The 115,343-nt window shown below is 48.6% G+C and carries 100 protein-coding genes, 1 pseudogene and 1 riboswitch (1 of these 102 running past the window's edge); of the genes and pseudogenes, 20 read left to right on the top strand and 81 right to left on the bottom strand.

Annotated features, from left to right (window positions below; all coding sequences use genetic code 11):
- The 3 genes and pseudogenes from DMN77_RS03520 to DMN77_RS03510 all read right to left on the bottom strand — a co-directional run.
- Nucleotides 1-71, bottom strand: the beginning of a protein-coding gene (locus tag DMN77_RS03520; RefSeq protein ID WP_179013536.1) for a HAMP domain-containing protein. Its footprint begins 454 nt before the window's first position; the window shows 71 of its 525 coding nt (coding positions 1-71); its start codon is at nucleotides 69-71; its stop codon lies off the left edge, out of view.
- Nucleotides 61-177 (bottom strand): annotated as a pseudogene (locus DMN77_RS03515) (winged helix-turn-helix domain-containing protein); the annotation flags it as partial. The gene DMN77_RS03520 and the pseudogene DMN77_RS03515, both read right to left, overlap by 11 nt.
- 543 nt (nucleotides 178-720) lie before the next feature.
- Nucleotides 721-6,012 (bottom strand): glycosyl hydrolase family 8, encoded by a 5,292-nt coding sequence (locus tag DMN77_RS03510; protein WP_256872217.1) that lies wholly within the window; start codon nucleotides 6,010-6,012, stop codon nucleotides 721-723.
- A gap of 402 nt (nucleotides 6,013-6,414) precedes the next feature.
- Between DMN77_RS03510 and DMN77_RS03505 the strand changes: the two genes are divergently transcribed.
- On the top strand, nucleotides 6,415-7,281 hold the full coding sequence (locus DMN77_RS03505; protein WP_179013535.1) for an AraC family transcriptional regulator: 867 nt from the start codon (nucleotides 6,415-6,417) through the stop codon (nucleotides 7,279-7,281).
- Between the two features lie 71 nt (nucleotides 7,282-7,352).
- Here DMN77_RS03505 and DMN77_RS03500 read toward each other — a convergent pair whose 3' ends face one another.
- From DMN77_RS03500 to DMN77_RS03480, 5 genes are all read right to left on the bottom strand, one after another.
- Nucleotides 7,353-8,783, bottom strand: a complete 1,431-nt coding sequence (locus DMN77_RS03500; protein WP_179013533.1) for an erythromycin esterase family protein — start codon at nucleotides 8,781-8,783, stop codon at nucleotides 7,353-7,355.
- Nucleotides 8,784-9,301: 518 nt separating this feature from the next.
- Complete coding sequence (locus tag DMN77_RS03495; protein WP_068780989.1) at nucleotides 9,302-9,496, bottom strand: helix-turn-helix transcriptional regulator; 195 nt, start codon at nucleotides 9,494-9,496, stop codon at nucleotides 9,302-9,304.
- A 20-nt stretch (nucleotides 9,497-9,516) separates the two neighbouring features.
- On the bottom strand, nucleotides 9,517-10,038 hold the full coding sequence (locus DMN77_RS03490) for a DUF6773 family protein (RefSeq protein ID WP_179013532.1): 522 nt from the start codon (nucleotides 10,036-10,038) through the stop codon (nucleotides 9,517-9,519).
- A 1,695-nt stretch (nucleotides 10,039-11,733) separates the two neighbouring features.
- Entirely contained in the window at nucleotides 11,734-12,291 is a 558-nt protein-coding gene (locus DMN77_RS03485; RefSeq protein WP_218652837.1) for a chromate transporter, read from the bottom strand.
- Entirely contained in the window at nucleotides 12,291-12,857 is a 567-nt protein-coding gene (locus tag DMN77_RS03480; protein WP_179013529.1) for a chromate transporter, read from the bottom strand. The genes DMN77_RS03485 and DMN77_RS03480 overlap by 1 nt, the downstream gene beginning before the upstream one ends.
- Nucleotides 12,858-12,963: 106 nt before the next feature.
- Here DMN77_RS03480 and DMN77_RS03475 point away from each other — a divergent pair, with 106 nt between their 5' ends.
- On the top strand, nucleotides 12,964-13,839 hold the full coding sequence (locus tag DMN77_RS03475) for a LysR family transcriptional regulator (protein WP_218652836.1): 876 nt from the start codon (nucleotides 12,964-12,966) through the stop codon (nucleotides 13,837-13,839).
- A gap of 286 nt (nucleotides 13,840-14,125) precedes the next feature.
- On the opposite strand, the gene DMN77_RS03470 is transcribed toward DMN77_RS03475, so the two are convergent.
- From DMN77_RS03470 to DMN77_RS03460, 3 genes are all read right to left on the bottom strand, one after another.
- Nucleotides 14,126-15,103, bottom strand: a complete 978-nt coding sequence (locus DMN77_RS03470; protein WP_179013527.1) for an iron-hydroxamate ABC transporter substrate-binding protein — start codon at nucleotides 15,101-15,103, stop codon at nucleotides 14,126-14,128.
- 141 nt (nucleotides 15,104-15,244) lie between these two features.
- A complete protein-coding gene (locus tag DMN77_RS03465; RefSeq protein ID WP_179013526.1) occupies nucleotides 15,245-16,903 on the bottom strand; it encodes a helix-turn-helix domain-containing protein in 1,659 nt (552 codons plus the stop codon).
- A gap of 269 nt (nucleotides 16,904-17,172) precedes the next feature.
- The gene (locus DMN77_RS03460) at nucleotides 17,173-17,529 is read right to left on the bottom strand and encodes a winged helix-turn-helix transcriptional regulator (protein WP_068780984.1); all 357 of its coding nucleotides are present in this window, start codon (nucleotides 17,527-17,529) and stop codon (nucleotides 17,173-17,175) included.
- Between the two features lie 162 nt (nucleotides 17,530-17,691).
- Here DMN77_RS03460 and DMN77_RS03455 point away from each other — a divergent pair, with 162 nt between their 5' ends.
- Both DMN77_RS03455 and DMN77_RS03450 read left to right on the top strand, forming a co-directional pair.
- On the top strand, nucleotides 17,692-18,630 hold the full coding sequence (locus DMN77_RS03455) for an aldo/keto reductase family protein (protein ID WP_179013524.1): 939 nt from the start codon (nucleotides 17,692-17,694) through the stop codon (nucleotides 18,628-18,630).
- A 23-nt stretch (nucleotides 18,631-18,653) separates the two neighbouring features.
- Entirely contained in the window at nucleotides 18,654-19,511 is an 858-nt protein-coding gene (locus tag DMN77_RS03450; protein ID WP_179013522.1) for an NAD-dependent epimerase/dehydratase family protein, read from the top strand.
- A gap of 70 nt (nucleotides 19,512-19,581) precedes the next feature.
- Here the strand turns inward: DMN77_RS03450 and DMN77_RS03445 are convergent, their stop codons facing one another.
- The 8 genes from DMN77_RS03445 to DMN77_RS03410 are packed head-to-tail and all read right to left on the bottom strand — an operon-like array spanning nucleotide 19,582 to nucleotide 25,837.
- Nucleotides 19,582-20,007: a GNAT family N-acetyltransferase gene (locus DMN77_RS03445; protein ID WP_068780981.1), complete on the bottom strand. Its 426-nt coding sequence runs from the start codon at nucleotides 20,005-20,007 to the stop codon at nucleotides 19,582-19,584.
- 14 nt (nucleotides 20,008-20,021) lie between these two features.
- The gene (locus DMN77_RS03440; protein ID WP_068780980.1) at nucleotides 20,022-20,780 is read right to left on the bottom strand and encodes an amino acid ABC transporter ATP-binding protein; all 759 of its coding nucleotides are present in this window, start codon (nucleotides 20,778-20,780) and stop codon (nucleotides 20,022-20,024) included.
- The gene (locus DMN77_RS03435) at nucleotides 20,773-21,513 is read right to left on the bottom strand and encodes an amino acid ABC transporter permease (protein WP_068780979.1); all 741 of its coding nucleotides are present in this window, start codon (nucleotides 21,511-21,513) and stop codon (nucleotides 20,773-20,775) included. Before DMN77_RS03435 ends, DMN77_RS03440 begins: the two co-directional genes overlap by 8 nt.
- Before the next feature lie 14 nt (nucleotides 21,514-21,527).
- The gene (locus DMN77_RS03430; protein WP_068780978.1) at nucleotides 21,528-22,385 is read right to left on the bottom strand and encodes a transporter substrate-binding domain-containing protein; all 858 of its coding nucleotides are present in this window, start codon (nucleotides 22,383-22,385) and stop codon (nucleotides 21,528-21,530) included.
- Between the two features lie 21 nt (nucleotides 22,386-22,406).
- Nucleotides 22,407-23,414 carry a glutathione S-transferase C-terminal domain-containing protein gene (locus DMN77_RS03425; protein WP_068780977.1) on the bottom strand — a complete coding sequence of 336 codons (1,008 nt, stop codon included), beginning with the start codon at nucleotides 23,412-23,414 and terminating at the stop codon, nucleotides 22,407-22,409.
- 33 nt (nucleotides 23,415-23,447) lie between these two features.
- The gene (locus DMN77_RS03420; protein WP_068780976.1) at nucleotides 23,448-24,404 is read right to left on the bottom strand and encodes a glutathione S-transferase family protein; all 957 of its coding nucleotides are present in this window, start codon (nucleotides 24,402-24,404) and stop codon (nucleotides 23,448-23,450) included.
- Entirely contained in the window at nucleotides 24,401-25,387 is a 987-nt protein-coding gene (locus DMN77_RS03415) for a glutathione S-transferase family protein (RefSeq protein WP_068780975.1), read from the bottom strand. Before DMN77_RS03415 ends, DMN77_RS03420 begins: the two co-directional genes overlap by 4 nt.
- Nucleotides 25,388-25,402: 15 nt before the next feature.
- Nucleotides 25,403-25,837, bottom strand: a complete 435-nt coding sequence (locus DMN77_RS03410) for a GNAT family N-acetyltransferase (RefSeq protein WP_068780974.1) — start codon at nucleotides 25,835-25,837, stop codon at nucleotides 25,403-25,405.
- Nucleotides 25,838-26,166: 329 nt separating this feature from the next.
- On the opposite strand from DMN77_RS03410, the gene DMN77_RS03405 reads away from it, so the two are divergent.
- Complete coding sequence (locus DMN77_RS03405) at nucleotides 26,167-26,754, top strand: restriction endonuclease (RefSeq protein ID WP_372775337.1); 588 nt, start codon at nucleotides 26,167-26,169, stop codon at nucleotides 26,752-26,754.
- Between the two features lie 484 nt (nucleotides 26,755-27,238).
- On the opposite strand, the gene DMN77_RS03400 is transcribed toward DMN77_RS03405, so the two are convergent.
- From DMN77_RS03400 to DMN77_RS03340, 13 genes are all read right to left on the bottom strand, one after another.
- Nucleotides 27,239-28,018, bottom strand: a complete 780-nt coding sequence (locus DMN77_RS03400; RefSeq protein WP_256872226.1) for a ferric iron reductase — start codon at nucleotides 28,016-28,018, stop codon at nucleotides 27,239-27,241.
- Complete coding sequence (locus tag DMN77_RS03395; protein ID WP_179013517.1) at nucleotides 28,018-28,995, bottom strand: ABC transporter substrate-binding protein; 978 nt, start codon at nucleotides 28,993-28,995, stop codon at nucleotides 28,018-28,020. Before DMN77_RS03395 ends, DMN77_RS03400 begins: the two co-directional genes overlap by 1 nt.
- The gene (locus DMN77_RS03390) at nucleotides 28,992-30,257 is read right to left on the bottom strand and encodes an alpha/beta hydrolase family protein (RefSeq protein WP_179013516.1); all 1,266 of its coding nucleotides are present in this window, start codon (nucleotides 30,255-30,257) and stop codon (nucleotides 28,992-28,994) included. The genes DMN77_RS03395 and DMN77_RS03390 overlap by 4 nt, the downstream gene beginning before the upstream one ends.
- A 51-nt stretch (nucleotides 30,258-30,308) precedes the next feature.
- Nucleotides 30,309-31,895 (bottom strand): helix-turn-helix domain-containing protein, encoded by a 1,587-nt coding sequence (locus tag DMN77_RS03385; protein ID WP_179013514.1) that lies wholly within the window; start codon nucleotides 31,893-31,895, stop codon nucleotides 30,309-30,311.
- Nucleotides 31,896-32,156: 261 nt separating this feature from the next.
- The gene (gene ptsP, locus DMN77_RS03380; RefSeq protein ID WP_179013512.1) at nucleotides 32,157-33,938 is read right to left on the bottom strand and encodes a phosphoenolpyruvate--protein phosphotransferase; all 1,782 of its coding nucleotides are present in this window, start codon (nucleotides 33,936-33,938) and stop codon (nucleotides 32,157-32,159) included.
- The gene (locus DMN77_RS03375) at nucleotides 33,938-34,207 is read right to left on the bottom strand and encodes an HPr family phosphocarrier protein (protein ID WP_179013511.1); all 270 of its coding nucleotides are present in this window, start codon (nucleotides 34,205-34,207) and stop codon (nucleotides 33,938-33,940) included. Before DMN77_RS03375 ends, ptsP begins: the two co-directional genes overlap by 1 nt.
- 211 nt (nucleotides 34,208-34,418) lie before the next feature.
- A complete protein-coding gene (locus DMN77_RS03370; RefSeq protein ID WP_179013671.1) occupies nucleotides 34,419-35,153 on the bottom strand; it encodes an SIS domain-containing protein in 735 nt (244 codons plus the stop codon).
- A 67-nt stretch (nucleotides 35,154-35,220) separates the two neighbouring features.
- Nucleotides 35,221-35,955, bottom strand: coding sequence for a creatininase family protein (locus DMN77_RS03365; protein ID WP_179013670.1), 735 nt, complete (start codon nucleotides 35,953-35,955; stop codon nucleotides 35,221-35,223).
- A 13-nt stretch (nucleotides 35,956-35,968) separates the two neighbouring features.
- Nucleotides 35,969-36,961: a phosphotriesterase family protein gene (locus DMN77_RS03360; RefSeq protein ID WP_179013509.1), complete on the bottom strand. Its 993-nt coding sequence runs from the start codon at nucleotides 36,959-36,961 to the stop codon at nucleotides 35,969-35,971.
- Between the two features lie 160 nt (nucleotides 36,962-37,121).
- Entirely contained in the window at nucleotides 37,122-38,417 is a 1,296-nt protein-coding gene (locus tag DMN77_RS03355) for a PTS ascorbate transporter subunit IIC (protein WP_179013508.1), read from the bottom strand.
- 25 nt (nucleotides 38,418-38,442) lie between these two features.
- Complete coding sequence (locus DMN77_RS03350; RefSeq protein WP_068780944.1) at nucleotides 38,443-38,706, bottom strand: PTS sugar transporter subunit IIB; 264 nt, start codon at nucleotides 38,704-38,706, stop codon at nucleotides 38,443-38,445.
- Nucleotides 38,703-39,146, bottom strand: coding sequence for a PTS sugar transporter subunit IIA (locus DMN77_RS03345; protein WP_068780943.1), 444 nt, complete (start codon nucleotides 39,144-39,146; stop codon nucleotides 38,703-38,705). Before DMN77_RS03345 ends, DMN77_RS03350 begins: the two co-directional genes overlap by 4 nt.
- Nucleotides 39,147-39,171: 25 nt before the next feature.
- The gene (locus DMN77_RS03340; RefSeq protein ID WP_256872225.1) at nucleotides 39,172-41,292 is read right to left on the bottom strand and encodes a BglG family transcription antiterminator; all 2,121 of its coding nucleotides are present in this window, start codon (nucleotides 41,290-41,292) and stop codon (nucleotides 39,172-39,174) included.
- A 587-nt stretch (nucleotides 41,293-41,879) separates the two neighbouring features.
- On the opposite strand from DMN77_RS03340, the gene DMN77_RS03335 reads away from it, so the two are divergent.
- Nucleotides 41,880-42,476, top strand: coding sequence for a YjgB family protein (locus tag DMN77_RS03335; RefSeq protein ID WP_179013505.1), 597 nt, complete (start codon nucleotides 41,880-41,882; stop codon nucleotides 42,474-42,476).
- A gap of 102 nt (nucleotides 42,477-42,578) precedes the next feature.
- A complete protein-coding gene (locus DMN77_RS03330) occupies nucleotides 42,579-43,466 on the top strand; it encodes a fructose bisphosphate aldolase (RefSeq protein ID WP_179013503.1) in 888 nt (295 codons plus the stop codon).
- Nucleotides 43,467-43,567: 101 nt separating this feature from the next.
- Here DMN77_RS03330 and DMN77_RS03325 read toward each other — a convergent pair whose 3' ends face one another.
- From DMN77_RS03325 to DMN77_RS03310, 4 genes are all read right to left on the bottom strand, one after another.
- Entirely contained in the window at nucleotides 43,568-45,250 is a 1,683-nt protein-coding gene (locus tag DMN77_RS03325; RefSeq protein WP_068780939.1) for an ABC transporter substrate-binding protein, read from the bottom strand.
- 132 nt (nucleotides 45,251-45,382) lie between these two features.
- Complete coding sequence (locus DMN77_RS03320) at nucleotides 45,383-46,255, bottom strand: carbohydrate ABC transporter permease (protein WP_068780938.1); 873 nt, start codon at nucleotides 46,253-46,255, stop codon at nucleotides 45,383-45,385.
- A gap of 15 nt (nucleotides 46,256-46,270) precedes the next feature.
- Nucleotides 46,271-47,239: an ABC transporter permease gene (locus DMN77_RS03315; RefSeq protein WP_068780937.1), complete on the bottom strand. Its 969-nt coding sequence runs from the start codon at nucleotides 47,237-47,239 to the stop codon at nucleotides 46,271-46,273.
- Nucleotides 47,240-47,303: 64 nt separating this feature from the next.
- Entirely contained in the window at nucleotides 47,304-49,460 is a 2,157-nt protein-coding gene (locus tag DMN77_RS03310; RefSeq protein WP_256872215.1) for a glycoside hydrolase family 3 C-terminal domain-containing protein, read from the bottom strand.
- Nucleotides 49,461-49,762: 302 nt separating this feature from the next.
- Between DMN77_RS03310 and DMN77_RS03305 the strand changes: the two genes are divergently transcribed.
- Together DMN77_RS03305 and DMN77_RS03300 are read left to right on the top strand one after the other, a co-directional pair.
- Entirely contained in the window at nucleotides 49,763-50,635 is an 873-nt protein-coding gene (locus DMN77_RS03305; RefSeq protein WP_068780935.1) for an AraC family transcriptional regulator, read from the top strand.
- A 40-nt stretch (nucleotides 50,636-50,675) separates the two neighbouring features.
- Nucleotides 50,676-54,179: a glycoside hydrolase family 2 TIM barrel-domain containing protein gene (locus DMN77_RS03300; protein ID WP_179013501.1), complete on the top strand. Its 3,504-nt coding sequence runs from the start codon at nucleotides 50,676-50,678 to the stop codon at nucleotides 54,177-54,179.
- Nucleotides 54,180-54,476: 297 nt separating this feature from the next.
- Here DMN77_RS03300 and DMN77_RS03295 read toward each other — a convergent pair whose 3' ends face one another.
- A complete protein-coding gene (locus DMN77_RS03295) occupies nucleotides 54,477-55,712 on the bottom strand; it encodes an RICIN domain-containing protein (protein WP_179013500.1) in 1,236 nt (411 codons plus the stop codon).
- 289 nt (nucleotides 55,713-56,001) lie between these two features.
- On the opposite strand from DMN77_RS03295, the gene DMN77_RS03290 reads away from it, so the two are divergent.
- The 6 genes from DMN77_RS03290 (at nucleotide 56,002) to DMN77_RS03265 (ending at nucleotide 61,354) form a co-directional block, all read left to right on the top strand.
- A complete protein-coding gene (locus DMN77_RS03290) occupies nucleotides 56,002-56,697 on the top strand; it encodes a DUF421 domain-containing protein (RefSeq protein WP_179013498.1) in 696 nt (231 codons plus the stop codon).
- A 127-nt stretch (nucleotides 56,698-56,824) separates the two neighbouring features.
- Nucleotides 56,825-57,172, top strand: a complete 348-nt coding sequence (locus DMN77_RS03285; RefSeq protein ID WP_179013497.1) for a ChbG/HpnK family deacetylase — start codon at nucleotides 56,825-56,827, stop codon at nucleotides 57,170-57,172.
- 8 nt (nucleotides 57,173-57,180) lie between these two features.
- Nucleotides 57,181-57,729, top strand: coding sequence for a ChbG/HpnK family deacetylase (locus DMN77_RS03280; protein WP_179013495.1), 549 nt, complete (start codon nucleotides 57,181-57,183; stop codon nucleotides 57,727-57,729).
- Nucleotides 57,730-57,801: 72 nt separating this feature from the next.
- A complete protein-coding gene (locus DMN77_RS03275; protein WP_179013493.1) occupies nucleotides 57,802-58,839 on the top strand; it encodes an asparaginase in 1,038 nt (345 codons plus the stop codon).
- A 148-nt stretch (nucleotides 58,840-58,987) separates the two neighbouring features.
- Nucleotides 58,988-60,253 (top strand): alkaline phosphatase, encoded by a 1,266-nt coding sequence (locus tag DMN77_RS03270; RefSeq protein WP_068780928.1) that lies wholly within the window; start codon nucleotides 58,988-58,990, stop codon nucleotides 60,251-60,253.
- Between the two features lie 138 nt (nucleotides 60,254-60,391).
- Entirely contained in the window at nucleotides 60,392-61,354 is a 963-nt protein-coding gene (locus DMN77_RS03265; RefSeq protein ID WP_179013491.1) for a serine hydrolase domain-containing protein, read from the top strand.
- A gap of 18 nt (nucleotides 61,355-61,372) precedes the next feature.
- Here DMN77_RS03265 and DMN77_RS03260 read toward each other — a convergent pair whose 3' ends face one another.
- The 5 genes from DMN77_RS03260 to DMN77_RS03240 all read right to left on the bottom strand — a co-directional run bounded on the left by DMN77_RS03260 (nucleotide 61,373) and on the right by DMN77_RS03240 (nucleotide 66,032).
- Entirely contained in the window at nucleotides 61,373-62,005 is a 633-nt protein-coding gene (locus tag DMN77_RS03260) for a glycerol-3-phosphate acyltransferase (protein WP_179013490.1), read from the bottom strand.
- A gap of 2 nt (nucleotides 62,006-62,007) precedes the next feature.
- Nucleotides 62,008-63,099 (bottom strand): glycosyltransferase family 2 protein, encoded by a 1,092-nt coding sequence (locus DMN77_RS03255; RefSeq protein ID WP_179013666.1) that lies wholly within the window; start codon nucleotides 63,097-63,099, stop codon nucleotides 62,008-62,010.
- A 183-nt stretch (nucleotides 63,100-63,282) separates the two neighbouring features.
- Nucleotides 63,283-63,915: a TFIIB-type zinc ribbon-containing protein gene (locus DMN77_RS03250; protein ID WP_068780925.1), complete on the bottom strand. Its 633-nt coding sequence runs from the start codon at nucleotides 63,913-63,915 to the stop codon at nucleotides 63,283-63,285.
- Between the two features lie 33 nt (nucleotides 63,916-63,948).
- Nucleotides 63,949-64,695 (bottom strand): hypothetical protein, encoded by a 747-nt coding sequence (locus DMN77_RS03245; RefSeq protein WP_179013488.1) that lies wholly within the window; start codon nucleotides 64,693-64,695, stop codon nucleotides 63,949-63,951.
- Nucleotides 64,695-66,032 carry an SPFH domain-containing protein gene (locus tag DMN77_RS03240; protein WP_179013487.1) on the bottom strand — a complete coding sequence of 446 codons (1,338 nt, stop codon included), beginning with the start codon at nucleotides 66,030-66,032 and terminating at the stop codon, nucleotides 64,695-64,697. The genes DMN77_RS03245 and DMN77_RS03240 overlap by 1 nt, the downstream gene beginning before the upstream one ends.
- A 1,799-nt stretch (nucleotides 66,033-67,831) precedes the next feature.
- On the opposite strand from DMN77_RS03240, the gene DMN77_RS03235 reads away from it, so the two are divergent.
- Nucleotides 67,832-68,482 carry a transcriptional regulator gene (locus DMN77_RS03235; RefSeq protein ID WP_179013485.1) on the top strand — a complete coding sequence of 217 codons (651 nt, stop codon included), beginning with the start codon at nucleotides 67,832-67,834 and terminating at the stop codon, nucleotides 68,480-68,482.
- Between the two features lie 599 nt (nucleotides 68,483-69,081).
- On the opposite strand, the gene DMN77_RS03230 is transcribed toward DMN77_RS03235, so the two are convergent.
- The 5 genes from DMN77_RS03230 to DMN77_RS03210 form a co-directional block, all read right to left on the bottom strand.
- Complete coding sequence (locus DMN77_RS03230; RefSeq protein WP_179013484.1) at nucleotides 69,082-70,287, bottom strand: MFS transporter; 1,206 nt, start codon at nucleotides 70,285-70,287, stop codon at nucleotides 69,082-69,084.
- A 493-nt stretch (nucleotides 70,288-70,780) separates the two neighbouring features.
- Complete coding sequence (locus DMN77_RS03225; protein WP_179013483.1) at nucleotides 70,781-71,035, bottom strand: hypothetical protein; 255 nt, start codon at nucleotides 71,033-71,035, stop codon at nucleotides 70,781-70,783.
- An 88-nt stretch (nucleotides 71,036-71,123) separates the two neighbouring features.
- Nucleotides 71,124-71,267 carry a hypothetical protein gene (locus DMN77_RS03220; protein ID WP_179013481.1) on the bottom strand — a complete coding sequence of 48 codons (144 nt, stop codon included), beginning with the start codon at nucleotides 71,265-71,267 and terminating at the stop codon, nucleotides 71,124-71,126.
- A gap of 99 nt (nucleotides 71,268-71,366) precedes the next feature.
- Nucleotides 71,367-76,364: a DUF4132 domain-containing protein gene (locus DMN77_RS03215; RefSeq protein WP_179013480.1), complete on the bottom strand. Its 4,998-nt coding sequence runs from the start codon at nucleotides 76,362-76,364 to the stop codon at nucleotides 71,367-71,369.
- Between the two features lie 12 nt (nucleotides 76,365-76,376).
- On the bottom strand, nucleotides 76,377-76,793 hold the full coding sequence (locus DMN77_RS03210) for a hypothetical protein (protein ID WP_179013478.1): 417 nt from the start codon (nucleotides 76,791-76,793) through the stop codon (nucleotides 76,377-76,379).
- A gap of 558 nt (nucleotides 76,794-77,351) precedes the next feature.
- Here DMN77_RS03210 and DMN77_RS03205 point away from each other — a divergent pair.
- Nucleotides 77,352-78,083, top strand: coding sequence for an MORN repeat-containing protein (locus DMN77_RS03205; protein WP_068780920.1), 732 nt, complete (start codon nucleotides 77,352-77,354; stop codon nucleotides 78,081-78,083).
- A 115-nt stretch (nucleotides 78,084-78,198) separates the two neighbouring features.
- On the opposite strand, the gene DMN77_RS03200 is transcribed toward DMN77_RS03205, so the two are convergent.
- From DMN77_RS03200 to DMN77_RS03165, 9 genes are all read right to left on the bottom strand, one after another.
- Nucleotides 78,199-79,077 carry a metallophosphoesterase family protein gene (locus DMN77_RS03200; RefSeq protein WP_179013477.1) on the bottom strand — a complete coding sequence of 293 codons (879 nt, stop codon included), beginning with the start codon at nucleotides 79,075-79,077 and terminating at the stop codon, nucleotides 78,199-78,201.
- A gap of 46 nt (nucleotides 79,078-79,123) precedes the next feature.
- Nucleotides 79,124-79,921: a hypothetical protein gene (locus DMN77_RS03195; protein WP_179013475.1), complete on the bottom strand. Its 798-nt coding sequence runs from the start codon at nucleotides 79,919-79,921 to the stop codon at nucleotides 79,124-79,126.
- A gap of 60 nt (nucleotides 79,922-79,981) precedes the next feature.
- On the bottom strand, nucleotides 79,982-80,563 hold the full coding sequence (locus tag DMN77_RS23735) for a YwqG family protein (RefSeq protein ID WP_256872213.1): 582 nt from the start codon (nucleotides 80,561-80,563) through the stop codon (nucleotides 79,982-79,984).
- Nucleotides 80,541-81,275, bottom strand: coding sequence for a hypothetical protein (locus DMN77_RS23730; protein WP_256872212.1), 735 nt, complete (start codon nucleotides 81,273-81,275; stop codon nucleotides 80,541-80,543). Before DMN77_RS23730 ends, DMN77_RS23735 begins: the two co-directional genes overlap by 23 nt.
- A gap of 43 nt (nucleotides 81,276-81,318) precedes the next feature.
- Nucleotides 81,319-81,987, bottom strand: coding sequence for a DUF2625 family protein (locus DMN77_RS03185; protein WP_068780916.1), 669 nt, complete (start codon nucleotides 81,985-81,987; stop codon nucleotides 81,319-81,321).
- A 110-nt stretch (nucleotides 81,988-82,097) separates the two neighbouring features.
- Nucleotides 82,098-83,777 (bottom strand): DUF6138 family protein, encoded by a 1,680-nt coding sequence (locus DMN77_RS03180; RefSeq protein WP_179013474.1) that lies wholly within the window; start codon nucleotides 83,775-83,777, stop codon nucleotides 82,098-82,100.
- A 65-nt stretch (nucleotides 83,778-83,842) separates the two neighbouring features.
- Entirely contained in the window at nucleotides 83,843-84,904 is a 1,062-nt protein-coding gene (locus tag DMN77_RS03175) for a suppressor of fused domain protein (RefSeq protein ID WP_179013472.1), read from the bottom strand.
- Between the two features lie 1,253 nt (nucleotides 84,905-86,157).
- The gene (locus DMN77_RS03170; protein ID WP_179013471.1) at nucleotides 86,158-86,802 is read right to left on the bottom strand and encodes an RNA ligase family protein; all 645 of its coding nucleotides are present in this window, start codon (nucleotides 86,800-86,802) and stop codon (nucleotides 86,158-86,160) included.
- A gap of 41 nt (nucleotides 86,803-86,843) precedes the next feature.
- Nucleotides 86,844-87,803, bottom strand: coding sequence for an AAA family ATPase (locus DMN77_RS03165; protein WP_179013469.1), 960 nt, complete (start codon nucleotides 87,801-87,803; stop codon nucleotides 86,844-86,846).
- A gap of 323 nt (nucleotides 87,804-88,126) precedes the next feature.
- Here DMN77_RS03165 and DMN77_RS03160 point away from each other — a divergent pair, with 323 nt between their 5' ends.
- On the top strand, nucleotides 88,127-89,224 hold the full coding sequence (locus DMN77_RS03160; RefSeq protein ID WP_179013467.1) for a WD40 repeat domain-containing protein: 1,098 nt from the start codon (nucleotides 88,127-88,129) through the stop codon (nucleotides 89,222-89,224).
- 404 nt (nucleotides 89,225-89,628) lie between these two features.
- Here DMN77_RS03160 and DMN77_RS03155 read toward each other — a convergent pair whose 3' ends face one another.
- The 3 genes from DMN77_RS03155 to melA all read right to left on the bottom strand — a co-directional run bounded on the left by DMN77_RS03155 (nucleotide 89,629) and on the right by melA (nucleotide 93,617).
- Nucleotides 89,629-90,060, bottom strand: a complete 432-nt coding sequence (locus tag DMN77_RS03155) for a hypothetical protein (protein WP_218652833.1) — start codon at nucleotides 90,058-90,060, stop codon at nucleotides 89,629-89,631.
- A gap of 379 nt (nucleotides 90,061-90,439) precedes the next feature.
- Complete coding sequence (locus tag DMN77_RS03150) at nucleotides 90,440-91,903, bottom strand: stalk domain-containing protein (protein WP_179013464.1); 1,464 nt, start codon at nucleotides 91,901-91,903, stop codon at nucleotides 90,440-90,442.
- Nucleotides 91,904-92,318: 415 nt separating this feature from the next.
- Nucleotides 92,319-93,617: an alpha-glucosidase/alpha-galactosidase gene (gene melA, locus DMN77_RS03145; RefSeq protein WP_068780908.1), complete on the bottom strand. Its 1,299-nt coding sequence runs from the start codon at nucleotides 93,615-93,617 to the stop codon at nucleotides 92,319-92,321.
- Nucleotides 93,618-93,807: 190 nt separating this feature from the next.
- Here melA and DMN77_RS03140 point away from each other — a divergent pair, with 190 nt between their 5' ends.
- The gene (locus tag DMN77_RS03140) at nucleotides 93,808-94,635 is read left to right on the top strand and encodes an AraC family ligand binding domain-containing protein (RefSeq protein ID WP_179013462.1); all 828 of its coding nucleotides are present in this window, start codon (nucleotides 93,808-93,810) and stop codon (nucleotides 94,633-94,635) included.
- On the opposite strand, the gene DMN77_RS03135 is transcribed toward DMN77_RS03140, so the two are convergent.
- Entirely contained in the window at nucleotides 94,613-95,725 is a 1,113-nt protein-coding gene (locus DMN77_RS03135) for a GIY-YIG nuclease family protein (protein WP_256872211.1), read from the bottom strand. The two genes, DMN77_RS03140 and DMN77_RS03135, sit on opposite strands and share 23 nt — an antisense overlap.
- Before the next feature lie 160 nt (nucleotides 95,726-95,885).
- Here DMN77_RS03135 and DMN77_RS03130 point away from each other — a divergent pair, with 160 nt between their 5' ends.
- Nucleotides 95,886-96,776: a M23 family metallopeptidase gene (locus DMN77_RS03130; protein WP_256872210.1), complete on the top strand. Its 891-nt coding sequence runs from the start codon at nucleotides 95,886-95,888 to the stop codon at nucleotides 96,774-96,776.
- A gap of 75 nt (nucleotides 96,777-96,851) precedes the next feature.
- Here DMN77_RS03130 and DMN77_RS03125 read toward each other — a convergent pair whose 3' ends face one another.
- The 21 genes from DMN77_RS03125 to DMN77_RS03025 all read right to left on the bottom strand — a co-directional run bounded on the left by DMN77_RS03125 (nucleotide 96,852) and on the right by DMN77_RS03025 (nucleotide 115,262).
- Nucleotides 96,852-97,496 (bottom strand): hypothetical protein, encoded by a 645-nt coding sequence (locus DMN77_RS03125; protein WP_068780905.1) that lies wholly within the window; start codon nucleotides 97,494-97,496, stop codon nucleotides 96,852-96,854.
- Between the two features lie 25 nt (nucleotides 97,497-97,521).
- Complete coding sequence (locus DMN77_RS03120) at nucleotides 97,522-98,046, bottom strand: zinc metalloprotease (RefSeq protein ID WP_179013459.1); 525 nt, start codon at nucleotides 98,044-98,046, stop codon at nucleotides 97,522-97,524.
- A 305-nt stretch (nucleotides 98,047-98,351) separates the two neighbouring features.
- A complete protein-coding gene (eutH, locus tag DMN77_RS03115; protein WP_068780903.1) occupies nucleotides 98,352-99,470 on the bottom strand; it encodes an ethanolamine utilization protein EutH in 1,119 nt (372 codons plus the stop codon).
- A gap of 68 nt (nucleotides 99,471-99,538) precedes the next feature.
- Entirely contained in the window at nucleotides 99,539-100,084 is a 546-nt protein-coding gene (locus DMN77_RS03110) for a BMC domain-containing protein (protein ID WP_179013457.1), read from the bottom strand.
- The gene (locus DMN77_RS03105; protein WP_179013456.1) at nucleotides 100,077-100,352 is read right to left on the bottom strand and encodes a EutN/CcmL family microcompartment protein; all 276 of its coding nucleotides are present in this window, start codon (nucleotides 100,350-100,352) and stop codon (nucleotides 100,077-100,079) included. Before DMN77_RS03105 ends, DMN77_RS03110 begins: the two co-directional genes overlap by 8 nt.
- A gap of 16 nt (nucleotides 100,353-100,368) precedes the next feature.
- Nucleotides 100,369-101,064: an ethanolamine utilization protein gene (locus DMN77_RS03100; protein ID WP_179013454.1), complete on the bottom strand. Its 696-nt coding sequence runs from the start codon at nucleotides 101,062-101,064 to the stop codon at nucleotides 100,369-100,371.
- Nucleotides 101,065-101,092: 28 nt separating this feature from the next.
- The gene (gene eutD, locus DMN77_RS03095) at nucleotides 101,093-101,719 is read right to left on the bottom strand and encodes an ethanolamine utilization phosphate acetyltransferase EutD (RefSeq protein WP_179013453.1); all 627 of its coding nucleotides are present in this window, start codon (nucleotides 101,717-101,719) and stop codon (nucleotides 101,093-101,095) included.
- 13 nt (nucleotides 101,720-101,732) lie between these two features.
- Nucleotides 101,733-102,563, bottom strand: coding sequence for a cobalamin adenosyltransferase (locus tag DMN77_RS03090; protein WP_068780898.1), 831 nt, complete (start codon nucleotides 102,561-102,563; stop codon nucleotides 101,733-101,735).
- A gap of 157 nt (nucleotides 102,564-102,720) precedes the next feature.
- Nucleotides 102,721-103,011 (bottom strand): BMC domain-containing protein, encoded by a 291-nt coding sequence (locus tag DMN77_RS03085; protein ID WP_068780897.1) that lies wholly within the window; start codon nucleotides 103,009-103,011, stop codon nucleotides 102,721-102,723.
- A gap of 120 nt (nucleotides 103,012-103,131) precedes the next feature.
- Nucleotides 103,132-104,598: an acetaldehyde dehydrogenase (acetylating) gene (locus DMN77_RS03080; RefSeq protein ID WP_068780896.1), complete on the bottom strand. Its 1,467-nt coding sequence runs from the start codon at nucleotides 104,596-104,598 to the stop codon at nucleotides 103,132-103,134.
- A 44-nt stretch (nucleotides 104,599-104,642) separates the two neighbouring features.
- Nucleotides 104,643-105,311: a BMC domain-containing protein gene (locus tag DMN77_RS03075; protein WP_179013451.1), complete on the bottom strand. Its 669-nt coding sequence runs from the start codon at nucleotides 105,309-105,311 to the stop codon at nucleotides 104,643-104,645.
- Between the two features lie 11 nt (nucleotides 105,312-105,322).
- Nucleotides 105,323-105,976 carry an ethanolamine utilization microcompartment protein EutL gene (gene eutL, locus DMN77_RS03070; RefSeq protein WP_068780894.1) on the bottom strand — a complete coding sequence of 218 codons (654 nt, stop codon included), beginning with the start codon at nucleotides 105,974-105,976 and terminating at the stop codon, nucleotides 105,323-105,325.
- A gap of 20 nt (nucleotides 105,977-105,996) precedes the next feature.
- Nucleotides 105,997-106,950 carry an ethanolamine ammonia-lyase subunit EutC gene (gene eutC, locus DMN77_RS03065; RefSeq protein ID WP_068780893.1) on the bottom strand — a complete coding sequence of 318 codons (954 nt, stop codon included), beginning with the start codon at nucleotides 106,948-106,950 and terminating at the stop codon, nucleotides 105,997-105,999.
- An 18-nt stretch (nucleotides 106,951-106,968) separates the two neighbouring features.
- Nucleotides 106,969-108,333 (bottom strand): ethanolamine ammonia-lyase subunit EutB, encoded by a 1,365-nt coding sequence (locus tag DMN77_RS03060; protein ID WP_179013449.1) that lies wholly within the window; start codon nucleotides 108,331-108,333, stop codon nucleotides 106,969-106,971.
- 68 nt (nucleotides 108,334-108,401) lie between these two features.
- Nucleotides 108,402-109,832: an ethanolamine ammonia-lyase reactivating factor EutA gene (eutA, locus tag DMN77_RS03055; RefSeq protein ID WP_179013448.1), complete on the bottom strand. Its 1,431-nt coding sequence runs from the start codon at nucleotides 109,830-109,832 to the stop codon at nucleotides 108,402-108,404.
- Between the two features lie 196 nt (nucleotides 109,833-110,028).
- Complete coding sequence (locus DMN77_RS03050; RefSeq protein ID WP_179013664.1) at nucleotides 110,029-111,453, bottom strand: sensor histidine kinase; 1,425 nt, start codon at nucleotides 111,451-111,453, stop codon at nucleotides 110,029-110,031.
- On the bottom strand, nucleotides 111,446-112,018 hold the full coding sequence (locus DMN77_RS03045) for an ANTAR domain-containing response regulator (RefSeq protein ID WP_068780889.1): 573 nt from the start codon (nucleotides 112,016-112,018) through the stop codon (nucleotides 111,446-111,448). The genes DMN77_RS03050 and DMN77_RS03045 overlap by 8 nt, the downstream gene beginning before the upstream one ends.
- Nucleotides 112,019-112,098: 80 nt before the next feature.
- Entirely contained in the window at nucleotides 112,099-112,530 is a 432-nt protein-coding gene (locus tag DMN77_RS03040) for a EutP/PduV family microcompartment system protein (protein WP_068780888.1), read from the bottom strand.
- A 12-nt stretch (nucleotides 112,531-112,542) separates the two neighbouring features.
- Nucleotides 112,543-112,899, bottom strand: coding sequence for a BMC domain-containing protein (locus tag DMN77_RS03035; protein ID WP_068780887.1), 357 nt, complete (start codon nucleotides 112,897-112,899; stop codon nucleotides 112,543-112,545).
- 209 nt (nucleotides 112,900-113,108) lie between these two features.
- Entirely contained in the window at nucleotides 113,109-114,251 is a 1,143-nt protein-coding gene (locus tag DMN77_RS03030) for a 1-propanol dehydrogenase PduQ (RefSeq protein WP_179013446.1), read from the bottom strand.
- A 389-nt stretch (nucleotides 114,252-114,640) separates the two neighbouring features.
- A riboswitch (adenosylcobalamin (AdoCbl) riboswitch) is annotated at nucleotides 114,641-114,795 on the bottom strand.
- Between the two features lie 128 nt (nucleotides 114,796-114,923).
- Entirely contained in the window at nucleotides 114,924-115,262 is a 339-nt protein-coding gene (locus DMN77_RS03025) for a thioredoxin family protein (RefSeq protein WP_179013445.1), read from the bottom strand.
- Nucleotides 115,263-115,343 lie beyond the last annotated feature (81 nt).

Below are 115,343 nucleotides of genomic sequence, written 5' to 3'. Positions count from 1 at the left end.
AAAATCGCCCAAATCAATTGGGTACGAATACTCTTCTTGCCACTGAGGGCTACCCAAAATTTATTTGTCAATGCGATACCCCACTCCCCATACCGTTTTAATATATTGAGGATTTCTCGGGTTGGCTTCGATCTTCTCGCGAAGGTTGCGAATATGGACCATCACTGTATTCTGGGAGTAGTATGCGTGCTGCTCCTTCCAACTGCTCCTGAGCCATGATGTATTGGAGGCGGCAGGCATCCCTGTAACATCCGTATTGTGCATATTGAAATCTCAGTTCCCTGTATAAAGCTGGGTCCTTCTCAAATAGCAGCACCCGGGTATCCGCATTAGCCGCCGCTTGAATATACTTTGTAATCGCACCTGTTCCTGCGCCAGGTTCGGCTACACTGTTGACTTTATCCCAGCATATCGATTGAACCATCGCTCGGGCCAGAAATTTGGAGCTGGGTGTCACGCTGCCAATCTGTGCAGGTGATCGTAGATATTTATAGAAAAACATAGCTCTTTCTTGAATGAATTCACTAACAGTTATAGTCATTGATCGTCTCCCCCTCACCATTTTCATCATCATAACGAAAACTTCTTCAGATCAAGCTGCGAAAAATCTGAATTAATTCTGAAGATCCGGTAAGGTAAGGCGATCGCTAATGTAAGGAAAACGTACAGAAGCAGAAAGAACCCGAAGGTCGAAACCTCGGGTTCTGTTCATATAAGCGATTACGGTCTTGTATAGAACCGATGTATCATCACGGCAACCTCTGCTCGGGTTGCTGACTGTGCCGGATGAATCGCCCGGCCGTCACCCAGAATAATACCTGCTTTGGCCAAAGAAGCCACGCTCTCTACTGCGTACTCAGCGAGCTTGGAGCTATCCGTAAATTTACCCAGATCAACATCGCTGCCGGCTTCGTTCATTTTACCGGCCAGCTTGAGCGCTCTTGCCGTCAGCACCATCATCTCCTGCCTGGATATCTGCGCCATTGGCTCGAACTTATTGCCGCCGATTCCCACAGCGATGCCGAGCTGCTTGGCAATTCCCAGCGCCTCGGAATAATAGGCGCCTGAAGCAACATCCGCAAAGTTAGCGTCGAAGTCGGCCTTCAGACCAAGTGCGCGAACTAACAGGACTATAAAATCTGCCCGCGAAATACGTTTACCCGGCTCAAAGGTAGACTCCGTCTTTCCTTTTATGATGCCTGCGCCAGCAAGTTCTTCAATCGCGTTTTTCGCCCACGCATATTTCTCCCCTACATCGCGGAAGCTCTTCTTCGCCGGTGTCGAGGTCTCAGGCTGCTTATCCGGTTCTGACGTTAGATCCGTGCCTGCCCCCGGGTCTGTTGTCTTCGGTGGAGAGTTCGCGCCGCCGTCGCTGCTTCCTCCTGTGCTGTCACCAGGACTTCCGCCGCCCGGAGATTGCAGCGTCGTAACATATCTGATATTGCTCATCTTTGACAGATTGCCCGCGGCATCAAATGCAACGACAAAGTACTTGTAGGTTGTACCCGCAGAAAGGCCTGTATCTCGATATTCTGTCTTTGTCGTCGTGCTTATGAACTGATCATTGCGGTATACTTTGTAACCGGCTACGCCCAAATTATCCCCGGACGGTGTCCATTTTAAGTCCACCGCCGTACCGGACACGGCCTCCGCTCTATCGATCGTCGGCTCCGCAGGTGCCTCGGTATCAACGATGGTCGGTGTCCACCAATTGCCGGAGACCACAATCATGCTAAGCAAGCGCAAATTATTGCCGAAATAGACGTCATCTTCGGTCCGTACCGCCGCATTATGATCCCACAGCTTATTCAGCCATTCCTGGTTGGAGGAATCGATCATCGCACTAACCATAAGCGGAGCCGAGAAGGTGATATCCCCATATTCCTCAAGGGCCTGGGAACCATCCAGTTTGTAACCGGCCAGGATCTGATCAGGATCGCCGTTCGTCATCCCACGAATCCAGCGGTTAAGCGTGCTCAGTTGATCCTTCGCCCGCACATCCCCCGTTACAAGATAATCGGTGCCAAACCGCCATGGCGTCCGTGAAGAATTATAGCTATAATCTCCATCATAATCCGATTCGAGGAAGTTCGGCTCTGCAGGAACGAACTTGCCGCCGGATTTCAATACGAAATCAGGAAGCAAGCCGGCATTTGGACTATAGCCGGAGTACAATTCATGAATCATTCCATATGTCGTGTCTACGACCCGATCCCATTTGCTATCGCCCGTTACATTGCGATAATCCTTCATATGCTGCAGCATAAAATCAGAAGGACGTGTAGCGGCCGCCCACTTCCCACTCGTGGCCCAATCCGCAATTCTGAGCATCCAATCGCTTTGGTTCACTTCGTTGTCCATAATGGCGTTGATCATTCTTTTGGCCTCTGCCAAGTAATTGATCTCTCCTGAGCTGCCCCATTGGCTGTCAGCCAGCAATAGCGCATAAGCGATATCCATATCGCCATCCGTTGCCGAATCGACGCCATCGACATCAACGATCGCCGTCCCTGTATCGCCTTGCTTCCAGGCCATCAGATTCGGGTTTATTTCGCTTGGATGCGCCTTGAAGTAGCGGAACAAGCCGTCGAAGTACTGCTTCGCATCCGGATCATGCCCGCCCATTAGAGCCGTGATCAGCATCCCGTAACCATGCGCTTCCGATACTGTGGTGGCCATATAGTCCACACCAAGCTCCTCATCATACTCCTCTTCAAACCAATCCCCATCGGCGTACCATACATAATATTGGGCTGGATCTGTTTTTTGGAGATAAGGATGCTTTTTCAAATATTTAGCCTTCCATTCATCATACAAACGTCCTACCGTCTGATCCATCTGCGATTGTGTCACATGATTCGGCTTGATCGAGCCTTGTACATAACTTGTGTGCTGCGGGAAGGCTTTGTGCGGCCCTTCCCCTGCTGGCGCCTGCTTTGTCTTCACCACGATCTCATTGCTGCCCAGCGATTCAATGCCTTCGGCATTGAAAGCTTTGACAACATAACGATAAGACGTATCCGGCTTGAGACCGATATCATTATAGGATGTCGCCTCCGTTGTTCCTGCAAGCGACCCATCACGATAGATATGGTATCCGGACGGGCTGACTGTGCCTGGAGATGCCTCCCAGGTCAGATTAATCTGGAACGCCGATGCTCCTGTGCCTTTCAGATTGCCTGGTTCGGACGGCGGCTCCTGGTTGACTGGCCCTCCTAACGTGCTGATCTCAACGGGAGCAGAATTATCCCTTCTGCCCACGGATTTGATCATAAAATCATAGTTTTTCTCCGGATTAATGCCCTCTACAGTGTAACTGTATTCCGTCTGTCCGTCTTTAACCGTTATATATTTGCTCCAATATGTCTTGATTTTATCGTTCTTCTCGTAGATTCTGAAACCTCTTACGGGTTCCTTGCTGTTCTTAGGCACCGTCCAGGTAAGCACCGCTTTGCTCCCCTTCAAGGTGACTTTGGCTGCTTCCACCGGGTTCGGTTTGCTATCTGTCCGCTTGATCCCGTAATGGTCGTAATCGATTAAGCCGTTTCCGACGGCTTCGGCTTTCCCTTCATCCTCCACCGCAGCCGTATAAGCTGTAAACTTCATTACCTGATCGGAGATCGAGACATCCGTGAACATTTTCTTCTCCGGCTGTTCATCGACCGCGGCAAAATAATCATCATACCAGATCGGATCCCCGTTCTCATCATAAATGAGCTGCGGTTCCCAATTTTCATCTAACTCGTACTGATAATTTTTATAGTAGAACTTATTCCCGAAAGCATTCGACATAAGATAGACCGTACCCTGCGGGTTGATGACATTGCCTTCCCCGTCCTTATCCAGGCTGGTCGGATCGATAATCTGATCGCCGTACATTTGGAATGACCGCATGTACATGTGATCATGTGCTTCGAATACCATATCGATGCCCAGTTCATCAAAAACCGGGATCAGATTTTTCTTATAAAATTCAATGCGCTCGCCTTCCCATTGAGCTGAATTATCGCCAGCCGCATAAGGGGACTTATGGAAAGTAACGAACTTCCACTTCTTATCCGACTTGGCAACCGTATTTCTCATCCAGTCAACCTGGTTCCAGAACTGCTCATGCTGGTCGTCGTCCCAATTCACGGTTCCATCCTCATTCAGCTTGCCGTCAAACTGCGAGTTATAGACCATATAGAGCGCGTCCCCGTATTCAAAAGCATAGACAGAACCGTCATGCGTCGCTGCGACCACCTTCCGCGGCAGATTGAAATGATTGTAGAAGTTATTGTTAGGTGTCGTCTCATCCCCGTCATAGTCCTGAATCTCATGACCACCAAGAACCGGGACGAACGGCACATTCAGCAGTTCATCCTGGGCTACGCCTAGCATCCACTGCCATTGTTCCTCCAGGTCTCCGTTATCGACCAAATCCCCCGCATTGATCAGGAACTTCGGATCCCCGATATAGTCGCGGGCCTTCTTGAACGTATCGGCCCATGGCTCGAAATCTTCCTTGCTGGAAGCCTGTGAATCCGATCCGACAATGAAGCGGTAAGGCTGATGCTGCGCTGTATCGGTCGTGAAGGACCCCACCTTGCTCCATTCCTGGCCGTTGCCAACACGGAAGCGATACCGGGTGCCAGGCTTCAAGTTGTTCGCTGCTGCTTTGTGGCTGATGAATTTCGCTTTATACCCGGTCGAGCGATCTGCCTTGGACATAAAGGTCCCGATCTCTTCCCCGGTGCCTGTAAACTCCATCGCTTCTTGCTCCGGAAATGCTCCCCCCGTCATTCTGGAAGCCTCAACAACCTGTACTTTCGTAGCTGTCATGATATCTGTGTACCATGCAAAAGCGATTCCCGTCTTCGGCTTCGCATTAAAGGTCATGTTAATCAGCTTTGGAATAAGCGGAGAATCCTGTGTCGTAAAGCTCCAGGATATATCTCGGACAAGTGGGACTCCATCTTCGGCCATGATCGCTTGTCTCGGAATGGACACGGTATATGTAGCCCCATACATAAATTCCGGGTGATTAATGCGCAGCGTATGGCCGCCGCTCACTGCCGCGGTCGCTTCAATTTCATGACCATTCCCGTCGATTATGCTTACGGACGGCTTACTAATCGAAATATTCTTATTAAACTTGACAGTTAACGGCGCATCCACTGCAACTTTCTCTGCGCCATGCTTAGGAAGCTGTGAGAGATCCATTGTAGGGATGACCGGGGTCTTTCCTGCGATCGGATCGCCAGTTACGTAAATATTGCGGATTCTACTAGAGCCTCCGCCACCGATGCCTGACGGATTATCCACCGTATTCGTCGGTGTGTTAGAATTGACAACCCAGCGGATGTACAGCAATTCTTTATCGTCCGCGCCATCAAGCGGAAGATTCTTCAGCTTGCATGTATCTTGCGGGCAGTTATAGCTGGAGCTTGTATTCATCTGAATGATGCCGTTCTTCACATCTGTCCAGGTTGCTTGATCCGTACTCATCTGCAGCTTGAAATCATTAGGTCCGGAACCGGATGAATTCTGTTCTGAGGATATGGCGATATTTTCAAATCCGGCCGTAGACATCGTCACCAACCAGTACTTCTTGCCGTTGCCCTGATCCCAGCCCTGGTAGCTGATTTCCTGCTTGCTGCCGCTATAGTTCTCGAATACACCGCCAACATTGGTCAGTATCGATGCCGATTGATACTGACCGCCTGTAGCAACAAACGTGCCGTTGTCCCCGCCATTCTGAAAGACCCACTGCGCGATAACCTCCTGGTCAAGAGACTGGGCAACATATACAGCATCAGTCGTCGCATTTTGTATGGATTCCAGTATTGGAGCTGCGGCATCTTCCCCTATCCACTCCTCCATCTTGTTCGCTAGATATTCTGGTGCAACACCCTTTGCATGGTCTACCGGCGGCCCGTCAGCAGATACGACTCCTGCCAGCTGGAACAGCAGCATAAAAATTAGTAACAGAGATGGGTGCCGTCGCCATTTTGGCTTCACTAGGTTCTTCATTAGCCATTCATTACCTCACTTTCCTGAAAATTAAAGCGCTTTAATTTTTGAGACAAAAAAGGATTCTGCTGATTAGGCGACTACAGGAAAACGCGCCCTCTCTATGGCCTGCCTCCCCCCTTCATCAGATATTCGCAAGCCGGCTAACGTTGATTCGCCGGATCTTGAGTTTACTATAACGTAAGCGCTCACAAATATTCTCAACGTATTTTCTCAAAAACCCCGGTTTTCAACGTTTCCTGCTAAAATCATCAACCGTTTGCGATCTCTTATTATCCACCATGAATGTAAGCTTGAGATGATTGGCCAGTAAAATTGTGTAAAGGTGATTCCAACCGGACCATGACATGCTATGATCAATGTAAGCGCATTCTGCCTTTTGGACATAAGGAGGGATTGAAAGTGGAAATAAACTTTTACGAATCAGAACTCTTTTATATCAGCCGTGAAAAAAAGACTCAATCCAGCATCCCTTCCCATCATTATCATGATGCTTATGAAATTTTATATATTATTTCCGGTGAGCTGTATTATTTCATCGGGGACCGGACCTATCAGGTGGTCGGCGGGGTCCTGCTATTGATCGATATGAATGAGGTGCATCGATTAATCAATTCCAACGGGGCCGAGTATGAAAGGGTCACTTTATTGTTCAAGAAAGAAGCTCTTCAATCTTTGCTGCCGGAAGCGGAAAACCTTGACTTGTTTGGCTGCTTCCGTTCGGATTCGAATGCGATCAAGCTGCGGGGCCATGAGCAAAATTTTGTAGAGGAGCTATTTGATAAATTGATCCGTGAAAATACGAACGCAAGCAACCCCGCGAATTCGTCCGCTTCAGCAGAGCTTTACGTGAGGCTGAGGCTGATGGAACTGCTAATCTTCATTCAGCGAAAATGCGTTAACGGGCAAAACGATTATTTTATCGAGTCCAACCGCACCTATCGGCAAATCTCACAAATTATCAACCATATCCATGAAAACTATAATCAGCGTCTGACATTAGAGGATATTTCAAAAAAGTTCTACTTGAGTCTGTCCCATTTAAGTCGCATCTTTAAAGAATCCACCGGTTTCACCTTTATTGAATACGTCAACAATGTCCGGATGAAGGAAGCCTGCACCCTGCTGAAAAACAGCAAACTCACCGTCTCGGAAATCTCCGGGCTTGTCGGCTTCGAAAGCCAAACCCATTTCGGTCGCATCTTCAAGTCCATTGTAGGTATTCCGCCGCTAAAGTATCGGAAGATGAACCAAAGTAAATTAAGCTAAGAAAATAGACCGCCCCCCTATTAAGGTGAACGATCTACTATGTGTTTTACCAGCCTTGCAGCTGGATCAGACTATTTGTGGTTACGTATATATTGTGGCGGATGCACATTATCAATCAACAGCAGGCCGTCATATTGATCTCTGGTCACAAGACTCTCCGGAATCATCCCCCAGCTGTAGGTATACCTTGGTTCGAACATCCATGAATTGCCGCGCTCATTATTGCGATACTTAAGATCAATAAAGGTATAAGGAGATTGGCTGGCTTTGGAGACGATCGATTCAATAGAGCCTTCTTCCAATGGGAGAACATCGTGGATCGCACCTGTATTATCGGCCGTCTTTCCGCTCACCGGGTACAAACCAAGCACATAGCTGTATTTCTTCCACTCTTCAGGCAGGAGCTCTCCCATTTGCTTGACTGGATAATAGGTTCCCATCACTTCACTATGCGCCTTCTGAATATGATCGTTATGCCCCCACACGATGAACTTCTCGTTCGGATATACTTCGGTCGCAAGCCAGATCAGGTTATCCTGCATCGCTTGATCCCGCCATTCCATCGACTTCAGCAGATATTCGGCATAAACAGCATAGTCCTCCTCTTCATAACCGCGATTCGATTTTATAGATAGCTCTACATATTCATCAGCTGCTCGAATTCGATCCTGAAGGCTCCGCTCCAGCTGTTTTATGAGCGCAGGATTAGACGGATACAACGCTTTGATGTGCTCTTCGCTCCCTTTCGCTTTAAGTGTGCGAAGAGTCTCGTTGTAGATACCCATCAAGTGGTTTTTATCTTTCTGATAGCCTTCCAGGTCGGTTCCTCCCGCATAGGCGGCGAGCTTCTCCTCCGCCTGCTTCAATCGTTCAGCCTGCTTCGCATCCTGAAGCCACTTGCCATTCATGAGCGGAAATTGCATCTGAATATCAAAGCCTGTCAGCATAAGCGGATTTTCACTTGTCTGTGTATCTTTTAGATAGTTAAACAAGGGGAGAATCTCCTTGCTCCACCACACGCCAAAGATCGAATCCTTCATCGTCTGTTCTGCGCTCTGACTGGCTGCATTGCCATAAGCAATCGAAGAATTGCTTAGTCCGCTCTCGAAGGCCAGCACATTATAGCCCATCTCTTCATGAAGATATTGAATCAGCCTCGTCTTGGCCTGGTTAAACTCGGCAACGCCATGGGAGCTCTCGCCCAGAAATACGATGCGCTTATCGTGCAGAAGCGGCTTCAGCATGTCAAGATCCTTGAAGCTTCCCGGCTCGATCTTTCCTTCCACCGGCTTGATCGTCTCCAGGCGATAAGCATGATCCCTGGTCCACGCCTCCCAATCAGCCAGCGTCTCCTGGGTGGTCCGGGCAACCTGGTGTGTCGGTGTCTCGCTTAGCGAGTTCACCTCTTGGGCATACACCGGAACCGCACTTGCCCATAATTGTGCGCCTAATACAGCCGCTGCTACAACTCCAGCTACCTTACGTTTACTCATTTGCATCATATGAATTATCCCCTTAAGATTATTGAAGTTACCCTGTTGACTAGTCCCCGCCCTCTGTTTCTCCAACCAATGTGTGTCTTTATACGAATTTATTTCTATATACCAGTGTGTTTTCTCTATGTGTTTCTCCAAACCAATATGTTTCTCCAACCCAATGTGCTTCTCTATACCAGTGTGTTTCTCCAAAGCGATGTGTCTCTCTATACGATTGTGTTTCTCTATACGATTGTGTTTTCTTTGTGTGTTTCTCAAAACCAATGTGTCTCTCTATCCCAATGTACTTCTCTATACCAATGTGCTTCTCTATACCAATTTATTTCTCCAACCCAATATGTCCCTCTCAGCGCACGATTCTCTTCTTTTGTTACGCTTGTTATTTTCATACTGCCATTCACCAGTCACACGTTTTACGCTAGCCGGCCATTATGCCAGTGATGATCGTAATCCCTCAATTGCGAAATTTTTTAAGATAAACTAACGTGCATAGAAGGTCCCGATACTCCCCATCCGGTTAAACTCTAACCTTCCCAAAAGAGATCATCCAGCGTGCGCCCCAACGCTTTGCATATCGAAACACAAAGGCTTAACGAAGGATTATATTTACCAAGCTCAATCAACCCTATCGTCTGTCTCGATACACCAACAATCTGCGCTAGTTCATCCTGGGACAGATCCTTCTCCACTCGCGCCATTTTCATTTTCAAATTTTTCATGATGTCGGTCCTCCACGCTCTTATTCATTAAGATCGTTATCATCAAGATCGCTGGTTGAACGGCGCTTGCTTAGCTTATTCATCACCAGATGGCTGACCGCCGTAAGAATGACGAAGAAAGGGATGTACAAAATCAGACTGGCGGCAAAGACACTAAGAAAGTACTTCACTTGCAGCGCACCATCCCCATCCGCATAAAGATATGCACTCCGGAACCCAAAGAACAAAGCCAGAAACAGGCCTGAAGCAAGTCCGGTCATAAGCTGCTTTTTGCTCACAGAGAATCGATGCGTCTGATCATGCACCTCCACCTCGTCAGAATATACCCCTGAACTGACACTCCGGATCATAGAGTAAAGCCCCGTTGCGATTAGAATAACAAGCTCCACCCATACCGATTGCTCCCCCATGAAGAAAAACGTCTTCACAATCACCGATATACTGCAGATCATCAATGTCAGTACCCATGCTTCCTTCGCAATCTGATTCTTCAGATTCACAATCCGCTCATCCTTCACGGACTTCCGTTGAAACCATTTCATCTCTCATACCACCTTCACAATCATTTCCTCTTTGTGATTTTGAGTATAACGATATACCGGACATTTTGCAATATATATATGTCATTTAGTTCTATATACTATTCTTATTGACATATCACATGCGCGTTGTATAGCTACTGCTCCCCTCCAACCTCCTTGAAAATGGGTCTTAACTAAGCAAAAAGAGTCCTTCCTATCTTCTAAAAGATAAGGAAAGACTCTTTTTTAGGGTTTGCCCTAGTCGCACAGGTGGCTATTCACAGAGGTTTGCCTTATTCGCACAGGTGCCTTTTCATACAGGTGCTTTATTTGTAACACAGGTGCTTAACGCAAGGCCCACGTTTCGTTCGTTTGCTGTCAGCCCTACCCAGCGCCGCGAAACATTCTAACGAAACGTGGTATCGCTATTGGCACCAAAACAGCCCTCTAAAAATTCTAACGAAACAAGGGATCGTTATTTGGACAATTTAGCGACTTTTAGCCCGCATTTCGCCCAAATAGCGATATGGTGTTTCGTTAGAATTTTATTAGCTCGAAATGCGGGGCAATAGCGTTATGGAGTTTCGTTAGAACTGTTTGCCTTATTTGCGAGAAGCACTATCTTCGTTCGCTGTCAGCCCCAGCCATTGTCGCAAAGCATTCTAACGAAACGTGGTATCGCTATTGGCACCAAAACAGCCTACCAAAAATTCTAACGAAACAGGGGATCGTTATTGGGACAATTTAGCGACTTTTAGCCCGCATTTCGCCCAAATAGCGATATGGCGTTTCGTTAGAATTTTTTTAGCTCGAAATGCGGGGCAATAGCGTTATGGAGTTTCGTTAGAGTTTCGTTAGAGTTTCGTAGAGTTCGTTAGAGCTATACAGCTCTGCACCAGCACCCCGGTGTTCAGCACTCGCTATCCTCACCCAGAAGACTAACTCTCTAGCCAAGCAAAAAAGAGTACCTCCTATCTGAGAAACTCTTTCGGATATGCCCTATTCGCTCAGGTGCTTTAATCGTCACAGGTGCTTAACGCAAGGCCCGTGTTTCGTTCGTTTGCTGTCAGCCCTACCCAGCGCCGCGAAACATTCTAACGAAACGTGGTATCGCTATTGGCCGCAAAACTGCCCTCTAAAAATTCTAACGAAACAAGGGATCGTTATTTGGATAATTTAGCGACTTTTAGCCCGCATTTCACCCAAATAGCAATATGGAGTTTCGTTAGAATTTTATTAGCACGAAATGCGGGGCAATAGCGTTATGGAGTTTCGTTAGAACTGTTTGCCCTATTCGCTCAGGTGCTTTAATCGTCACAGGTGCTTAACGCAAAGCCAACGTTTCGTTCGTTTGCTGTCAGCCCTATCCAGCGCCGCGAAACATTCTAACGAAACGTGGTATCGCTATTGGCAGCAAAACAGCCCTCTAAAAATTCTAACGAAACAAGGGATCGTTATTTGGACAATTTAGCGACTTTTAGCCCGCATTTCGCCCAAATAGCGATATGGCGTTTCGTTAGAATTTTTTTAGCTCGAAATGCGGGGCAATAGCGTTATGGAGTTTCGTTAGAATTTAATAATTAGAATTTAATAGTTAGAGTTTCGTAGAGTTCGTTAGAGCTGCGCAAGAGCTGTACACTCTGCACCTGCATCCCCAAGTGTTCAGCACTACAGACGAAAAGAGGCTTTCACGCACCTCCTTACAGCAGTCCGATGTTATTGGATTATCATCCCTCCCAGCATTCCCGTCAGAATCATGAGCAGAACCGGGTTGATTTTCCATTTTCTCAATACATACAAAGATACCGCAAAAAAAGCTACGGCCATCCAATCCACTTTGGCGGCCATGCTTATTTCTGGTATCCCCAGAAACGTGAGCAGCAATATGGTTGCGGCAGCAGAAATAATAAGCCCCAAGGTAACTGCTCTCAAGACGTTTAAGGTTTCAAAAACATAGACAGATCTGTTGAATCTTTGAATGAAACGATACAGCAAAATAGAAATACCGACACCCGAAATCACACAACCGAAGGTAGCAATCATGGCCCCGGGTATCCCTGCTATCCGAAGCCCTACAAACGTAGAGGTGTTCACTGCTAATGGGCCAGGTGTCATCTGCGAAATCGTAATGATATCGGTAAAAACCTGCTGCGATATCCACTCATATTTTTCAACCGCCAGTTCCTGAATGAACGGGATGATTACGTAGCCGCCTCCGATACTGAACAAACCGATCTGTAAAAAGGCCAGCAACAGCTGCCATAATTCCCCCACTATTTCCCCCGCCTTTCGTGAAGCCACACTCGTACAAAGCATAAGAAGCAGCTCGCTATAAGAATAAGTGCCACATTGATCCCAAAGATAAAATTCGCCAAAAATGCAGCCGGTATCAACAAAGTAAGAAATAAAGAACGTTCCTTGATCATCATCTTGCACATATCAGTAACGAAATCTACAATCAGGGCGGCTACACCTGCCTGCATTCCCCTCAATACTGAAATGACGGTTGGATTCGCCGAAAAAGCTACATAGAACATAGAGATAAATATCAATATGACGAACGATGGCAGGACAGCAGCGATACAACTGATAACAGCGCCAGCCATCCCCGCTAACCGAAATCCTACAAGAGTTGACAAGTTGATTGCGATGGCTCCGGGTGAAGACTGGGCAATTGCGGCCATATCGATAAGCTCGGCTTCGCTGAGCAGTTTTTTTCTAGATACAAAATACTTCCGAATCATTGGAACAACAACATACCCACCTCCAAACGTAAATGTGCTGATAAACAAATTGATGCCTAGAAGCCAGACATACAGTTTGGTTCTTTGGCTTATCATCTAACCGCCTCCTGTCGTCCTGCTATTATGGAGGTTGTCAATCGATTAGTAAAATGATAATATTTTGCGATAATGATTAGTTTTATTCATGGGAGGAGAAGCAGCTATGATGACGCTTCGGCATTTTGAAATATTACGGGCGGTAGCGGAAACGGGGAACTTTACACGGGCTGCGGAAAAGCTGTATATCACCCAATCAGCGGTCTCCCATGCCATACGAGAGCTGGAAGAGAAGACAGGCACAGCCTTATTTGACCGACTATCCAAAAGCGTACAACTTACAAGAAGCGGCCGGCTTTTGCTGGAAGAGATTATTCCCATCCTGTCTTCGTGCGAGGTTTTAGAATCACGTCTCAACTGTCTGGAACATCGAGCGCCCCTTCACATTGTTTCCAGCATTACAATTGCTGCGTTCTGGTTGCCCAAAATACTGACCGCCTTTCAAAAAGATTGGCCTGATATACCGATCCATGTTGATGTGGTCAGCGCGGCAAATGCGATTGAAGTTTTGCGAAACGGCAAAGCTGACATTGCATTACTTGAAGGAACTGCGCCCCAAGGGCCGTTTACGTGTTCATCATTTGCAGCCTATCCGTTATTTATTGTGTGCGCTCCTGACTATCTCAGCTCGAACAAGGAGTTGACTCTGCAAGAATTTTGCGCTGAAAAACTATTGCTGCGTGAAAAAGGGAGTGCGATCCGCGATACGTTGGACAGCGTTCTCTATTTGTCCGGGCATACCGTACAACCCGTATGGACGAGCGTAAATTCTCTGGCATTAATAGAGGCTGCCAAGGCCGGGTTAGGCATAACGATTTTGCCCGATGTTCTCGTAAATGAGTCGCTATCACAAGGGAAATTGATTGCCATTTCTGTTCAAGAGCTTGCGCTAAAAAATGAATTGATCGCAGTTCACCATCGGGATAAATATTTGACTACTCCATTGAAGGCCCTTCTTGCGTATATCGAATCCGCCATGTGATCTTATGTTAGCTTTGAGTTCGCATCAGCATTCCCCAAAGTTAGTCTATCTGGCCAAGAGTTCGATCGATTTAGCTCGCTAGGCCGGAACGTCGCCAGTCATATCTCTACAACTGAACCTTACGCGACATACCTTTATGAACAATTTTTTATTTTTAAATGTGAAAAAGCTCCTTTACGATATCGTAGAGCTAGCAATTTTCATCGGCATGCCCGTATTGGGACTCTCCCACTCCCCACCAAACAACAAAAAACCCACGCCCTTGCGAACGTGAGTTTTCGATCATTTACTCCCCAAGAAAGCTCTTGATGAAGAAGTCCAGTTGGTACTCCATGCTGAGCGGGTCATTGAAGTAGAACGCTTTGGCGTCGGCTTCATAGACGTGATTGTTCTTGACTGCCGGGAGGTTCTTATAGGATTCTGTGTTTTGGAATGAGTTGTCCTCATCCGAGTTTTTGCTGAAAATAACGTAGTCGCCAAGGTAGTCCTTGAGCACTTCTGTCGAAAGGGCCATGTAACCATCCTTCTCTGTCGCCTCCTTGACCTTCTCCGGCATGGAGAGACCAAATGCTTGATAGAGAATTTCTGTACCGCGGCCGAAGTTATCACCATAGACATAGAGCTGCTTATTGAATGTCTCAATCACTGATACCGTTGCATTCTCGCCAATCTTGGCTTTAATCTCTTCGCCAGCCTTCTTCGTCCGGGCCTTGAAATCATCAACCCAGGCTTGGGCTTCCTTCTCCTTGTTCAGCAGCTTGCCAATTTCAAGCTCCTGCGCAAGATAATCCAGTTTACCGTAAGTATAAGTTACCGTTGGTGCGATCTGCTTCAATTTGTCAATATTCTGAATATCGGACTGCCCGATAATCAGATCCGGATTCAGCTCAATAATTTTCTCCAGACTCTCATCGGTAACCGTCTCAACGTCCTTTAACTTATCTTTAAAATTCGGGTTCTCTTTGGACATCTCATCCACACCAACCAGAGGTACGCCGAGCAGCATCACATTACCCGTCAGGAATCTTGTGATCACAACGACACGCTGTGGGTTTTTTGGAACCTCGACAGGACCATTTTCAGATTGGTAAGTAAATGTACCGGATTCTCCGCTCGCTTCATTCGCACCATTCGTTGCATTCGCAGCCGGTGTCTCCGCTTGACTCCCTTTATTGCTATCGCCGGCATCGTTCGCCTGCTTCCCGCCACAAGCGCTAAGTGCCAGGACCAGCACAAGGGCAATCGGAATAAACAGCTTCTTCATATGATGACTCTCCCCTTTAATGAATACTATGTGATGAATGATTTAATCTTTGATTATGAAAATCATTCTCAATTACATAGATTTATTATATGGAGCCGTCCACGGTCGAACCATGCCTTTTTGTTGGAAAAGTAGCTTGCACTATTGATAGCTCGTCAATAGATCGACCGCACGTTGAAGCTGAAGGCGAACTGATACCGGATTGTATGGAACCCAATCATCTACATGGAGCACGTCCACTTTCTTCTGCTTGACGGCAGACAGACCGCTCCAATAGGAGGATTCAAAAAACTGCTCCGAATGGACGGTGTTCCCCTTCTCATCAGGATACACAATGACCAAAATTCGCGCCTCCGAGCCCGCATACAGATCCAACTCAGACAGCTCAACGGAAACGGAGTGAAATTGATCCCCCTGCTTGCGAATCTCCGCTTCAATAAGCGCCGGCGGCCGCAAGCCTAATGAGCGATAGAAGACATAACCGACATTACGCGCACCATAGACGAACACGCCTTCAGGCTTGATAACAAAGATCGAAATGATCTCTTCGCCTGCAGGGTTGTTCCTGATTTGCTGCCTCGCCTGCTGTTCCTCCTGCTCGAACTCGGCAAGCCACTGTTCTGCCCGTTCGCTTCGCTGAATCGCCCTGGCGATCAACCGCAAATGCTCCTTCCAGCCCATCTCCATCCAGGCTATCTCCACAACCGGGGCAACCACCCGCAACTGCTCAGCGTTAAGCCCATACTCCCGAAGATGCTCCGTTGCCGCAATGATCAGCTCAACCTGTCGGCTTAGCAGCACCGTCTTCAGCTGCTCTGCAGAGCTGCGAATATCAATGAAATTCATCCCCTGCGGATCTGATTCCACAGTGTGCACATATTCACTTGTCTCCGTAATCGTCACGGTAGGCGCAAGTCCCAGCAGTAGCAGATGGCTGGCATAAGGTGCGAGCAGCACAGCGACCTGCTGAACTTCACCCCTGGTAAAGTCGGAAGGTGAAATGCCCGTATGCTGCTTGAAGCGACGACTAAGGTAAAATTCATCCTTATAGCCTACCTTCAGCGCGATTTCCCGGAGCGTGCCCGATCCGCTGATCAACAGCTCCTTCGCCCGGTGCACACGCAGTCGCGATAAATATTCACTCGGTGAAAAACCTGTATGCTGCTTGAACAGAACTGAGAAATGAGAGGTGCTAACGCCGGCCGCCTTGGCCAGTTGCTCCCGCGTTATTTTCTCGGCAAAGTGGTGCTCGAGATAAGCGATACTCCGCTCCATCGACGGTTGCTCGTCGCTCTCCAGCTCCGTATTCTGACGCTCTAATATCCGATAAATCAACTGATGGAAAATAATCTGATTCTGCACATGACGCATCTCGCTTACAGGCAGACGATGGGTGTACAGTTCTTCGATGTCGGCCACGATGCCAGGTTCATCCGCATAAATTTGTACAGCGGCAGTCGAGGCAATTTCGCTGCTTCGCATCATAGCTCCTGCAGCCGAACCCGAATGCTGCTCGACTCCTCGAATCACCAGCTTGTAGGCATGAAGCGGCTGCGGCAGCTCCGCGACCAGAACAGCATCAGCGTGCGCCGGCAGAACAATAATACTTCCTGTCTCCAGCTTATACGCCCGCTCATCGATTCGCAGCGTCCCCTTCCCTGCCGCAATAGCAACCAGCACGGTCAGCTCATCAATCATGTTATGCTCCGGCAAATTCGAAGTGCAATATAGCGAATGAATGCTGCTGACAGCATATAATGGGAAGCGGGACTCTACCCACTCTGGAACAACTTTATCCACTCCAAGGCCTCCATTATGATAAAAAATCCTACAAAACAAAAGCGCGCTTGCCCGCAACTATCAATGCATCTACTCATGCAACTAGTTCATGCATCTATTCATGCATCTATTCTAATCATGTACCTACCCATGCATTTATTCAGTATCTACTCATGCATCTACTCATGTATCTGTCTCATAGCTTTGGACTTTTGACTCACAATATAATCCGTTTCCGCTTAAAACAAACTTTTACCCGACAGTAGGTTTGTCGCCAACCGGCAGATCCGCTAGGTCCAGCGTGCGGCCCACAGCTTCATCTCATGGCAAATCACGTGAAGGTCTTGTCCCTTTGGGGTTAACGAATATTCTACAGTCACGGGAACCGTCGGATAGACCTTCCGCTCCAGAACTCCCTGCTCCTCCAAATGCCGTAAGGTGCTCGTTAATGCCCGCGGGCTGACACTTGGAATTTTGCGCTGCAGCTCACCGAATCGAAGAGTGCCGCAGAACAGTTCACGAATAACAAGGAAAGCCCATTTCCCCCCTAGCACATCCAGTGTTTTTTCGATATTGCACTCGATATGCTCCGGTGTCTTTGGAATATAGCTGCTTGCTTTTTTAGCCGTGCTTTTTGTTGTGGTCATCGTCTTAACCTCCAATATATTAACTATACATTATATAGTATCTATAGCTGATATAATTAAGTGAAAAACATTTCACTTCTTTAAATTGTATATGAAATTCTATAGAATGAGAAGTGTTGGAATATTTACTAAAATGAGCGTTTAAAAAAGGAGGCCTTTGCAATGAAATACAGAAGACTAGGCGGAACCGGATTAAAAGTCAGTGAGATCAGCTTGGGAAGTTGGCTTACATATGGCGGTTATGTCGAACGCGAGAATGCGGTGAATTCTATTAAGACCGCTTACGATCTTGGCATTAACTTCTTCGATACGGCCAATGTATATGAGAGAGGCGCGGCCGAAGAGCTCGTTGGGAAAGCGCTTAAAGAGTACCCTCGCGAATCTTATGTGCTGGCTACCAAGGCTTTCTGGCCTATGGGCGATGGACCGAATGACCGCGGCTTGTCCCGCAAGCACGTCATCGAGCAGGCCAATGCCAGCTTGAAGCGGCTCGGCCATGATTATGTCGATATTTTCTATTGCCATCGTCATGATCCGGAGACGCCATTGTATGAGACGCTTCGCGCTATCGACGATCTTGTCCGTCAAGGCAAAGTGCTGTATGTCGGCGTAAGCGAGTGGCAAGCTTCGCAAATTGCTGAGGCGCTTGGCGTAGCCGATCAGCACTTGCTCGATCACATCGTTGTAAACCAACCGATCTACAATATGTTCGAGCGCTATATAGAGAAAGAGATCATCCCGCTCAGTGAACGTCATGGCATCGGTCAGGTCGTATTCTCACCGCTGGCACAAGGCCTGCTGACCGGTAAATATACATCGGCTTCCGACATTCCTGAAGACAGCCGTGCAGCTAAGCTGGATTGGGTTCGCAAGGGCATTACCGAAGAGAAGATCGCCAAGGTGAAGCAGCTGGAAGGCATCGCGGCAGAGCTGGGCATCTCCGTAGGCAACCTTGCGCTGGCCTGGATTCTGCGTCAGAGCAATGTAGCAAGTGCGCTAGTCGGTGCGAGTCGTCCTGAGCAAGTGACCGAAAATGCCAAAGCATCCGGCATCGAGCTGAGTGAAGACGTTCTGAACCGTATTGAAGAAATCTTGAAGTAATCCTCTTACAAGGAGATTCATATATGAAAAAGGTAGTCGTTACAGGCGGAAGCGGCATGCTCGGACGCTGGGTTGTACGCCATTTTGTGGAGCAAGGATATGAGGTATTGAACGTCGATACACGTCGGCCGGAGGAAGCGCTATGCCCGACGCCCATCGCCGACCTCGAGAATCTCGGCGAGACCTACAGCGTGCTGAGCGGTGCCGATGCGGTCGTTCATCTGGCGGCGATTCCGGCGATGCATATTCGGACGCCAGACGTTACATTCCGCAACAACGTCATGTCGACTTATAACGTGCTGGAGGCTGCTGCAGGACTGGGTATCCGCAAAGCAGCCATCGCTTCCAGCGAATCCTCCTATGGAATTGTATTTGCCGCGCATCGAATTACGCCACAATACGTTCCGCTGGACGGGGATCATCCGCAGCTGCCGCAAGACAGCTATGGCTTATCCAAGATCGTCAATGAGAAGACGGCCGAGATGTTCCATCGGCGAACGGGAATGCAGGTCGTGTCCTTGCGGCTCGGCAATGTCATCCCGCCGGAATGGTATGAACGCTTCCCTTCCTTTATCCATAAGCCGGAGGAGCGTGAACGTATTCCCTGGAGCTACATCGATACCCGCGATGCGGCCTCAGCCTGCCGTCTGGCTATTGAGGCAGATGGCCTTGGAGCAGTAGCTCTGAATATTGCCGCTGACGATTCCAGCATGGCGATCCGCAGCCGGGAGCTGGTGGCTCAACGCTATCCGGAGGTTACGGACTTCAGAGCGCCGCTAGAGGATTACGAGACGCTGTTCAGCAATGAGAGAGCCAAGCGCCTGCTCGGCTGGCAGCCTCAGCATCAATGGCGCCACGAGGTGCAAAGCTTCAAGTCATAATATCAAGGCCGCCCCAAGCAAATTAGCTTGATGGGGCGGCCTTTCTAATATACAGCTTTATAGCAGGCTGTTAGATAAAATCCATTCTGATTAATTCCTCTATACTTGAGGGATGATACAGCGCCATCCCCGTCTTCATCTTGCGGAAGCCTTGCCCTTCGTACCAGGATACCGTATTCGGATGGGTGTAGAGCACGACGTTGCAGCTAGAGGTCTCTTCCAAAATCAACGAAATGAGCTTCTTGCCAAGCCCTTGATGATGATAGGATTCCTCAACCGCGATATTATAAATTGCTGCCTGGGAGATGCCATCGGACAACGCTCTGCCGCAGCCGATCACCTTGCTCCCGTCCAGGATGAACACGTTCACGGCACTGTTCTCGAACGCCGTTCGGGTCTGTTCCGGCGTGAAATCAGTGAGACCGAAGCCGTTCAATATATTCGTCACTTGCACCCAGTCGATATTTTCCCGGTGCTTCTGAAAAGTGTATGCCATAGAAAACCTCTCTTCTATATAGCAAATTCAGGCTCTTGATCCCGATAATAGTTGGCCAGAAATTGCTTCGTCCTCTCCGATTTCGGCTGGGAGAATACCTCCTGCGGCGTGCCGTCCTCTACGATCAGGCCTTGATCAAGGAACAGTACGCGCGTAGCAACCTTGCGCACAAAATTCATCTCATGCGATACAATTAGCATCGTATTTCCTTCCTCCGCTGCCTTCTTGATCGTATCAAGCACTTCTCCGACCAGTTCGGGATCAAGCGCCGAGGTCGGTTCATCGAACAGCAGAATCTTCGGCTGCATCGCCAGAGCTCTGGCGATAGCTACACGCTGCTGCTGACCGCCGGAGAGCTGCTTGGGGTAATGATGGGCTCTCTCGGACAAGCCTACCTTGGCCAACTGAGACACTGCTATTTTTCGCGCTTCTTCCCTCGCCAGCTTCTTGACGACAATCAGGCCTTCCATCACATTCTCCAAAGCCGTCTTCTGCCGGAACAGATTGAACTGCTGGAACACCATCGCTGTGCTCTTCCTTAGTTCCAGCACTTCCTTCTTTGTCTTTCTGGCTGTATCTACGCGAAGCTCATCAATCCTGATCGTCCCTGCGTCAGGTGTCTCAAGCAGATTGATGGATCTCAGCAGGGTGGATTTGCCCGCGCCAGAAGACCCTATGACCGCAACGACATCGCCTCTCTGAATGGTCAGATCGATATGATCCAGAACGGGATTTCCATGAAAAGACTTCGTTAATCCGCGGATCTCAATCAAGGATAACCTCTCCCTTCCGTTTTCTCAGACTCTTGAAATCGATGTCCAGCCGTCTCTCCAGCAGCGCAATCGCCCGTTCGATCAAAATCGTCATCCCCCAATAGATCAAGGCCAGCGAGCAATAGGATTCAAAAAATCTTAAATTATTTCCCGCTAAAATTCTCGACTGCGCGGTGATCTCCACCACGGAGCAGACAAATGCCAGAGAGGTCCCCTTCATTAGGCCGATCAACGCATTGCCCAGCGTCGGAAGCGCCACGATAAAGGCTTCGGGAAGTATGACCCGCCGCAGTACCTGGCCATAGGTCATCCCCAAAGAGTGGGCCGCTTCGATCTGTCCTTTATCCACCGACAGCAGTGCAGCACGGATAATTTCCGAGTTATAAGCAGCTTCATTTAGAGATAAGGCCAGCAGCACATAGAAGATCGAAGGAATCGAATTCACGTTGAGGCTCGTATCATGATAGAAATTATAGTATTTCAGCAGGAGCGGAATCCCTGCATACGACAGGTATAATTGCACCAGAATCGGCGTTCCGCGAATAAAAGAGATAAATACGACGCTTAACTGGTACAAAACCGGGATCTTCTTGATTCGGACAATAGCCAACAGCAGGCCGAGCAAAAGTCCTGCCAGCATCGATATCGCGGTCAGTTCGAGCGTAACCGGCAAATACTTCAGCAGCTTGGGGATGAGTGTAAATACTAGCTCAATATCAAATATGTTCGGCATAAGGCATGCATCCCCTATTGTACGTCTGGTGCAAAGTCACCGTTCAGGTACTTCTCGCTAATTTTTGACACCGTCCCGGCTTGGACCAAGGCTTTGATCCGCTCGTTGACATCCTTGGTTAATTGCTCGCTGTTCTTCCCTTTGCTCAGGATCAGGTAGCTGTAAGGCACACCGATGCGGTCCGAGTCCTCCTGCGAGAGCGGAATGGCTTTCAGCTTCAGGCCGTACTCTTTAATGTAGAGCTGCAGCATGGCAGCGTCGATCAAGTTAAAATCATCGGCCCCGCTCTCCACATTCTGCAGTACAGTGGCCAGCTCCGCCTCAGAGTAATTCAGGATCACCGGTGTTTTGGCATGGTCCTTGTTATAATTTTCAAGAGCGACCGTGTAGTTCACGCTGGGACTTACTGTTGTCTTCTTGCCTTCCAGATCCGCGAAAGTTTTAATATCGTCCCGGCTCTCAGCAACGGCAATTACGAATTGATTCTTGAAGATCGGATCGGAATAAATATACTTCTCCTTCCTCTCCGCATTGCTGGCGAAGTTATTGGCGCCAATTTGATAGCGGTCCGAGTCCAGTCCGGCGAAGATCGACGGGAACTCCGTCTTCTCGATATTAATTTTGTACTGCGGCAAGCCTTCGAAAATCGCTTTGACAATCTGAATATCATACCCGTCAATCTCATTGTTATCGTTGACATAAGAGAACGGTTTTGGTGAACCGCCTGTCGCAATATTTACGACAATCTGATCAGTGCCAGCCGCATCGCTGCCTCCATTCTTGGCGGATGAATTCTCTTTGCCGCAAGCTACTACTCCAACCAGTAAGACTATTGCCGCCAAACCCAACCCTACTTTTCTCCATGCTGCCATGTTCTCTTCCCCCTATTTGACCTAGCCAATTTTAAATTTATGCTCCGGATCGGAGCTCTTCTCTTTGCGGTGATGCGGCTGTGACCAAATTCCCTCATAATCAATCTGATCCCAGAACCGGGTGTTATAATCGATAAAGATCGTATCTTTATTGCCGTTTGACTTCGCTAAATCCCGCAGGTAAGTATTATTTTTAAACGCCGGGATCTCGTATAAATCGCGGGCATACCCCCAAATATTAGGGAAATCCACGATGCGATTGCGAATCGGACCAAGGTTCTTAAAATAATAAGTGTCGAAGCGAGCCAAGGTTACAAAGAGCCGCACATCGGAATCCGTCACATAATCTCCGAACAGGAAGCGGTTAGACTCCAGCCGGTCCTCGATGGTATCAAAGGCGGCATAGAGCTTCTCGAACGCGTCATTATAAGCTTCTATGGATTGGGCGAACATCGCTTTATACACACCGTTATTGACGTTATCGAACAGGAAGTCATTATACTTGTCGATCTCCGTCCTTAGCAGAGCCGGATACAAATCGGGAGCGCCTTTTTTGTGAAAAGGAGCAAATTCGTTCTCCAAATAGTTCGTCAGCCAGACGTAGTCATTATTCACGACTTGCTTGGTGGTAATATCAATGACCGCAGGCACAGTTGGCCGGCCCTGGTAATCAGGATCGCTGTTCGCATACAATTCGCTCAGGAACTGCACGCCCAGCACCGGATCAGTATGGTCCTCGTCATCGATAAATTCCCAGCCCAGGTTCTGCACATGCTGCCCGCGACCCACCAGATTAATGCTGATAGCCTCCTCCAGTCCTAACAACTCTCTGACGATCGAAGCCCGATTCGACCAATGGCAGCCTTTCGCCCAGATCAGCCGATAGCGTCCGGCTTCAACAGGCAGCTTGCCTTCCCCATCTCCAAACGGCGTCGTAAACCGATTCTTCTGCCGTACAAAATAACCTCTTTCATCGATTTCATGCTCGGTCTCTTTCGGTCTGATACGTACATTTGCTTCCTTTGTCATGGCTTCCCCTCCAAATCTATTGATTTGCTTATCTTATTTGAACCTTTCTGCTCTGCCGTGGTCCGTAAGCCACCCAGACAAATCCGGGCCCTTGGGCAGCAATCTGGAAAAGGTATAGTTTGGATCATGAGTGATAGATAGATGATAGTGCTTCTTGATCGCTGCAAAATCCGTGGTATCTCCAAATCCCGGAGTTTGATACAGATCTCTGGCATAAGCCCATAAATTCGGAAATTCAACGAGCCGATTGCGATTGACTCTAAAGGCGGTATAGTAGGCAATGTCAAAGCGGGCAAGCGTAACGTAGAGGCGTATATCCGCATCTGTGATCCGATTCCCAAATAAATAACGCTGCGAGTCCAGCCTTGCCTCCAATTCATCCAATAGCTCGAACACACCGTCATAGGCTTGTTCATAAGCTTCCTGGGAACGGGCGAACCCCGCTTTATAGACGCCATTATTAATTCCATGGAAAATACGTTCGTTCAGCTCGCGAATGTCCCGCTGCAGGGCCTCCGGAAATAAATCCGGCGCCCCCTCCTTATGGAATGGCTTCCACACCGTCTCTAAATAATAGGTCAGTTCATGATAGTCGTTATTGACGACTTGTTTGCTGGCGATATCAACGATTGCGGGCACGGTTGGCCTGCCGGCGTATTCCGGGTCTGCATTCAGGTATACCTCGCTGATATAATGCACGCCAAGCACAGGATCTACATCGTTATCATCCCAGGTAAAGGCCCAATCGACCCGATCGATTCGCGGCCTCAACGGGTCTGCCGTCCCTACGCTGATGGCCTCTTCCAGACCCAGCAGCTTCCTGGCAATCATCGCCCGATGCGCCCAGGGACATACCGGGGCCCACAATAAGCGATACCGATTGGCTTCGACCGGAAGCTCTCCGTCCTGATCTCCAAATGGGGTGACAAAGCGATTGCTTTGCCGCTTGAAGCTGCCATTGTTCTCGATCTCAGCCGATTTCGTTGTCATTGGGCTCCCCCCTGGAATCTGTCTCTGTCATGAGCCTCTTTCCATATTGACAGATCCGGTCCTTTGGCCAGAATCTGATACGGATTCTCCGCATGGTTGCCAAGCTGATAACCTCTCTTGATCGCGTCAAAATCCGTGGTATCGCCAAAGCCGGGAGTTTGATATAAATCCTTGGCATAATTCCAGATGTTTGGGAAATCGATAATCCGGTTGCGGTTCGTTCGGAATACGGAATAATAGGCCGCATCAAACCGAACCAGAGTGACATAGAAGCGGACATCGGCATCCGTAATTCGATCGCCAAATAAATATCTGCTTCCGGACAAGCGCTCCTCCAATTGGTCCAATCTGGCGAATAACGCATCATAGGCTTGTTCATAGGCCGTCTGGGACTGGGCAAATCCCGCCTTATATACCCCGTTGTTCACCTCGTGAAATAAAAGATCATTAAACTCATCGATTTCTGCCCTCAATTCGACCGGATATAGGTCCGGCGCCCCTTCCTTGTGGAACGGCTTAAACGCTGTTTCAAAATCGTTAGTCAGTCTAAAATAATCGTTGTTAACGACCTTTCTCGTCTTCACATCCACCACGGTTGGAACAGTTGCTCTCCCCGTATATTCCGGATCGGTCTCAGCATAGATTTCAGGCAAATAGCGGATTCCAAGCACCGGGTCAACACCGCCTTCGTCAAGGGAAAATTCCCATCCATTCTCTGTACGAACTGGGCTTGCCGTACCCAGACTAATTACGTCCTGCAGGCCCAGCAATTCCCGTACAATGACAGCCCGATGCGCCCAAGGGCAAATCCTGGCCCAGAGCAGACGATAGCGTCCCGCTTCTACCGAAAGTTCCCCCGGCTGATCGCCAAAAGGTGTGGTAAAGCGATTCTTCTGACGGTTAAAAGCACCCTCCCGGGTCATTTCATGGGCAATCTCATGATTGGCAATGTGGGTGTCCAGTGCGGTGGTCTTTTGTGTCATTTTGATCTCCTCTTTTCACAAGAATTCTTTCTCGGTATAGACGACAGGAATCGTAGATTCCACTCGAATATCCGGTCTGGCAGCATACCCCAGGCTTTCATAGAATCCCACCGCTTGCTGCTGGCTTGTAATGACAATCTTGCGGTATCCAAGCTCCCTAATCCAACGTTCAGCCGCCTCAATAACAAGCCTCCCGCAACCTTTATTCTGAAGCTCCGGAATGACGGCGACCCTTTCGATCTTGGCATAATCAGCATGACTCGTATTAATGCGAGCCGCAGCAACAGCGGTGTGATCCTGCTCAAGCAGAATGTAACAGTATACCTGACCATAAATTTCGTCGAATTCAAGCTCTTTAGGTATTCCTTGACCGTAAACAAAAGTCTTCGTTCGTACTTCATAGACGCCGGCCAATTGCCATACTGAATCCACTCGGTAGATCTCTGCCATCTTAAAGCCCCTTTCTTCAGTGCATCCCTTGCGCTTCGACCATAAACTCTTTGGAAGGAGCAATACCGTTAATCCGCAGGAGGATGTTTTTCCGTTTGAATTTATCCGGTTTATTCTGTATATAATACATTTCCCATCAGTTAACTCGGATATTTTTTCATCATATTATATGTATTGTTATTTCTTGTCAAGATGATTTTTCACATACAAAAAAATAGAGCGACCGTCTCCATAGCCCCGTTGGCTAAGCAAGGTCTTTCGCAACTACACTCAGTCTGGTATATTAATAGGAACATACATTCGAATAGTGAGGTATAACCGCAATGCCAATGATCTGGAATACAACAACGATATTAACCGCCGCGATCCTCGCTTTGCTATTGGTTCTGATCGTAATTCGACTGGTCAGCAACAGGCGGCGCCGCATCCGCCGAGAAGCCAACCCGCGCAAAATTACCCTTAAGGACATAGATCTGATGTCCGACGGTTCGGAGTTTGAGCTATACCTGTTCCATTTGTTCCGCGAGCTTGGTTATGAAGAGGTATATCAGACGACGGGCAGCCGGGATTTCGGAGCTGATCTGGTATTCAGAGGACTTGATGGAAGAAGGAACGTACTGCAGGCCAAACGCTACGGGCAGAGCAATCCGGTTGGGCTCGGTGCCGTTCAGGAAATCTATGCTTCCATGCGCTATTACGAGGCGGATCGAGCACTAGTGCTGACTTCAGGCCGCTATACCGAAGGTTCCCGTACCCTTGCCGCAGTGAACGGTGTCAAGCTGTTGGACAGAGAGGATCTTGAGGACATCATTCATTTATTCAAAAGCCGCCGCTTGGATGAGGCGATAGCCATTATCGAAGAACCTGCCGAATTTTTGGAATCTCCTTGGAATCCAAAAGTGAAGAAAGCTAACTAAAGCTGGGGTATCGCTGTAACGGACATTCCTGTCCCTTAAAGGGAACTTTCCAACAGAATTGGTGGCTTACGGACATTAATGGCCATAAACGTAATAAAATCCTCTGTAGAAGACTGCTGTCAGCCGCTAAGAGACAAAAGTGTCCATTAAAATGAAGGAATATCGCATTTTCTGCTCTAAAGGGCTAAGTAACCATTAGAATGAAAGAACGTCGCGTTTTCTGCTCTACAAGTCATAAGCATCCGGCCGATGCAAGGGAATGTGGTCAACATCGCATGCAGCCTATTATGCAAGCCGCTCATTTGCCACTCCACTTGCCGCGGGTAAGCTGTACGTGACTAGACCCAGAAGGTTTGCCAACTACATTCTTAATTCTCGCTGGCGCAGCCATATATAGTATACATAGTATACAAAGAGCCCTGAGCTAAATTAGCCCAGGGTTCTTTTATAACCCTTCTGCGTAGTCCAATGCGATAGAGTAGGATCACCATTGCCACTCACTGCGCTCCTGCTGGCTAATGCGTAGGCAAGTATAACAATAGGAGCGGACATGGCGTAAATATTGCATACAGCACACATTTTTGATGGCCAGCCGCTTGCCCTCTGCTAGCGGGTGATCGATCCAGCGGACCTTCACCCGCAGCGGGTTCCGGCTTCTGCCGAACCACTCAGCGTCCAGCCCGTTGCGCACAAAATGCTCATCCTCCCCATACTGCTGCAAGGCAAGCTGATTTTCTTTAAAGGCCGCATGGAACCTTTCGCGGTGGTTCTGCAGCGCTGTAGGCAGCTGCCCCCAGAGTAAGCCTGCATTTAACCCCGAGGCCTCGGCGAGACACTCGATCAGCGCCCGGACGGTCCGGCTGTAGAAGCCGATGAACACCGTTTCACGCCAAGCGGCCCGTTCTGCCGCATCCCGGGGCGCCTGCTCAAGCTCTGCCAGGGTCAATTGAAAGCCGAGCCGGGTGTAGCCAGTCTCCGGGATCAAGTGAACCATCAGCTTCTCCGCGGAAAAGTCAGGCGCGGCATGATGAACCGACACCGCATAATGAAGTGAAGCGGCGATATCGCCGAACCAGCTGCTGAAATAAGCTGCGGCTACCGTAGTATCTATCCCTTCAATCCGGCGATTGTACAGGTTCAGAAAAATGGCCATGGCCTCCCTGTCGTAGAGATCCGTCCCGCCTAAAGATGCAACAGCTCCGCTGCAGTGCTCCAACGAAATATTGTAAAATTCAGCAAGCCCTTCCCATAGTGTCGCAGGCATCACGGGTTAAATATCCGGTTGAGATCATCCAGCATCGAGCTGGCCGCATTCGGACCGTAACCTCCGAACCAGGAATCCGATGCCACCCGGTACACCTGGTTATTCTTCACCGCATTTAAATTTTTCCAAATTCCCAAACCCTCCAGCTTGTTATAGAGCTCCTCGTTATCATTGATAAGCAGGATGTAATCGGGATTAATCTCCGGCAGCTTCTCGTTCGAGAGTACCTCATAGCGGCTATCCGCGCTTGTCTCCGGGAACACGGCCGGTCTGGAGAACCCAAAATCATCATAAAGCCACTTATAGTCCATATCCCCGTAATAACGGATATCATTGCGGATTCGCAGCACCATCAATGTTTTCCCTGCCACTTTATCATGGATGCCGGCGATGGACTGCGCCTTTTTCTCGTTATAATCCTGAATGATCTTCTCCGCTTCATCGCTCTTGTCGAACGCAGCAGCTGTCCAACGGAAGGCTTCCTCCCAATCCGGTGCCATATAACCGTTCTCGAGCATCGCCGTCGGAGCAATTTTGGCGTATTGATCATAAATATCCTCACTGTTCGTATCCGTAATAATCAGATCCGGCGATAGCGACAGGAGCTTCTCCATGCTTACCTTGCCCTGTTCTCCAATGATCTCCACATGGTTCAAATAAGGCTGCAAATATTCCGGAAAATCTTCATTCTGAGATTTTACCGTGGAGGCAGGGGTCATTCCGAGAGCGATCATATGATCGGTCAAATAAGTTACGGTTGTAGCGATCCGCTGTGGCTGCTCCTTCAAAGTCTGTTTCCCGTTTTTATCTTTAAATGCAAAGGCACCGGCTGCAGTTTGTTCTGTGGCGCTCTGCTCCTGTCCAGCCGCAGCTCCGTCCGAGTTGGCTTGCTTCGATTGCTGACTGCATGCAGCGGTAAGCGACAGGGCAAGAAGCAGTATAGTTAAAATAAACAATTTTCTTTTATGTGGTTTCATGTTTGGTCAGTTCTCCTTATTTCGGCATATTGAATTTTTATTTCCCTGTTATCCGACAGGACCCGGGTGCTGGTTATCCAGCCTCTGTCATTGGTCAGATTCATAAAAAATTTGCCCCGTGCTTGAGGCAAACTGACCCGGGCACAATGATCCTCCTGCGATAGACAGACGGCGTATGCCTCCCAGCTCGCATTTCTCCAGTCCACCTCATCTTCGCACCAATACAGTACGGCTTGGACAACGGGAAGCAGCGAAGCATATCGCACGACAAGCCAATCCCCTCGCTGCTCATATTCCAGCACTTGAATCAACGAAGGGCCGTCCTTGACGATGCTATCGGCAAATGCGTAAAGCTTCTGACAGGTCCAAGCGTCCGCATAGGAATGGTTAAGTCCACAATGCAGGCTCATCATGCTTTTCTGTGTATGGCCCCCTTGTTGAAGCGCAAATGACTTATCAAAAATAGCCAGCGGAAAGTGAGTATCGTTGCTGCTATTCAGCCATAACATGGGCAAAGCGCTGTTCGTCAAATAGGACGACGGGTCCCAAAGCTTGCGAATTCTCTCCGCATCCGCGGGAGGCATCGCCGCAAATCCCCGTCCATACAAAGTGCCTGGCTCATACAGGAATCCGCAGCCATACACGGGCATAGCAAAACAAAGCCTGCGGTCAATACCTGCCACCAGACTTGTGATGATCCCGCCCCAGGAAATACCCGTTAAGCCCACCTTGCTCGAATCCACCTCCGGCAGCGAACCAATGACCGTATGAGCAAGGATGACCGCGGCGACAGCATGGTACATCCATTGATCCTCTACCGGCAGCTGATAGTCGGCAAACACGCCTTGCTTCACAGGCCCGCTCCAGGGATGGACTGTGCATTGATCCACATTCACGAACCTGCTTTCTTGCAAAGGAAGCTGCCCTTCAAGATCCATCGCGATAGCCGCATACCCTCGCTCCATCCAGCGCTGAACCCATTCCGGATAAGCTGTCCCTGCCCCGCCATGGACCAATACTACAGCGGGAACCGGCTCTCCCGCAGATGCGCTGCGCGGAACCCCGTAACAGGCAAATACCCGAGTTTCTTTCCCGCGATAAGGCAATCCTTGATAGAAAATCGCCTTGACTTCCGGATTCTGATCCTGTTGCAACGGATAGACGGCCGGTAAGCGATATAATTTTTCCATTTCCCATGGCAGCATAATCGGAATAAAACAGGTCACCCCTTTTTTTCTATTGATAATGATTTTCTTTCTCAATAAGGAGCATAGCATTCCTCCGCTTTGCTTAACATGGATTTAAAGATACTATCATCTGGATTTTTGATTACTAAGAACCTTGCCCAGATAAGAGACAGCCCTGTCATGGGACCAGGCCGAATATTCAAACAGCTTCTCCGTTCCTATTACATGTACCCGGCTATAGCGCACAGCCGTCAATTGATTCCACTTTCGGCTCGTCTGCAGCTCCTTCCATTGCCGGGCCGCCTGCTGCGTGGAATCCACCATGATCAGGAGGATATCGGCATCATAGCTGGGCAATTCCTCTCTTGCAACGGGTTGAAACACCTGAATCTGATCCAGCTGATGCGTAGCCTGTAAACCAAAATCGTTATAAATGACAGCGCCGGCATTGCGCCTCCCATAGATTCGGTATTCCGTGTCCGTTACGCGTAAAATATTGATCGTAGCTCCGCCAATGCTGTTTCTAAGTTGGCGACCGGCTTCAGCTGCCTTATGATCATACTCCGCCAGCCACTGACCGGCTTCCGCAGACTGCTCCATCACCTCTGCAATCATCCTCAAATGCTCCCGCCAGTCAGCGGATAACCAGGGAATCGCCACCGTGTCCGCAATTTGCTTCAACTGATCTTTGGCTTCAGCAGGCAGGGTGTCCGTGCAGAAAATCAGCCCGGGTGCAGCCGTCTGCAGCATCTCCAGGTTTTTCTCCCAAATCGGCCCCTCCCCATATTCGTAAGAGTGAAGCCGGATCATGCGCCTATACAGCTCATGATGGGGATAGAATGCAGCGGCTTTCGGCAGGATATGAAGGGCAAGCAAGCTGCCGGAGAGCGGATCGGAGATACTGGCGATACTGCGGCGACGGCTTTGCACAAATGCCGCCGGAGAGCTGCCCGTCTTCAGTTTAAAACGGCGGCTAAAATAAAATTCATCCTCAAACCCGAGCCGCGACGCCGTCTCCTTCACACCGCTGCCGGACAATAGCATCTGCTTCGCTCTTCCCATTCGCAAATCCATCAAATAGGCCGTTGGGGTCTGACCTGTATACTGCTGAAACATCCGTGTAAAATAGCCAGGGCTGAACCCCGCTAATCGGGCCAGCTCCTGTCGTGTCAGCTCTAGCTCCGGATGCTGGTCCATAAATCTGGATACCCGGGCAATGGCTGCCGCGGTCGTCTCATTTTCTTGCGGCATCGATGGCTCTTCTATAAGCAGGGACATCAGCTTGTATAACTCCGCTTGCGCGACGTAGAATTGTGCTGTTCCTTCTTCCTGCCATTGAAGCAGGCTTTCAGCCAGGGCTGCAAGTTGTTTGAAATGACGGCTGTGGCGCGCCCCGACGATAAATGAATCCATCCGCTGCAGATCCTGCTCATCAGAGTATTCATAAGCCTCGAAACAGATCAATCTCCCGATCAGAGGCTCATCGCCTGCGAATAATCTGAGCGAGCTTCCCGGCCCAAGAAAATAAGCTGTGCCCTCGCCGAATGCCCTTATTTCTTCAACGGATGCAAGCGTGCCCCGCCCACTTAAACCCAGGACAACCGCCTGCGAATCGAAAGCCGGATAGATTACTTCGCCTCCGATCGGGAGCGCGAAAGAATGGATACCTGCAAAGCGAAGCATCCGGGAAGCCTGTTGTCCGATATTGTTCATAAACATCCTCTTTTCAGCGTATATAGATTCAGCGTTTTATCCGCTGATATATTATCATTGATAATCATTTTCAATTATAATATAAAAATGCCGTCCTGTTCATAAAAAAGAAGAGCAAGCCTGTTAACAAATCAAGCCTGCTCTTCTTCAATTAACATATGTTTACTCATTTCATAGATTCCAATGGCTACTATGATGGGAGTATGTCATTTACGGTTATGCTGTTAAGCGGATTATATTACGGATATTGCATCACTAAGATCACCGAAAGGATAACGGGTTATCTCTCTGCCCCCGGGTGTTGAGAAATTCCTCCAGCGCCTGACGAACGGCTTGAGGTGTATCAAGGCACAAAATGCGCTTTGCCAGCTCACGGCATTCCTGACGATCCAGGCTAGCGAGTCTTTCCTTCATCCCGCCGAGACGGCTTGCCTCCAAGCTCCACTCGTCAAGCCCCAGACCGAGCAAGAGCGGTGCGGCCAAAGGGTCACCTGCCATACTGCCGCACATGCCAGTCCATTTGCCGACCGCGTGGGAAGCCTCAATAACCCCATGGATCAAGTGCAGCACGGCCGGATGGAAATAATCGTACAGATGCGCGACGTGCTCATTCATTCGGTCTGCTGCAACCGTGTACTGAACGAGATCGTTAGTGCCGATGCTGAAGAAATCGACCTCGTTCGCGAACATTCCTGCCAACACGGCGGTGGACGGAATCTCCACCATGATGCCAACCTCCATATTCTTGTCATACGACACGCCATCCAGGCTCAGCTCAGCCTGCACTTCCGTAAGGATGGCTTTAGCCTGCCTCCATTCTTGCAGGCCGGAGATCATCGGGAACATCACCTTCACCGTTCCGAAGGCGCTGGCCCGCAGTACCGCCCTCAGTTGGGTACGCAAGAGCTCCTGGCGATCAAGCCCTATCCGTATCGCTCGATAACCCAGAAAAGGGTTCATTTCCTTTGGCAGCTGAAGATACGGAAGCTCCTTGTCACCGCCGATGTCCATCGTGCGGATGATCACAGAGCGGCCCTCCATGCTCCGGGCCGCCTCCTGGTACGCACGGAACTGTTCCTCCTCGCCCGGCATCGCCTGGGCGTTCATGAACAGGAACTCCGTGCGGAACAACCCCACGCCGTCCGCGCCCTGCCGGACGGCAGCTTCGGCCTCCGCGGCGCCGCCGATGTTCGCCGCGAGCTCCACACGCGTGCCGTCGGCCGTCACGGCCGGGCGTGCCGCGTACTCCTCGAGCGAGCGATTGCGCTCGAGTTCCTGCCGCATGCGGAGCCGGTAATGCTCCGCTTCCGGCACTTCCGGCCGGACGATGCAGAGTCCGGCTACCCCGTCGAGGACGAGGGTATCCCCGTCCTTAATCTCGCCTACGCCGTAACCGGCCCCGACGACAGCGGCAATACCGAGGGAACGCGCAAGAATAGCGGTATGCGAGGTAGCTCCTCCGGTACGGGTAATAAAGCCGATAACGATAGCAGGGTCCAACTGCACCGTATCCGACGGCGCCAGATCATCCGCAACCAGTATCGCCGGACCTTCGATTTCGGCCAGGCTCCCGGTTTGCCCGGGTGACAGACAGGCAAGAAGACGACTGCCGATATCGCGAATATCCGCCGCGCGCTCCTTCATGTAATCATTATTTATGCCTTCCAGCATATTAACAACCTGGCGAACTATTTCGGCAACGGCCCGCGGCGCAGGCTCCAACTGCTCTCTTATCCTGGCTTCCATCTTCGGATAAAAGGCGGGATCGTCCAGAAGTTTCCGTTGCCCCGCCAGAATGCCGGCTTGCTCTTCGCCTACGGCTTCCTTTGCTTTCCCGATCAGCTTTTCCAATTGCTCCACGCAGTCGGCTTTAGCCTTCCGAAGCTTCTGAAGCTCGGCTTCAACAGCAGAAGGATTGCCCGGAATACAATCTTCCGGGGGCACGCCCTCGCCTATAACTGCCTGTACAGGCTTGTAAATATATGCCTTTGCGATGCGGATTCCCTCCGAAACACCAAGTCCTGGTATGTGCAGCCTCTTCATCAGCCTTCACCGAACTTGCTTTCGATAAGCTGCACCAAAGCCTTGACAACCTCTTGTTCCCCATCCCCGCTGGCTTCAATGGTCACGACGGCCCCTTGTTCAATGCCGAGTGTCATCAGCTCCAGCATGCTTTTGCAATCCGCCGCGCGTCCTTCGCCTGTCTTTAGACGCACCTCTGCTTCAAACGATCCTGCTTTTTCTGAGAAGAGCTGAGCCGGACGAACATGAAAGCCCTGCCCATTCTGTATGGTAACGGTTTGTGCGAACATGTCTTTCCTCCTCATCCTGTCACCGCCCCGGGCGGAGAATAAGATCACTTGCAGCTTGCAGCGATCATAGAATCTCAAGGCTTCTCGCTGCAGCTTTCCTCCCGGATGTCATCCATCCTTGCCAGGCCGGCTTCTTTTATTTGTTGTTGGAGATCATGCTCCATAATCTTTCGTATATCATTAACGGATGGTTACCCGCCGTAAATTCTGATCAGGCCAATAAAGCAATCCGTTCTTTATAAGCCTCAATTAATGCCTGGTTGTGTTTGTCGGAGCCATCGATGTTGCCGCTAAGAAACACGGGAGGATTGAAACCTTGCTCAATCATCATCTCAATGGATTCCGCGAATAGAGCATTTAAAATCAGGGCGCCGATAACCGTTGAACTGGGTGTGAACGGCACCTGGAGGTCTGGATGGCTTAATACGGCATCTCCTTTGACCGAGAAGTTATCGATGACCAAATCAACGGCATCTGCCAGATGTTTGCCGCTGCTGTGCCGGGACGGTTGACTCCTGGAATATTCTAGGGAGGTAATCCCTATTGTGAAGGCTCCCTTCTCCTTCGCCATCAGAGCAACATCCACGGGAACGGGATTGCGACCCGAGGTGGATAGCACAAATACGACCTCGCCCTTGCGGATATCCTGCTGCTTCATAAATTCGGCAGCAAGGTTGTTCTGTCTTTCCAGTTCAGACGAGCGCACCGCACCCTCATGCAACATCAACTTCTCTATAAGAATCGGGCGAATCGGCACAAGTCCGCCTGCGCGATAGAAGACTTCCTCGGTCAATATATGCGAATGCCCGCAGCCGAACAAATGGATGATACCGCCCTGCTGAATGCAGGCTGCTACTTTCTCCGCCGCTTCATGAATCGATTTGGCTTGCTCGTTTCGGACTTTTTCAAACAATCCGTCAATAACATCAAAATAGGTATTCATCATCATTGCTTTCACCTCGTTGTTCTTGAGTAGACTTTCCAATCCGTTATTTTCCGGCTGTGAACAGGGTTCAGTTCATAATGCCCTTTTTCGCCCGAAGAACGATCTCTGTCATAACCTCCAGGCTTCGCTCGATTATGGCCTCCCCCTTCTCCCTCGTGGCCAGCGTTGCATCCCCGAGTACGGCGGAAGATGTCATTTCCTCCCACGGCGTAGGTGTGAAATCGGCTTCGAACGGGATCTGCGGAGCCCCATCAATCGCCTTGATCATATCCACATATTCGTCCGCAAGGTAAAGCATATAGGATGTCTCGATTTCATCGGCATGCATGTAGGTGCTGTGAGCTGCCGTGGCTTCCCGTACCTGCGCGGTGATTTCCTTAGTACCCGGATAAAAGAAATAAAACACCTTCAGCTCGGGTACCCGTTCGTATAGCATTCTTGCAGCTTCCTTCAGCGCCACCGCATTGCCCAGATGGCCGTTCAGCATAATAAAAATACGAAATCCCTGCTGATACAAACTTTCGCCGATATCGGCAAGCAGCCGGATGAGCGCTTCGTTGGAGACGTTGATGCTGCCCGGAAAATTGCGCAGGCTCCATACCTGACCATATGAGAAGGGCGGCAGCACGAAACTTTCCGTCCGCTCCGCCAATTTATCCGCCAACCGGGTTGCAAGCAGATTATCCGTGCCCAGCGGAAGATGAGGACCATGCGCTTCAACGGCCCCAATAGGAAGTATGGCAGCGCGGAAGCTGCGAATTTTATCCTTCACCTCAACCGAATTTTCAAGCTCGAATTTCATCATGCATCCCCCCTTACTTCTTAAATGAGAAACAGTTGGCCGGATTGGTTACAAAAAACTTCTCTACCAGCTTCCGTCCGTCATAACCGCTGCGGTTCGCTTCATCCTCAAAGCGCGGGACCCATTTGGATATAATGTACTCCAGCCCCAGGCCGTGATCGTAATGCTTGTAATAGCTTTTCCGAGCTGTATCTCCACTGATCAGGATTTGGTCTTCGTACCCTTTGCCGACCAGCTCCAGGATGAGCGAGATGCGGGTGCTCTCCGGTGCATACTTGATTTTGCCGATGCCGTCAAAGCTCAGGTAGGCTCCCGTGGCTGCAATCTGTTCATGGTAGTACGGATCGGGATTCCGGTCCATATGACCCAAACTCAAGTAGGACAGGTTCACCCCTTCGCTTCTCAGCAGTTCAATTTGCTCTAGCGCCATCGTGCCCACCTCAGTGTGGGAATGGATGGGAGCTTTTGTCTCGTGATGGGCGCGGGCAACTGCACGCAGCGTCTTCTCCTCCAGGGGCGTAATGCGGTTATAGCCTGTCCCGAATTTAACCTGGCCCGCTTTGAAAGGCGTGCCCTCCAGTCCTTCTTCCACCTCCCGGATGACAAAATCCGCCAGCTCGTTAATGCTCTTCGCTTCGATCCACTGCGCGTAGCTTCCATAATCGCCGATCAGCGGTTTTAGCTCCTCTTTTATTTGGGCATCCCACAAAAAGCTTTTATTAAAACCAGCTGTCCCAATGATGCGAATCCCGCTTTCTACCGCGATCTCCTGAACCGCTTGAACATCCCGTCCGTAATCAACGGCTGTAGCATCCACGATAGTGCGCCCGCCGTGCTGCTTGAAATCAAGAACGTCCTGCTTGGATTTCGCTTTGTCGTCCAGCAGTAAATCGTCCACTCCCCGTTCCTGCCAATACGCCGGGCGGCATACGATATGCTCGTGGGAATACGTAAAACCCAGATCCTCTTTGCTGATATCTCCATGTAAAGTACGGATAAAACCCATATCGTTTCTCCCTCCACTCATTGTTAGACAAGCAACCGAAGGAATTGACCGCGTTTAGCAATAGTTGATCTTGCGGCTGCAATTCCTCCAGCTCCTCTGTATCTGTAATCTTCAGACAACCAAGTCGATAGGCCTCCCATTGGATTTTGCAATAGGATGGTCAAAAGAACAGTTTGGCCAGGAAATGCAGAATCGGCCCAATGATGAACATATCGGAGTCGGCGGCCCACATGGCCGTATCCGGCACTGTGGAGGCGATAAAGAACCGGACCATCAGGAACTGTCCCCAGGCAACAATCGTCGAAGTGATGAAACCGCCGATAACGGCCCCGCGAACACCGCCTGTCGAATTTCCGAATACCCCTGCTGTCGCTCCGTGGAAGAATAATACAATCATCGTTGGTACAAAAATGTAAGCAACGGTGTTGCCAAGCACCAGCAGCCAGATAATCGCACCCGCAAAAGCTCCCAGGAAACCGAGAACAACCGCATTTGGCGCATAAGGATAGACAACCGGCGCATCCAGTGCCGGTTTGGCACCTGGTACTAGCTTGGTAGCTATCCCGTTAAAAGCTGGCACCAGTTCGCCTACGAACATCCGGACTCCCATCAGAACGATTGCGATTCCGCCTGCGAAAGTGAACGATTGGATGATGGAGTAAATTATAAAGTTCTGGTCACCGGATTGTTGCATCAGTTCCGCAGCGGCCGGCGTGCCCTTCATCGATAAAATAATGGCCCCGATGAGGAATAAAACTCCCATGCTGAGCGCAGTAATGACGTTGGAATCGCGAAGAAACTCGAGGCCTTTCGGCACTTTGATTTTCTCGGAATCGTTGTTTTTGTTGCCAAACCATTTGCCGAACAAAGCTGCCAACAGCGCAACCGAGGCTGAGGTGTGACCCAGCGCAATACTATCGTTGCCTGTAATTTTACGCAGGAACGGCTGAACAAGCGCCGGCTGGAACGTCCAGTACACACCAAGGACAACAGCGATCATCAGAACCAGCTTCCAGAGGGATATACCGCTGGCAGCATGAACGACAACGCCGGCAAAGATGGTCGACGTCCAGAACATCATGTGCCCGGTAAGATAAATGAATTTAAACCGGGTGAAGCGTGCCAGCAAGACATTGATCAAAAAGCCGATCAGCATCGCAAGCGTGACCGCGCTGCCGAATTTGGCATTGAACGCTTCCTGTCCGATGAAGGTGCCCAGGGTGCCGCTCTCCAAGCCGAACACTTCTTTCCACATCGGCTCGAATACGTTCAAAGCTTTCACGATGACATCAGAACCGGCCCCGATGATGAGGAAACCGATAATCGCTTTAAAGGTACCGCTTACAAGTTGGCTCGTTGATTTCTTCTGGAGCAGCAGCCCGATCAGAACGATAAATCCGAGCAGAATGGCAGGCGTTCCAAAAATGTTGGTGGCAATCCAAAAGAGTACGTCCATAAGCCCTCTCCCCTTCTAAAATGGTTTATTGCAACTCTTCCAATTTCTGTTTGATTTCGTCATTATCGAAATAGTTGTTGACAATAAGGATCTTGGCTGCATGTCCTTGAAGCCCTTGTGCCAATTCATTGCTTGTCAGGATATAGTCGGCAGCGGTTCCCGAGGCTGTTGAGACGTCCGTATGCTCAACATCGGCATGAATTCCCATGCCCCTCAGCACATTCTCTACATTCATTCTCAGAATCAAACTCGTTCCTTGACCCAGACCGCACACGCATAAAATTTTCATAATTCGCTCCTCCTAATGAGTTGTTGGATTGTTTCCACATCAGCTGCAAGCTTGAATTGTTCAACATTATCCGGACTGCTAAGCAAAGTGGTCAGCTTGCGCAGCATGGCGATATGCTCCGAACTTGAGGAGCCGCCGAGCGCAAAGATAAGCTGTACCGGATCGTTGGCAGCATGGCCAAAAATAACGGGCTTTCTCAAGCGAAGCAGCGAGACCGACGCTTCCTTCACCCCGTCCTCCGCGCGGGCATGCGGAAGCGCAATATGTGGCGCAAGCACAAAGTACGGGCCTTTGTCACGGTAAGATTCCACCATGGCGTCAGCATAACGTTCTTCCGCTGCTCCCGCTTTTGCCAGCAGCCCGCCTGCCAAGCGGATCGCTTCCTCGGCCGTTTCGGCCTCAACATCCAAGGCAATGAGTGACGGTTCCAAAAATTTCATTCTCATCTCTCCCGAATCCGGTATTCTAATTGGTGCTATGACCGGTTTGTATTTGTTTCAGTATCTGTTCTGTGGTCTTGGCCTCTTGCAATCGGATCAAATTTTTCTCTACTCTGAGCAGGCCCGTCAGCTCCGCCAGGGCTTTCAGGTGGGATTCGCCATCAATAGCCGCCAGTACCAGGACGACCCGGACCTGGTGGCGGGCTTCCCCCGAGAATGCGACGGGGCGTTCCAGCCGCAGCAGGCTGATGCCCAGCCGTTTGACCCCATCCTGCGGCTTTCCATGCGCAATCGCGATGCCTGGTGCAATGACGATGTAGGGACCCAATGCCTCCACCTTAGAGACCATTGCATCGATGTAATTTTCATCGATGTACCCGTCTTTCAGCAGCGGATCAGAGGCTTCACGTATGGCGCTTCGCCAGTCCTTCGTTTCTTGTCTCAAAGTGATCATCCGCTCTGTGAGCAGGTCTGACAGAGCGGGTTTGCGCGCTTCGCTAAGCCATGTTTTCCCTGCGGACAAGTAGTGGCCTAACTCCTCTGCAAGCCCCGATTCATCCTTCACAGCCGCGTATTTATGGACAATGTCCAGCAGCGCTTGTACCGTGTGAACCTGAGTCCTGGATTTACGGCCGGAAACCATGTTGATCCGGTTCAGCAGATGCTCCTTATCCTTATCGCTAAGAATCGGATTCACCAAGAGAACCGGCACTTTGCTGTCCGGCAGTGGTACCGTTGAGAAAATAAAATCCACATCTTCCTCGGAGAACGATTCGAATTGTCGCAGCGACATAACTGCCGTGATATCCACAGATGAGAACAGGTTCTCCAATTGCGATTCCAGCATCCGCGAGGCGGAAATCCCGTTAACGCAGACGATGGCTGCTTGCCGCCTTACGGCCGGCTTCGTATTCTCTCTGCGCAGCCAGCCGCCGAAATGCATGGCGAGGTAGCCGATTTCGTTATCGTCAAGCTTGCGTCCCACCAGCTGCTCAAACGGTGCCGCCGATCGGCGGGTCAGCTCGAATACTTCTCTGTACTTGGACAGAATATTTTGAAGCAGCGGATTCTCCAGACCAAGCCCGTACAAGATCCGATAATAAGCCGGTTTCAAATGAACAAGCAGATGCTCCTCCATCACTTCCCGATTCGGCAGAAACACGCAGGCATACCGTTGGAAATCATCCGTCATCTGCCTGGTTGCGTTACGAAGCTGCTTCAGCACTTCTTCGGAACCGGTCAACTGGTCCATCCGATTGACCCTTGCTCCGAGCAGATGCATCGTAAAGTAGCAGACTTCCTCATCCGGAATCGATACACCGAACATTGGGCCGAGCGCTTCTGCCATATGGACAGCAGCTTCATACTCAGGCGTCCTCCGAAGCACGCTTCGTTCATCCTCGTCTATCGAAATCAACTGCCGGGCCTGAATCCGCCGGATATACAACAGGAAGCGTGCTGTCAAATGCTGCAGCATCTCGTCCGTCAAATCGGCTCCGAGCGTCGTCTCGCTATCGGAGATCAAGAGATAGACCCGCTTCAGGTCTCCGGCTCTCATCGGCGGAAACAGGATCGGGATAAGATCGGGGCTCCCTAATTGCTGGTTCAGGCTAAACGACTGCTCCCAGTCCGCGTTATCGAACATTTGCCCAAACTGATAACTCAAGCTCTTCCGCTTGTCCCGCTCTGCCCCGTGAATACCATACCCCTGCTTGCGGTCATAGGTTACCTCAAGTTTCGCCGCCTGCATCTCCGATCGGACCTTATTCAGATCCTTTAGTGCGGTTCCTCGGCTCACCTGCAACAATTCGGTCAGATGATGAACGAAAATCGGTCCCTCTGCAGCCAACAGATAAAGCGATGTCCAGGCCAGCCTTTCTCGCGGGGACAAATAGTACTGCTGGGCTTGGGGTTTAGCCGTCAGCTGCAGAAGATCGGCCCGACTTTCATCAGGCAAATAGTAGCCTGCCGTCCTGACATATTTGACAGGTGGAAGATGAACCGCTTTTAACCAATCGTTTATTTTTTCCATATCATAGTAAACGGTTCGCCTGGAAATACCGAGCTTCTGCATCAGTTCCTCCAGCGATACATAATCGGCAGCCTCATGAAGCAGTGTCAAAATCTTGGTGCTGCGTTCATCCAGAATACGGCATCAACTCCTTTGCCGTTTAGTGTCGTGCTTATTGCAACTTGATTATACCTAGAGGCTATAAAGGAAGGACAGTTCAATTGATGGAGAGCCTTTTGTGCAAAAGTGGACGCAAGTGTTTAATACTCCCCGGTAACAGCACTCTTGGCCTTGGCTGGATTCTTTACTGCCATCCCTAGGAATGTTGAGCTGCGATCGAAGACAGCACTCCTTCGAATGATCAGGTCGACAGCCATCTAAGCCTGCGCCGTACACCCATTGCGCGCACAAGGAGAAATGTGCGATGTACGTCTGTGGATATCCAATCCTGCACATGGCATATCGCGGTGGCATATCGTGGGGGCAATCACGGCAGCATTCGGTTATTCACTTATCCAGCAGCAAAAAAAGCCGCCGGCGTACAATATCTGTCAGATTGAAAATGCGGAACCATAAGAAGCCACTTTAAGGCTCATATGTCAAAAATGACATTTCAATTTTAGAGAAAAGTAACCCAATTGCTTGCCAATGTGACTATGATGTAGACTATGAATTGACATAAAAATACATGTATCTTACATGGCTAAAGGAGTGGATCTACAATGAACTTGAATGTTTCAGCCAAAAAAGCATGGGCCTCTATCGCGATCGCAGGTGTTATCGGCATAGGTACAACAATGGTAAGTGGCCTGGTTCCTCCAGCACATGTGGCACAAGCCGCAGCGGCGGCAAGTCAGAATAGCGAAGATGCTGCACAAGCCCTCAAAACATTGAACAGCTTCTATAAACCTGCCTTGAAAGGCCAGTTCCCCGGATCTGTAAGCAATCTGACGGTGGGAAAAACGACGCGGAAAGAGGTTATTAAAGCGATTGGCGAGCCTTCGGAAGCGCGCAAAAATGCCAGCGGCTATGACATTTACAATGCAGAAATGGGACATCCCGGCTACGCCTTCTCCTATAAATCCGATAAAATCCGCGAAATCCGTTATTTTGGCACCAATGTAGAGCGGCAAACAAATATCGGTGGAATTACTATGAGCATGCTGAAAAAGAATTGGTTTGCTCCTAATTCCACAACGACCATCAAGAACGGCAAGCTAAAGCAAACGAAGCTTACTTATATTCGTGGCGAATATAAATTGGAATTTATTTTTAACAGCAGCACTGATCTGGATCACATCAATCTATTGGCCAAATAAGTGATGCCTATGGGCAAAATGTATTTTGACCCTGAATAAGTGCTATAATATAGGCGTTTAAGATAACTTCCAAATTTCACTACCGGGAAAGGAGAGGTATTTATGAATACCCAACAATTTGAGAGAGTTCATTCCGGGAAAGGCTTCATTGCAGCCTTGGATCAGAGCGGCGGCAGCACGCCCAAGGCTCTTCTGCAGTACGGAGTTCAGGAAGAAAGCTATTCCAATGAGGAAGAAATGTACGTATTGGTTCATGAGATGAGAACGCGGATTATTAAGAGCCCGGCCTTCAACTCAGAGCATATTCTGGGTGCTATTCTGTTCGAGAATACGATGGATCGTACGATAGACGGGATGCACACGGCTGACTATCTTTGGGAAAAGAAAGGTATTGTACCTTTTCTGAAGATTGATAAAGGACTGGCTGAGCAAGAGAACGGTGTTCAGTTGATGAAGCCGATGCCTGAGCTGGACAAGCTGCTGAAGCGGGCGGTTCAACGCAATATCTTCGGGACGAAGATGCGCTCTGTAATTCATGAAGCCAATCCGGGCGGAATCAAGAAGGTCGTCGAGCAACAATTCGCCGTCGGCAAGCAGATCATTAAGGCCGGATTAGTACCGATTATCGAACCGGAAGTGGATATCCATAGCAAGGATAAGGAAGTGTCTGAACAGCTATTGAAGGATGAGATTTTGACTCAATTATCCAAGCTTGATCCAGATGACAGAATTATGCTGAAGCTCTCCATTCCAACGCAAAATAATTTCTACAGCGACTTGATGTCTGATCCGCATGTCGTAAGAGTCGTCGCCTTGTCCGGCGGCTATTCCCAAGCCGAGGCTAACGACAAACTGGCCCATAACCATGGACTGATTGCCAGCTTCTCTCGCGCTCTGTCCCAGGGATTAACTGCACAGCAGAGCGATGAGGAATTTAATGCGATGCTTGCCAAATCGGTTCAGGACATTTACGAAGCTTCTATTCAATAAATACCCTATCAATCATTTTCTTATAGACTCAATCACAAAGGCCGGGCATACCTCTAGAGGCATACCCGGCCTTTCATCTTTAGATGATATTCGGTTAATTATTAGTAACCCAGGATACTCTTCGTATTATTGAAAACCTCATTAGCCATTTGGGTGTAATTCGTACTTCCATTGGCTTCCGTAGTGGATACGAAATTATCCCAGTTCGTTAGAGGCTCTTGACCCGTAATAAACTTCAGGGTCATTGTACTGATATAATCCATCAGCGGAGTCGAGATCATATTCATTTGCTCGCTCTGGTCAGCCGTTGCCATGATCGGCGGCTGGATCGGACGCGGCTGACGGTATTTAAAGATACGGTTATAGTAATCCTTTTCTCCGTCTGTGAACTTCGACCATCTCAGGTCGTTAGAACCGCCATAAGCAAATACGCCTCCACCAAAGCCAAAGTCAACATTCAACTTCTTGGGAGCGGTAGGATTTATTCCATTATAAGTAATATCCGGATTCAGTACGATAGTACCGTCCGCATCCTTAGTATAGGTTTCCCCTTCAACACCCCATAAGCTGAGCGTCTGTCCTTCATCAGAATACCAGAGCCAATCGACAAAGCGCAGCATCTTGATAAACTTTTCTTCGCCCAAATCATTAAGCGCATTTTGTGAGATCATAATACCGTTCTCCAAGCGGGAGTTTTCAACCTGCAGCAGGCCTTTCGGTCCACCCGGCTGAACAATCATATACAACTCAGCGTTCGGGTCCTGCATTTTGGCTTGATAATCGACCATTAATTGGTAATTGGCATTAATCACATAGCTGTCGCCTTTGAAGAACTTGGCTTGAGCTTGATCATCTTCTTGTGTAAAGGACTCAGGATCCATCAGCCCTTCCTTGATCAGCTTATTGAAATACGTTACAAATGCTTTGTAATCCTCCGAGGCATCCGCGAAGTAAAATTCCTTCTTGTCCTCGTCAAATTTCAGGCCGTTGGCTTTACCCCAGCCAGCTGTTACCCCGTATTCTACAGCAGCAATATTCAGGCTAGAATCGCCTTTGAATGCATCGGAGAATACATATTTGGCCCCGGTATACTCTTTTACTTTCTTCAGAGCTTCATAGAAATCCTCATAGGTCCAGTTCCCTTCCTGAGCTGCTACATCAACGCCCGCCGCTTCAAAGACGTCTTTCCGAATAGCGTAGGAATATCCGCTACCCGCTCCTTCCCACATGCCAGGAAGAACATAATATTTACCGTCTGCCTGCAGTTTGGATTTTAAATCCGCTTCAAGTCCCCAGTCTTTTACAGCCTTCATATAGTTCGGCATATATTGTACATAATCGCTAATAGGTACAATTTGTCCGCCAGCAACAAATGGAGTCTCATCATAAGTTTTAGGAATGATATAAGGAGCATCGCCACTGTTGATAATCAGTGCCTTTTGGTTATCATATTCTGTTCTGGCTGTAAGCGACAAATCAAAGCTAACATTCGTTTTTTCCTTAATTGAACTCCAGAGTCTCCAGTCCTTTTGGTAAGGATAGTTCTCGTGGTCGCTATACATCATGGAATAGGTGACGGGTTCGTCGGAATGGAAGGTTTGATCCTCCCCAAATTGGTAATCCAGCGTTGCTTCTGTACCTTTATTGTCAGCTGAATTGTTTGGTGTGTCTGTAGCCGGCGGCGTATTGGATGCCCCTTCGTTTTTGCCCCCACCGCAAGCGGCCAAGCTGAACGCCAAGACTATCACCATAAGAACCCCTATTGCTCTGTTAAACTTTTTCATAGCCTTCCTCCTTCATTATTTTTGAAGCTTAACCCGGCTTTATTTTTCTGGCTAAGTTAAGGCTCCCTTTATATTACGGAGATTACTGCAACGCGAGGTTTCACGTGTGCAGAATTTCCGAACATAAACCGCTTACCCTTTTACAGAACCGATCATCATCCCTTGTACGAAGTATTTCTGCACGAAAGGATACACGCAAATGATCGGCAATGAGGTCAGAACCATCGCGGCAGACTTTACCGTCGCGGCTATCTGATTTTGCTGTTCGGCGGTCGCTCCGACTTCCGTTGGGCTGATTGCATTCTCAATGAGCTGGCGCAAATATAAAGCTACAGGCCATTTATCCTTCGTCTGCAAATAGAGGGAAGGTCCGAACCAGCTGTTCCATAACCCTACGACGACGAATAACATAATCGTTGCCAGGATCGGTTTGGATAGCGGAAGCGTAATTTTCAGGAATATACCAAATACATCAAGTCCGTCCACCTTGGCTGCTTCCTCCACTTCATTGGGAAGGCTGGCAAAAAAGGTCTTCATCAGAATCACGTTAAAGGCGCTAATCGCTCCCGGAATGACGATCGCCCAGATGGTATCCCGCATTGCCAACGTTTTTGCGATCAAAATATAATTGGGAATCAACCCTCCGCCAAAGTACATGGTAAAGATGACGAAAGGGATGAAAAATTTATTCATTCTCAACCGATCCTTCGACAGCGGGTAGGCCATAACTGCCGTGGCAGCTACTGAAATCACCGTCCCTACTACGGAGTACACAATGGTATTGCCGTAATAACGGAAGAAATCCGGCTTGCTCAAAATAACCTGATAGGTTTGAGAGGTGAAGTCTACCGGATAGAAGCTTACCTTGCCTGCGTATACGGCTGCTTCCGAACTGAAGGACTGGGCAACCAAATAAACAAAAGGATATAAGGTCATAAATACGACCAGAGTCATAACAATGGCATTAAAAATTTGAAACGCGCGATAGGAAAATGATAGCTTCAAGTCGTCCGCCTCCTTCTACCACAAGCTTGATTTTGTCGTCTTCTTGGATATTTGGTTCGCTGTTGTGACCAAGATCAAACCAAGGATGCCTTCGAATAACCCGACTGCGGTAGCGTAACTAAAGTTACCGCCCTTAATCCCGAGCCGATAGACATATGTGGAGACAACATCAGCTGTTTCATAAATTAAAGGATTGTACAAGAGCACAATTTTCTCGAAATTCGAGCCTAAGATGCCGCCAATATCCAAAATTAATAACGTCATAATCGTTGGCAGAATTCCGGGGATCGTAACATGCCAGGCTAGCCGGAAACGGCTTGCGCCATCTATTTTGGCCGCTTCATACAGCTCTGTGTTTATTCCAGTCATCGCGGCCAAATACAAGATTGTTCCCCAGCCAAGTCCTTGCCACAGGCCCGAGGTGACATATATTGTCGGGAACCACTGCGGCAAAGAAATGAAAGGAATCTTCTCAAAACCGAAATTAGCCAGAATGGCGTTAATCGGTCCGGACATCGAGACCATTTCCTTGATCATACCTGCGACAATAACCATGGAAATGAAGTGTGGCAAATAAGACACGGTCTGAACGAATTTTTTCAGCCTCAGCTTGACGATTTCATTAAGCAGCAAGGCAAATCCAAGCGTTAATGGAAACTTGAAGATCAAATAGGATGTACTAAGCACCAGATCGTTCTTGATCGCTCTCCAAAAAGATGGATCCTTAAAGAACATTTTGAAATAAGTAAATCCGACCCATTCTGTTCCGAACAGATTAGGTCCCCCCCTGTACTTTCGAAAAGCAATAATATTGCCGAACATCGGGAGATACTTGAAAATAAGAAAGTAGATGACCGGGATCACCAGAAATGAATACAGCTTCCATTCCTTTCTAACATGCTTCCATAACGGTTCTAAATCCACTGTCTTATTGACGTGCTTCCGTAGTGGCTCTATTCCTGTTTCATTGTTACGGAATGCCATACCATCACCTTTCCTTCATGCATATTGTCGGTTCTATCACCCAGATTGAAGTTCTGTCTTGCTCTTAAACTTCTATATTCAGCTCTGAGGTCAGCTTGAATTCCGCCGGTTGCTTCCCTGTAAGCGCACAGCTTCTACTATCCGGACCAGAGCTGCCTACATATACGGCATATGATCCGGGCCGCACTCTTCTTCTGCCCTCCTCATCGTACAGAGCAAAGGCCTCAACGGGCAGGTGAAGTGTTAATTCCATACTCTCCTGCGGCTGCAGGTGAACTTTGCGGAACGCTTTGAGCTGAGCATTCGGCGTTTCTTCCCACTCCGCCTTGACATATACTTGCAGTACTTCACCACTCGCCATACTACCTTCATTCTTGATCGTAGTCGTTATCGACACACCTTCTTCCTTAATCCTTTCTTGATCCATTTTCGTATTTAAAATGGTGAAATCTGTATAGGACAGTCCGTATCCGAAAGGATACAACGCTTCTTGCTCCATGTAGCGGTAGGTCCGATTTTTCATCGAATAATCCGTAAATTCCGGCAATTCCTCTGTCGTCCTGTAGAATGTAATCGGCAGCTTCCCTTCTGGCGAGAACTCCCCGAAGATCGCTTCGGCTATCGCGCGGCCCCCCTGTGCACCCGGATACCAGCCCTGAAGAATAGCTGGCACATATTCATCAGCCCATGGGATGGCGAGGGCGCTGCCGGATAATACAACCAGAACGACCGGTTTGCCGCTCTCATAGGCCGTTCGCAGTACCTGTTCCTGAAGTCCTGGCAAGTTCAAATCCCTCTTGTCCCCACTGGCATACTGGTTACCGGTATCGCCCTCCTCGCCTTCCAATCCGGCATCCAGTCCCAAGCAGACGATAACGACGTCGCTTTCCTTGCAAACCCCCTTCACTTCGGCGCTCCGGTCATTCTTTAGCCCCAGACCACTTATTTTTTCATGATGTAAATGACAACCCTCGGAATATAACACACGGGCACTATCCCCTACATAATCCTGTATACCTTCAAGAATTGTGATATATCGAGATGCTGTTCCTTCGTAATTGCCTTCGAGCGCTCGCCGATTATTTGCATTTGGACCGATAACCCCGATCGTAGTCAGCTTCGATTTATCTAAGGGCAGCAGCCCATTCTCATTTTTCAGCAGCACCAGCGATTCCCTCGCCGCTTTGCGGTTTAATTGCTGCATCTCCGCTGAATCCACTTCAGTGTATTTTATCGACGCAAACGGAACTATCTCCTGTTCATCGAACATCCCCAGCTTCATCCTTGTCGTGAAGAGGCGGATAACCGCTTGGTCGATTTGGGCTTCGTTTACAAGTCCTTGCTTGACCGCATCGAGAAGGAATACGAATAGACTTCCGCAATTCAGATCACAGCCTCGATTTACCGCCAGTGCAACTGATTCAATCGCGTTAGCAGTAACCTGATGATGCTCGTGGAAATCCCGGATCGCCCAACAATCCGACACGACATGACCATCAAATTGCCATTGGCCTCTCAAGATTTGCTCAAGCAGCAGCTCGCTGCCGCAGCATGGTTCACCGTTGGTCCGATTGTATGCGCCCATCACGGCCTCTACCTTTGCTTCTTCAACGCAGGCCTGGAACGCCGGCAAATAGGTTTCATATAGATCCTGAGTGGAGACCACGGCATTGAATTGATGGCGCAAATCCTCAGGTCCCGAGTGGACGGCAAAATGCTTCGCGCAGGCAGCAACCTTTAAATAATTCTCATCATGGCCCTGCAGGCCTTGTATAAAACGGACTCCTAATCTTGAGGATAGATATGGGTCCTCTCCATAGGTTTCATGCCCTCTCCCCCAACGCGGATCACGGAAAATATTCACGTTTGGCGCCCAGAAGGTCAGTCCTTTATAAATATCCGTATCCTCAAATTCCTGCTGCATATTGTACTTCGCTCGAGCTTCCGTTGCGATCTTATCTGCGACCTCTTCCAGAAGCTCCTCATCAAAAGTAGCTGCAAGCCCAATTGCCTGTGGAAAAACCGTTGCAACCCCTGCCCTCGCAACCCCATGAAGCGCTTCATTCCACCAGTTATAGGCCTTCACATTTAAGCGCTTGATCGCCGGTGCGGCATGCAGCATTTGATGCACTTTCTCATCAAGGGTCATTTGCGCGACCAAGTCCTCGGCTCGTTTCTTAAACTTTAAAATTTTATCGCTGTTATTAACCATTTCTGTCATAGCACACCATCTTTTCCCGTTTTTTAAAGTAATCAAAATAATTGGCAAAAACAATATTTGCATGTTATGATTTGCTTGCTAAACAGTCATTTTGGTGCTTTAATTCATTTTAGATTTAAATGTATGCGGTTTCATAGGCTATATTATAACGACTTTATGTTTGTGGTTCTTCGTGAATTTAGCTCTCGACTTCTCAAATATTGCTAAATTTGTGCTAAGTTCACTTAAGCAATTGTTGGTGGGGTCTCTTTGATTGGATTAGGTTTGTCAATTATCTGACCAAAGTAAAGGATGGGATGCTAATGATTGAGTTTCTGAACGGAGCCAAAGAAACCGTCTCATATCGCGAACATTTTGGAATACGTATTTATTTGAACCAGGAGGCTGAGGATTATCCAATCCATTGGCACACGGCTGCGGAAATTATTATGCCGCTCGAAAATGTTTATACGGCCGCTATCAACGGTACGAAGTATGTGCTTCATCCCAATGATATCCTCGTCATCCCTTCGGGGGAGCTGCATGAACTTTTTGCTCCAAAATCGGGCAAACGGATCATTCTTCAATTCGACTGGTCCCTGCTGTATAACTTGGCCGGATTTGACTCGACATTCCATTTGCTTCGCCCTTGCCTAATCGTTACTTCCAGTGAGAATGAAGAGCTGCATGGCGTTTTGAGACCGCTTCTGGAACAATTAATCGATGAATATTTCAGCAGCTCGGTACTGAAGGAAGCCTCTGCTTATTCTCTGTTAATTCAGCTCTTTGTAGTGCTTGGACGAAACTTCATGAACCAGGAACATCGCCTTTTAAACAGCAGCAGCCAGAAGCAGCACAAATATATCGATAAACTTCTGCAGGTTTGCAATTATATGAACGAGCATTGTACTGAGGATATTCAGGTCGAGGATCTTTCGAAGCTGGCTGGCTTCAGTAAATTTCACTTCATGCGCTTGTTTAAGCAATTTATAGGAATGTCTTATTACGACTATCTCAACCAGCATCGAATCATGCATGCGGAAAAACTGCTGATTGACCCTAATTTATCCGTGATGGAGATCGCTATGAGCTCAGGCTTCGGAAGTCTGCCCACTTTTAATCGGGTGTTCAAAAAATATAAGAAGTGTACTCCCACTGAGTACAAATGCCTCCAAGGCAACCATCCGCCGCGGTAATAGATGCCTAAAATACACTGGATAAAGGAGCTTAACTCCGATGAGTCAGAATACAAAATTCAACAATGACTGGTTTTTTGCCAAAATGCCTCTTCATACAAAGCTTGAGACGGTATTGTCCGGCAGTATAAGTTGGTCCTCTGTCACCCTGCCCCATGACTGGCTAATTTATGACACACATCATCTGTATGAAAGTGGAGAGGGCTGGTATCACAAGACCTTGTTACTGAACGAGTTAGTGCCAAATAACTACATGTCGCTTTGTTTTGAAGGCGTCTATATGGACTCTTCTCTCTATGTTAATGGCCATCTTGCCGGGACCTGGAAATACGGATATTCCACTTTTGAAATAGACATCACTCCCTACATAACTTCAGGCAGCAATGAAATATATGTCCGGGTCGTTCATGAATCTCCTAACTCGCGCTGGTATTCAGGGGCGGGAATCTATCGAAATGTATGGTTGAAAACTTATTCCGAAGCTCATATCGTTCCTTACGGGATTTATATCTCGGCGCAGAAGCAGCAAGATGACAGTGGCTCCTGGACCGTAGAGATCGATACTGAACTGAGATTACGCGAGGTTTCAAGTCCGGCAGCGATGAGGAAGACGATGATTCAGCATACGATTCGGGATGAAGCCGATGTGAAAATTGCCCAGATAGAGACTGAAGTTGCATGGGAAGACGGACAGACAGTCCCCATTCCCTCTTCTATTTCCGTCCGTAGGCCAATACTTTGGGATCTCTCGCAGCCCTACTGCTATACACTGAAAACCGAGCTGTTTGTCGAAAATAAACTGGTGGATACCGAGATCAACCGCTTTGGCTTCCGAACTATGGAATTTGACAGCCAACGCGGCTTCTTCCTCAACGGCCAGCCGGTTAAGCTTCACGGCGTTTGCCAGCATCATGATCTCGGTTGCCTGGGCGCTGCTGTGAATAAAGCAGCCCTGCAGCGACAGATTTCACTCCTGCAGGAAATGGGTGTCAATGCGATCCGCACCGCTCATAATATGCCTGCCGTTGAGCTGATGGAGCTAGCCGATCAAATGGGCGTGTTGATCGTCTCGGAAGCTTTTGATATATGGGAACGCCCAAAGACAACCTATGATTATGCGAGATTTTTCCCGGAATGGTGGAAAAAAGATGTAGCGAGTTGGATTCGCCGGGATCGAAACCATCCGAGTATGCTCATGTGGAGCATCGGGAATGAAATTTATGACACCCATGCCGATGAGCGAGGGCAGGAATTAACGCGGCTTCTCCGAGATGAAGTGCTTCTGCACGATCCGAAAACCAATGCGGTGATTACGATTGGCTCCAACTATATGCCTTGGGAAAATGCTCAGAAGTGTGCCGACCTGGTCAGGTTTGCCGGCTATAACTACGGGGAGAAGTACTATGATCTCCATCATAAGGAGCATCCGGATTGGATTATTTATGGCAGCGAAACCTCATCTACAGTGCAGAGTCGCGGAATCTATCACTTTCCACTGTCCCAGTCGGTGCTGTCCGACGACGATGAACAATGTTCTTCCTTAGGCAACAGTTCTACCAGTTGGGGAGCGAAGAGCACCGAGCGCTGTATTATGGATGACCGGGATGCCGTATATTCACCGGGTCAATTCATATGGACCGGCTTCGATTATATTGGCGAGCCAACGCCCTATCATACGAAGAATTCATATTTTGGACAGTTAGATACAGCTGGGTTCAAGAAGGATTCCTTCTACATCTATCAGGCGGAATGGACGGATTACAAAGTAAGTCCAATGGTTCATATTTTCCCGTATTGGGATTTCTCCACAGGTCAGATGATCGATGTTCGCGTCTGCTCGAACGCTCCGCGGATCGAATTATTCTTTAACGAAGTATCGCAAGGCATCGTTGATATTGATCATAAGTACGATCACAAGCTATTGGGAGAATGGCGGATTCCGTATCAAAAAGGGGTTCTGCAGGCGGTAGCCTACGATGAAAATGGCGCTCCGATTGCAACGGATATGAGATCCTCCTTCGGGGATGCGGCATCCCTTGTCATGATGCCCGACAGAAATACGATAACGGCCGATGGCTCTGACCTGATATTTATTGAAATTTCAGCCGTCGATCAGGATGGGATTCCGGTGGAAAATGCAAATAACCGTGTACATATCACGGTGGAAGGTTCCGGAAGACTTGTTGGCCTCGATAATGGCGATAGTACCGACTATGATCAATATAAAGGGACGAATCGCAGACTATTTAGCGGCAAGCTGCTAGCCGTCATTGCCAGCACCGCTGAGACCGGCTCCATTAGGGTTCATGCTGAATCCAGGGGGCTGAATCCTGCCGAGCTTGTCTTGATGGCCACTCCCCCGCAACCTTCAAAGGGTATAGCTCATGAATTATCGCTATATAGTTACACAAATGCAAATGCCGAAGAGCTGGAATCTCAGGCGCTGTCTAAGACACATGAACTTCTGACTTCTGAAATTCCGATACGCAAGCTGGAGATTATTTGCCCGGCAGGGAATCAATTATCAAAGGATAACCGATCCCTGCCGGTTAGGGTTCAGATCCATCCGAGCAATGCTACTTATCAAGAGGTTCAATGGAGAGTTACCAACGCAGGCGGTATAGATGCAAATATTGCTGCCCTAGATGCGAACGGGCACGAAGCGGTCATTACAGCTCTGGGCGATGGGGATGTCTATATCCGCTGCGCGGCGACAAATGGCTCCGATCATATCCGCCTCTACGCCTTGATGGAGTTCCATATCAGCGATCTGGGTCAAGCCTGCTTAAATCCATATGAGTTTGTATCCGCTGGCTATCATAGCGAGTCCAGCCTGAATTTGACAAACGGCAACGATCGTGGGGTTGCTACAGGTAGAGATGGAGAAAGCCGGATTTGCTTTGACAAGATCGACTTCGGAAGCTTCGGTTCCGATGAGATCACACTGCCTATCTTCTCGCTTGATGATACGGAGTTCCCTATTGAAATATGGGAAGGCATCCCTGGCGAGGCCAATGCGGCCTTGTTGACTACGGTAACCTATCAAAAACAGTCCATATGGAATGTCTATCAGGAGGAGACCTACCGTCTGCCCCGACGATTAAAGGGGGTTACCTCCCTCTGCTTCCTTCTGCGGCGTAAAATTCATCTCAAAGGCTTCAAGTTCAAGAAACCGATGAAGGCGTTCGAACCGTTAAGCGTGCTTGAGAATGATCGTATCTATGGTGATTCCTTTGCCCTAACGGAAGATTCGATAGAGAAGATCGGCAACAATGTATCGCTGGTGTTCGAGGATATGGACTTCGGGGAAGCGGGAAGCAACAAGCTGGTCATTTGCGGGCACTCCCCGCTCGACATGAACACCTTGCATATTCAATTCAGCGGTCAAGATGGGGATAGCAGGCAGATTGTGGAGTTCGCTTATTCCGATGATTATTGCGAGCGGGAGTTCATTTTGGAACGGATAACGGGTTTTCAAACAGTAACCTTTGTATTCCTTCCAGGCAGCCAGTTCGATTTTAAGTGGTTCCAGTTTCATCGATAAGCTTTTATTTAGGTTGATTCGAATTCTCCAAAAGGAGGATGGTACAAGAGAGGAATTGTGCAAAGAAAGCAAACTGGCGGAATACGAAATTGAATCCATCCATATGAATATATTCACATTTGGGAGACACCAAACCGGTTGGCCCGTGAAGCATACAAACGAAATGAACCGCGGGGAATTTCAGCAAGTATACGGCAGAAGCCCGAACGGTCAAAAATATAGGCAGCCTATCCTCTCGGGCAAGCAAAGGGGTGTCTCCAAGCTGAAAAAACAGCTTGTGAGACACCCCTGCAATTATTAATTCACCTTAGTAAAATACCACTTCTGCGCATCCGTTCCATTATCGTTCCATTGCTGCACGACTGCTCCGTCAGCCGTTGAGGATCCGGATACATCCATTACAAGCCCGCTAGCTTTAGACACTAGCTTGTAATAACCTCCGCCGACATCAACCAGCTTCCATCGCTGCGCGCTGGTGCCGTTGTCCGTCCATTGCTGTAGCTGTACGCCTCTTGTGGTGCTTGAGCTAGGCACATCCAACACCTTGCCGCTATGCATAGCCGTGAGTTTATAATATCCATCCCCTGTACTCTCCACTTTGAAGCGTTGGTTGCTCGCGCTGTAATTCGTCCATTGCTGCATTTTGGCGCCATCCGCTAAGGAGACATCGGTTACATCCAGCACCTTGCCGCTTACCTTGGAGGCGAGCGTGTAGATGCCGCCGCTGATAATATTCGATGAATTGGACTGTTGATATACCCTTACATAGTCAACAAGCATTTGGGACGGGAAAGGCGTTGATCCGTTCGGACTACCTGGCCAGTTGCCGCCGACGGCCATATTTAACAGAATGAAGAACGGCTTCTGAAATTCCTCGGTATTTCCCGTTCCGTTCTGAATGTAAATTTCGTTGTACTGGTTGCCATCTACAAACCAACGGATGTAATTGGCATCCCATTCTATGCTGTACGTATGAAATTGCGAGAAATCCAGATTGCCCGATATATTCCCGTAACTTGCATAGCCGTTCGCATCCCAGTGTACGGTTCCGTTCACATAAGGATTGTTGTTAACCCGCTCCATGATATCGATCTCACCGCTTGCCGGCCAGCCGACAGAAGTTATGTTCGAGCCGAGCATCCAGAAGGCGGGCCATAACCCTTGACCTGAAGGAAGCTTGATGCGGGCCTCCACCTTGCCATACGTAAAATTCTGCAGGCCTTGTGTCTTGATTCTTGCCGAGGTATAGTTCATTCCCCCATACGATTCCTTCTGCGCAGTAATCACCAGATTACCACCCGTTACCTGCAAATTTTGCGGCCGGCTTGTATAATACTGCAGTTCATTATTGCCCCAACCGCCACTGCCGGTACCAATCTCAGCCGTCCAATTGGCGGAATTCAAGGATGAGCCGTTAAATTCATCGCTCCAGACCAGGTTCCAATCAGCTGCACTTGTCTTCATCGTAGGCACAAAAGCAATCAGGAGAGTAAACACCAGAAATAAACACAGTTTTTTCCCATGTCTTAACATGACACTCGCTCCTTTGTTTGGAAGATTGCCTTGCTCATCTACACACACGCCCGCGCAGCGTGTTTTGGACCCTAAACCGGTTTCGAATTATGCTAAATGATAGCGCTATCTTTAATGTCATTTCCATTATAAGGGTATAACTGTTGCTATTTCAACTTATTTTTTATATTTTTGGTAAAATAGAGAAATCTATTTCAAACGGCCTCCAAACGGATGGCCTCACGTATAATACACACTGCTGTCCCCTCATACTAACAATAGAAATTCCAACCAGAAGGATGTGGATCATATGAACGGACTAATGCAGTTCAATTTTTGGGAAATGATCTGGAGGACGACGATCACTTTCCTCGTCCTTCTCACCCTGGCCAGACTCCTCGGGGAAAAGCAGCTCGGACATCTTACCTTTTTCGATTATGTTACCGGCATTACGGTGGGCTCTATCGCAGCGGAGATCGTCGTTAGAAGAGACACTCATTTTCTCAACGGCATGGTAAGCTTGATATGGTGGGCTATTCTGGCGATTCTCATAAGCTATATAAGCTTGAAATCAAGTAAAGCCCGGATTTTAATGGACGGACAGCCGAAGATTATTATTAAACAAGGAAAAATCATGAGGGAAACGCTGAAATCGACCCGATTAAATCTGGATGATTTATGTATGATGCTGCGGGAGAAAGATGTGTTCAGTATACAGGACGTTCACTACGCTATCCTCGAACCTGATGGAAAAATCAGCGTGCTTAGAAAGGAGTTCAAACAGCCTGTAGCCAAGGGGGATCTGAACCTTCCTACTCCAAACTTCACTTATTTGCCTTCCGAGATCATTTCAGATGGAAAAATAATTAAAAAGAACTTAAAGGAATTAAACCTCGACGAAGCTTGGCTGCAACAAGAACTGCAGATAAAAGGAATCCATTCTGCCGAAGAAGTGTTCTATGCCGAGGTGCAGAGTGACGGATCTCTGTTTGTTGATCGATATTAAATCCCCTCTTTACTTTTGCTATTTCCGGTGTATAATGCGGATACAAGTTTAATATTGCCTTTAAGGGACGTCGTTTACGATTATGCGTAAACAACGTCCCTTTATTTCGTGTATGGAGGTTAAAACCATGCTGGAGCGTCCAGGGCTTACGCTTATTGATCGAGCTATTATTATCAACGCCGATGACTTTGGAATAACACATAGTACAAATCAAGCCATAGCGGAATTGTTCGAAAATGATTCGATCACCTCCTCTTCCCTCATGGTGCCGTGTGCCGCAGCCAACGAGGTACCTGAATTATGTGCCATGAATCATAAGATCAAGGTCGGAATCCATCTGACGCTGACTAGTACAGAGAACTATTCATTAAAGCCTGTATTTCAAGAGTATAATCTGGGCAGTCTGGTTACTGATGAAGGCTTCTTTCCAAAGATCTTGTATCTGTCGAGAAGAATGCAAATCCCATTCAGGTAAAGGCAGAATTGGAGGCGCAAATATTATGGGCCCTTTCACATGGAATTGAGGTTACCCATTTGGATAGCCATGCCGGTTCAGTGATGGGTCTGGCGACAGGTCGTGATTTTCTTGAGGTTGTATTCGATTTATGCGAGAAGTATGAATTACCTTTTAATTTACCTTTACGGATAATAGATCAGCCTTCCTTCAGCAGAAGTCAAAAAAAAATTTTTGAACAAAGGATTCTTTCTGCGAAACGTCGTGGAATCGAATTCATTGATGATCTGATATCGCTCCCCTATTCTCTTGAACCCCGAGAAAATTACGATCAAATGAGAGACTGGTTGATCCGGCAGATTAAGTACTGCAAACCAGGTATTACACAAATCGTAGCCCACCCCGCCAAGGTGACAAAAGAGCTTCAGTCTCTGACTCCGCATTTCGAAAAAAGAGGGCTTGAATTTCTCCTATTTAACGATCCGCTAATCAAGCACACGCTTCAGAATAACCACATAAAACTAATATCATGGGAATATTTACGTTCCCTGCAGCGATCCAAGAAGCCGCCGTATTGACTTATTGGCAAATATACGTTAATTTTCAGACTAGCAGCACTGAATAGAACGCAATCGGAAAGGAACACGCACATGATTATATCTGATTATTCCGTAAAGTTTGAAGCTTTGCCTTCTTATAACCCTGAGCTTAAAAATGTGGTCGTTCTGGCGACCGGCGGGACGATTGCCGGCAGCGGAGAAGCGCATAAAACATTGAACTATGAGCCAGGTTCATTGCCTATAGAACATCTTCTGGACAGTGTGCCACATCTGAATGAGATCGCCAATTGCAGCGGCTTACAGATTAGCAATCTGTGCAGCGCTGACATTACTGGCTCGCACTGGCTGACCCTTGCTACCCTCATCAATGATCTGGCCCAAAGGGAAGATGTTCATGGTTTCGTCATTACCCATGGGACGGATACGCTTGACGAGACATCTTATTTCCTGAATCTTGTCGTCAAGACTGACAAACCCGTCATTATTACCGGTTCCATGCGCCCGGCTACCGCGATTAGCGCGGACGGTCCGCTGAACCTGTTCCAGTCCGTTGCACTGGCCGCGAATCCGGAGGCAATTGGCCAAGGAGTCATGGTCGTATTTGCAGAAGGCATCTACAGTGGCAGGGATGTGCAAAAGGTGAACACCTTCAAGGCAAATGCTTTTGACGAACGGGACTTCGGCTGCCTTGGCTATATGCGGGACCAGCAGGCTTTCTTCTACACCCGCTCGCTGAAGAAGCATACAACGGATGCCCAATTTGATATTTCGCAAATATCGGAACTGCCCGCAGTCTCTGTCGCTTATTTCCATGTCGATGCTGATCCGGGAATTCTGGATTATCTGGCTACGATCTCCAAGGGGATCGTCATCGCCGGCGCTGGCGGAGGCATTTACAGCAAGCCTTGGATCGATCGGGTCCGGGCTCTCAAGGACAATAATATTCCGGTAGTTCGCTGCTCGCGCATTTCCAGCGGGATTACTCTCAAGGATGCATATATTGACTTATCTGCCAATTCTATTCCTTGCAATAGCCTTGTGCCGCAGAAAGCCCGGATCCTTCTCTCTCTTGCGCTGACACAAACGACAGAATATCATGAAATTGCAGCCATGTTTGATGAATATTAATCGGGTTATGATCAATAAAATATACAAAGGCAGCCCTAATTTAAGCGGGCTGCCTTTTTCATTTACATAAACTGTTAATTGCGAAAATACTCTCTTAACGTAAATCTCCTACTATTAAACTTGTAGAACATACCTTAGGAGGGAAAATATGAAATCACATAAGACCAAATTGAAGCAAACCCTTGCAGCGACTGCCGCAGCAGCCATTCTCATCTCCGGTGCGATTTCCACACAAATCGCAAACCATGCAGATGCCGCATCCCCGCTCACGAAAAATGTCATTCTATTCGTTGGAGATGGAATGGGTACGGCCCAGCGCAATGCAATCCGATTGGCAACCGTTGGCCTTGAGGGCAAGCTGGCCATGGATGATATGCCTTATACGGGTCTAGTTCATACAAGCTCCACCGTTCCGGTAACAGATTCTGCTGCAGCCGCAACCGCTTTTGCCAGCGGCGTTAAGACATACAATGGCGCGATCGGCATGAACGCGGACAAGAAGAAAGTCAAGACGATTATGGAATATGCCAAGGAAGCCGGGAAATCGACTGGCGTCGTAACAACCAGTCAGGTAACGGATGCAACGGGCGCAGCCTTTGGCGCACATGTGGAGGATCGCTCCAAGCAGAGCGATATTGCTCTGCAGTTCATCACCGAGAGCAAGATCGACGTCATCCTCGGTGGTGGCGAGGACTTCTGGTACCCTGCCGGAAATCCCGGCAAGTTCAAGGATGAGCCTGCTGAAGATCCTTCCGAGAAGAGCAAGGGAACTCAAGGCAACCTTGTTAATAAAGCGAAGCAATTAGGTTATACCTATGTTTCCAGCAAAGAGGAGCTGCAAAAAACGAAGAGTGGTAAGCTGCTTGGCTTGTTTGCCAATGAGGAGATGTTCCAGCAAAATCCGGAAGGCGAAGGCGATATTTATAATCCGGTCGTCTCTCTGCCTGATATGACGAAGAAAGCACTGGATACCCTCTCCACCAACAAGAAAGGATTCTTCCTGATGGTTGAAGAGGAAGGCACGGATGAATTTGCGCATGCCAATAACGCAAAAATGACGATCAAATCGGGCCAAGAGCTTGATAAAGCCGTTAAAGTTGCTAAGGAATTCGCCAAGAAAAATCCAGATACGCTCGTCCTTGTGCTGGCCGACCATGAGACAGGCGGCTTCTCGATCGAACCTGTGGACAGTGAGGATGAATCAGGAGATGGCATTTCTCAGGAGGACGGTCCTTTCGCTATCGCTAAATCGAAGCAAAACTTCGTGGTGGACTGGACGACATCCGGACATACGGCTGTGGATATTCCATTAACGGCAACAGGTAAAAATGCCGAACTATTCTCTGGAATCTACGAGAATACAGAGGTATTCAGCAAGCTGATGCAAGCTCTCGGACTAAAAGCGAAGAAATAACTGTGACGGACTCACTTTGAATAGCCCCTATGACAAATAGCCCTTTCGTCGCTTGAATGACGCGAAGGGCTGTTTTTTATGCTTATTTAGGCCATAATGTGATATGTACATATATTTTAATCAAAGGATGAACACGCCATGAATCTTGCATCACTGCCAGCCACCCTTACAGAACTGAAGCTAAGAAGCTGTCTGATTAGCAAGCGGGGCCAGCTTATATTCGAATATTACAAAGACACGAACATCCGGGGCCAAATCGCCAAGATCAACTCCTGCACCAAAAGCATTTTATCCGCTCTAATCTGCATCGCCATGGATCAAGGGGCCGTTCCTCCTCCAGAAACGGCGATCTCGAAATACTTCCCGGAGCTTGTCGTCAAGGCGAAGTTTGATGGCATCCGGATAGACGAGCAGTCCAGCGGGGGCAAAATATCAAATGCTCATAAGCTTGAGATCACGATCGAGCATCTATTAACGATGTCTGCCGGTTTTGATTGGACAGAGTTTGGCGGGCAAAATTCATTTCCGAAAATGACCCGAACGCCGGATTGGATCGATTTCGTGCTGAATCAACCCCTCTCTGACCTGCCCGGGGCAAGAATGGAGTATAATTCCGGAGTCTCACAGCTATTGTCCGCTATCCTGGTCCAAGCCACCGGCTTGTCCGTTGCTGAATTTGCCGAGAAGCATTTATTCAGTCCGCTCAGGATCGAGTCCTATAAATGGGAGACCGACCCTCAGGGGTTCCACACCGGCGGCTTTGGATTATGGCTTCGACCTGCTGATATGTTAAAGTTTGGACAGCTCTATTTACAGCAGGGAATCTGGGAGCATCAGCAGATCATCTCGCCGGAACTTATCGCCCGATCCGTCAGGCCTGCTCTTCCTGCTGAAGCGCCGCGGCGTGGGTTTTATGGCTGGCACTGGTGGGCGGATTCCTTGTCTTCGCTGGATTACTTCTATGCACGCGGCTTCGGCGGCCAATTCATCCATGTCATTCCCAGCCTTGAAATCGTAGTTGTACAGACGCATGATAATCGCAAGAAGAAGGAACAGCCGGATATTTTTCGCGAATATATTTTACCGTTGTTGATCGAATGACGCTTCCTTGCTGTTCACCTAATGCCCCTGACTATGCGTAGTTTGATCAGCCGAATGGCTCTTGAGGAAAGATACCCAGGCTCTCCGATTCGTAAATAGCAAAATGGCAAAGTTAATCCCCCAAATGTATAACAAGGGCATGGAGAAATGGATTAGCGCAATATAGATGAGGATTATAAGAAATCCGGCAACCACCTGGAAGCCGTCCGCCTCCCTTGGGTTCGCCCTGCGGCTTGGTAGCCATCTAAAGCAGAGCTTCATTAAAGCTAATACGAGTGCATAAGCCAAAGCCCCCTCAAACCTGGTCAGTGCACTCCACACCCCAAAGGTCACAGCGATCGCTTTGCCGCCCTTGAATTTCAGAAATGGGGAGAACACATGCCCCAAAATAAAAGCGGGAGCGACATAAACCGATTCATAACCTTGAATTAATCCGGTCTGCAACATTAAGAGTAAGGGAAGATACCCTTTGGCAAAATCGAGCACAACGCCCAGCAGCCCGAGCCTATATCCCGCCGCATGCCATAAATTAAAGGCACCCGGATTGCCGTCCCCTTCTCTTCGTATATCTTTGCTGGCTGCCCTCCCCAGCCAATAAGAGAACATCAGCGAGCCGGACAAAAATGCCGTAACGGTCAACAAGATGGTCATGGCTAGGACCTGCCCCTCACCTGGATTGCCCTGCCTTTCCACGACACAGCCCCAATAAATACAACCTGATAGGCCGAATACAGCAGCACAACCAGAAAGAACAAGGTTGATAAAATATGAATGAACGGCATCAGCTTTCCGAACTTCCCTACGTACTGAATTAAGTAAAAAATTTGCAGTGTATATATCACATAACCGGCCAGTGCAGCCAAAAGCCAGGCTTGGTTGCCCCAGAGAAACAGGAAGCTCTCGGACACGATGAGTCCAATGAGCCATAACGCAACCAATACGGTGGTTGATGCAGCCAAATTGGCAGTGCTGAGAACAGCCCCTTTTCCAAAACCCTGTAACTCACTTTTGATCCCGCCCGGATACATTCTGAAGGAGACAAGATCATGCCCCAGGAAATTGACCACCGGAATTCCCGCGGCCCGATATTTTGCCCCTAAGTTCAGATCGTCCAAAATTTCCGACTTGATTCCGTCATGTCCCTGAACCGCTTCATAGTCCGCTCTGGTCGTTATGATACAGGAACCGTATAACCCGGTTTGTTTGCTTTTGCGTTCAAAAGGAGACGTAAAGGCGAACACGCCGAGCACATTTGTAATCATAGCTAATCGCTCATAAAATTTCTCCGTATCGTGGTATGGGACAACAGAGATAACCCCGCCGGATTTGCGGCGTATTCCGAGCAGCTTCTCCAAGGCATCGGGAGCCAGCCGAATATCCGCATCCAGAAAAACGATCAAATCACCGGTACTATGCAGAAATCCGTTCCACACGGCCCAGGTCTTTCCGGTCCATCCAACGGGCAGCTCCGGATTATCGACCACCTTCACGCCAAAACCAACTGCAATTTCTCGAGTTCGATCCTCTGAACCATCATCGACAACGATGATCTCATCTGGTTGATAGCTCTGCTTAAGTAGGGAGCTGAGAATATGCGGCAAGTTCGCTTCCTCATTTCTGGCCGGGATAATAACGGAAACCCGTTCATCTCGTGCATAGGTTTCTGTGCTTTGCGGGACTGTGTTTTTTCGGAACAGCACAAACCCTGAGATGCATCCCAAGACAACAAAAATACAAATCGCTATCACCAAATCGATCCCCCCAATCAGACAGAAACTACTTACTGCTTGAACAAGATTAGTTATGTATACGCGACATGGCAGTTATCGATGCTAGAGTATCTATACAGCAAATAAGCCATGAACCCCCCACCTGCTGAAATATAGTGAGCTCTTCTTGGCTTATCGTCTGTAAGGCTAATGAAATAATTAAGTCGTTGCTTCTTTATAAGGGACTACTGCACCGCAGAAATCGCACTTTACCGCCCGATCCGGTGGAACCGTAGCTACAGCTCCGCACCCCGGACACTCGACGGATACAGGTGCTTTTGGAGCCCCTCCCGCTACTGAAGCAGCCCCTCCCGGAAAAGCGTTAACGGGATTTCCATTCTCCGTCGATGAAGTATATACATAACTGGTGGTAACGGTTCTAACCCCCTGACTACTTGCTTGTTTGAGCTGCTCCTGTACAAAATCATTGACCGACCTGGCATCAAGCGGATCAAAACCTTTATTAACCGTTCCCATTGCAGAGGGACCCGGTTGGTTTGAATTAGGAATCCCATACGGTCCACCATTTGGCATTCTGTTATAGTTACCGGGATTGACCGGTCTACCTTGAGGATAGCCTGAGCCTGCCATATTAAGCGGGGACTGCTTCTTGGCATCAACCATCCTGACACTCATCACCAGCAGCAAAATGCCTGGTACAATTAATATAACAATAGCAACGATGCTAATCGCTATTTCAGAAGATGCTAAACCTCCAAAAAAACCGACGATTCCAATAAGCAGCAAGCCTATTGCTAATACCATAAGCAAGACACCGGATAATTTTTTCACGGTATAACCTCCTAAACCTGAATCATTGATAGACTATTTCGATATGAGCAGCTGACTGTTGCGTCTGGCAAGTGTACCCGAGAATTCATTTAAGCCTTGCAGAATAAGCTCAAACGATAACTCCTGGTCGCCGGAGAGCATCGGCGTTACCTGCTCTATTAGGGAATGAATCTGCTGATACAAGGATTGATCCATGTATGAAAGGGATTGTGGCGTAACCGGATCGCTGTAATGAACCTTGTCGATCAGCTTGATCATAACGGACTCCATCTCAGAACGGTGCGGACTATCTACGGAACGAATTTTTTCGTGTAATTCCTTTAAGGCCATCTCAATAGCATGCAGGTTGACAACCCCTGTGCTCGTCTCTTCTTCATGAGCGATAGCTGATCTTAGGAACAAGAGAAGCAGCCCGCCGAGCATGACCGCTATGGCAAAGGTCAACACGTGCAAGAGGATGAACCAGCGTAGGGCCATGTCAGCAAATCCGGTTAAAAAGGAAAAAGCAAGTACCGCTACGAAATAAGCAACAATAACGATGCCCAAAGCCAGATAACCGGGAACCATTCTTTTAATGGTATCGACATGACCGCACCAATAATCCGCATAACGCCACAGAACGGTTTCCGCCAATAGCACTGAGGCCAGTGAAATCCAGAAGGAAATCGTCATTACAAAGCCCGTATATAGCGCCAAAAACGAGATTAGCGTTGAAAAGACTGCTACCAGATATAAACCCAGCAATACGATCTTTCCTAAAGGTAACCGATGGGTTGCCACTAATCGTTGCCCCCTTCCAGTAGGCCGGCCCCGCATTCCAAACAGAATTTTTGATTTGGCCCCACCTCATGTCCGCAGCTATTGCATCTTAGAACGACCTCCGTACCGCAATTCCCGCAGAATTTACTGCCGCCCGGCACTAATTCACTGCACTTTGGACAACGGCGAGGCAGCGGTTCTTTGCATTTTTCACATTCCAGGCTATTCTCCGGATTATCGGTGCCGCATCTTGGGCAGGCAAAATATTTATCCCCGCAGTTCGGACAGAACTTGGAATTCTTCTGAATCGGAGAGCCGCAAACGTTGCAGGTTGCGACGGTCTCCTTAGCAGCGGCATGCTGCATATTCTCCGCTAACGGCTGGCCACAGCTGCTGCAAAAGGCCGAGTTCCCCTCATTAGCATGCTGGCAATTCGAACAAATGCGGTAGGCGGCAGCTTGCTTGTCTATCGCTTTGGTATTCATAGCTCCGGCAAGCTCGGACATCGCATTTCCTAACGGCCCGCCAATACCTGCTCCCATTCCAAAGCCAAGTCCGCTCCCCATCATTCCAGCCTGCATGCTTCCTTCATTTTTGGCCGCTCCCTCTAATGTATCAAAGGTCCGCTCCTGCTGATAATTGTATCCGAGGATGTCCATTTCCGCTTTGCGTGCCAGCGCATCTCTCAAACGCTTTACAGAAGGATCTGATTCCGGTAGATTTACGCTCTGTACGTATAGATTCAGGACATTAATCCCGTATTCTTCCATAGAAGGGGCTACTGCATTTTTGAAATGATCCGACATTTCACTAGTAAATGCGTTGATCTCCAGCACACTGATTTTTTTATGTACAAGATAGGAAGTAATGAGTGAGTTTATGTTCATTCCTATTAAGCCGCGGAAGTACTCGATCAGCGTATTTTGGGTAAATCCGCGAAGGGTTCCTACCAATTTGGTCAGGAATTTACGTGAATCCTCGATTTCAATGCCCAATTGCCCAAAAGCTCTGACAGGAACAATAATATTATACTTCGGGTCCTGGAGTTGAATCGGGCTGGACGTCCCCCACTTTACATCCAACGAGCTTACCTTGTTGATATACCAAACTTCAGCCGAAAACGGAGATTTTCCTCCAAACGGCAAATTGATGATATTGTTCAATATCGGTATATTTGCCGTACTTAACGTATGACGACCGGGGCCGTATAAATCAAGCGCTCTGCCATCCTTGAACAGAATCGCTTCCTGGGATTGATTTACAATGAGTTGAGTCCATGTCCCTAATTCTGTCTCGGGATGCTTCCATACGAGAGCGTCCGGGGAGCCGTCATACTTGATTACATCGATTAATGCCATTTCTCTTTCCCCACTTATCAATATATTTATTTAATTATGTATTCTACCAGATGCCATCTATTTCCTCCTGATATATAACAAAAGGACTAATCTAAAAGTCACCTCCAAGCACCGGCAAGTTAATCCGGCGCGTCCTAGTAGCGGTCTAGTGACATGCTAGCGGCGGTCTAGTGGCATACTAGTGGCGCGGTCTAGTCATGCTAGCGGCATGCTTGCTAGTAGCGGTCTAGTGACATGCTAGCGGCATGCTTGCTAGTAGCGGTCTAGTGGCGCATATGCCAGCAGCGTCCTTAGTAGCGGTCTAGTGACATGCTAGCGGCATGCTAGTAACGCCCTAATTGCGTCCTATTGAGGTCTAGCATAGCAAAAGTTGCAAAACTCATAACCGCGAGTTACAATTATGTAAATTGGCCATAAAGTAGACGCCGCTTCGATGCAACTAATCGAAGCGGTTTTTTTGTCCTCACATTGGTGGAATCCTATTAGTTGCCCAGCCTGCAAGTGGTTTTGCTTAACCGCATTTACATCGCCCAGGAACTTGGCAGTATCATAAACCCATTGAGTATAGAAGACGAAACCTTAGTGTGGTCAACGTACGTGTAACGCTTGACCCACCTGTGGTGTGCGGGCAACGTGCGGGGTTCGGGGGCTTCACCTGTGTTGTGTAGGCAACGTGCGGGGTTCGGGGGCTCCACTTGTGTTGCGTAGTAACGTGCAGGAATCGTGGGCTTCACCTGTGGCCTGTCGCGTCAACGCGCGGGGAATCGTAGGCTTCACCTGTGTTGTGTAGGTAACGTGCGGGGTTCGGGGGGCTAACGAAACTACGTATCGTTATTTAGACCAAATAAGGCCTCGTAAATTTCTAACGAAACTGGGTATCGCTATTTAGTGAAAAATGCAGGTTTTCTCCCCATTTTCGTTCAAATAACGATATGGTGTTTCGTTAAATCTCTCGAGGCCTCAAATTCGACCAAATAGCGTGTCACAGTTTCGTTAGCTGAGATGCGCCAACTAAAGCTGCCACGTTTCCTGAATGCAGTTCCGATTTTTGCTTAAATAGCAATATGAAGTTTCGTTAGAACTCTCGTGGTGGCCTCAATTTTCCCCAAATAATGTGTTACAGTTTTAGTAGCTGGGGGATTCCGACTAAGCTGCCACGTTTCAAGCCTTTTTTCCTCACACTGAATTCCTATTAGTTGCTTTGCCTATAAGTGCCTAGAACCGAAAACCGAAACCTTAGTAGGGTCAACGTGCGTCTAAAGTGTGGTCCACCTGTGGCTAACGAAACTACGTATCGTTATTTAGACCAAATAAGGCCTCGTAAATTTCTAACGAAACTAGGTATCGCTATCTAGTGAAAAAAACAGGTTTTCTCCCCATTTTCGTTCAAATAACGATATGGTGTTTCGTTAGATCTCTCGAGGCCTCAAATTCGACCAAATAGCGTGTCACAGTTTCGTTAGCGGGGTATGCCTATTAAAGCGCCAAGTTTCTTGGTGGAATGCTCCAGTTACTATTAGAGGAACCGCTTTTCCCATGGCTAATTAGTTAGTGGCTGGCATTCCAATTGCGTGTGACATTGTAGTCATCTAACGCGGAGGCGCCCACCGAGCTGTCCGTACATATGGAATTGTGGTTTGGCATTGCAGTCAGCAAACGGAACTAGTCTAATAGTTGCCAAATACTAGGATAGAGGTTAAACTTGTTAGTAATGTGGTCGTAAAGCATACGCCGCTTCGGTACTTTGTATCGAGGCGGCTTTTTTGTTACTAAAAATTCCAAATCGGTGGTGAAGCAGATTGACAACATTTGAGCAAATGTATGAGGAATGGCTGGAGAAAAATATTGCTCAGGAAGAAAATCAAAGGAGACGCGAATTATTAGTAAAAGGACTGGGGCACGGAACAATTGAATTTTTACGCACCATTTGGTATCCCGCCGTTCAACATTTCGATCACTTATACCCTGAGTGGGAAGTACGCGATTTTCATAACGGGCATCGTTACGTCGATCTTGCCTACCTTCCCGGAGCCATGAAGGGAGCCATCGAAATTCAAGGCTACGGCCCTCATGCCCGGGATCTTGACGTTAGACGGTTTAAGGATCTTTGCTGGCGGCATAGCTTGTTGGCACTGGATCATTGGATCATTTTGCCGATTGCGTACCTTTCAATTAAAGATGAGCCACAGCGATGCCAACAGCTCATTCTATCCTTTATTGGCAGGTTTATGGCTGTTGATGCATCGCCCGAGTTAGATTATCTTGAAGCGGAAACCGTACGTTATGCCCTACGACAGTTCTGTTCTTTTAGTCCGACAGAGCTTGCAAATCACCTGCGAATCTCAGACCAATACGCCCGGCGTATCCTGCATAAGCTGGTAGATGCGAATCATTTGGAGATAGCCACCGGGAGCAAAAGATATCGCAAATATCGTTTGCGGATGTCATAATTCAACCATTTGGTGATCGAACCCCAAGCGCTGCAAATTACCTCTATATATTCTCTAACGAAACTACATATCGTTATTTAGACCAAAAAAGACCCCGAAAATTTCTAACGAAACTGGGTATCGCTATTTAGTGAAAAATGCAGGATTACTCCCCGTTTTTGCTCAAATAGCGATATGGTGTTTCGTTAGAACTCTCAAGGCCTCAAATTCACGCAAATAGCGTGCCACAGTTTCGTTAGAGAGGTGTCGGGGTGTGTTTGTTTAGCGGTAAGTACTATTTCCCCACATGTACGGATTGCACTCTAACAGCCATATTCCTAAGAACCATAGCTCACAATCACGGAATGCACTCATTCATTAGTACTATGCAATCCCGCCATGCGGTCCATTCGAGACGCCGTGCAACAAGAAGCATTTTCTTTAATCAGCAGCGCATAACTCCGGCCCTTGTGACAGATTGGAGTCTGGGCATGCAGGTGATGCGGTGAATGCGACGAGCAGTCTATATGCTTCGGCCCCTGCGCAAGCACCCAACCAGTCCTTTAAACACAACATTAAGCGTGCTGCCAGAATGGCTGGTAAAATGCCCCTCCCTCCCCCTACTCCACTTCAACCGATTGCAGAGCCTGTTTTGAGCCTTTTTTTAAAGTTAACATCACAATGAAGGAAATACAGTATAAGGCAGCTAAATAGATCATTACGACCGTCATATCATAGCTTTGAAGGATATAACCCACAAAGATTGGCGAAAACCCTCCTATAGCCCTACCGAAGTTAAAAATCGTATTTGTCGCTGTACTCCGAATTTGCACAGGATAAAAATCACCAATTAAAGCCCCGTACCCGGCAAACATGCCATTCGAGAAGAAGCCGACGATCGCGCCGCCGAGCAAAATAGAAATACTTCCCGTTGCGTAAGAGTACAAGAACACAGCGCATGCGGATGCAAGCAAAAATATACCAAAAGCACGCTTGGCACCAAATCGATCCATAAACCGTCCAAACGCAAGCATCCCAATAATCATGCCAACCGCCGTACTAATCGTCCATAAAGCGGAGCTTGAAACGGATAAACCTTGAGATTTCTGCAACATCGATGGCAGCCAGATCATTAAGCCATTGTAACCGGCAATTTGTACAGTAGCCATAATAATCAATGAAATGGTCGTCATCGATGTTCTCGACGTTGCAAAAAGTCCCGCTAACTTCCCTTTATTGGCCTCTTTTTTATTTTTCTGAGCTGCCAGCCATTCCGGTGACTCCTCAAGATTCTTACGTACAATGAATGCGAAAATGACAGGTAACACACCCACGAAGAACAAAGCTCTCCACCCTAATGTCGGTAGAATCACTGCACTAAGCAATGCTGCTAAAATAACTCCGTACTGAGCCCCTACACTAACATATGAAGAAGCTCTTCCTTGCTTATTCTTCGGCCAGGCCTCGGCAACAAGAGCCATGCCTATTCCGTATTCGCCTCCTGCGCCAAGACCTGCGACAAATCTATAAATATAAACTTGTTCAATATTCGTTGCGAGTCCAGTTAGCGCTGTCCCTATTGCGAACAACAAGACGGTGTACGTAAACACTTTTACCCGACCATACTTATCAGCTAAAACTCCAAAAATAATACCGCCTAACAGCATACCAATATTCGTTATGGATGAAATCAGTCCACCCGTTGCGAGATCAATGTTGAACTCTGAAATAATCATTGTCATCGCGAAGGAAATAAACATAATGTCCATCCCTTCTAACGTTAAGCCAGCCACTGAAGCTACCACAGTTTTCTTACGATAATCCATTTTGACGCTCCTCCAATTTCTTGTTGATAAAAGCCTCTTTTAGGTGTTTGAGGGAATGGATTGCATCAATCTTTTCCATTCTCTTTTGAAGCCTCACGGGACTTCCTTTAAAAGAGTCAGACCAAAAACATAATAAAAAGCCCTTCTGGCACAGAGGACAAAAGGGCATGTAAATACATAGATATTATTAAGCTTATAACATCAAGTACCCCTTTTCAGCCTCTCTGGACCGTATTAAAGGAAAATTATTTCGTGTTACATAGTAGCAAAATAAAATAGGGGATGTCAATAGCGAAGATGATTTCGCTAACGAAACTACAGATCGTTATTTGGTCCAAAACAGGGCGCAAAAAAATCTAACGAAACTGGGTATCGCTATTCTGTGAAAAAAGCGGGGATAAACCCGAATTTTGCTCAAATAGCGATATGGTGTTTCGTTAGATTTAAAAAGGCCTTCATTTTGCCTAAATAGCGTGTCACAGTTTCGTTAGCGTTACATACCGCTAGGAGTGGAGCCCGCCATCGGGCTAGCAAATGGGTAGGACATCGGCTGACCATAGGGAGACCATAGGGAGACCATAGGGAGACCATCAAGCTGACCCATCGGATACTCCAACAAGTAGGACACCAAGTATGCCAGCCAGTGGGGCACCAAGTACGCCAGCCAGTAGGACACCAAGTACGCCAGCCAGTAGGACACCAAGTATGCCAGCCAGTAGGACACCAAGTACGCCAGCCAGTGGGGCACCAAGTATGCCAGCCAGTGGGGCACCAAGTACGCTAGCCAGTAGGACACCAAGTATGCCAGCCAGTGGGGCACCAGACTGGCCATTGGACTAACCCACCAGGCAGACCGTTAGGTAGGCCATTAAGCTGGCCGTCAGATATATCCCTCGGCAGACCATTAGGTAGACATCGGGTAAACCAACAAGCTTGACACCGGGCACGCCACCGAGTAGAGCTCCAAACGGGCTGGACATGGTGCTAGCCACCAGACACGCCGTCAGTTAACCCTCCACCAGGCAGCCCCCCAAGCCAGGCTGCCATCGGATACAGGCCACCAGCCTGGCCGCTCCCCCTTATAGCTGCATCAAAATTTGCGGATCTTTGATTTTGTTGTCTTCGGCCAGCAGTACTACCTTGGACAGGACTTCGGCCGTTCTCGGATCCTCATCCATAAACGGCAGGAAGAGACGTCCGCGATGCTGGGAATGTACCGGGATAATATTCAGCGCCCCGGTGCCTTGCTTGTAAGCTATGCCGCTGCCAAGATGCACAGCGTATTCCCCAAGCTTCCCTTCGATCCGGGCAAAGCTGCCATCCAGTTTCACCTGATTCAGCTTGAGCAGACGCAAGGATTCCTCCACGATCACCTTCCGCAGCTCGATCGTCGTCAGGCTCGCTTCCGGATCGACACCTCCGACATGGGCCGTGCTAACGACAAGGTCGATGTCCCGCATCGTCTCCGAGAACAAGATCGGCGGGACCTGGACTATTGGAATATGTTCGTACGTTTTCCGGTCGAAGAACTCCACCGCCTCCAGCGTTGGCGCCTCCGTGTCCGCAGGTGAGAACCAATCCGCCATGGCATAAACCGTCGCGATAATGTTCTCCCGGTAATGTACCTTTTGCAGGCCCGATTCATAGCTGACCGTCCAGCCGCGTCCGCGCAGCAATACCACCGTCTTGCTTGGCTGCACCTGGTGTCCGGCATAACGTTGCGACCCGGTCTTACCAGCTCGTTCATCCTCGTTCACGAGATACAGCTCGCGGAACACCTGCTTGAACGGCTGGCGGATGCCGCGGGTGAACAAGTCGCGCTGATACGCACTCCACGCGCCGCTCTCATAGAGATCGAGCGGGTGGGCAATCGTCAGCTGATCCTTGTCGGCCAGCACCCAGGCGTGGCCGCTCGGCTCAACCAGCCGCAAGGTGCCGTCCTCTGCTGCCGTGAAATATCCAAGCTGTTGATCTGCTTTGAATACCAAGGCGGCTACCAGTGGACGCAGCACCGGACTCGCGGTCAAAGCCGCCAGCTCACTGGCGCGGAAGCCGCTTTGCTCAGCCATGGAGCGCTCCAGCTCCCGTTTTGCACGGCGATACTGATCCGTCAACTCTGTCTTGGCTTGCTTGAGCTGCTCGATATAACCGTTCTTCTTGAATCTTGCCGGTACAGATTTTAGCAATTTGCCTTTGCCGGTCACTTCTAACTCGGCCTTGCCTTCTTCGTCTACGGTCAGGCGTACATGGGTATCTGCATCCAAAGCATATGGCTCAAACAGACTTGCCAATTGCTCCAGCATGCGCGCTTCCATATCCCAGGTCAATCGAATCACATCGGTGTACCCTGCGCTGCGTGCCAGGTTGCCGAGCGCAATCTGCCCAACTGTACCTTCGCTCGCTCGCCGCTGTGCCCCAAATCCCCTGCTTTGCTTCAAGAACTCCTGAATAAAATGATATCTCTCGCGCAGATCCTGCTCCGGATTAGAAGTAAACGGAATTAAGCTGTACGCAAGCAAATGCTCCTTGTTCCGCTTATCCACGACAGATCTCTTCATGTCATCGAGCCGCAATTGCCCGAGCACTGCATCGGCAAACAATTGCGAACGACGATGGTTAGAGCCGGCAGAAATGTACTTTGCGCAATCATATAACTGACGGAAGCGCTCTTCCCCTATAGTGCGGTATGCTTCGTTAAACCAATGGACATCAAAAGCTCCATCGTTAAATTCCTGCGGCGTAATCGGCGAATAATGGGCAACGATCGTCTCTTTTTCCGCTGAGAAGCTCTCGTTGATGTGAGCATGGAAATACCAAGCCGTACTGCGGAGCCCCTCCCAGCCTAAATACCTGGCTACAATTTCAATCCATTGCGGAGCGTACATCGCGGCTTCCAGCAGGAGCTTCTCCGTAATTCCCGTCCCCTGGAGCAGCTGCCCCAGCTTCCCTTCATCTTCTCCATCACGCGGGTAACAAACCTTAAGAAGATGGCTAAGCGACTCCTTCTTCGTGATCTGGTTACCGTAACCATAAATATAGCCGCGGACAAAGGTCTCACCGCGCAAACTCGTCAGTATACGGATCAACGGCGCCATACCATAAATCCGCTCAAAGGACATCGTATACGTGGTGGCATCGGTTGTTAAATCACCACGGGCAAGTTCGATATCAAGCAACCGTGATACGATCCGTTCACGCAGTTCGATCAGCGGTTCATGTCGATTCACCAGTGTATCCCGGGGCGAGGTCAGCTCACGCATGTGACTGCGCGCGTCCCGGCCCAGCAATTCCTTGCACAATTCGTTCTCCCCAATCAGTCCCAGTAAAAATGCCCTGAAATATTGGTTTACATGAAGAACCGAATAACGATGCTGCTCATCTTTATCCGCTCTCCGCAGATCATATTGAACCGCCGTACGGAAGAAAGAGCGGAATGATTGCAGATCATGAACACGACTTTGTAAAATTGAAAATAAAGGTTCTGCCGCAATTAACCATACCGATTGATCCCGCTTCTCCAGCTGCGTCACATCGCTCGTCATCGCTTTGATCAGAGCGGCTTCCACCAAATCATAGGTGTCGCTTCTCTTGCTGTCGGCAAAACAGGCAGGCACCAGCGTCATCACCTGCTGACTGTAACGCAGACCATCCGTTATTTCCAATACTTCCAAAATGCTCTCCAACGGAATAAGCTGCTCCAGGAATTGCCGTCGTCCTCCCTCTAACAGCTTGGTTTTCCTCATTAGGTCGTAATCATAAACATCGGCAAAATGGCTATAAAAAGAATCCAAAGTATACTTCAGATTTTTCATCTGCAGTGCGAAGTGAAGTCCCAGCAGCTCCTGAGAACTTAAACCGCTCTCTTCATAATATTGCTGCCACTTCTCGGCCAGCGGGTACAACTGGAGTTCACTTTCTGCCTCGAAGCGATCGTATTCCAACGCCTCCATACGATACTTATACGATAGAGGCCTTAACTCGGCTCCGATAAGCTTTGCTTCTTTGTGTCCGCTATAATATTCAACCTCATATTCGGTATCGCGATATTCATGCACCAGTTCATCCAATCCCTGCAGGAACTTGCCGGCGCGTTCTGTCGAGATCATCAATATTTGCTTCATGCCTGCCCCGGATACGTCCCGCTGCTCCAGAAGCCATGGCTCCGTCTGCCGCGGATCGTAAAGGCCAAAGCCGATCTCGGCGCTGAAGCCGCTATCCTGCTTCAATTTATCAAGAAGCTGTCTTTCCTTTGGCGTCGGGCTCGCAATGCGATCCGCTGACGGCTTCAGCTGCTCATATTGCTCCGCGCGATCCGGATCATCTTTGAGTTCCGTTAACAGCTCGAGTCCGGCAAGACGCTGTAGCTCACCTTTGGCAGACAACAGCCGTTCCAGGCTTAGAGACAGTAATTCCCCAGGCTGATGCAAAAGGATATCGATAGCATTCTGCCGCAGTGAGCCGGTCTTTAGCTTGAGCAAGTCTTCAACCAGCTTCAGTTCACTCTCTTGCAGCGTCAGCTTCTTCACCTGGCGCAGCGCATGCTCGCGGTTCGTCATGCTCTTATCGGAGAGGGCAGCAAAAATAAAAGCGCGCTGCTTCCCGGAACTCGGATCAGCCGTAAAGTAATTGATCAAATCGCCTCGCAGATCGGGGCTCATTTGCACCGACATGTCGATCAGTTCTGCGATCCACTCCACGTCCATATCATAAGCGGTCAAATATAACAATTTGCGCAATACCAGGTCAGAGGAATAGCGGAATTCCGTAAAATCAAGCACGGGCGATACGCCTGATTTCTCCTTCACCGGAACCGCTTTAAGAATCGCTTTGAATCGCTCGTATTCTTGACTTCTTGTTGACTTGTCTTCCAACACAGGCGTTCGTTTAAGCTTCAGCACACGTTCCTGGCTTTCCCCAACCTGCCATTCATATTCATAATCGTAGCTATAGTTCTGCAATATCCAATACAGCAGTTCAGGATCATCATTCTCATTCAGACTGTTCCGGGCGATTTCAAACTTCACCGCTGTGTTCTGACTGTTTGCCAGTACATATTGGGCGACTACCTTCTGGTAGTGCTCACCGTTCTCCATCAGATACCTAATCTGTTCTGGAAGTGCCTCTTCCTCATGAACCGCTGAAGCCCAGAGGCTCATGTATACCTGATTGGCACTCACGGAAGCAAGCCATTCTTGACGCTGCTTCTCATCGGTAAGCACGGTGTATGCCTGCTGTAACAGTTGGCCGGCCACACGTTGATTCGCCGCATCCAGCCCCATGCCAGTCCAGGTCCCAAGCGCACGCACAATCGAGCTGAACCGGTACAAGTCGTGATCCAGAATCACTTTCAACAAATACAAATTCGCCTGCAGCGTACCCGCATCCATCTGCTCGGCAATCGATTGGCGAAGTCCTTCCTGCAGCCGCGCCGCAACAAGCAGCTCGCCAACCATCGTGTAGACATCCTCACGGTGACTCATCAGAATCCCCTTGATCATCTCGGGCTTAAGAAGGGCCGTCTGGTTATCGCCATAAATGATCTCTCTCAGCGCCGCCTCGACCCAGCCATCCCCATGATCCAGCTCATAAGCCAGCAAATCCGGAATTACCCGATGAATCCAATAGATCCGCTCGATGGTATAATCCGGTTTAGTCAGATAATCACGTAGCGAAAACTGCAAAGATTCAGCAGCGAAGAGTTCCTTGATTTTGCCCAGAATCATGTTCAAGTGAACTTCTGGCCGCTGCGTTCTGAACGGTCTTCGGTAATACCCGTTGGCATACGGAAACTCAGCTGCATGCCGGGTTATGTACCTTACCATTTCCACCGTCTTCTCGCCAGCCAGAGCAAGCATCGTTTGCTCAAGCGGAGCATAAAAGCGATCTGGCCGCGTGCCGCAGAGTCTGGACAATTCCTTGTACAGTGCTTTGTATTCATCGCTATCGGAATTAATATAGGGCTGGCGAATGAGCTTGTATAAATCCCGAACCCTCTGATCCCCGCCTGCTTCGGCCTCTTTGACCCTAGCTTCGATAGCAGTCCAATATTGTTCTTCCTGAGTCAGTTCCATCATCATATCCCTCCATGTTCACCATAGTCCTCCCGCCAGCATCGTAAAGCGCATAAATACGATTCGATCCCCTTCTCGGGTCACAAGCGGAGCATCCAAATCCACGATTTCCGTCTCATTGATAAACACCCGATACAAGCCATCTGCAAAAGCCGTCAAAGCTGCACCCACCGCTTGCTCTGGATCAGCCTGCCTGTCATCATAAACCGTTCCGAAACCGACCTTGCCCTGTTCTGCGCTTTCCCCAATCTGCGCCTCTGTTATGTAGGGAATTACATTTTTCTCGAACTGTCGTTCCTTAAACGCCTGTACCCCACCTTCCACAACCCCGGCAATCAATTCTCGGAGGGTTTGTGGAATGCCAGGCAATTCAAGCTCTTGGGCTGCAAGCTCCTTGCGTTTGCCCGGCTTTTTCACCGATACGATCAGCTTCATCTGCATTTCCCCCTCGCTTACATATCCTGCTGACACACGATCCGATTCCCTACCTGGAACCATATGTATCAAAAAAATTCATATGCACGATAATTCATGACACCCTTATTCCTATAAAAAAAACATGATGTTATTAATTCAAAAATAGTATAAAGCTTGGCAAGTTCTGTAATCAATTTCTATCATTCATGGGAACCTTAAACGCTCCTTTGGGCCCAGTCCGATTAGTTGGATTTACCTAACCTTCAATTGCAACTGTTGTCACAAATAATCGTAATTAACTATTTTTCTTTTTTTAAAGCCAAGGGAGATTTTCGAGAAAATACGTAATTTCCAGTAAGAATGTATCCTTTAACACCATGTGCGGGTTTCTAGTGCAAACTCTCTATCCGCAAACTCTCTGCCTGGGAGCGTCAAATCGTATATTTTCAGAAACTTTCTTGAATAGTAATACGTTAAAATAACGAGTTTCCTGGAAATCACGCTTATTTCTTCTTTGCGGGCGATTCCCTCTTTGCTCAAACTGCATATCTTACATACTCGAAAGGAAGTATAACGATGAAAAAAATGATTGCCTTATCTCTGTCCGCCGCTCTTTGCACAGCTTTGTCCACCATGTCGCTCGTTCCCGCTTCTTCCATAGCACATGCTGCCGCTACAAAAGAATTAATTCAAATTTCGGAGCAAACCCAATACTATGGGGAAGTCACAAACGGGGCACCTAACGGACGCGGTACAATTCATTGGGGAGGCAGCAAGCAATACTCGGGTGATTTTGTGAATGGCAAGCGCGAAGGCAGCGGTAAATATATCAATGAATATACGCAGGACGGCGAGAAGCATAAACTTGTCTATAACGGAACTTGGAAGCAGGATAAAATGGAAGGCAAGGGAACTTTGACTCACAAAGTGACCCAGGAAGACGGCGAGGTCATATGGAATGAAATCCAGGCGGGTACATTTAAAAACGGAGTGCTTCAAAGCGGTTATGATGTGATTCACGCTCAGGCAGACCCGGATTATAGCTTTACCTACAAAAATGGAAATGAGAAGCTGGAAATCCTCGGTACAAATTCCGGACTAAAAGAAGCCTTGCAAAAAGGCACACTATTCAGCATTAAATACCGCAACGGTTCGGTCAATCAACTATATTCCAGCTTTCCAGCGGACACTAAATCCGAACAGCGTAAATTAGACAAGGCGTTAAAGTACTTACAGGGAATCCAGAAAAAGCTGAACCCTCACATGGATGAATTCGAACGTTTGTCCAAACAAGTGCCGCTGAACTAGCAATATAACCAGATCTACAGTAAAGAAGCTGCGCAATCAAGCGCAGCTTCTTCTATAGCTTCGGATACCACTATGTTGCACTAACAGTGAATGGAAGCCAAATAAGGCTATCTTTCTAATCCAGCGCCGCTGCTGTAAAGATATATGCACGCCCATCCACATTTAAAAGCTGCGGACCATCTGCTAGTTCAGCCAGCGCTTCTTCCCAATGAATATGTCCACAGCATACGAGTGGGACAGAAGCTCCTCGCAGCTCTTGGTAAATAACCGGGTTGCCCGGCAGTCCTTGCGCCCCGATCTCCGGACTTTCATGAAGCAGTAGAATATCAGGCCTCCGCCTGACAAGCCGGCGCAAGCTTTCCAGATAACTTGCTTCCGCCATGCGGTTAGGTTTATCCGCTCTGCCAATGATTCCGCCCAACCCTGCTATAGACAGCTCTCCATATGTGATCATTCCTGCCTCAGAGAAAAAATGCACTCCTGCCGCAGCGGATAATTCATCTATCCCCTCCTGCGTCAAAAGATCATGATTCCCCGCAACGCCTGTTACGAACCCGAAGTATTTACGAAAAGCCCGCCATACAGGAAGCGGATCGCCGCTGGCCCCCCTTTGGGCTGGATCCGTAAAGAGATCTCCGCATAAGCACACCATCATCTTGTCCGGGTTCAAGTCCGGCAAATGGATTTGCAGCAAAAGCGCCAGCGTATCCGCCAGCTCTTCGCCCAGCAGCTTTTGCCCCCCTCTCGCCGATCCTCCCACATGATCTGCTTCCTGGGTCTCTCCGCACCCATGCCCGGCAATTCCTTGCAAATCAGAAGCGATAACCACCGCATCCAGTTCTTCTGGCATTCCGAGCATCTCGCCCCAATAAATGGGCAGCCATTCGTAAGATATTCCTGCCCCTTGGGTAGCTGCAGTAATATAAGGGATTTTCTCCAAAGGTTCCTTAGCGATGTCTACGATTTGCAGCGATCTCTTGCTCTGTTTCTTCATCGGATGCCTCCTGCTAAGCTTACTAAGCCCTGTTACAGATACCCTGTCACAGATAGCGGCCGAAGTAGAACTCTACTTTTTCATGTGAATATCCGTCTTCCCCTCTCCAGGTGGCCATCGACATATAATCGGTCCCCCGCCCGCGCTCTTTACGGGAATCATTCTTCGATTCCAGCAGGCCCGCATATCCCCAAATCTCCATAATTACATCACGTTCATATTTATTCGCCGGAAAAATATCCTTCCAGCGTTTCTCCAGCTGCCGGGCGGCATCCTTGTCTGCACAAGAGGCAATGGCTTCAAGCATCCGCTTTAAGATTTCCACATCCGCTTCACTGACGGTGAACGGCTCTTCCCTGCTAAGGCATTCAAGGTCCAGCAGGCAGTATGCCAGCCAGTTCAAGCGGACGCCGCCCCATTTTACCCGTTCGAAATTCAGAACATTCAGATCCTCGTTGACATATGCTTCATCGGACATCAGCTTATGGGCGTTGCAATCCCCGCAAGCACTGTACGACCGTTGTTCTGCTGGCCGCTCCGCATAAGTATGAACGGGCAAATCACGGGTAAGCGCCCAGCTGGACAAAGCGCTTCGCAAATAGACTTTTCGAGTAGACAAACTATGTAAAAAAGCCTCAACAACAGCCTCTTTGGTGAGAATTTCTTCATGCAGCTGCCGCAGCCTTTGCACACATTCATCGTGGGACCGGTTCAAGGGGTCGAACATAAGCCCGCGGCTCTTGGCATACAGAAAATCTTCCTCCGTGCAGGTATATCCCCCTCTTCTCCAACCTCCGGATTGCCAGAAGGTTTCAAATAGGATTTTTTTCGCTTTCCGATCCATAGATAATAAATATCCCCTTCCTTCACACCGTTTCGCCTATATTTCGCATATAGATCCGATTCAGCTTTGCTGATACGTTGTCGCCGTAATCCGGTCCTTGGGACAAAAAAACATATAATAAATTCCTTCACCGTAATCCTCCAAATCCGACCAATCCAGCTGTCCGATAAACAGCATGCTCCGGCCGCAGCAGGGACAATCCGGATACTCGGCATCTTGTACCCAACCCGGATATCCGCCGAATTTGGAATGGGAATCCAACTCCCATATCGCAGCGTAGCAAGCGGAACGAGGAATGTCGGATAACGTCAGTTGCGGACCGACCTGCAAATACTCCCCGCTGTATTCTTCCGATTTGATGTCAGGCAAGTAAGCTGGCTTCCGGTTATATGCACTCCAGCTTGGCGTACCGCCTCCATCCAGCTCCATATAAATAATGCCATAACATCCACAAATCACACAGGTATCCACCTGCAGCCTCTCCCAAGGCAGATTCAATTTGGCTAGTGCCGTATGGGAAGTGTCCACATCGACCAGTCTAGTTAATTTTCCGCCGCACCATGGACAATCGGCAGCGGCATATTTTAAAAATCCGGAGGACATCTGTTGAACTGAGAGATCACGCGGGTCTTCCCTTTTCAACAGCATAGCTGCTCCCTTGAAACAGATCGCGGCGTTGCCCAGAATCCGACAGCTTCCAGCCCGCTTCCCGGGCGTACAATTCCGGAACAACGTGCAATTGCTCTGCCCACTGCGGAGGCTTCATCCGCCATTCATGAAAGCGGCGAACGACCTGCTCGTCCCCAATCCAGGCTAAGGCAAGCAAAATATAATTTCTATTTTCGTCATCCCATTCTACCTGATCGAAGAGCCGGTCCCGAACCTCGGGTCCAGCGTCTCTATACAAAATTCCCGGATAGTATACCTCATGTTCCAAGAGAAGCGGCAAGCCATCGGCAATCGATTCATCACGGAAGCACATAAGGGAGGATAAAATATCACGGCTCGTATCTTCATCTCCTGATCCTAATAAGTTCAAGGCATAAACAGCCATGCTTTGCGCTTCAACGGGGGATAGCGATGCGTAAACCTGCTCTTTGCTGCGAGGGTATGCAGTGTATTTAATCAACGGATCATATTGCCGGGGGCTGTGGATGATTTTCAAAATTTCCACCGGATCATTTAGCCCTTCATACAAATTCACCGTCTTACGATGCTGTAGAATATAAGCTTCCCGCTTCCTCCGCTCTTGCTCCTGGTGGCAGGGCATGCAGTATCCTCCCGTTTTAGCGGCCGTTGTTGGCAATATCATTGCCGTGCAGCCTTCGCTTTGGCAGGGAACCTTTTCTGTCATACCTTCTCCTCCCTCCTCCTGGTTGGTAACCTGGGCAAATTCATTATTTCACGGCTGCGAGCCATGCTTCCTTGACCGGGATCGCACGTTTGCTGCTGCTCTCTCCATCCCCCTCTGCCGACCATAGCGGTGGATAATAACTCAGCACCTGATCAGCCTCAAGCTGCCTGACTTGCTCCTGCCAGCCTTTCCAGCGGAAGGTCTGGTAGAACTGCTCCAAATCTCCGCTGCCCAGCCAAGCCATAAATCCGGAATAAGCCAGCTCGGTCGACTCCCATTCCAGCGTATCCGGTGCAAAATAATAGATGCGTCCAGCATCTTCATATCGTCCTGTATTCAAGGCAAAAAAACCGCCAGCCGCATCATAGGCTACAACCAGCATTCCCTCCAAGGGAGCAAACTCTGGATCATTCTTATGAAGTCCATTCCAAGAAGCCAAGCTGCCGCATATTTCCGCTCCGCCTGCGCCTAGCAGAGTGATCCAGCCTTCGTCAAACAAAATCCCTCCGGTCCGATAGGCAACACTGCCTAAATAGGATCGGGTGCTCACTTGCAAAGCGTATAAAGTCTCCTTAGCCGCATCTAGCTCCGCTGGTATAATCCTGCAGGCATTTGTGCTGTTTTTTAGCATTTCACTAAGCTCGGCCCAGGAATCATTCGCGGTATCTATAAGTTCTTCGATGGTTATAGGTCTAGCGGGTGTATTATCCATATCTCCTCCCGTTGATTGACTGATTTGCATGCTGTACGAAGTTCGTCTAAATTCAGTTCAGCTAATTCCGCCTTGTTCCAGATTCCTTCGGTCGGACGTTTCCAGCTTACTTACCTCATCCAAGCCAGCAGCTCCTCCAGCTCGTCCTTGAGTGGCGATTCTTCCTTCCTCACACGCTGCGCAAGCTTGCTGCGGCTGCCAAAAATCCGATAAAGCACGTATTCACGCTGATAGTCCTGCTTTGCTGCCAGCTCATGCACCAGTGCGACCGCCAGTTCCGGACTGTCGATGACGATATTTTTGACCCCCCCTGCCGACTCATTGCCTCCCAATAGGATGGATATCAAGACCGGCATTAACTTCACGGAAAGCCCATGTGCTTCCACAAAAGCCTCCGCATATCCATCCTGAACCGATTGATGCTCCGTATCCACCAGCTCCATATACCGCTGCACGAGCGGGTAATAGGCATCGCTGTACAATCCCAGTCCAAATACCGCATAAGTTCCCGGCATTGCCGACTTCTCGCCAGGCTCGACATCTCCGTACCAGGCGAATTCCTCCATAGCAGCTTCTGCATATTCCGCTATACGCGGAAACAAGCCTGGATACAGGAGGCAATTGGCAAAAAAACGATGCTGCTGCGATTTCACCAGCTTTTTGACCGGTAGAACGTTTTTGGCTTTGCTTCGCAACGTAAGCTTATAACCTTTAGGAAAACCTTGCTCCAACAGCGAAATCACATAATCCAGCGCTTCGCGGTAAGCGGCCTCCTCTTCAGAGAGGATTCGAAGATCGATCGTCTGCAAAATATCATTCGCTTTGCCTTGGAACAAGCTGCCCTGCCGCATGCTTTCATACCGCCCGCTGCCCTGCTGCAAATAATTCGCTGCCTGTTCCGATCCAAGCTGCTTGGCAAGCTCAAGATATGCCTTGCGAGTGTCCGGCTCTTTATAGCCTATCTGCAGCGCCGCATAGAGGAAAAACTCCATTACATCAGCCTTCGGCGGGCTGGTCATGGCCCCCTCTTTTATCAGCCAGGCTTGCCCGAAATCCCCGCTGCGGTCAAAATACGGTTGCAAAAACTGTTCTTCCGCCCAACCTTTAAAGGCCGATGTATATTGATAGCACCACTGCTCCAGACGACTGCGGTTCGTACGATGCTTATCATTCAGACGTTGAATTAGCGGATCTATAATGTCAGACTTCTGGGCAAAAAAATGCGGATTCAGCAAATGGCGCGCAAAGAAAAATTCATCATCTTTGTCCGGCCGCACGGGCAGCTCCGCCAATACCCTGGATTGGATGAACACAGCCAGCTCCTGCTTCAGCGCTTGGAGTTTATGCTGATTGATTAGCACCTCTTGGCGGCGCAGGGCGGCGGCAGATTCCGGCTCCAATTCCAGAATCAGCTCCAGTCGGTAGTCGAAAAATCGGCTGCCGTATCGATCGGATTGAAAAACCTCCTCCACTTGACCACGCAATGCGCAATAAAGTTCCTCCAACAGCGCTTCAGCATTCATTTCCATCAAACCTTCGATATAAGAACCAGCTTTCACCGTATAAGAGCTATCGCTCCAATCAAAGGGCTCGTATAAATCGATATATATCGTTCCATATCCGCCGCCGTTTTGTTGTCCGCTCTTCCATGAAACTTTAAAATAATCGTTTACCCCAGCCTGAAGCCGGCTACGATTTTTCAGTTCCTGAATTCTTTTGCTTTCCCGCTCATAGACCGGGTTAATCTGACTCCATACATCGTCAAGAAAAGCTTTGACATATTGATTCAAACAAACTCTCCCCTTATAGACCTACGTATAGGTTCAACTTCATCCTCTGCCTCACCCTGGTTATGTTAGCCGATCGTCTCGACGACATGGCCCTCTTGATCTTTAATATGAGTCTTGACGATTTGGAACGCCAGCCCTGGCAAGGAAGGCAGTACAAACTCGCTTTCCAAAGGTACCAGCCTTTGGCTAAGCTCGGCGGCAGCTTTCTGATTCAAACGGATACTGACTTCCTTATCCTCCATACGAAACGCTGCGCTTTCTCCGGGCTCAAATACAACGCGGATTTCTTGACTAACAAGGGTAAGACTTCTTTGCTTTAATATCCGGCCGCGCAGCAGTTTGCCAATGATTCCGGCCTGCTTCGCTCCAAGCTTCACATGATCCGGCTGCTTGTTGAACCATCCTTTCTTCCCGGGCTCCCAGCCCAGCTGATCCACGAACAAAAAGCCAGTATTCGAGCCTTCCTTCTCCATCCCCTGTTCAGCTGCCTCGGCAATCGCCGGAACCTCTAAAAGAGAATCACGCGCTAAATCTGTAACATAGCCTGGGATCTGCTCCAAGCCTGCTTTCAGCACGCCTAAAGTATTCCAAGTCTGCATGGCCTCAAGCTCATCGGCTGTAATGCCGACCATTTGAATAAATTCCATTTGACCGTTCGGGGTCTCGATCGCCGGCAGTTCCGGGTCGAGTGTAAAAGCGAGCGCAGTGAGCTTCGTGTCTGCGCCGAGGCAGATCGGGCCATTGGCATCCAAATAATCACCGGAGCGGAATACATTGCCGCTGCCGAACACGTATCTTCCCATATTTTGCAGCAAATTGAGCGCCCATGCTGGAGGCTCTTCCTCGTCTTCATTCCGCACCAGCCGGAACGTAAGTTCAAACCCGTAGCCGCTATACTCTGCATTGTCCAATTCCTTTTCATACAGTTCCGAGAATCCGTACGTAACAAAATGCCAATGAGGCACCGGCGTCTCGCTTTTGTAGGCGCTAATACCATCAAGCGGATCCTCGCCTCCAAGTGAATAAGGAACCAGCGTCCCGAAATGCTTCGGTTCCTGCTGCCCATAGATTTTGCCTACTTCCTGATCAATCGCATCCCAGCCGGGTGCATTTACTTCTTCACTCATCCCTTTGCCTCCTATGTATATATAATTGCGGAGCTTCCTCCATCATTTACGGTAATTTTCGCATGCTTGCTTGGCTATTTTCAGGCTTCCAGGCCACAAGAATTCCGGCTTCACCCAAGTGCTGATTCACGGCTACAAGATGTCCAACGGGCCACTTCCACTTCCACTTCCCATATAAAATGACTGTCGATCGGACGAAGCACCCAACAGGTACTTTCCTTATAAAAGCCGGTCAGACGAAGCATCCAACAGGTGAATGGGAAAAGTTTGATAAAGCGAAACTCCTGTGCACCAAATGACCACCTCCTTTTCGGACGCATTGGTTTTTCTAACGAAACTACAGAACGCTATTGCCGCATTTACAAGCCCAATTCCAGTCTAACGAAACTGATGAACGTTATTTTCGATAAAAGCGAGCTTTACGCCCTCATTTTCGTCCAATAGCGATACCCTGTTTCGTTAAAACTTTCGCACTCTCTATTCGGCCTCAATAGCGATATCCAGTTTCGTTAGAACTTCCTGGTTTTTCTAACGAAACTACAGAACGCTATTGCCGCATTTACAAGCCCAATTCCAGTCTAATGAAACTGCTGAACGTTATTTACGGTAAAAGCGAGCTTTACGCCCTTATTTTCGTGCAATAACGATACCCTGTTTCGTTAAAACTTTCGCACTCTCTATTCGGCCTCAATAGCGATATCCAGTTTCGTTAGAACTTCCTGGTTTTTCTAACGAAACTACAGAACGCTATTGCCGCATTTACAAGCCCAATTCCAGTCTAATGAAACTGCTGAACATTATTTACGGTAAAAGCGAGCTCTACGCCCTTATTTTCGTGCAATAACGATACCCTGTTTCGTTAAAACTTTCGCACTCCCTATTCGGCCTCAATAGCGATATCCAGTTTCGTTAGAACTTCCTGGTTTTTCTAACGAAACTACAGAACGCTATTGCCTCATTTACAAGCCCAATTCCAGTCTAACGAAACTGCTGAACGTTATTTACGGTAAAAGCGAGCTCTACGCCCTCATTTTCGTGCAATAACGATACCCTGTTTCGTTAAAACTTTCGCACTCTCTATTCGGCCTCAATAGCGATATCCAGTTTCGTTAGAACTTCTGTTTAAGGTACTTCTACTCGGAATTACATGATCAACACCGCTTTCTTTTCTAAAATGTTTATTAAGGCTTATTTTCCAAGCCTACTTAGTGTCGCCGCTTCGCTGACCTGGAGCCACTCCGTATGCCTTCTTTCTACTCCGCCGCTATCTCGGCAAGCAGGTTCGGTTCAATCGGTTTGCTTAACCAATGTTCATCGGTTTGAACATGGTTTTTGCGGACGAATTTGGCTACGGACCGTTTGAAATCCTCATACACAAAGGCGGATGCCAGCCTGACAACGTATCCTTCCTGCTCTCCGCCGCAGCGAGACTGTGTCGTATAACACGCTTTGGCCGCTTCCTCGCTCCAGATTCCCCGATATAGCACAGGAACTGTCGATAAATGGAGCCGTGCCGCCCAATCCACCGTCTCATCCCAGGACAGGCAAATATTGCGCTCATTCCATACGGAGAACAGCATGAAATAACTTGGCAATGCCGTATAGTACAGGGAATGCTTCGCATACACATTCTCACCGCATAATCGATATCCTTCCGGAATCGAATATTTGATGCCGCCGTGCAGCGTTTTGACGTAATGCCGGGACGGGTGGTCCTTACTGTCCAGCGATCTGGCATGAATGAGATCCGGGTACATGGTTGTATTTTCACCGTCCATTTTTTCGGTAATAACAACTTCTTGCCCTGCAAAATGATCGGTATGTCGCAAAATCTTATCGTCATCGGTATACCCGCGCGACCATGGCAGGTGCATCGTTTTTGGATATTTGATTTTCATGGATCAAACACCTCTTTTCTATTTAGAATGCTACGGCATCCTCATTTAGCAAAGGAATCCGCCTCAGCAAAAAAATACAGCTCCGCCAGCCGATCCTCGCCAAGTAAATGATAAATTCGAGACGCACCGGCATCACCGCCGTGCAAAATCTCCATATGGAAGCTGACTATATCCACGACATGCAGAATAAAATTCTCCTCATAGCCGAGCTCCTTCAGCGCATGGCAAGCAATCATGGCAGACACATGCTCGTGCCCGAAATAGGAGTAGTACCCGCGCATCTCTTTCCATACTTTGCAAAACGGTTTACCCGCATCGTGGAATAAAGCTGCCAGCTGCATCGCCAGCAAGCTGTCGCCTTCATAGAAGACATTGATATAATCCAGGACAGCATAGGTATGCTCGGATAAGGTCTTGGAATGATACGGATTCTCCTGATCATATCCCAGCATGACGCGGAAATGCGGCGAACTTGCCAAATAAGCAAACAGTTCATCATGCCCCGCCCGCTCCTCCAACAGCTGCTCTAGTCTGGACCGACCGAGACCGATTTCTGCCGCAGCATGCACCAGCTGTAAAGCTTGAAACCCTTCGCCTCGAACAGGGAATTCAAAGTTTTTGGCAAACTTGGTAAGCACCGTATCACTGATTCGTCGCTTTCTTCCCTCGATTCGTTCCTTTGCTATCGCATAAGGAGTATCAAATACGTGACACTGAACCGGGAAGTCTTTGAAATGTTTTAAAAACTTGAGCCGCCGATCCCTGCTGACATTTGTAGCATCAAAGACCACATTTCTGCCCGTCCCAAGCGCCTCTCCTATCTCTGCAAAGGCCTGCTCAAAAACCAAATACGTATTTTTCTGCTTCGACTCGCTGCCGAACAATCTTTCCCGAATGGAATCGGTTGCTACCAACACGGCTTGCTCCCGCTTGCATAATTGCTTGGCGTAATGGCTTTTCCCGCTGCCCGGAATGCCGACCAGCATATGAATTACACTCATCGCTTTTCACCTCCTCTCATGACATCGCTGCCTACTTCATGTTATACGCAGGTGAGCGGGTGGACGTTGCGTGGATGTGGCATTACATCAGGTTGCTGAGCCTTAACTCCCGCAAGGTAGCTATCTTTGCCTTGTCTGCACCCAACTTCCCCTCCTTTCCGGCAGTCTTATTTCAGTATAAAGGAAGCATTTTGAGAAGCACACAGGACCAGCGACGCATCGGGCTCGGCCTTTTCACCTGAATTTTCCTGTTTATGGGCTGTTTGGTCCTACTTTCATGGTATAATTTGACGGATCTATAATGAAAAGGGGATCAGCTATCTATGAGCAGATTATTTCAAGATTCTAATAGCGACAAAACCTGGAAAATCGATTGGGACGGGAATCGTGTAGTGATGTCCAATAACGGGGGCAAGCCTCGGGAGAAGATGTTTGATGACCTCGAAGCAGCGGCAAAATATGCGAAAAAAGAAATGTGGAACAAGCTAAAAAAAGGCTTCATCTATAGGAATGACAAGGCAGCGCCGGGTACACCATTGTTTCAACTCTATATCGGTGCCGGTTACACCGGATTCATGCCGCTGGCCGCGGTCTCCGGCACCAACCAGTTTTATGCTGGATATGTGGTCGGCCAATTTGAAAAGGAAGAAATCTATCTTCTGGATGAGCAGGGGCAAAAACAGCTCACTTGGGAGTTGGCAGGCAATCATTTGATTTATGATATGTTTTATTGTCCGGAGGCGGGAGAGCTTCTGATCAACGACAGTCATCAGATTTCAGGAATCTCCGCGGATGGGAGCGTTCGCAGCTGCACTTCGTTTACATATCATCATAGCACGCTATCCCTAGCCGGAAACCATGGGCTTTGGTACGATGGAACTTATTTAGTGGTGACAGACCTGCTGACACAGGAACGTCTTTATCAGAGGGAGGCAACACCAGAAATCGTTAATGGTCACAGCCCTCAGCTATGCGCCGCCTTATCGGGAAATGGACGCTTAATGGCCTACTGTACCCATTCTGATGAAATTATCATTTGCGATATGGAGACAAGCTCTACGCATTCGATAGCCAAAGATATCAGTGCTATGACCGCAGCTATGGACTTTTCAGCCGATGACCGCTACTTATTTACTCAAGAACAATACGGCTCATGGGAGCTTGCATGCTATGATATGAATACTCTAACCAGGCGATCAGAATGGAAAACCGAGCATGTTCGGAGCTTCGCCGTACATCCTTCCAAGCCCTTATTGGCCCTATTCAGCTTTGGAACAGTTGAACTCTATCATACAGAGTCCTGGCAGCGAATACTCGAGTTCAGGCCCGAGCATGTCGTGAAGAACTGCAATTTGGTCTTTACGAAAGATTACCTGGCGCTATATTCCGATTATGGCTGCATAAGTTTATATGCTATTTAACTAGCTTGTCTAACAAGCCGATCAAAAATGATTTGTAAAGAGCATGGCAAAGCCCCCTATCTTACGGAAACTTTTGACCGTTAGATGCAAGAAATAGCGGCCTCGCCTTTCTTATGAATAGCTTTGACTGTTAGACTCAACAAGCAGCGACCTTGCTCCACTTAGGGACATTTTTGACCGTTAGAGGCTTCCAACGGTCATTTTCCCTTGTAATGAACCTTGTTGTCCGTTGCACAGGCAATGCACTCATCGATCAGCGCTAACGGTCAATTATGTCCGCCAGGTGCCTTGAGAATAGAAAAAAGATGCCGTTTGACCTGGTGTAAGACCTCGGCAACTTTAAAGAATTCGCCCATTTTCCAGGAAACAGAATCTTTTAAAGGCTTTATTTTCAACAGTGAATCTTATTGAAGAAACTTTTTGCATTCTTCCACATTATTTTGTTCCAGCTTAAGCAGTTGATTGGCCAGAGCCAGGATCTCCTGGTCCGCATCAGCATATTCTTTCAGCTTCTTCGTTAAATCAATAATCCCCATCGTACTCCCCTGAATCAGCATCTCGGAAATATGAGAAGGGGTCTTATTGGTCAAAGTCTTCAAATTAATCATGATATAAGTAGATGCTTTCGAGAAAGAATTGATATTTTTTGCTACCTTATTTACTTCTTTTAATTTTTTATCTGTACGATCATAAATCGATTTATATTCTTGAAGCAGGGTTTGAAGCAATTTTTTATATTCCTCTTCTTCAGAAATACCAATTAACTGACCAATTGTATTTTTCCCCATCTCAGCATTTTGGTGAATATAATTTAACAACTCTACATTTCCATTCATCTTAAACACCTCCAGTACCTAGTTTGCTCGAAATTGATTTTATTATTATTTCCATTCAGCATTTAAAAAACATATAACGACAAACTCTCTTCAAGGGGAAAACACTACCGTCCTGATAAGAAAACAAAACAGGAGCGTCTCCGTTTCAAGATCGAAAAATCAACCTTGGAGACTGCCCCGATTTTTGTTGTGTGGTCCAGTATTTATGTGCAAATCGGCTCGAAGCCTAGCCTGCTTTGCTGACACTTCCACAAGCCAATAGCCCCATAGCCCGACGATCTAATAAAAGCACCGTCATAACTTCAATTACCGGATGGTCAAATCAGCGGGCAGCGAGCAACACCAATATGCTCGAGTCATTTTGCAATTACCCGCTCTATTATGATTGAATCACAACCTCGCCGGTCGCTTTGTTCCATTTTAAATCGATGCCCAAACCTTCACAAATTATCTCAAGCGGGAACAAGGTCGAGTTGGACATGAAAATGATGTTGGCTGGAGCCACCGATTTTTTGCCATTGATGTATACCTCGCCTGGCTTGCCTTTGTTTATAGATACCGTCCGGCTCCCGGAATTGAAGCTCCATTCTGTATAAGAACGCGGGACAGCCTTCGGATCTTCCGCCTTTACTTCTTTACGGGTAATGGTTACACCCATTGCTTCAAACACACTGGTGTAGGGAACGTATAATTGATGATCCACTACGCCTGAGGTAGCATAAAAACTGATGTCCTCACCGTTCACTTTCCAAGACAAAGCTTGCTGTACGGGAGTTATCAGCACCTCCGAGCCGTTATACTCCGAGCCACTGCCGGAGGCAAGCCCGGCGTTATAGCCATTAGCCCAGGCCAGGAGCTCCCCTTTTTCATCTAAGGCAATGCCGGTCTGCCCCGTCGTTCCCCATATTGCCGAGATGCCCGTCAAACCTTTGACCTGAAATGGCTTGGCCTTGCTGCCAGAATTATAGTCCCATTGCCATACCGCACCGTCCTGCTTTAGTGCATAAAGCCGGTTATAACCTGTCCCGATGTCGGAAATTCCTTTTAAACCGCTGACGGCTGTTAATTTCTGAATGTCCTCGTTCCAGCGCAGAACCGTTCCGTCCTTACAAAGCAGGAAGGCGTTGCGTCCTGATACGGCAATGCGGGATATCTCCGTTTTGAGCGGCTGCGGCGCCTTCAGCTCCTTCCCCGCCCGATATCTTCCGTAAACATTGTTATAGGTGCTTAATGAGCTGGCCTTGCCCTCCTGATCAAGAATCAATGCCGAAAAGTCCATAATCACCACCGTTTTGGCCCCTGCAATCCCTTGAAGCGGTATATATTTGACCTGCTTGTTGGAATCCTCATCATAAAAAATATGCCACAATGTCGCCGTACCGTCCTCATGCACGGCAATGCCTGCAAATCCGTTCGTGCTGATGGATTTCACGTTGCTCAAGCCTTTGAGCCTGACCGGAAGCTCTCTCTTCTGAGCAGGAAGCAAAGGATCATCATTTACATATCCCGAATATTGCTGTCCCCAGGCCCAGACCTCTCCTGCAGCCGTCACAGCAAATGACGTATTCATCGCTGCAGCAACCTGGGTAACGTGCTCTAATCCGGCTATCTTCTTAGGTATGTATTGATGAATGCCCGTACCATCCCCGACCTGGCCGAATTTATTGTATCCCCAACCGGTAACCGTGCCGTCGCTCCAGGCCGCAATTCCATATGCATCTCCGCCTGCGGCGCTAACGACCTGGGCCGAAGCCGCCTTAACTTCATAACCGCCCGCCCATAAGCCGCCGATGGCCAGGCAAGCTATAATGCACCATTTTCCGAGGAGATCCCTTCGCTTCATCCCACTTCCCCCAATCGATCGAATATGTTACCAAGCCATAATACCATATATTGGATGTCAGGAGCTAAAAAGCCTGCAAGATGCAGCAATTTACCCCATCTTGTAACCGTAGACACCGCAGAGCATAAATTCCTGCGAAAATGCAGTTATTCTTCAACGCTATCAGCTCAAAAGCTAGAAAAAACTACCGATTGTAAAGTCTCCTATGAACAGATGGTTTGGCACGAAAAATTCGGCATTTTTACAGTTCAAGTTTAGATAAAGACTTTAAGTTTTGATGGTAGTTTCTATTAAAGATATGAATTTATATCCCGGATAAAGGCTTAAAGTTTAGATGAAAAATATCCATATAAAAAAGACAGCCCCCATCGTCTAAAACGGGGGACCGTCTCTCCTAAATAAGCAGACGAATCAATTATTTAAATGCCGGCAACCAGCTGCCATGCGCTTCAATCAGGTCGTCACAGAGCGAGACGATATCATCGATCGACAGCTCGGCAGAGGTATGCGGATCAAGCATGGCGGCATGGTAAATATGCTCCTTGCGTCCGGTGACGGCGGCTTCAATAGTCAACAGCTGCGTGTTGATATTTGTTCTGTTCAGGGCAGCCAACTGCGGCGGCAGCGCGCCTACATAGGTTGGGGTGATTCCGGAGGCATCCACCAGACATGGCACTTCCACGCAGGCTTCGGACGGAAGGTTCGTAATTAACCCGGTGTTCATCACATTGCCGCCGATCTTGAACGGCTTGTTCGTCTCAATCGCTTCCATAATGTAAGAAGCATACTCATGAGTTCGCACATGCTCGATGCTCTCGCTGGCGAACAGCTTCTCGCGCATCTCCTTCCAGCCCTTGATCTGTTCAACACAGCGGCGCGGATACTCGTCAAGCGGAATGTTGAAGCGTTCGATCAGCTCCGGATAGTTGCGCTTGATGAAGTAAGGATGGTACTCGGCATTATGCTCGGACGACTCTGTTACATAATAGCCAAAGCGCAGCATCAGCTCGAAGCGTACCATGTCATGATGCTTCTCCTTCTGCTTCTCCGCCGCCCGGCGCTTAATCTCAGGATACAAGTCTACCCCGTCCTTCGTGACTTCAAGCAGCCAAGCCATATGATTAATTCCCGCGATTTTCGACTGAACCCCTTCATGGTCCATGCCTAATGATTCAAGCAATCCGGGTACACAGACCTGCACGCTGTGACACAGCCCTACAGTGCGGATTCCGCCAACGGTATTCATTACATTCGTAAGTGCCGCCATCGGATTCGTATAGTTCAGGAACAACGCATCAGGGCATACCTCCTGCATATCCCGCGCAAAATCCAGCATCACCGGGATCGTTCGCAAATTGCGGAATATCCCCCCGATTCCTAAAGTATCCGCGATTGTCTGACGCAAACCGTACTTCTTCGGAATTTCAAAATCCGTAATCGTACAAGGATCATAGCCGCCAACCTGAATGGCATTAATAACAAATTTAGCGCCCTTAAGAGCTTCCTTCCGATCATGGTACGCCTTGACTGTGCAATTGCTTCCAAGGGTCTGTCTCATGCTATTCAGCAATCTCTCGGAATCGCTTAAACGCTCCTCATCTATGTCATACAAAGCCAGTTCATAGCCTTGCAGAGCTTCCGTCAGCATGACATCACCTAGCACATTTTTTACAAACACCGTACTGCCTGCACCTAGAAAAGTTATTTTGGACATTGATCATCGCCTCCATGTCATAATCTATCTCGAGTATAAGCGCAGACAGGGGCAAGGAACATGGAGCAACCCATGATTCACATGTCATAATCCAATATGTATACAACATTTTTAGCGTTAAACCTTTGTTTTACCTGTTATAATGTAATATGTAACTTCCACTTACTTTACGAATGGAGGATGCTGCTGCATGTCTCGAATCAATGTTACCATTAATTCCGCGATGCCGCCGGATCGGCTGGACCTGAACCTGATCTTCTTCGGCAAGGAGGAGTGCTTGCCTAATCATTCCTGGGGTCCAGGGGTACGCGATACCTATATTCTTCATCATGTTCATAGCGGATGCGGTGTATTTCACAGCGGCAATCATAGCTATTCGCTATCCGCCGGTCAAGGCTTTCTGATCGAACCGGGTACGATTGTTCATTATGAAGCAGATGAGCTTGATCCATGGACGTATTCATGGGTCGCCTTTCACGGTCTCAGCGCTAAATCATTTATGAGACGCGCTCAGCTTGAAGCATCCCAGCTTATATATGATGCGCCTCATAACCCCTATTTTGAATCCTTCTACGATGATCTATTGGCCGTTCATGCCGAACGAAGCAGCGATGTGTTAAGCCAAAGCATTCTTTATCGGCTAATCGCCGAGCTTATATCCTGCTCTGAAACCTCTTTGGAACCGTCCAAGTCTTCTCCCTCCAGAGATGCCTATATCCAGCAAGCGATAGGTTTTATAGAGAGCAATTACAGCCAGAAGATTACGATTCAGGATATCGCCGCGTTTGTTGGTCTGGACCGAACCTATTTATCCAGCCTGTTCAAGGCGAAATACGGCAGCTCCCTACAGAGCTTCCTCGTAGAATACCGAATGAACCGGGCGACTGAACTGTTAGCTAACCCGGCTTTGTCCATCAGCGACATATCGCGTTCCGTCGGCTACACGGATCCATTCATTTTCTCGAAAATGTTCAAGAAGATCATCGGGCAATCCCCTAAATATTTTCGCGGGAAATAGGCGGCAGGAAGCTGTCCAGCGCTTCATCCAACTCCTGCTGCTCCATCTCCTTCAGCCAGGATTGCTGGATATGGAGATGACAGCTTCCACTTCCATGTAAATAGTTATATATAATCTGAGCCTGATCGATCTCTTCCCGGCTTATTTGAGCCATGGCCTTGCCAGGGTCTGAATCTATCCGAAAATATTGCAGGATTCTCGATCGAATCTCCGCCGCTAATAACCCTCTCTGATGCCCATCTGCAGGGAGAGCATATTTTTGACTAAATAAAAGTTCGTGCTGTCTAATCAGAAAAAGCTTGATTGCAGCATCATCTATATACTCATAGACGACAGTGCTAAGATTTTGCGCCGAAAATTCAATTACTTTTCTCTTGCTTAACAGAAATTTCACGGATTCTATATGATCTCTCCATCTCGCAGCCGCTTCAAACTCAAAGCTCTCTGCCGCCATTTGCATGCTTTGTTCCATCTCATCAAAAAGCGCTGAACCCGAGCCCTGAAGCAAACTGACGATACGATCCATGATCCGCTCATACTCCTGCACCGCCTCCCCGCCAAGACAGACTCCCAGACATAACCCGAGAGAATAATTTAGGCACGCCCTCCCCGTTAACGGCTGACGGCAAGCAAGGTGATAGCACTCCTCAATACTCTCAATGGCTCGCTGAACCGAATGTTTACTGGCGGTATAAGGGCCGAAATACATGCTCTCGCCGTCACCCTCTGAGGTTTCAGTCACTTCCATACGCCGCAAACCGGCCTTATTTCGAACCGCTACATAGGTATAGGCGAGCGGATTCTTCATCTTCCTGTTATACATTGGCTTCAGCTCTTGAATCAGTCTGCACTCCAGCATAAATGCTTCAAACTCCGTATCGGTATTGCGATACTCCAGCTCAGCGATGTGGGCGACCAGCTTGGCGATCTTCGGCGAATGAGACTTGGCATGATGAAAATACGACTGAACCCTCCGCTTCAACTGCTTGGCCTTGCCAACATAGATAATCGTTCCCCGGGAATCCTTCATCAAATATACCCCCGGCGTTAAAGGCAAATTTCTAACCCGTTCTGCTACATGTGTGTTCAACTCTGGTCTCCTCCAAATCTCCCAGCTTCTCATTATGTCAGAATATCAACCATTCTCTAATTCATCCGCTCATCTCAGCTATACTTATGTAGTAATTCTACTATTTCAATCGTTATAGATTAAGAGGTTATTATCGACAATATTGAATATAGAGGTAGTTATGAGAAAAATTAACCGCAAAATCGGGAATACCAACACGTTGCTGGCCTTCATCCTTTTTTTGCTGTGGATGATTGTCCTGGGGGCGTCCGGCTTGCCGTCGGTTTACGCCTGGTTTCTGCTAAAGCTCGTTATACCGTTCCTCGGCTCCGCAGGCATGCTGATCAGTCTTGTCCTTATCGCGATCAATCTGTCCAAGAGAAGACGGCTTGCAGGTCGAATAATCACTTTTGGGCTATGTACGATAATGGCGCTGCATCTGCTTCTCACATTAAATATCATTCGGATGCCTTACCCCGCACAAATCGACAGAACCAAACCCGCCGTTACCGCTACCTGGCCTCTTGCCGGACCCACGGTTGTCGGCTGGGGCGGGGATTCCACCCATACCAATCTTCCCCACGTCATATGGCCGTCAGAGCGCTGGGCATATGATCTGCTGATGGAGCCATATAGCACAGGCAGTACTCATTTTGAAGACTACGGGATATGGAATCAAGATGTAATCGCCCCTGTATCCGGTACAGTTATCGCTGCATACGGCGCAGAGCCCGATATAACACCCGGTTCAGAGGATGTGCTGTCTATGGAAGGCAATCATGTCTACTTGAAAATAGATGAGACCGGGACTTATTTGCTCCTGAACCATCTTCGGCAAAATAGTGTTCAAGTTCAGATTGGGGACCATGTGAAGCCGGGCGATGTTCTGGGGCGGGTCGGCAACAGCGGTTCAAGCTCTGAGCCCCATCTGCATATTCATCATCAGCGGCAAAATCCATTGTCCACTCCTCATCCCATATTGGCGGAGGGGCTTCCGTTATATTTCACAGGAACCGATGCAGTGCCTATGCCCGAAAAAGGAGCTGTCGTCCTTCCGCTTCGGCAACCCTAAATCGCTAAAAATAAAGACTCATATTCTTCAGACCTGCTGGCCCTGGATATGAGTCTTCTGCATTTAACAGCATATTCACTTCATAGACGATGACTCCGTTAGCTGCTTCAAATCCTTGAAGTTCAGCTTGATCGGGTTCTTGTCGCTAGCGACAATCTGGTTATCAACCAGCTGATAAGAAGCTTGAATCGGGTTCAGCAGGGATGCAGGAGAGTGATCGTAAGTTGCCAGGAACATAATATAATCGCCATTCATTTTAAGCCCGGTCGAATCATTAACCTTGAAGATCGTCTTCTGATTCTCGCCGCCAACCTGTTTTACTTGTATAGTCTCCTTCTCCGTCACCTCACCTTTATAAACCTTCTGAATCTGCACATCGTAAATAGTGTATGGGATCAGCGGACTGTCCGCAGGATCGGTGCCCGGGTTTAATTGCGCATCAGCGGGATCGGAAGGCTTCTGAGCAACATTCAGAAATTGGAATGTAGAGCTTAGTATCCGCCCTTCAACGATCAGGTCTGCCTGATTTTCGAGTTCCCCCAAGCTGCTGTATTTCGGAAAAGAAGCCTCAATCGAGATTTCCTGCTTCGGAACGGCTTCAGAAGCTTTGCTGGCAGAAGCTTGCGATTCGTTGGACTTTGCTCCATTAGATCCACAACCAAGCAGCGCCATAGTGAGGCAAAATACCGAGAACACAGGAACCCATTTACTTTTATTCATGCCCATCCTCCTCCAGGTCCTCTAATTAATAAACGGAATTAACGTCATTAATGTCATACGGCTGTGGGGTTGTTACGGTATTAAAGTTGTTAGTATATTTCATAATCGAGGCTTGTGTTGTATTGGGGTTATCCTTCAAGAAGAAGCAATGGCCAAATTCATGAACGGTGGCTCCCTTGACGAAATTGGAGAAATTCGTGGCATCTCTGGTGATAGTTCTGGCGTTTAATTGAATGGTGTATTTATAAGGGGATGACCATTGTGTGTTTAATCCGTACCATGTATCGGCGTACTGGGCTGCCGTGATGGTATTCGTGGAGGAACTCAGATAACCGATAGTGACCTTGGTTGCAGTACCATTCCAGGCGGAGATTCCATTGGAAATCGGTGTCTTCCATGTATCGTTCAGATTATCCGGATATTTCACATCAATGCCCGGTTTCGGGCTTCCGATATTCGTTAGTTCTGCATTTGCCTGAAAGCTAAGACCGAGCAATAGTGGAAGTAGAATGATAGCTGCGACCGCTAATTTCATAATTTTAATTTTCAAAATGCTCACCTCGGCATAATTTTTCTTGAACCACCCGGTTACATTGACCGACGTTGACGGGCTTGAACTTGTTGCATTTACCGCCCTTCCGTCTGTTTTATACACCGCCTTCCGGATACCTGTGAATCTCCCTTTATTGATTAAAATAGAACTCTATGATTCTATTAATTTTATACCATATGATACCTTTAATAGCAATATAAACCATTTGGTTTTTAAGCCCTTGAAGCCTTCCTTGTCCCGCATCCTATCGAAAAAAAATAAACCCTCAGCTCTATTAAAAGAACTGAGGGAAATGCTGAATGCTATGAAATCTGCTGTAAGTCCTTCTGCGGCTCCTTCGAGTCCGGAGCCATCTTCTTAGCCAGAAATACGGCTACAATGATCGCCGTAATCCCTCCGACCAGCTTGCCGACAATCATCGGGAAGATCATTTGCTTCGCAACTCCGGCCGTAAAGCCAAGATGATCGCCGAATACAAATGCAGCCGACACAGCGAATGCAACGTTAATGACCTTGCCCCGCGCATCCATGTCTTTCATCATGCCAAACATGGGAATGACGTTAGCGAGCGTAGCCACCAGGCCAGCTGCCGCAATCTCATTCATACCGAGCAGTTGGCCCAGCTTCATTAGCGGTTTATTAAATACTTTCGTAATCACAAATACCATTGCAAAAGCGCCGGCGAGTACTATAGCGATATCGCCAACGATCTTGATTCCGTCTTCAACCGGAGCAAGCCCCGGAATGATGGTCATCCCGGTCAATTGCTGAGTTATGCCGCAAGCGAGTCCCAATGTCGCTACAATAACGATGAATTGCCCAAAAATCGTAAATCCTTTGATCATGCCTTGCGGAAACTTCCACAATCCAAGCACGATCAGGACAGCAAACAAAATGATTGGAACCAGGTTGGACAAAATCATGCTGATCGAGTAACCTGCAACCAAACCGCCAATCAAACAGCCCAGCGGGATTGTTACAATACCGGCAAGCACGCCGGTAGCCAAATATTTCTGGTCTTCCTTCTTAATAATGCCAAGCGCAACCGGGATGATAAATACAATCGTCGGGCCAAGCATAGCCCCCAAAATCGTGCCTGCGAATAATCCTGCTTCCGGGCTTTGCGCCAGTTCTTGGGCTAACGAGAAGCCGCCCATATCATTCGCCAGCAAGGTTGTGGCAAACATGGCAGGGTCTGCCCCCAATGCGCTGTATACCGGAACAACGATCGGACTTAGCACTTTGGCCAGGACCGGAGACAGGCAAATGATCCCCACCATGGCAAGTGTAAGCGACCCCATAGCCATAATCCCCTCATCGAATTGATGCCCCAAGCCGAACTTGTAGCCAATGCACTTATCGATCGCACCCAGAATCATGAAAATAACCATGCCGTATATGATAATTTCATTAATCTCCACGTACATGCTCCCCCATTCTTTCGCTATATGACCCAAAGCAAATGATAGCCTGCTGCTCTGGAAACTCCTTACCGGAAGTGTTGAATGATTTCCTCAGACGGGGAACGAAGCACCGTATGATGAACCATTCGCTTTGGATCCATGGAGGATACAAATACCTTCATCCCCTGCTCGACATCGCTGACACTTCCCGTAAACACGGCGAGGAATTTGCCGCCTATCGCCATGCCAAGATTCATTTTTTTCATATGAATATCGCATTGCTTCAAAGCTTCATTTAACGCAAAAATCCCCGATGACACCGTCGACGTCTCCACAATTCCAAGCGCATCTACAGGTTGTGAGGAGCTACGGCGCTTTAAGCCAGCGATAATGTCGGAATGAACGCCCTGCAATTCAAAATCGCTGATTCGAAACTCGCCGACTTCTGCCTTAGCAGTCTCCATCGCCGCCTGTACGTCCGCTGTATCGCCGCTCATGATGATCAGAAACTTGCCTGGGCAGATCGGTTTCATATGATGCACTTCAACGGGCGCAGTCTTCAGCATACGGTCAGCCGTCTCGTAACCTTTGCTAATGCTGCGCAGCTCAATCACACCTATTGCACTAGTCATGTGTCACCTCGATGGAATCAACGATACCTACAATGACCGCATCAACAGGAACGTCTGAATTGGCAAACGAGGTTCGGCCCGCGCTCCCGGTCGTAACCAGCACTGTATCCCCTATTCCCGCCCCGGCATTATCCACAGCGACAAAACATTCGCCAGTGGCGGGTTCCTTGCCATACGCTAATGGTTTGACCACGAGGAAGGCCATCCCGTTCAGCTTATTATCCTTGCGGGTAGCCCATAGGCTTCCCAAAACTTGTCCCATGATCATAGGTTCACCCCGCCCGTTATCTTCTTCGTACCTGCATTTGCTGCATACGCAAATAATCCTGAGCCAGCGGCGTAATGATGCTATGCCGATCTATAATGATTTCTGTTCCGTTCCGCAAGCGATGCTTTTTCACTTCTGCTTCGGTTATGACCTTGCGTTTTAATACTTCGGCCTCATCCGTTATCTCTGCCGATGACGCATGATGGACTGCCTGCATATTGGCAGCCCGGTCTTCGTCCAAGCAAGCCGCAAGCCATCCTGCTTCGTTCGCTATTCGGATACCGCAGTTGCTTAGCTTGCCCGCAAATTCGTCATACATTTTGTATAGCAATACAGGAGCAGTCGATTTGTATTTGCGATAAAGCAATCCTTCTTCAAGTGCAATAACCTTGCGTCCTTTCAGCAGCATCATCAATACGAACCGTTCACGCGGGCCTGCGCTTATGCCGTTGGCAAGGTGGGCTAAGAGCTGAATGCAGATGCTGGGGATAATCAGCACATCGCAGTCTCTAAGTGTCTCATCGTAATAACGCACCTCATAATAGGGCTTCAGCTTGTTTTCCAGTTCCGGCATTGGCTCCGCAGTCAGAAGCACCGCTTGCTTTTGGGCTGCCGCTACCGACTTTCCCTCCGCCAGTTGTTCCAGCTGCTTCATAACCTCGGCCGTCACGGCTTCGATCACTGCAGCCCGATCCAGAGCTTCAATGTTCATTTTTTCACGCTCCTAAATCCGGATGCCTTTATTTCAAAATTTTTCCCTTCGTGCCTTTTGTAAAACCGCAGGCGTTGGCCTCGTCATAATCGATATGCATATAAGTCTCATAATTCGGGCTTACCCGAATTAGCACATCATCAAAAATAAGCGGACGTTTGCCATACACTTTTACCTGTACGATTTCACCGTTTTTCACGTTGTATTTCTCGGCATCTTCTGCCTTAACGTGAATATGGCGCTGTGCAGCAATCAATCCTTGTTCCAGCCGAATCATATTGCTGCCGGAAGCAATGATCACTCCCGGAGTCCCTTCCAGCTTGCCGCTTTCTCTTACCGGAGCGGATATTCCAAGCACGACCGAATCCGTGAGCGATACCTCTACTTGCGATGCTTTACGTTCCGGCCCCAACACGACAACATTATGCAAAGAGCCCTTGGGCCCGATCAGCGTCACGCGTTCCTTGCAAGCATATTGTCCCGGCTGGGAAAGATCCTTGGCTTTTGTCAGTTGATAGCCCTTGCCGAACAAGGCATCGATATCTTCGCGGCACAAATGGACATGCTTGCCGGATGCTTCGATTTCGATGCAGGTTTCCTCCTGCACGCGTTTGACCACTTCATGAATGATGCTCTCAACCAGTTGGTTATCCACCTAAGTCACCTCTTCAGTTGTACTCTCCAACACGGATACGGAACATAATAATCCAGAACAAGGATGACAACCTGTTCAATGAGCGAATAATATCTTCACGTTCCACATCTCCGTGTTCCTTCTTAAAAGCTTGATAAGCCAGCAGTTCTGTCTCCCTCGTCAATGTGCGCAATGCATTTATGACAACAACCGCTTCGCCCATATCATAGCTGGGTTGAAAATGTTCCAGTCCGAAATATTTCTTGGGAAAATGGGACTGCTCCCTGAGTTCCTTGGGATCCAGTCCAAGCAAATAGAACTCCTCAATGCTCTCGCTTAACACCTCGCAGCGTACAAGCCGTCTAACGAACTGCAAAATCTCTTCCAAGTCGCTGACCAGCTTGCTCATCTTCAGCTTGGAGCAGCTGATTTGCGCTTCCAATATTTTCGTCTCTAATGAGTCCAGCTTCCCGCGGAACAATATCCGTGGATGATCCTTAAAAACAAGCATATTTCCATACAAATGAGTCATATGCTCAGGCTTCGTTTCCAAAAATCCGCCGTACAGCGTACGAAACCTCTTTTTCCCGCCAGCTGCCGGTTCAACGTCCAGGTTAGACGTAACCTGAAGCTTTACTTCTTTTTGTGACGCCTGGGCTTGCGCGGTTTCTGGGACCGATTCATTTTTCGTATCTTTATCCGTCTCAGCGGCCGTCACATACCGCAATTCAATCTGATGATCGGTCAAGAAGCTCTTAGCTGAGGGCGTCAGTATAGTTCCAGCCGCCGCCTCATAAACGGCAGCATCCTTCGGATTCCGATTTCGAAAAGCCTTCCGCAGCTCACTTTCCGTAATCACAGCCATGCTTTCACATCCTTTTATGGCGAATGCGTGTTCATATTCCTATATGCGAACGTCCATACCGTTTCAAGCCAGGATCAAGCACTATGAATAGAAGCGGAATGCGGGCATTGAGCGCCCGCATCCTGCTGTCTTTGTTATCCGGCTTGTCCGGTTATAGTTATTCCGCTTTGTTGGTTTTTGGCAGGATTGCATCTACTTCGGCATGTGGTCTTGGAATAACGTGCACCGACAGCAACTCGCCAACTCGTTCTGCCGCTGCTGCGCCTGCATCGGTAGCTGCTTTCACAGCACCTACATCACCGCGAACCATAACCGTTACGAGACCTGCACCGATTTGCTCTTTGCCGATGAGGGTAACATTCGCTGCTTTCACCATTGCATCTGCCGCCTCGATGGCTCCTACCAAACCTTTCGTTTCTACCATTCCCAATGCGTTTGCGTTTGCCATAATAAAATTCCTCCTAATAATTTATATTTATATTGAATTTTGGGGTTACCGGTGTTACCTATAATAGATTAGATGGTTCTATAAAAGATGGATCTGTTTGTCTATGAAATCATGTTGAACTTACATTTGTTCAAGGATGCGTGCCACAATCATGCTGATAAGCTGCTCTTTATCCTCTGGAAGACTGCAGGCTGTCTTCGATTGCGACTCTTCCTTGCGCTCCAAATCTTCCATCTCCATTAGTCCATAAGCGACTCTGCGTATGTTAAGCAGATTCAACGGGCTGATGTTGTCGGATGTGGAGCTTCCGCCAACCGCGCCGCAGCCGAGTGTAAGCGCTGGTGCAAGTGCTGTTGTAGCGCCGATACCGCCCAGCGTACCCGGTGTATTGACGAGCAAGCGGGATACCGGCTTCTTCAGAGCGAACTGACGCACAATCTCTTCATTTTCGGAGTGAATGCACATCGTATGGCCCGCGCCTTCTCCATTTAAAATGTCGATGCAGCGTTCGCATGCGGCCTCCCAGCTGTCTTCAGTATAGAAAGCCAAAATAGGGGCCAACTTCTCGCGTGAGTAAGGAACATTGCGGCCTACGCGGGTTTCTTCGGCAATCAGCACGCGCGCTTCTGCAGGAACATCCAGATTCGCCAGTTTTGCAATATGCTCTACGCTGCGGCCAACGATTTGCGGGTTCATGGTGCCATTGGCACGCATGATAAATTTGCCAAGTTGATCGGCTTCCTCTGCAGAGAGGAAATACGCGCCTTGTTTTTTAAATTCAGCCACAACCGCTTCCTTGCTGCATGCTTCGACGACAACGGATTGTTCCGATGCGCAAATTGTGCCGTTGTCGAAAGTCTTGGAATCCATAATGCGTTTAACCGCAAGCGGGATATTCGCGCTCTTCTCGATAAATGCCGGACCGTTGCCAGGTCCAACGCCAATGGCCGGCGTACCGGACGAGTATGCGGCCTTAACCATCGCCGTTCCGCCCGTTGCAAGAATCAAGGCAACATCATTATGCTTCATCAAATGATCCGTTCCTTGGATAGTCGGGACCGTCATGACGCCAATCGCTCCTTCCGGACATCCGGCCTGTACAGCGGCCTCACTGATCACTTTCACCGTTTCCAAAATACATTTCAGCGCATTGGGATGCGGGGAAAACACAATACTGTTGCCGGCTTTAAGCGCAATGAGCGTTTTGTAGATGACCGTCGAGGTCGGGTTGGTAGAGGGAATCAGGCCGGCAATGACGCCGACTGGAACAGCTACCTCCATCAGCTTGGCCTCCTTGTCATCCTTCAGGATGCCGACGGTTTTCATGTCCTTAATGGACTCGTACACCTGCTTAGCAGCAAAAGCATTTTTGATGACCTTGTCCTGCCAGCGACCGAAGCCTGTTTCCTCACTGGCCATTTTCGCCAGTACTTCGCGATGCTCGTAACCCGCATCGGCAACAGCTTTGATGATCGCATCGATTTGTTCATGCGTCATAGCGGCAAGCTTCACTTGCGCATGCTTGGCCTTCTTGATCAAATCACGGACTTCTTGAATGGATCTCAGGTCTTTATCCAATGTTTCCATCAATATTCCTTCTCTCTACTGCATTTTTAGATCGCTAGACGTATTTATGAACTTGCTTTATTTGATTTCTTCCCGACTTTGGCTGCCGAGGTTTGCTTCGGCTGCGCACGAGGTTTACCGTCATTGTCCTTGTTATTAAGGGCAGCGGTCTGCTTTTTATCCGGTAAAGATGACTTCTCGGCAGCATCCGCCTGCTTCACACCGTCTTTAGCTATTTCTGCTTCTTTGATAGCTGTTGTGGATTTCTCTTCCGCCGCCCGGAGTTGGATTTCCTCCGTTATTGGTGGTATCGACTCTGGTTGAGCCTCGGCTGCATTCTCTTTGATCTCACCTGATCCAGCCCATTGTCCAGCATCCATCTCAGCAGCTTCCACGGCTTGTTTCTGTGGCAACTTATCTGCGGCTCCATCTGCCGGACGCGGACTTGCGTCTGCATCGTGCAGTCCTTCAACCAAGGCTGCCGTCTCCTCATGCATTCTGGCAATCACATGGCGGGTCAGCAGCACATTTAATTGCTTCGCCATCTCCGCTCCCGCTGCAACGGCGGCTTGCACAGCTCCAACATCACCTTCCAGCTTGACGGTCACCAATCCGCCCTTGATGATCTCCACGCCGATGCAGGTAACGCTTGCCGCCTTTAAAGCGGCATCTGCTGCAGCGACTGCGCCCAAATATCCTCTAACCTCGACCAACCCTAATGCGCTATATCTCATGGGCCGTTACCTTAATAACTCGTCGGGTTGTCCGCTACGAACTGGACAGCATCCGCAAAGGCATCACAGGCTGCCTTGCAGGCCGACTGGCTTCCGGTCAGCAGACCACCGGCAAAGTTAGTCTCGGAAGGCGGGCCGAAGAAGGCGGCCATCGTAACATCGGCGGCTTTCAATGCCGCATCGAGGGCATACATCGCTTCCAGCGGCGGAGCGATTAAATAGGCCAGCGCCTCCCCTTCCTGAATCCCTGCCGTTTCGGATAAATAGGAACCTGTGCGGGATACACAATGAGCGAAATAGGTAATGCTACCATCCTCATTGGCGTTAACGAAATGAGCCCCGCTTTCGATGAAATCAACGACGGCATTTAATCCGCTTCGTACCTCCTCCGGGTTTGGCCCTGCCAAAATCCCTATGACTTCACCCGCCAGCTTCGTCGAAGCATTGGCTGATCCGGCGTACATGCTTCTTGCATATACAACATCGACCGCAGCTGCTTTTGTCGCTTCATCGAGCGCTGCATAGGTTACATCGTCAATATCCGCCGTAATGATACCCAAACTTTTATGGTGCGGCTTCAGCTCAAGCTTGTTTGCCATATCCAGGCTTACGTTGGAAATGAGCTTCATGCCAAGCACCTGTGCATGAATCGGTTCGTTTCTCATACGTATCTCCCAGCCCTTCCCTATAATTTCAGATCGATCCCCGATGCTTTTCGGTCAATCATGGTCTTGATCAGCTCAGCAATATGCGCCCCTGCTTCTACCGCAGGCGTACCGCCCGAATGAATGTTGGAGATAACGGTACGTCTCGCTTCAGGCATGCCCACTGTCGGTTTATAAGCAATGTAGGCGCTCATGGATTCTGCCGTTACAAGACCCGGGCGTTCGCCGACAAGCAGGCAAATAACATCCGCTCCCGTCACATCGCCGATCACGTCCATCGAAGGAACCCGACAGTGTTTGACGAATAAAATATGGCCGGCTTCAATTCCGTACATTTTCAAACCTTGAGTCATCGATGGAATGATATCCCGCAGGTTGGCTTCAATGGCCGCCGAGCTCAAGCCGTCCCCAACCATAATTTGTACCTTGGCCTGCGGAGTTGTGTTCTGCTTGATATACTCGATGGTCTCGGCTGAGAACTGGCGTCCCAGGTCCGGACGCGTAATGTATTCGTCCTTATCCCTGCACATCGTTGCGATCGGCAGCAGCTTCATTTCCTTGACAAAATCCTCCGATACGTAGGAGAATACAGCATCTTGCGCAGCGGCGTGGTCGGCGCGGAAACGCAGCGAAGTAATCGTCTTATACCGCGGCCCTGCACGCCAGACACCCAGGCGAGCCGGTGTCTTTGCTTTCATTCTCATGTAGCCTTCACGGTCTGCCGGATCAGGCACAAGCAAAAGCTCGCGAAGGTTAATTTCCGTTATGTCGTCCAGGCATTCGCCGTCGTCGGGCTGTACCGCCTCGGGCTCGTCTGCCCCTTGGGGATCTGCGGCCGCCTCTGCACTAATTTCATGCGCCGATTCCTCAGGTTCTGCTACTACAACCGGCACCGCTGTTTCTTGCTCTATCTTGTTGCCAACCATCTCGTTTAATATCGATTCGATCATCGATTTCAAATCTTTTTCGTTCATATGAGCCTCCTCCTTTCCTTACTTGAGAAATACGGACGCATCCCCGGCTCTTTTGGTCAATTTGCCGTTTTCGATAAAGCCCATTTTCTCCATCCATTGTTCGAACTCCCGAATTGGACGCAGTCCAAGCAATTCACGAAGCGTTGCCGTTTCATGGTATCCGGTCGTTTGATAGTTCAGCATTACATCGTCGCCATGCGGGATGCCCATAAAGAAGTTGCAGCCTGCAGTAGACAGCAGAACCGCCAGATTTTCCAAGTCGTTCTGATCTGCCTTCATATGGTTCGTGTAGCAGGCGTCGCAGCCCATCGAGATGCCTGTCAGCTTGCCCATGAAGTGATCTTCCAGACCGGCGCGAATAACTTGCTTGGCATCATACAAATATTCAGGCCCGATGAAGCCGACAACCGTGTTGACAAGGAACGGATTGTACCGCTTCGCAAAGCCGTAGCAGCGTGCTTCCATGGTCACCTGGTCGATGCCGTGATGGGCTTCGGAAGACAGCTCGGAGCCTTGCCCGGTTTCGAAATACATGACGTTTGGCCCAACCACTTGGCCTTGATGCAGCACAAGCTGCTGCGCTTCTTGGATCGTGGCCGCATTGAAGCCAAACGCTTCATTGCCTTTCTGCGAACCTGCGATCGATTGGAAAATAAGTCCTGTTGGCGCGCCGCGTTTAACTGCTTCCATCTGGGTGGTGACGTGAGCCAGCACACAGGTCTGCGTTGGAATTTCCCACTTCTGACGGAACTCCTCGAACCGATTCAAGACACGCGTAACGCTTTCGACGGAGTCGTCAACCGGATTGAGTCCGAGCACCGCATCCCCGATCCCGAAGGTCAGGCCTTCCATCAGGGAAGCCATGATACCGTCGGGATCATCTGTCGGGTGATTCGGCTGCAGCCGTGCCGACAACGTGCCTGGACGACCGATCGTCGTATTGGCATGCGCCGTTACCCGGATCTTCTTGGCTCCGTATATCAGATCCAGGTTCGTCATAATTTTTGCAACCGCAGCGATCATTTCCGCTGTCAGTCCACGGGAGATGCGCTTGATGTCGCCTTCCGTTGTGTTCTCATTCAAAATCCATTCCCGAAGCTCTTCTACAGTCCAGTTTTGTATTTCACTGTAAATTCGCTCGTTCACGGCATCCTGAATAATGCGGGTTACTTCATCCTCTTCGTAAGGAACCGCCGGATGATTGCGCAAGTCCGACAACTTGATCTGCGAAAGAACCACCTTGGCAGCTACGCGCTCTTCGGACGAAGCTGCTCCCAATCCGGCCAGCATATCCCCCGACTTTTCTTCATTAGCTTTTGCCATCACTTCCATAAGCGTCTTGAATTGATAGACTCGGCCGAACAATTTCGTTTTTAAAATCACAAAAGCTCCTCCTTCCAAATGCTGCTCGATTAGTAGAATCTTGAATCGGTAATGGTAATGGACTACTCTTAGTGAAACACCAGCGTTTTAATAACGACAGGCAGCACCTTGCCATCCGCAATCGGCTTGCCGATATCGATATAATCGCCATTGTCTACCTGTACGCTGTCGATGCAGATAACATCTTTCTTGTAATCCAGCAGGGCATACAGAGTCTGTCCAAGCACCTTCGCCAGATCATGATGAACAATCACAATGAGCGGATATTCCCGCTCCAGCATTTCAGACATCCCCTTATACAAACCTTGGGCATATTTCTGAACCTCCTGAAAGCTCGCATTCTTTTTTCCTTCCACCGCGATAGCCACCCGCTGCAAATCATTGTTCAGCTTGAACCAATCCAGCTTATCCGTGATGGCCTGAGCCAGCCGCTCGCTGCTTCCCGACTCATCGATGGCCGCAAGCTTTAGAATCGGTATATTCTTGATCGGGAAGCTGTCCTCCGTATAGGTAATCGTGCTGCCGCTGATCTCTGTCGTATGGGAGCCTGCTCCGACAACGGTAGCCCGGATGGTCTCGGTTGATCGGGCCACGGTTAACTGCTGCGTTAATGGGGAAGCGGCGATAGCTCTTCCCAGCAATATGCCGATGTCTCCGAACTCGAATATGTCCCCTGTCGCTTCATGATAAATGTAGTCCGCGACCCCTCCGGAGAAGGAAATGCACGGGATTGCCCGATCCAGCTTTAGCCCTTTGTTGGTGAGAATGGTGCCATAGAAGTCTCCCGGCGGTCTGAGGCCGACGCTTTCTTCAAGCAGCTTGACCATCTCCCCGATCATCGGCTGAAGTTCATCCGGAGTGGCCCGCTGCCCCATTGCAAGACGAATTCCCTTTCGTTCGGCAAGCAGCTTAATTTTAGGCGCAATATACGTGATGGCATGCGAGTCTCGATCTACCCTGATCAGCCGCCCACCAATATCAAGGCAGCCCGTGTCCAGCAGATCGCCATCGGCGAATAAGGCCAAATTGCTTGTGCCCCCGCCAATGTCGATGTTGACGATTGAAGTGCCATGCTCTTTGGAATACGTATGGGCACCTGCTCCCTTGGCGGCGATAATGCTCTCCAAATCAGGACCCGCAGTGGCGACTACGAAATCACCGGCAAAACCGCTTAGCGATAACACGGCTTCACTGGCATTTTCTTTACGTGCCGTCTCACCCGTGATGATAACCGCTCCTGTCTGGATTTCATCCTTATGGATGCCGGCCTTTTTGTACTGCTCCTCTATGAAGGACTGAATCCTCAACATGTCGATGCGGTTGTCCTCCAACACGGGAGTAAAGCAAATGTCGCTTCGGTAGACCACTTCTTTCTCCGTAATCACCAAGCGCGGCACCGAAAACGAAGAAGCCATGTTTTGGATATGAAGCTTCGAAAGTACCAGCTGAGTCGTAGAAGTTCCCATATCGATGCCTACGCTGAGCAATTGTTCTTCCACTTTGTTCACCCCCTGGCTTGATTTCTGATCATGGGACTACGCCTTGTTCAAAAAGCCCGCTTTTGACAAGAAAACCGGCCATTCTGAACGCGCACTTAACACAAAAAGGCTTAAAGTGATAACCACCCGGATGTACCGAAATGGTTTACTTTAAGCCTCATCGCTTATAAGACTACGCCCTTGTAGCCCGCTGATATTATTGTTTAAATGTAAAGGTCACGGTTGTGCCCTTATTGCCGGATTCAATTGAAAGCTTGCCTTTCAGCTTGTCTTTGACATAGCTTCGCACAATCGACAGCCCCAAGCTTTTTTGCGAAGCTTCCTCGACGATGAAGCCGGCTCCGTCATCCTCCACAACGACCGTCACCAATCCGCCTTCTGCTCTGGTTTTGACCGTGATTTTCCCAATCGAGCAATCGCCAAAGGCATGTTCATAACTGTTATGCAGCAACTCGCTGACAATCAATGCGACGGTGACGGTTCGATCGCTGTCCAAGCAAATCCCTTGCTCCGATAGGATCTCCATCTTGATTGCATGACAATCGACAAAACAGCGTTCGATATTAGATGCAATCAATCGGATCACCTCCATCAGATCCACTTCCGCCTGGATCTCCGTCGATAATAATTCATGCGTGGCCGCGATCGCAAGTACCCTGGCGACGCTGTCATCCAGGCATTTCTTGGCTTCCGGGCTTTTGCACTGCCGTCCCTGAATGCGCAGCAGGGATGCTACCATCTGCAAATTATTTTTTACCCGATGATGAATCTCGCGGATGGCAACCGATTTGGAGATAATCTCGGCTTCCTTGTTCCTGATCTCGGTGATATCATGCAAAATAACGCCTACGCATAACCCCTTTTCCTCAATAAACAAGCGTTTGACCTGATAGTAACGGCCCGCGGCTTTCACCTCAACTGTAAGCGGACAACATGGGGAGGAGGAATGCTGGCTCATCACCTCCGAGAACATCGTCTGATCCAGTGATAAATTATCGTAATGCAACCCCTGGATATCTTCCAAATAACCAAGCTGTCTGTAATATACATCCGCCCGTTCGTTTTTCAGCTTCAAAAACCCGTATTTGTCGAACACCAGAACGGCATCCTCCAATTGATTGATGATCGAATCCTTGAACTGCAGCATTGCCGTCAGCATTGAGGACATCTCCCCATCCTCGTATGACATCCCCTGCATATTGAAGTGGGCTTGTATATTATCGCTGATATCTTTTTCATAGATCAGGACGGCAATGACGCCTGCCTGATTTTTAATAGGATATACCGTTTGCCGAACCAGATGATTCTCCTGTGTATTGGCAACGAGCCCCTGCGACATAATGCCTGTCTCCAACGTGCGCAGAACGCCAGGTTCATTTTCACGAAGCGCCCTTTTACCCGTTACCGGAAATTGATATACCGATTTTCCTGGACAGGGACTGCGATGGTATACTACCACTGCTTCGTTTGCCATGCTGGACAATACGTCGATGAAGACATCATCCTCCACCTCGGTCATTTCGAAAGACTCGGCAATTTCGCAGATCTGGGTTATCTCCCCTTCCGACAATCCGGTATGAAGGTGGCACAACTGCCTGACCCGCTCTTTGAAATCAATCATAGGAAATGACGATAGTGCTTGCAATTTCAATCATTGGACACCGTCGATCCATGCTTAGTTTGCGCAGGGTTTGATAGGCTTCTTCTTCCGTATAACCGTTTTCTCTCATCAATATGCCCTTTGCTTTTTCGACGGCTTTGCGTTCTTCCATCTTCTGCGTGAGCTTCGAGAGATTTTGTTCCAGCTTGCGGAATTCCCTGCCTTTGGCGATGGTTACTTCCACCATAGGAATGAACGACTTTTCATCAAGCGGCTTTACCAGGTAGCCAAGCGCACCGACAGCGGATGCCTTTTCAATCGTCTGTTTGTCGCTGTAAGCGGTCAATAGAATGATCCCGCCTGCCAGCTGCTCTGAGTGAATTCGTTTGCTCGCCTTAAGCCCATCCAAAATGGGCATTTGAACATCCATGATGACGAGGTCAGGCAGATGCTTCTTGCATAATTCGATAGCTTCAAAGCCATCGGAAGCTTCGCCTACTACATTGTAGTCCGCCTCCTCGAGCATCTCACGAATATCCATTCTTGTAATAGGTTCGTCATCGACTATTACAATTTTTCCATTCATGCGTCATGCACCTCATTGTCTGTCGTTATTTGCTTGTCTGCCATACAGTTAAAGTCCCGCTTGCATTGAACCGGAATCGTTTACTCCTCTAAGTAATCTCGAAGGGCATCCACTCCTACATTCTCGATCGTTGAGACTTCAAAAACTTGCTCCACCCCAGCTGCCGCCAAATGAGCTCTGGCCTGTTCGATTTCCTCTTGCGACTTAGCCAGCTCGACTTTCGTTACCACCCCGATAACCGGTTTGGCAAATACTGTCGCAAAAGCCGGCGGGAAGTAGCTGTCTTCTTTGGTACAATCCTGAACCAGTCCGATTACGTCAGCGTCTACACTGGAGACCAACAGCATTTTGTATAAATACCGATTCTCGATGCATTCGCCAGGCGTATCGATGGCCTGATCGAAATTTTCGACGGCTTGCGTTTTCTTGTAGGCAATCTTCTCACCGTGCAACCATTGGCACAGCGTGGTTTTGCCCGATCCCGTACTTCCGGCAAATATGATTTTCTTCATCCTAAGCTTCCCCTACGTTCTCGTAATACTTGTATTCGCCGAGAAGCCCAATATATTTTGCAATCCAAGCAACACTTCGCTGATCGCAGATTCAACTGATGATACATCGCCCGTAATAACAAGTGAGCCGCTGAAACGATCGACAAAACCGATCTGGACGCCAGCCGCCTTTGTTGCGATATCCGCAGCGATAATGGAGGCTTCGCTCGGGGTAATCGTCATGACGCCGATCGACTGATGCGCTTCGTTTCCGAGTCCCAGCTTCTTATATATATCCGGGTTCGGGTTTGCAATAATGTGAGCCAATGTGACCTGTTTACCAGGCACATACTCCTGAATTACACGTTGTTTCTCGGCTCCTTGTTCCATGCTTCTCATCTCACTCTCGTATCAAAAACGCTAAAATCCCCTGCAAAAAACAATAAAAGCCCCTTAAAAGTTTACGCGGAAAAGTTCACGCGGAATTTTTAAGAAGCCACTTTGCTTTGATTATAGGCAACACGCCGTTGTGTTACTTTTACTATATTTGAATAATGCAAGCGATGTCAACACAAAATCCGTCAAATCTCGACTTGATCCTAGAATTGAAACATTTTGTTCAAAATTCGAAGCACATCCTCTGCCGCAGGAACACGTGGATTCGTTTCCGTACACCCGTCTTTCAGCGCTCCTTCAGCGATCGATTCCCTCATCTCTTCAAGCAATGCTTGTTCCACACCGCATTCTCGCAGCGTCTGTGGCATATTCACCTGCTTCTGCAGCTGTTTGATCGCTTGGATAAGACTGCGGACGCCGCTCTTCGCATGGGGGGCCGACAACCCTAAAATCTTGGCAATTTCAGCATAGCGAATCGCCGCTCTGTTGCTGTCCTCTTTGCCGTATCCCGGCTTGTAATCTGCATTAAATTCGATAACATGCGGAAGGAGAACTGCATTCATGCGTCCGTGGGCAATTTTGAATTTGGCTCCTGCTACATGGGCGATCCCGTGATTCAATCCCAGTGAGGCAATATTAAAGGCCATCCCCGCAAGGCAGGAGGCATTATGCATTTTTTCGCGCGCTTCCAGATCATTCCCATCTTTATAAGCTCGTGGCAAATAGGCAAAGACCAGCTTCATTGCTTTCTCCGCCAGCGCATCGGAAATATCATTGGCTTTGATCGATACGTACGCTTCAATCGCATGCGTCAGCACATCCATCCCGGTATCAGCCGTGATAAAATCCGGCACGCTTTGGACAAGCTCAGGATCCAGAATCGCTTCTTGCGGCAGCATATCGTCGGATACAAGCGGATACTTAATGTTTTTCTGTTTGTCGCTGATAACGGAGAATGACGTAACTTCCGACCCGGTTCCACTTGTTGTCGGAATAGCGATGAACGGGATATCACGCCGGCCAAGCAGTTTTTGGGCAAACAATTTCATCGCTTTAGCCGCATCGATAGCTGAACCGCCGCCAATGGCAATGATCAGATCGGTGTTGAACGAGCCAAGCGCCTCGACGCCTTCCGTAACCACTTCGATCGGCGGATCAGGTACGATATTGCTGAAAATATACTGCTCATTGCTGCTGTCCAACCGATCAATCACCCGATCAATCATTCCAGACTTGATCATAAATGGATCCGTGACGATGAACACTCGTTTGTCTCGCCATTCCGATAGACGATCCATTGCGCCTTGCCCCATGTAGAGGTCGGCTTTAATTGAAAGTTTATCCATACAAGCACCTCCAAGAAGTAATTGCAACAAAAAAAGAGGCCATTCAAAGGGATGTTCCCTTCAAAAGCCTCTTTGCTTGTTATCATAAGCGCACGCCATTGTGCAGCTTCTTATCATTTAATTTTCCATTTATACTGTACACCGTTATTCCGATCTGCGTCAACCGCTTCCGGAACTTGTCCTTAGATCAGACACATAAACGGCTATGAACATAAAAAAAGGGATATGCACTCCATTGTGCACGGTTTCTTCAGCCCTGAAGAATTTCCCGGTTGGGTTGAAATACATCATTGTATATGTTCGGCGGCGAACACCCGGCTGTACCGACGACATTGTCGGAGCCTGCTGCAAATTAAAAAAGCCTAGCGAGGCGTGAACATCACTAGACTTGTAAACCAGCCACTTTCGCCTCGAAATGACCGGTCTTGGCAAAGTTCATAGACAAAAGACCTGACTTAAGACCGCGTATTCGGTCTATCACAGTGGCGGGACCGCGTTGGATTTACACCAAACTTCCATTGTCTATAACTTTTTCTATTGTACATGACGTGAATGGCTGCCCATTCGACATCATTATAGCACAAACGACACCATTGGCAATATAAATCTGAACAAATGGACCTGATATCACGGACTGATAATGGCAAATCCGAGAACATATAGTCGGATGAGTTAATCCGAAGTGTAGAATTCATATATTCTGGCCAGCTTCTCCTCTAAATCCGCAAAACGGACGAAACGATCCTCTCTCAGATATGCCTTGCCTTTGACAAATAGGAGCAGCGTGGGAGCTGTGAAGATCGACAAATGCCCGGCGACTTCTTCTACCTGCAGCGCATTGACTTGTCCTAACTTCATTTGCGGAAAATGCTCCAATAATGCTCTCAGCTTGGGGAGAATAGCGTGGCACACGCTGCAATCCGGCTTGGACACGTACAGGAAACTTAACTCATGCTCATTAATAAATGCTTCTACTACAGCATAATTGCTTAAATTCTCTATTTCCTTCATGCTTTTCTATTCTCCTTGCACTCGATATCTTGCTCCTTAGGTTGTCCTGCTTATTATTATAACCCATCCTAATTACAAAGG

Origin of the sequence: Paenibacillus sp. 79R4 (assembly GCF_013393165.1) — a bacterium.
GTDB lineage: Bacteria > Bacillota > Bacilli > Paenibacillales > Paenibacillaceae > Fontibacillus.
The sequence above is the reverse complement of the archived record's forward strand: the minus strand, read 5'-3'. Positions and strand labels throughout refer to the sequence as shown.

What these genes read in the sequence shown, in the direction of transcription:
- DMN77_RS03510 (WP_256872217.1), bottom strand. Translation starts at nt 6,012, where the DNA reads ATGAAGAACCTAGTGAAGCCAAAATGGCGACGGCACCCATCTCTGTTA.
- DMN77_RS03500 (WP_179013533.1), bottom strand. Translation starts at nt 8,783, where the DNA reads ATGATGCAAATGAGTAAACGTAAGGTAGCTGGAGTTGTAGCAGCGGCT.
- DMN77_RS03495 (WP_068780989.1), bottom strand. Translation starts at nt 9,496, where the DNA reads ATGAAAAATTTGAAAATGAAAATGGCGCGAGTGGAGAAGGATCTGTCC.
- DMN77_RS03490 (WP_179013532.1), bottom strand. Translation starts at nt 10,038, where the DNA reads ATGAAATGGTTTCAACGGAAGTCCGTGAAGGATGAGCGGATTGTGAAT.
- DMN77_RS03480 (WP_179013529.1), bottom strand. Translation starts at nt 12,857, where the DNA reads ATGATAAGCCAAAGAACCAAACTGTATGTCTGGCTTCTAGGCATCAAT.
- DMN77_RS03475 (WP_218652836.1), top strand. Translation starts at nt 12,964, where the DNA reads ATGATGACGCTTCGGCATTTTGAAATATTACGGGCGGTAGCGGAAACG.
- DMN77_RS03470 (WP_179013527.1), bottom strand. Translation starts at nt 15,103, where the DNA reads ATGAAGAAGCTGTTTATTCCGATTGCCCTTGTGCTGGTCCTGGCACTT.
- DMN77_RS03460 (WP_068780984.1), bottom strand. Translation starts at nt 17,529, where the DNA reads ATGACCACAACAAAAAGCACGGCTAAAAAAGCAAGCAGCTATATTCCA.
- DMN77_RS03455 (WP_179013524.1), top strand. Translation starts at nt 17,692, where the DNA reads ATGAAATACAGAAGACTAGGCGGAACCGGATTAAAAGTCAGTGAGATC.
- DMN77_RS03450 (WP_179013522.1), top strand. Translation starts at nt 18,654, where the DNA reads ATGAAAAAGGTAGTCGTTACAGGCGGAAGCGGCATGCTCGGACGCTGG.
- DMN77_RS03445 (WP_068780981.1), bottom strand. Translation starts at nt 20,007, where the DNA reads ATGGCATACACTTTTCAGAAGCACCGGGAAAATATCGACTGGGTGCAA.
- DMN77_RS03435 (WP_068780979.1), bottom strand. Translation starts at nt 21,513, where the DNA reads ATGCCGAACATATTTGATATTGAGCTAGTATTTACACTCATCCCCAAG.
- DMN77_RS03430 (WP_068780978.1), bottom strand. Translation starts at nt 22,385, where the DNA reads ATGGCAGCATGGAGAAAAGTAGGGTTGGGTTTGGCGGCAATAGTCTTA.
- DMN77_RS03425 (WP_068780977.1), bottom strand. Translation starts at nt 23,414, where the DNA reads ATGACAAAGGAAGCAAATGTACGTATCAGACCGAAAGAGACCGAGCAT.
- DMN77_RS03420 (WP_068780976.1), bottom strand. Translation starts at nt 24,404, where the DNA reads ATGACAACGAAATCGGCTGAGATCGAGAACAATGGCAGCTTCAAGCGG.
- DMN77_RS03415 (WP_068780975.1), bottom strand. Translation starts at nt 25,387, where the DNA reads ATGACACAAAAGACCACCGCACTGGACACCCACATTGCCAATCATGAG.
- DMN77_RS03410 (WP_068780974.1), bottom strand. Translation starts at nt 25,837, where the DNA reads ATGGCAGAGATCTACCGAGTGGATTCAGTATGGCAATTGGCCGGCGTC.
- DMN77_RS03405 (WP_372775337.1), top strand. Translation starts at nt 26,167, where the DNA reads ATGATCTGGAATACAACAACGATATTAACCGCCGCGATCCTCGCTTTG.
- DMN77_RS03400 (WP_256872226.1), bottom strand. Translation starts at nt 28,018, where the DNA reads ATGCCTGCGACACTATGGGAAGGGCTTGCTGAATTTTACAATATTTCG.
- DMN77_RS03395 (WP_179013517.1), bottom strand. Translation starts at nt 28,995, where the DNA reads ATGAAACCACATAAAAGAAAATTGTTTATTTTAACTATACTGCTTCTT.
- DMN77_RS03385 (WP_179013514.1), bottom strand. Translation starts at nt 31,895, where the DNA reads ATGAACAATATCGGACAACAGGCTTCCCGGATGCTTCGCTTTGCAGGT.
- ptsP (WP_179013512.1), bottom strand. Translation starts at nt 33,938, where the DNA reads ATGAAGAGGCTGCACATACCAGGACTTGGTGTTTCGGAGGGAATCCGC.
- DMN77_RS03375 (WP_179013511.1), bottom strand. Translation starts at nt 34,207, where the DNA reads ATGTTCGCACAAACCGTTACCATACAGAATGGGCAGGGCTTTCATGTT.
- DMN77_RS03370 (WP_179013671.1), bottom strand. Translation starts at nt 35,153, where the DNA reads ATGATGAATACCTATTTTGATGTTATTGACGGATTGTTTGAAAAAGTC.
- DMN77_RS03365 (WP_179013670.1), bottom strand. Translation starts at nt 35,955, where the DNA reads ATGAAATTCGAGCTTGAAAATTCGGTTGAGGTGAAGGATAAAATTCGC.
- DMN77_RS03360 (WP_179013509.1), bottom strand. Translation starts at nt 36,961, where the DNA reads ATGGGTTTTATCCGTACTTTACATGGAGATATCAGCAAAGAGGATCTG.
- DMN77_RS03355 (WP_179013508.1), bottom strand. Translation starts at nt 38,417, where the DNA reads ATGGACGTACTCTTTTGGATTGCCACCAACATTTTTGGAACGCCTGCC.
- DMN77_RS03350 (WP_068780944.1), bottom strand. Translation starts at nt 38,706, where the DNA reads ATGAAAATTTTATGCGTGTGCGGTCTGGGTCAAGGAACGAGTTTGATT.
- DMN77_RS03345 (WP_068780943.1), bottom strand. Translation starts at nt 39,146, where the DNA reads ATGAAATTTTTGGAACCGTCACTCATTGCCTTGGATGTTGAGGCCGAA.
- DMN77_RS03335 (WP_179013505.1), top strand. Translation starts at nt 41,880, where the DNA reads ATGAACTTGAATGTTTCAGCCAAAAAAGCATGGGCCTCTATCGCGATC.
- DMN77_RS03330 (WP_179013503.1), top strand. Translation starts at nt 42,579, where the DNA reads ATGAATACCCAACAATTTGAGAGAGTTCATTCCGGGAAAGGCTTCATT.
- DMN77_RS03325 (WP_068780939.1), bottom strand. Translation starts at nt 45,250, where the DNA reads ATGAAAAAGTTTAACAGAGCAATAGGGGTTCTTATGGTGATAGTCTTG.
- DMN77_RS03315 (WP_068780937.1), bottom strand. Translation starts at nt 47,239, where the DNA reads ATGGCATTCCGTAACAATGAAACAGGAATAGAGCCACTACGGAAGCAC.
- DMN77_RS03310 (WP_256872215.1), bottom strand. Translation starts at nt 49,460, where the DNA reads ATGACAGAAATGGTTAATAACAGCGATAAAATTTTAAAGTTTAAGAAA.
- DMN77_RS03305 (WP_068780935.1), top strand. Translation starts at nt 49,763, where the DNA reads ATGATTGAGTTTCTGAACGGAGCCAAAGAAACCGTCTCATATCGCGAA.
- DMN77_RS03300 (WP_179013501.1), top strand. Translation starts at nt 50,676, where the DNA reads ATGAGTCAGAATACAAAATTCAACAATGACTGGTTTTTTGCCAAAATG.
- DMN77_RS03295 (WP_179013500.1), bottom strand. Translation starts at nt 55,712, where the DNA reads ATGTTAAGACATGGGAAAAAACTGTGTTTATTTCTGGTGTTTACTCTC.
- DMN77_RS03290 (WP_179013498.1), top strand. Translation starts at nt 56,002, where the DNA reads ATGAACGGACTAATGCAGTTCAATTTTTGGGAAATGATCTGGAGGACG.
- DMN77_RS03285 (WP_179013497.1), top strand. Translation starts at nt 56,825, where the DNA reads ATGCTGGAGCGTCCAGGGCTTACGCTTATTGATCGAGCTATTATTATC.
- DMN77_RS03275 (WP_179013493.1), top strand. Translation starts at nt 57,802, where the DNA reads ATGATTATATCTGATTATTCCGTAAAGTTTGAAGCTTTGCCTTCTTAT.
- DMN77_RS03270 (WP_068780928.1), top strand. Translation starts at nt 58,988, where the DNA reads ATGAAATCACATAAGACCAAATTGAAGCAAACCCTTGCAGCGACTGCC.
- DMN77_RS03265 (WP_179013491.1), top strand. Translation starts at nt 60,392, where the DNA reads ATGAATCTTGCATCACTGCCAGCCACCCTTACAGAACTGAAGCTAAGA.
- DMN77_RS03260 (WP_179013490.1), bottom strand. Translation starts at nt 62,005, where the DNA reads ATGACCATCTTGTTGACCGTTACGGCATTTTTGTCCGGCTCGCTGATG.
- DMN77_RS03240 (WP_179013487.1), bottom strand. Translation starts at nt 66,032, where the DNA reads ATGGCATTAATCGATGTAATCAAGTATGACGGCTCCCCGGACGCTCTC.
- DMN77_RS03230 (WP_179013484.1), bottom strand. Translation starts at nt 70,287, where the DNA reads ATGGATTATCGTAAGAAAACTGTGGTAGCTTCAGTGGCTGGCTTAACG.
- DMN77_RS03220 (WP_179013481.1), bottom strand. Translation starts at nt 71,267, where the DNA reads ATGTCCAGCCCGTTTGGAGCTCTACTCGGTGGCGTGCCCGGTGTCAAG.
- DMN77_RS03215 (WP_179013480.1), bottom strand. Translation starts at nt 76,364, where the DNA reads ATGATGATGGAACTGACTCAGGAAGAACAATATTGGACTGCTATCGAA.
- DMN77_RS03210 (WP_179013478.1), bottom strand. Translation starts at nt 76,793, where the DNA reads ATGAAGCTGATCGTATCGGTGAAAAAGCCGGGCAAACGCAAGGAGCTT.
- DMN77_RS03205 (WP_068780920.1), top strand. Translation starts at nt 77,352, where the DNA reads ATGAAAAAAATGATTGCCTTATCTCTGTCCGCCGCTCTTTGCACAGCT.
- DMN77_RS03200 (WP_179013477.1), bottom strand. Translation starts at nt 79,077, where the DNA reads ATGAAGAAACAGAGCAAGAGATCGCTGCAAATCGTAGACATCGCTAAG.
- DMN77_RS03195 (WP_179013475.1), bottom strand. Translation starts at nt 79,921, where the DNA reads ATGGATCGGAAAGCGAAAAAAATCCTATTTGAAACCTTCTGGCAATCC.
- DMN77_RS23730 (WP_256872212.1), bottom strand. Translation starts at nt 81,275, where the DNA reads ATGACAGAAAAGGTTCCCTGCCAAAGCGAAGGCTGCACGGCAATGATA.
- DMN77_RS03185 (WP_068780916.1), bottom strand. Translation starts at nt 81,987, where the DNA reads ATGGATAATACACCCGCTAGACCTATAACCATCGAAGAACTTATAGAT.
- DMN77_RS03175 (WP_179013472.1), bottom strand. Translation starts at nt 84,904, where the DNA reads ATGAGTGAAGAAGTAAATGCACCCGGCTGGGATGCGATTGATCAGGAA.
- DMN77_RS03170 (WP_179013471.1), bottom strand. Translation starts at nt 86,802, where the DNA reads ATGAAAATCAAATATCCAAAAACGATGCACCTGCCATGGTCGCGCGGG.
- DMN77_RS03165 (WP_179013469.1), bottom strand. Translation starts at nt 87,803, where the DNA reads ATGAGTGTAATTCATATGCTGGTCGGCATTCCGGGCAGCGGGAAAAGC.
- DMN77_RS03160 (WP_179013467.1), top strand. Translation starts at nt 88,127, where the DNA reads ATGAGCAGATTATTTCAAGATTCTAATAGCGACAAAACCTGGAAAATC.
- DMN77_RS03155 (WP_218652833.1), bottom strand. Translation starts at nt 90,060, where the DNA reads ATGAATGGAAATGTAGAGTTGTTAAATTATATTCACCAAAATGCTGAG.
- DMN77_RS03150 (WP_179013464.1), bottom strand. Translation starts at nt 91,903, where the DNA reads ATGAAGCGAAGGGATCTCCTCGGAAAATGGTGCATTATAGCTTGCCTG.
- melA (WP_068780908.1), bottom strand. Translation starts at nt 93,617, where the DNA reads ATGTCCAAAATAACTTTTCTAGGTGCAGGCAGTACGGTGTTTGTAAAA.
- DMN77_RS03140 (WP_179013462.1), top strand. Translation starts at nt 93,808, where the DNA reads ATGTCTCGAATCAATGTTACCATTAATTCCGCGATGCCGCCGGATCGG.
- DMN77_RS03130 (WP_256872210.1), top strand. Translation starts at nt 95,886, where the DNA reads ATGAGAAAAATTAACCGCAAAATCGGGAATACCAACACGTTGCTGGCC.
- DMN77_RS03125 (WP_068780905.1), bottom strand. Translation starts at nt 97,496, where the DNA reads ATGAATAAAAGTAAATGGGTTCCTGTGTTCTCGGTATTTTGCCTCACT.
- DMN77_RS03110 (WP_179013457.1), bottom strand. Translation starts at nt 100,084, where the DNA reads ATGACTAGTGCAATAGGTGTGATTGAGCTGCGCAGCATTAGCAAAGGT.
- DMN77_RS03105 (WP_179013456.1), bottom strand. Translation starts at nt 100,352, where the DNA reads ATGATCATGGGACAAGTTTTGGGAAGCCTATGGGCTACCCGCAAGGAT.
- DMN77_RS03100 (WP_179013454.1), bottom strand. Translation starts at nt 101,064, where the DNA reads ATGAACATTGAAGCTCTGGATCGGGCTGCAGTGATCGAAGCCGTGACG.
- DMN77_RS03090 (WP_068780898.1), bottom strand. Translation starts at nt 102,563, where the DNA reads ATGGCTGTGATTACGGAAAGTGAGCTGCGGAAGGCTTTTCGAAATCGG.
- DMN77_RS03085 (WP_068780897.1), bottom strand. Translation starts at nt 103,011, where the DNA reads ATGGCAAACGCAAACGCATTGGGAATGGTAGAAACGAAAGGTTTGGTA.
- DMN77_RS03080 (WP_068780896.1), bottom strand. Translation starts at nt 104,598, where the DNA reads ATGGAAACATTGGATAAAGACCTGAGATCCATTCAAGAAGTCCGTGAT.
- DMN77_RS03075 (WP_179013451.1), bottom strand. Translation starts at nt 105,311, where the DNA reads ATGAGATATAGCGCATTAGGGTTGGTCGAGGTTAGAGGATATTTGGGC.
- eutL (WP_068780894.1), bottom strand. Translation starts at nt 105,976, where the DNA reads ATGAGAAACGAACCGATTCATGCACAGGTGCTTGGCATGAAGCTCATT.
- eutC (WP_068780893.1), bottom strand. Translation starts at nt 106,950, where the DNA reads ATGAACGAAAAAGATTTGAAATCGATGATCGAATCGATATTAAACGAG.
- DMN77_RS03050 (WP_179013664.1), bottom strand. Translation starts at nt 111,453, where the DNA reads ATGATTGATTTCAAAGAGCGGGTCAGGCAGTTGTGCCACCTTCATACC.
- DMN77_RS03045 (WP_068780889.1), bottom strand. Translation starts at nt 112,018, where the DNA reads ATGAATGGAAAAATTGTAATAGTCGATGACGAACCTATTACAAGAATG.
- DMN77_RS03040 (WP_068780888.1), bottom strand. Translation starts at nt 112,530, where the DNA reads ATGAAGAAAATCATATTTGCCGGAAGTACGGGATCGGGCAAAACCACG.
- DMN77_RS03035 (WP_068780887.1), bottom strand. Translation starts at nt 112,899, where the DNA reads ATGGAACAAGGAGCCGAGAAACAACGTGTAATTCAGGAGTATGTGCCT.
- DMN77_RS03030 (WP_179013446.1), bottom strand. Translation starts at nt 114,251, where the DNA reads ATGGATAAACTTTCAATTAAAGCCGACCTCTACATGGGGCAAGGCGCA.
- DMN77_RS03025 (WP_179013445.1), bottom strand. Translation starts at nt 115,262, where the DNA reads ATGAAGGAAATAGAGAATTTAAGCAATTATGCTGTAGTAGAAGCATTT.